Below are 115,343 nucleotides of genomic sequence, written 5' to 3'. Positions count from 1 at the left end.
CCATCGCTTCAGCAAGTACTGGATCAAACTCTTTGATAGAAATATCTTTAAACATAGTGATGTCCTAGGTAGTGACTTTCGTTAAAAGACGTTATTAAAAAACGTCATTGAAAATAAGCTATAGCCTACCCGCAATAAAACCATTACTGCGCCAACATCGCTTAAAGTACATTGGCACTTTTGTGCGTAGTTTACCAGTATTAGAGTTATTTTAGATTGGCTGTATTAGCGAAGATTAATAGGAGTAAGCGAGGAAATCGGTCTGTCATTGGCTTATCCAGTTCGGCAATAAATAAGATACGAGTGGGTATCGCTATCATCGCTTTAGACTAAGTGTAACATGAAATTTCATGCTGCGAGCGCAAAAAATCTCACCTTAAGATGAGTGAATTAAATGACCATATAACACAGATAAATAGCCAATAAAATAAAGGATTTACCCGCTCTGAATTAATAGAAAGCTGTCTATAATTCAAAAAACAGCCACCCGAAGATGACTGTTTTCAAATCTATTTTTTAATCTACAGCCATATGCATTTAATTAAAACATGACGCTAATGAACTATTGGATGCTGACCAATGGCTTAGAAACCCAACCTTCACCTTTATCACTTTGTACATGATAGTAGCCATTTTGCTCAATGCCCATGTAAATCATAATGTCTTGCTGAGATAAGATAGCGATTGAGTTTGAAGCTTTATTGGCCTGCGAATGCAGTTTGGTACTTTGTAATTTGCCAGACAATATTGAGCCAGAAACCAGCTTTCCCGTATTGCTCTGAGTGTTTTGAGCCACTGTTTCTGTAAAGCCTACTTCTTCGCCTAAGTCAGACACCGCCTGTTTGCTACCTCTGATGGTATCGGCCGTTCTACCAATTGAGCTGATGGTGTTTTGCACCTCATAAATACTATCCAAAAAACCAGCGTTTGCGTTAACAGATAAAGCAAGCAATGACGTGCTGACCGCTAGCAAGACCATAGATTTTGACGATACAGATAGCAACGGCTTTAATAAACTCATAAGAAGTTCCTGATGTTAAGAAAAGTATAAAAATGTTACCCGAATGTATTTATATCATATTCTTAAATTACCGAACAACTGTTAATTCAATAATAGCACCAATTTATCTTTTTATTTATCATGCGTCACTTGTCATTTTCATAGCCACTCCAATTTGCTATGCATCATTGGCTAAGAATGCTGGCAAAAAGGTTTCGCTGATCATTAGCGTGCGCCCATACCAATCATAACGCGTTTGCCGTTGCCAGCCAGCATCGGTCTGGCTGATAAAACGCTGATTGGGTAAAGTGCGACGACGTTTAAATAACACATAGCCGATGGGCGTGCCTTTTAGCTGTTGCAGCCGCCGCGCGTTGCCTTTTAGAGTCGATAAAGGAAAGATACTTTGCGCTTCTACCCACGGCTGCTCATCATTACCATATAACTGTACTTCACGTATCCACGCCAGTAATGGACGATTCAGCATTGAGCCTTGTAGCCCTAGTTGTCTTTTTTGTTGCAACGTTAAGGGTCGAAAGCCCTCAAAACTGCGTTCTACACGTAATGGCTGCCCTGCTCTTTTTTCTAGTACGGCAGTGAGAGAGCCTTCGGCATTGAGCCAAGGCAATAGCTCAGAGGGCGGGATAAAAGTGGCAGGACAAGCATAAGAGTTACTGGACATAGTTAACGGCTAATAGTGAGAATTTAGAAAATAAACGGCTGCGAGTGTCTGTTAATCAAGCGACATTAATAAAAGCAGATATTAATAATAGGGTCTGTTGAACATTAAAATGTGGAACTGGCAGTGGCTATTTTTTAGACAATACGCAGTGAAATTTTTGACGCCTAGTCATTCTAGGGTAGATAATTTCGCCATGTATTGGCAAAAAATAGTCCTGCCCTGAAAGGCTGATGCTAATATTTGAATGTTCAACAGACCCTAATCAATATTCGTAAAATCGAGCATTAATGATTGATATCAAAGTCTGGCATATTATCGGCGTTAAATGGTAATGCTTCAAACGCCTGCTGACGATATTGCGCCATATGCTCACGATCTCTAGCACAAAAGTCACCAATCGCAGGTACAAAGCGTGGATCATAGATACGATGCAGCGAATGTGTCGTCGTTGGAATAAAACCACGTACCAGTTTATGCTCGCCTTGCGTACCGGGATCAAAGGATTTTAGCCCTTGCTCAATGGCAAACTCAAGCCCTTGATAATAGCACAGCTCAAAGTGCAAGCTATCGTACTCACCAAGCGCCCCCCAATAACGACCGTACAAGGTAGCGTTTTTGCTGTCTGCTTTATCGTATAAAAATAAGCTACTCGCGATAATTTCACCGTCAGCATCCATGGCTTGCGCCAACATAATATGCTCAGGCAATCTATCGGCTAACGCCATGAAAAAATCGAGCGTCAAATAAGGCTTTTGCCCGCGTATTGCATAAGTCATCACATAACAATGATAGAACGCTTGCCAGTCTTCATTCGTGATGTCATTACCGCACTTACGCTGACAGCTAATGCCTTGCTCGGCGACCTTACGACGTTCAGCGCGGATGGTTTTGCGTTTTTTGGCTCTTAGTGTCGCCAAAAATCCGTCAAAATCAGCAAATGGCTGACTGTCTTGGCTGAGGTTTTTATTTTGCCATAAAAACTGACAGCCTTGACGCTCAAGTATTGGCATCTCAATGGGAGCGGACTCCACACCACTTTCTTGGGCGGCTATCGCAAGCTCTATATCGATTTCAGTGGGCATAGACGTGGTGGCAATAGATGCCAGCTCAGGCGTGACAAACAGACCATGCCAGCTTGAGGCGCCCACTTGCTGAGCGACATCATCAACACCAGCAATGGCTGTTTTGAGAATATCATCATTCAAATGCTCACCAGCTGCCAACCAAAGACGCTGACCTGTAATCGGTGTATAGGGCACGCTGGTGACCAGTCGAGGATAGTAATCGATACCATAGCGCGCATAAGCCTCCGCCCATGAGTGATCAAACACAAACTCACCGCGATGATGACCCTTTATGAATACTGGCATGACTGCGACAGGTTGTAGGGCTGTGTCTGCCGCACTCTCTGCTACGCTATCGGTGCTATCAGCATAATCGGCGACACGATGTACCAGAATAAATATCGGTAGCCACCCTGCCTGCTCACCAATCGCTCCCGTGTCAGTCAGTATTTGCCAAAAAGCAAATGACATAAAAGGGGTATCTGGCGTTTGCCACTGTGCTTGGCTCTGCCAGCTGGTATCATTGAGTAGCGCATATTGTAAAGTCATAGTACCTACACTGTTTTTCGTAATGGTCTAGCCTACCAAATGTGAGTGCTTTTGCTGTCACAATTTGCAAAAATAACAATATTTCTTGAAATATTACGCAGCATGCCTAACTATCAAAATAGCATAAAAAAAGCCAGCCACACGAATGTAGATGACTTTACTAAACTAGGGCATGTCCTCAATCTGAACGAAAACGCCTAAATGGGTTAAAGATGAGGACACGCCCTAACTGTCCTAACCGTTCTATTTTTATAAATAATGTGGCAAACCGTTTGTCTGTTAATTGCCTTGATATTATGACTGTCGGTATCCGCTTTAGGACTTCAAAAAAATGGGTTTAAAAAACGGTAATTGTACAGAAAAGATGATATCAAAGCCCATGACTGGTAGAATAAGGCTATTATTAGCTTAATATAATTTGTATACATGAGATATGAATAAAAATAGTACAATTGGTTCATTATGCGAGATTGACATCGCATAGGATCTATAGTGGGTTAATGATAACCAGCCAGCTATTTTCAGGCAGTTTTGCACAGAGAGTCTCAAAGAGACGACTCATGATACATTTGATTCAATCACGATTCACTATCGCATAGAGTCTCTATAGAAATACCCATTTGTTTAAGCATTAATATTAACTACAGCCTAAAGGGATACACTACTATAATGTCAAAAATTATTTATACAAAAACTGATGAAGCCCCAGCGCTAGCAACCTTGTCCTTCTTACCTATTGTCAAAGCATTTACCCAAACCGCAGGAGTTGAAGTTGAAACCACTGATATCTCTGTTGCTGCGCGTGTGTTGGCTGAATTCCCAGAATACTTAAATGAAGATCAGCGCGTTCCTGATAATCTAGCTGAGCTTGGTCGACTGACGCAAGATCCTGATACCAACATTATTAAACTGCCAAATATCAGCGCCTCTGTTCAGCAGCTAAAAGCCTGTATCAAAGAACTACAAAGCAAAGGCTACGGCATCCCTAACTTTCCAGAAGATCCAAAAACCGACGAAGAAAAAGAAATTCGTCAGCGCTATGGTAAGAGTCTAGGCAGCTCGGTTAACCCTGTATTGCGCGAAGGCAACTCAGATCGCCGTGCACCAAAAGCCGTTAAGAACTTTGCGCGCAAGCATCCGCATTCTATGGGCGAGTGGAAGCAATGGTCAAGTACCCACGTATCGCATATGCACAGCGGTGATTTTTACGATGGCGAACAGTCGATGACTTTGGATAAAGCCCGTAACGTGCGTATGGAGCTGTTACTTGATGATGGCACGACGAAAGTATTGAAGCCAAAAATTGCTTTGCTTGATAAAGAAGTCATTGACCTGATGGTCATGAGCAAAAAATCGCTGCTAGAGTTTTATGAGCAAGAAATGGAAGATTGCCGCGAAGCTGGTATCTTGTTTTCACTGCACGTAAAAGCCACCATGATGAAGGTTTCGCACCCTATCGTGTTTGGGCATGCGGTTAGAATTTATTATAAAGATGCATTTGACAAGCATGGTGCTTTCTTTGACGAGCTAGGTATTAACGTCAACAACGGTATGGCTGATTTATACGACAAAATATCTGCCCTACCATCATCTAAACGTGAAGAGATCGAGCAAGACTTGCATGCCTGCCAAGAGCATCGCCCACGTCTAGCGATGGTTGATTCTTCAAAAGGTATCACTAACTTCCATTCACCAAGCGATATTATTGTCGATGCGTCAATGCCTGCCATGATTCGTAATGGTGGTAAAATGTGGGGCGCTGATGGCAAACTATATGATTGTAAAGCCGTCATGCCAGAGTCTACCTTCGCCCGTATTTATCAAGAAATGATCAATTTCTGTAAATGGCATGGTAACTTTGATCCAACCACCATGGGTACGGTTCCTAACGTAGGCCTCATGGCACAAAAAGCAGAAGAATATGGCTCACACGACAAAACCTTTGAGTCTAGTGCTACTGGTATTGCCCGTATTGTAGATATTGATACCGATGAAGTATTGCTTGAAAAGGATGTGGAAAAAGGTGATATCTGGCGCATGTGTCAAGTTAAAGACGACCCTATCCAAGACTGGGTGAAGCTTGCCGTCCGCCGTGCACGTGATTCAGATACGCCTGTCATCTTTTGGTTAGACCCGTACCGTCCACATGAGAACGAGCTAATCAAAAAAGTTAACATGTATTTGAAAGATCATGATACTGACGGTCTGCACATTGAAATCATGTCACAAGTTCGCGCCATGCGTTATACCTTAGAGCGTGTCGCTCGCGGTCTAGATACTATCTCTGCCACGGGTAACATCTTACGCGATTACCTAACAGACTTGTTCCCTATCCTAGAGCTAGGAACGAGCGCTAAGATGCTATCAGTCGTGCCACTAATGAAAGGTGGTGGTTTGTTTGAAACTGGTGCTGGTGGTTCTGCACCCAAGCACGTTGAGCAGCTGGTAGAAGAAAACCATCTACGTTGGGATTCATTGGGTGAGTTTTTAGCTTTGACTGAGTCGTTGGAGCATTTGGCCAAAAACGATGACAATGCTAAAGCGCAAATCTTAGCAGATACGCTTGATAGAGCCACTGAAACATTGCTGCTAAATGACAAGTCGCCGTCACGTAAGACGGGTGAGTTAGATAACCGTGGTAGTCACTTCTATCTGGCGATGTACTGGGCTGAAGAGCTTGCTGAGCAAGACCAAGATGCAGACCTTAAAGCGCAATTCGCCCCATTTGCGCAAAAGCTTAAGAGCAATACAGACGCGATTATTAAACAGTTCAATGAAGCTCAAGGCAAAGCGGTAGATATCAAAGGCTACTACTTCGCGGATGAAGCGTTGGCTGAAAAAGTCATGCGTCCAAGCACCTTATTCAATGAAGCGTTAGCATCGCTGTAATAGATTTAACTGGCTGGTCTCAAGTAACGTTACTTCTTCATACTTTTGCAGCTAGCGTCAGTTAAAAAACAATAAAACACCCCACCGCTCTATAGAGTTGTGGGGTGTTTTTTATTATCCGCAGATAAAAAGGTAATAGTGCCTATATAGTCAGTGAAAAGTAATATCGATACATGACGCACTGCTGATATCAATTTTTCTTGCTTGCTGTGCCTGTGCCTGTGCCTGTGCAGACAGAGGCTACAAAAAATTAATATCAGCAGTATCGTAGCGATTCTAAAATTCCTTGACCATAGTTATAACATCAGCATAGAAAAATTTACCATAAAAAAGCCACCTACATGATTGTAGATGGCTTTTTTAATATAGTTGATTCAATTTAAAAGTAGTACAAGGCAACCGATTGTAGATGTATATTTGATACTTCAAGCGAGGTTAACGCTGTCATACTTTTATAGTGGAATGACTATAGCTTATTTTAAATTGCTTTTAGCTCATGATGAAGCGATGACTATGCATCCATATGCTTAATGATGGCTTTACCAAATTCAGAAGTACTGAGCAAGATAGCATCAGGCATCAAACGCTCAAAGTCATAAGTGACCGTTTTATTAGCGATAGCGCCTTGGATACCATTAATAATAAGATCGGCTGCTTCGACCCAACCCATATCACGTAACATCATCTCAGCCGATAAAATCAACGAGCCGGGGTTTACTTTGTTCTGACCAGCATATTTAGGCGCAGTACCATGAGTCGCTTCATAGACAGCTATTGCACCACCTTTGTTAGCACCCGGTGCGATACCGATACCACCCACTTCAGCCGCTAGGGCATCAGAGATGTAATCACCGTTTAGGTTTAGCGTGGCGACGACGGAATAATCGGCAGGACGCATCAGAATTTGCTGCAAGAACGCATCAGCGATCACGTCTTTAATGATAATATCATTACCCGTTTTTGGATTTTTCATCGTCATCCAAGGGCCGCCATCTAACAACTCTGCATCGAAGCGCTCTGCGGCTAATTCATAGCCCCAGTCTTTAAATGCGCCTTCGGTGAACTTCATGATGTTACCTTTGTGCACTAAAGTCACACTCGGCAAATCGTTATCGATAGCGTGTTGAATAGCTTTACGCACTAGACGCTGCGAGCCTTCTTTTGAGACGGGTTTGATACCAATGCCGCAATCTTCAGGGAAGCGAATGCTGGTCACACCCATCTCATCTCTTAAGAAATTGATAACTTTTTTGGCATCATCGCTGCCCGCTTTCCACTCGATACCCGTGTAGATATCTTCTGTATTTTCACGAAAGATAACCATATCCGTCAGCTCAGGATGCTGCACGGGGCTTGGCACGCCTTCAAACCAACGTACTGGACGCTGACAAACATACAGATCAAGGTTTTGGCGTACAGCCACATTTAACGAACTAAAGCCGCCGCCTACTGGCGTGGTCAATGGCCCTTTGATACTGATCACGTAATCTTTTAAAATCTCTAGCGTTTCGCTTGGTAAGTAATCACCATCGTAAATTTTAGCTGCTTTTTCACCTAAATACGCTTCCATCCAAATGATGGATTTTTTGCCGTGGTAAGCTTTATCAACTGCGGCATCAACCACCTTAATCATAACTGGAGTGATATCCACCCCAATCCCATCGCCTTCAACGAAGGGAATAATTGGATGATTGGGGACATTCAACGATAAATCAGCGTTGACGGTTACTTTCTCGCCGTCTCTTGGTACGATAACTTTATCATAGGACATGGATAAAACTCCTTGGTTGTATGTTGGACGTCGCAGGTATACTGGGCACTCTGTTATTCTTTCGCTGTTCTATTATAGGTATGCGTGGTTAACGCCTGTTAGCTGAGCAAGCATAAGTGGCGCACTTACGATCTTATGTTTAATAGCTCTGTATCTAACCGTTTTACAAAACCACTTTACACTCAAAGCTTCGAAATAAAAATTGGCAAAATAATACAATTAATAAGAAGATAAAAACCCCTCTCACAAAAGCACCTGAAAATATAATGCCATGGACATAAAAAAGAGAAACGACAAAAAAGCTGAGATAAAATTAATAAATATCAATGCTCTGTAAGCTTGAGTACGCAATAAATGTCACATGTTATCCTAGCCATTGTACTAAGCTAAAGGTCTGAGCAATGATTTTTCTTGTGCATAGCTCATGTACAGATATCAATGTTATAAATACCACTATAATAACATGGTTTTATATTGAATATAAATTTTCATATCTACAGCCTACTTATGACAAGTTAATACATTATTTTTTATGTGTTTCGTTTTCATTAAAATGCCGTTAATTAAGTCATCAACCGTCTTATAATTGATCTGCAATCAGGGCGTGTTGAATACCTTTTTTTTGACTACTACTTTTCATATTTCGCAATGACTCATCAATACCTTTATTTAGGAAACGCTACCTTATGTCGACCACCAGTCTCGTTCTGTTTAATAAGCCTTACAATGTGCAAAGTCAGTTCCGTGATGACAGCAACAACGACCACACCACCCTATCAGAGTATTTTACTGACAAGTCTTTGCGCGTGGCTGGTAGGCTGGATGCGACGTCTGAAGGCTTGCTGATTCTGACGAATGATGGCAGGGTTAACAAAGCCATTACCCATCCACCAAAAGCCAATGCTGGACGTAAGCAAGGTAAGACTTACTTAGTGCAAGTTGAAGGCATGCCTACTGCTGAGCAACTTGATAAGCTTGGACAGGGCGTCATTCTCAAAGATGGCAAAACCCTACCTGCCGACATCAAACAGCTTAGTGAAGAGGATTTGCCTATGCCACTCTGGCAACGTGAGCCACCTATCCGTGAGCGTAAAAGCATACCGACATCATGGTTGATGCTGACGATTTATGAAGGAAAGAATCGCCAAGTCAGACGCATGACGGCTCACGTTGGATTGCCTTGCCTGCGTCTTATTCGTTGGTCAGTCGCAGGCTTCGAATTGGGGGAACTAGCGGTTGGTGAGTTTGTACGTATTCATTTAGATAGTGCGAAACTGAGGGAATTGGGTGTCAGTAATTAACTTGCTCTGTCATCAGGCGTATTGACTGATGATAATTTACATAAGAACATAGACACATCGAAAAACGTCTAGGGTCTGTTGAACATTCAAATGTGGAACTGGCAGTTGCTACAAAAAATTTATACCAGTCACGCTGTATCTCTTTTATATTAATCTGACTATGCCTGTTTTATGTAGATTAGTGGTTTTATATAGATTAGTAATAAAATCTAGCAAATATATTACGACCTGTTAAACATAGCGTCTCGAACTGGTAAGGTTTATCTGTTAAGATTCAGCACTTTACTGCTTTACTGTCATATTAGTGCCGTATTTTGCGTTTATTTACTGTTTAGCTTGTCTCTATAAGGATATGTCATGATTGCTTCTCGTCGTTTTGCCTTGTTCGCCACCAGCATTTCTGCTGCCTTTATTCTGAGCGCCTGTCAGCCAGCAACAGAGAATAGTGAGGTGATGCCCGCAGAAGAAGTAGCGGCACCAGCAACTGAGATGACGGCTGATCAAGAGAATATGGATAGTCATAATATGGCAGGTGGCGATGCAATGGCAGATGAGCAGCAAATGACAGACATTCTCAAAGACTACACTAAGTCGATGACAGGAATGCATGATGAGATGATGATCGGTATGGCATATAACGATCCCGATACCGCCTTTGCGAAAGGCATGTTAGGGCATCATCGCGGCGCCATCGACATGGCAAAAATCGAGCTGAAGTATGGTACTGACGCAGCCATGCGAGAACTTGCGCAAAAAATTACGGTAGCGCAGCAAGCTGAGATAGACATTCTGAATAAATGGCTTGCCGGCCATCCTGATGCTGCCAAACCTAAGCCTAATACCCAAGCCATGCAACAAGCCTATGCCAAGAGTATGGACGGGATGCATGGTGACATGATGCTCGCTATTACCGATCCGCTACCTGATATGGCTTTTGCACGCGGTATGTTGCCACATCATATTGGCGCTGTAGACATGGCAAAGATACAGCTCAAGTATGGTACGGATGAAGAGATGCACAAGTTGGCTCAAGATATCATCGACGCCCAGCAGCCTGAGATTCAAGTGATGCAAAATTGGATTGCCGCTAACAAAATCGATAAGCTCAACAATGACGCAACTAGTAATGACGCAACTGTCGAAAACGAAGTAGATGCTAAAGAATCTGCTGAGTAGCCCACTACCTAAATACGGTCAATCAATATCAATAAGTGTAAAACCCATAACGTCAAACCCCTGCTAATCATAAATGGTTAGCAGGGGTTTTTATCGAATTGATACCGCTATACTTTTGATATATCTATACTTGCTGACGCTCCATAACATTAAGCCATGTCTGCCAGCCCGCCGGTAGTGGTAAATGGTCACTATTATCATCGGGCACTGGATCTGTCTTTGCCAAATGTAAACTTACTTTATGCGGAAAGGTTTTCTCAGTCATGCCTTGCTGCTGTCCACTACTAAGCGCTATTTTAGGTAATACGCTGACGCACATCAACTCGTCCCGACGAAACAGATAACATTCCACATCATGCTCTGCCGTACTAAGCGACGCTAACTGCTTAGTGTCTGCCTTGATACCATCAATGGCGACAATAACATCATGCGCCGAAATACCAGCTTTGGCAGCCACACTGTCACGTGTCACGCGATTTACCTTGAGTCCAGCTGGTGTCTCATGACAGCGCATACCCCAAGGTACATACTTGTCAGCAGTTTCCTTGGTATTGGTACGCATTTTTATACCATTTGCAGTCAATAGTGCTTCAATCGGTAACTCATCAACGCCATTGACATAGCGGCGCTCAAACTCTTGCCAATCGGCAAGCGACATAAACTGCCCGACAACCTTACCCATATCGGCACTGCTGATACCAATCCGTCGGTTGTCATTCTGCGTTGCTTGGCTATAAAAAGCCTTAACCACATCAAATAAACGATAACGACCGTTGCTCTTTTCGAGCAAGGTTAAATCCAAACAAAGCGCCACCAATGCGCCTTTATTGTAGTAACTGATCCCAGCATTACCTGTGTTTTCATCACTGCGATATAACTTAATCCACGCATCAAAACTCGACTCAGCGATACTTTGATAGGCGCGTCCAGGCGTTTGATAATAGCGATTGACTTGCTCAGCCAGTAGTTTGAGATAGCTTGGCTTATCGATCACGCCTGATGCTTGCAACATAAAGTCATCGATATAAGACGTAAAACCTTCAAATACCCAAAGCAGCGGTGTAAAGGCTTCGCGGCGCAAATCTACCTCTAACATGACATCGGGGCGTACGGTTTTGACCCACCATGCATGAAAGTACTCATGACTACATAAGCCTAAAAAACGCTGATAATCACTGCTGGGTACTTTTGGTTCGTCAATACTCGGCAAGTCGCGACGCGGCGTAATCAGGCTGGTCGAATTAATGTGCTCGAGACCACCATAATCTTGTCCACTGGCAAAGGTCATAAAAGTATAATCATTAAAGGGTGCCTCACCCAGCCAATCTAGATACGTCTGACAAATTTGGGTAACGTCTTGCTGTAGCCTGCCCATATTGGCATTATGCTTACCCGACAGATAAAAACGGTGAGGTAAGGTCTGATGCGCGTGATCTTGGACGATAAAATCAAATGTATCCTGCTCAGCGATTTCAAAAGGATAATCAATCAGCTCGTGATAGCTGTTTGCTTGTAGCTCGTAACTGTATTGTCCATCCTCTTTCTGCTCATCCGCTTGCTGTCCATCAAGGCGCAGGTGCGTAGCGTCTAAACCACAGGCTAAAAGCACATGGCTTTCTTGTTTATCCGCCAAAAATGCGGCTGGCACTATTAAGCTGACTTGTACAGGCGTCTGCTCCTGCCCATCGACTGCTAATGCTAAAGAGGTGAAATTCCCGTATAGACGCTGCTGATCGACATAAGCGGTGCGCACGGATAAATCATAGCAGTAAACTTCATAATGAACATTTATTGTCTGAGCCACCTTGACTTGTGGCATCTGCCAAGTGTGTTTGTCTGTTTTTATCGCGCGGTGTATCTCAGCACTTTTATTATCGTCGTCCATAATTTGATAATGTACCGCAGTAATGTTTCGGGCAAACTCGCGCATCAAATAGCTACCTGGTATCCATGCTGGCAACCAAAGATTTGGAGCATCTACGTTTGTAGTAAAGGTGAGCGACACATCAACCAAATGCTCAAAAAAACGCTCAAAATCGAATCGATAGCTAATATTAGGCACAGGTCGAGCAGACTTACTGATTGAGGCAATTTCTGTTGACTCATTATTAGCAGTGTTGGCGTCAGAAGTAGGCACGTTAGCGTTATTGGTCAATGAATTCATCGTCTTTCTCATCCTTATTTTTATTGTTATGGTAGAAGTCCTTAGCCGAAAATGCAACTGGCAGACCCTTTACAAGCAACCCGCTGTACGGTAAAGCATAGAAAATAGCGCTTATTTTCATAAATTATGACATTAATTGGCATTTTTTATGGTTTTTCCCTTGAAAGTTATGTGGGCCATCGCAATTAAAGATGCTAACTGCTAAAGTTACTTTAATAAACTGATGATAACTGACTAATGACGTGGCTATCTGGCTTGCCGATTGGCTTTTTTAGGTTTATTGCAACCGTATTTAATTTTTTACACAGATATATTTAGGATAATTTATGACTACTATCGCAAAAGACACCGCCGTCAAATTCAATTACACGCTAAAAGACGACGAAGGCAACGTGCTTGACCAATCACCAGAAGGTCAGCCACTTGCTTATCTACATGGTCACAGCAACATCATCCCAGGCCTAGAACAACAACTAGAAGGCAAATCTGCTGGCGAAAAAGTTAACGCTGTCGTTGAGCCTGCTGATGGTTATGGCGAATATCAAGAACAAGCCGTACAACATGTACCACGCGATAACTTCCAAGGCGTTGATGACATCCAGCCTGGCATGCAGTTTCAGTCAGAAGCCGGTGGCCAAGTAATGTTGGTTACGGTTACTGAAGTGAATGATGACGAAGTAGTTGTTGATGCTAACCATCCATTAGCTGGTAAGCGTTTGACTTTTGATGTTGAAATCCAAGAAGTACGTGCAGCGACTGAAGACGAACTAAGCCACGGCCATGTACATGGCGCAGGTGGCGTTGAACACTAATCTCTATTAGAGCATTAGTAAAACGCTTAAACGACAAGTAAGTAAGATGAAGCTTGTCGTTTATTCTAAAAGGTCAGTAGATACGTCTACTGACCTTTTTTTGTGTTTTATGGCTTATTGATTTTTATGGCTTATTGATAGAAAAACACGTTCTTCCAAACGTAACAAAGCCGCGTAACGACGAGCGCTATGCGGCTTTTATTACCAACCATCCATGTTAACGCTATATGATACTTAATCCCGGAGTATCTTATAACTAGCAGGCATCCAGCCTTATTGTCCTTAATCAGCAAACCATCTATCCCTGACGCGGTTTTAAGATACCAATCCCTAGTATCAATGAACCGTTTCGTTCAATCGTGCCGTACAGTTATAATCGCAGATTGATGATAAGTTAGTAAGAGGTCTAAGCGTCAATCCGTGTAAGCCTATGCTTACACGGATTTTTATTTGACCGCTTTTCTAGCTCACAGTGATACGCTTGCTAGAGACTGTCTTCAGGACTGATCATTTTTTTTGAGTCAGCGCTGAGCATAATATAAGCCGCTTCATTGATGAAAGTTTCATCTTCAGGTAGCTCTGGGCGTTCATTGGCTTTCATTTGACTACGCTCTTCAAACTTCGCATCCATCGCGGCTTGATAGGTATTCCAATTGGCATACGGACGCTCACCTGTGGCGATGAGACGTTTATTCTCCGCCTCTAATGAACGCTTTTCGATCAGCTGCATCTTGGCGCGTCGGCTATTGATATCGAGCTTGACAGGTTTTTTCTCATCATCCATATTGCGAATATCGTTCAACGTTGATAAGTAAGTAAATTGTGGGTCTTTTTGCTGACGGATAGTAGACTGCTGATTCAGCGTTGCTAACGTATCGTTGGTAAATTTGCCTTCAGGCTTATAAGGTGCGGTTTTGATGGTATCCCAAGGCAGTGCTTTTTTCTGCGCGCGCTCACCAAAGGTCGCATCATCATAGATATTGACCAATTCGACATCGGGAACAACGCCTTTATTTTGCGTACTACCGCCGGTGATGCGATAGAACTTGCGCTGAGTTAAAGTCGCAGAACCTAGCGCTAAATTGTCCAGTTGAATCTGAGCAGAGCCTTTACCTGTAGTGGTGCTACCGACTACCAAGCCACGGCCATAATCTTGGATAGCAGCAGCAAAAATTTCACTAGCAGAGGCAGATGCTAGGTTAGTAATAACGACCACCTTGCCATCATAGAGTTGTTCGCCACCATCATCATCACGGTACACCTGAATATTGCCGCGATTGTCACGAATTTGCACCAGTGGTCCACTCTTGATAAAGAAGCCGAGCATTTTGGCCACTTCGTCTAATGACCCACCAGGGTTATTACGCAGATCGACCACGAGACCATCGATATTTTCTTTATTTAATTCTTTGAGCGCTTTTTCGGTATCGATACTGACGCTACGATAATCTTCCCCGTTACGGCGCGCTCGATAGTTCAAATAAAAGCTTGGTATCTCAAGGACACCAATACGTTTTGGCGTTTTATCGATATTAGGGCGCTGTACTTCTACAACGCGCTGGGTCACGCCTGACTCTTCTTGTTGAATGATATCCCGAACCACAGTGACGGTACGAGCGCTGGCTTCTGGGGCACTAGCCTGACGTAACTTGAGCGTGACCGAAGTGCCGCGCTTACCGCGAATAAGACTGACAATCTCACGTGTCGACCAACCAACCACGTCGATCATGTTTTTGCCGTCTTTGGCGATCCCGACAATCAAATCATTGGGTTTAATCTGACCAGATTTGGCTGCTGGGCCACCATCCACCAGAGTCACAATACGCGTGTAGTCTGGGTTTTTACGATCAGGACGGATAGAGACGCCAATACCTTCTAATTGTAGACTCGATTGGATTTGTAATTCGTTTGCTTGAACCGGTGCATAATAGTTACTATGCGGATCATAGGTCAGCATGGCAGTGTTCAAGATTGTCTCCATGATTTCATCATCTTTGAGACGCTTGAACTGCTCTTGTTGACGTGACAAACGATTGAGTAAAATCTCACTGGGCGTACGCTCGTCATTACGTACTAAATCCTGTCCACGAGTGATGTCTGGATTGTTCAAGAATACTTGCTCTTTGGCTTTTTCGTCTTCTTGACCTAACGTGATACTCATCAACTGAAACTTCAACTGACGCGCCCAGTAATCACGCTGCTCTTTTTTGGACTTGAAGTGACCGAGCTTTTCACGGTCAAGTACGATAGTCTCATTGCTGGTTAAATCCAAATCAGTCTTTAGCATTTTGCTTGCCATGGCAAAATATTCGTTTGAGCGTTTACGATAGCGCTCAAACACCTCTACCCCTGCAGACAAATCACCACGTTTGAGGCGATCACCGAACTCGGCGGCATATTTTTTCTTTAGCTCATCGACGTCAGACTGTAAAAACAAGGTATGGTTTGGATCAAGGCTATCAATATACATAGACAGAATCTCGCTGCCTGTTTTGCTATCAAGCGGCTGATTGAGATAATGGCTGCGATCCAGCAAGGCGGCTACTTGACGAGTGGTGACTTTTTGTTCAGGTGTTTGGACGAAACCTTCGGTGTTGGTATCTGCCACTGCAGTGCCGTAGCTTTGGGTGAGAATAAGACCGGCGATGCCCACTGACGCTGCACTGAGTAACCACTGTGCTGGTTGTTTTTTCATCATATATACCTAGTTATTTTAAGTTGAAAGTATTATCAATTGTCATCGAAAGTATTTGCTTGGTGATTCCCTATCCATCAAATTTATACCAAACCAAAAAAGTACGATTAGCGGTGTCAAACTCGTTTAGTCTACAATGCGTAGCACTTACACTCGTTTTCCTTGCTACTCTGATTTTTGTGAATGGTATTAGTTGTTTTTTTTACGGCGCAGCCTTTTAACTACTTGGCTTTTTAGCGATATTAATTATTGGAAAAGTACGACCCGCGTCTTGCGAAAAATCACTCAATACTAGCATGACCATAAATGCGTCATTGTCTCAATCTGTATAAGCAATATTACACTTTACCGCGGTACATACCAAACTTTCTATCACATTTATTGCTCGTGGCTACTGATCGCTATTTGATAGTTAATAGCCATTATTTTTGGCCGATTTGACCAGCAGATTATACTCAATTCATAATAGCTGTCATAATATAACACTGAACAGTCGGTTGCATTTGAATCTGATATAAATGCAACTGCTGATATAACATAATAAGGATTACGCGATGTACGGCGTCTTAATGATTGATATCGATAGTACCGCACTGACTGCTGAAGATGTGAGTTTAATCAAGCAAGCCCAAGTTGGCGGGGTCATCTTGTTTGGGCGAAATGTCAAAGATGCCGCACAAGTACGCGCACTGTGTGACGATATACGCTATCACAATGCTGATATATTGATCGGTGTTGATCAAGAAGGTGGACGCGTCGCAAGGTTACGTGATGGGTTTAGCCCACTGCCAGCTATGGGGCAACTGGGTGACTTATTTAATCAAGATCCCAGCCATGCGCTTAGCTGTGCCTACGATTGCGGCTATCTAATGGCAGCAGAAGTGCTGGCCGTGGGCATTGATCTGAGCTTTGCCCCTGTACTCGACAGAGGTGGTATCAGCCAAGTCATTGGTGATCGTAGCTTTCATCAAAACCCGCAAGCCATTACTGCTTTGGCTTCCCAGTTTATGCAAGGTATGAAAGCGGCTGGTATGGCAACCACTGGGAAGCATTTCCCCGGTCACGGCGCCATCGCTCCTGATTCCCATGTATCAGAAGCCATCGATAGCCGTAGTTTAGATGAGATTATGAACAGCGATATGCAGCCGTTTGCCCAAACGCTGCCATGGCTTGATGCGCTGATGCCAGCGCACGTGATTTTTTCACAAGTGGATAATAAGCCAGCGGGATTCTCTAAAATTTGGCTCAAAGACATCATCCGTGATGCGCTTAAATTTGATGGGGTTTTATTCTCTGACGATTTATCTATGGCAGGCGCGCAAGCAGCTGGGGATATTAGTGCGCGCGTCAAAGCAGCAATTGAAGCTGGTTGCGACATTGCCTTGGTATGTAATGATAGAATTGCCGCCCATGAAGCAGCTAAAGCAGCGCAAAACCTACCCTATCCCAATCAAAAACGCATCAAAACCATGTGTGGCACTATCCCCGTTTGGCAAGGTGACCTTGACGCTACTTGTCAGCAGTTTGACTACTGGCAGCAAGCAAAGAAAAACGTGACTCAGACCTTTTTTAATACGTCAACAGAGCAATCATCTACTGCTACTGCTGAATCAAAAGATCCCACTGTCTATAAATAACAGTCGCTCATTTTTTGGCAAATAAAAAACCGCACCTTTTCAGATGCGGTTTTTTATATTAATTATTTTCTTACTATCAATAATTTTTTAAAGATTACCGACTAAAGACTACTGAGTATTCACTTGTGGATCTACTGCTGTACCACGACTTGCATCATCACTATCTGGCAATAGGTCATCATTGTTGCTGTCTAATGGATTTAAGTCAGGATCGAGCGCATCGCTGCTCATAATCATACCATCATTTGCACTGGTGGTCTCATCATTGACCACGAACTCAATACGGCGGTTGCGAAAGCGACCTTGTTCCGTCGAGTTATCAGCGATAGGATCTGTTTTACCCATGCCTTTAGTGCTTAGTTTACTTGCATCAATACCTTGAAACACTAAGTATTCTTTTACAGATTCGGCACGATCGCGAGACAGTTTCATGTTGTAAGCGTCATCTGCTTGGCTATCAGTATGACCGATAATCATCAAATTCATATTCGGTACTTCAGTGATTATCTTAGAGGCACGGTCAAGGAATGATTTGTTGGCATCAGGAATAGACGCTGCATCTACTTCGAAGTTAATAACCTGCAAGCTCAAGGCGCGCGCCACATCACGTGGATCAGGGTTTTCACCAAGGTTGCTCATCGCGGTGTCGGCAGCAGTTAAGCTGTTGTCAATCTCACTTTGTGCGTCTAATGCACCTTCGGCTTTTACTATCATCGCAGGCGCTGCTGCTTGCAAATCAGCGACCAGCTTGTCTAAAGTTGCCGCATCAGGTGCATTGACCGTGATGGTATCACCTTTTATGAACATACTGGCATTCGGTACGTTTTTGACGATAGGCAAGATAGCAGCCAGCTGGGCGGCGGCAGGCATATCTATCGCAAAATTATCATCGACATCGGCACGGCAATTATTGGCTTCATCACCAAATGCACTGGTCAAGGCATTCATGACATTGGTCTGTAGCGTCTCGTTACCAACGTTCATACGGCAAGCATATAATTCACCGTTCTCACCTGTGGCGATACGCAATGACGCAGGCTCAACATCAGCGGCAACAGCTGTTGCATTACCTTCGGCGGCTTGCTCTTGGGTAACAGCAGGCGTAGCAACGGGCTCAGGATTTTCTTGGCAGCCTCTAAGCAATGCCCAAGCCAAAGCGCCTAAAATAATCAGACCAATGATGGGCAGCAGCGCTTTCATAAAACTGCCTTCTGTTTCTTCTTCGCGCTGAAGGGGTGCGGTGCTGACCGTATCAGACATTCGTGCGCCTGCAGGTGCAGCGGCAATCATACCTGCTGGCAAAACTGTGCTCGCCCAAGCAGGAATATGATGTTGGTAGCTAGCCGAGTTGTCGTTTAAAAACTGTGGCACAGGTGTCGTCCCTGCCAAGCTTTTTATTTCATGGTACGCAAGTGGTGCTGCCATCGCGATTAAACCGCGAGAAGCAGTGACATCGACATTGTGTTTGCCAGCAAGCTCACGAGCTATTTGGTCACGGTGTGTGCTGTCCGTCCATACGCGCTCATGAAATCCATGATCATCACGAGCGATATTCTCGTTAGAAAAGCGATCATGAGTATCTTTGTCTGCCAAGCGAGCGGCAAAAATAGCATAAAACTGCTCAAGCAAGTTTTTCTTAGCTGGGCTACGGTCATCTCCCAATACTGCGGGGCTTACCGTTCGCGTCAAATGGCTGATAACATCCATAATATAACTCTCCTATTAATACTTATTAGTATCAATCTATATAATTAAAATACTCAAAAATTTTGCTAAGAGATAAGAGCCGTAACCGTTAAAACCATCTTGGCAATATTCAATTTTCATTATTATAAAAGTATTAAGTAAGTGTTAACAATCAACACGTTGTTGTGCAAATGATACGTTAGGTAATGTTTCAGTTGTTACGCGTAACTAGAAAGACGACAAAGTACAAATCCCTAACATATCGATAGTGCTTTCGGTAGAAACAGGACTGCTTATTGAACAATAAATTAATATAGTAGATTCACTTTGAAACAAATACAGTGTGACTGGAATGAATTTTCGTAGCCTCTGTGATAGCAGCAAGCAAGGAAAATTTATACCAGTCGCACCTAACTGGTAATGTATCGATTTTATTCAGAACCGACTATAGCAATAAAACGACTTCATCTGATTGCTTATAACCATCACCTTTAGCCATCACTTTTTATAAAAGTATTGAGATGTAATATGACTCATACTACATCTCAATGGTCGGTCTAATCAGTTTCTTACTTGCGCGGGCTCAGCCACAATAACATTGCTGGCCATATTATCTACTTCAGACAAGGAGATAGGGCCTGATGGTCTACTATTTGTATTGTTTGTAAGCGCACGGCTATTGGAGTTATTCGGTAAATTGCTAGGCACATTAGTAAGATTGCCGTTATTGCTACGCACTGGTGTATTGCGGGCTGGTGCGGGCATCATACTATCACCAGTATCGTCATCTGTTGCTTGATACTCTCCAGCACCATTATTGTTTGCATTGTCGGCAAAATTATTACCATTAACGTTACTGTTACTGTTACTGTTACTGTTATAAGCATTGTTTGCAGCGCTGGCATCGGATTCAAACTGAGGATTCTGACCATTCATAGCCGTCATATCACCTACTCCGTTACTATTATTGGGTAATGGTAATGGTGCTACACTGTCAATCATCAGCGCTGGCGCTAACGTACGTATGTCAGTGACCAAGCGTTGTAGGAGCATATTGTCTGGCGCTTCCAAGGTCACTCGCTCATTTTGTAAATGCAGTCGAGCAAATGGTGTTGATCTCAACATAGTCAAGATATTGGGCAGCACCTCTGCTGGTATACTATTCATACTACTGGCCACGCCTACCTGTATGGTCAACTCACAGATACTTGCCTGCTCACCGAAACTTGTATTGAGTGCCTGTTGTAGTATGCTTTGCAACGCTTCATCCCCGACCGTTGCGCTACAAGTATATAGACTACCACTGTCATCTACCCCAACGATTAGCTCAACTGGTGTTAAAAATTGTGCTGCTGGTTCAATGGTAGGCGGAACAACGACTGGGGCGGTAGCCACAGGTTCTACTGTTGTCGCACCATTAGGCTTAATTAACAGTGCCCATGCCGCAAAGCCTATCGCTACCACTGCCAGTATCAATAAAAATACCCGTACCAATAAATCATTGCGTTGATTACGGGTACGGACTTTCTCTCGCTTCATGCTGCCATTTTCTGCCAAATGATGGTCAGTAGGACTGGTATGCATAACATCAGTAAGATTGTTTAAATTGCTATTGCGATGCTTACTTAAATTCGCACTAGTATTTGGATGAACACTGCTATTCTCTATGGCAGCTGCTGTCGACGGCGTTATCGCGGTTGTATCAGAAGCGCTGACTTTGTCCTTTGGCATATCTGGCACAGCTGCTATAGTAGCATCCGCTCTGACACTCGGTGCACCGGATGGTTGATGAATACTTTGGGAGGCCGTGATAAAAGGTGCTGACCATGTGGGTAAATACTGGCGCAACGCCGATTGTTCTCTTTGCAAAAACGCAGGCAAAAACTGTCCATTCGCTAGTACTTTTAGCTCACGGTAGGCCAGTGGCGCAGCATTTATAAGTAACTGTACGGTAGCAAGCTCATCGATATGATGTGTGGCGGCAAGTTCCTGCACTAGAGTTTGCCGCATATTTGGGGCTTGCCATAGCTGCTCAAAGAGAGGGGTTTCTGGCACGCTATCAGCAACTACGACTTGATCCGACCTTAGCAACTGCGAATAAACTTCTGGCAAAGCCAAGCGGGCTACCAAAATCGCATAGAACTGCTCGAGGAGGCAGATATGGGCGACGCTGCTATTATCACCCAACACAGCTGGCGTGACATGTTGTTCTAGTTGCTCAATAATACTCATAACTGACGGCCTCTACCGGCTTTAATGTTTAAATATATAAATGAAGTAAATCGTTTTTTATCTGCTTTGCTTAATGCCTGTACTTTAAATGTCTGTACTTTAAATGTCTGTACTTTAAATGCCTATACTTTATAAGTTGCGCCCTGTGAAACGGCTGTGCTGTTGGTAGTTGTCGCTATGCGTCGCTCATATGAACGACTTTATCTTATCTTAAATATATATATAGACTTAAGTTTATTTTTAAGGCGCTGTAGACTGCTTGCTACAAATACATTTAGCATTAACGTTACGGTCAGTATACGAAGCATTACTTACTCTCTTTTATACACTGTTATATTAGGGTCTGTTGAACATTAAAATGTGGCACTGGCGGTGGCTATTTTTTAGACAATACGCAGTGAAATTTTTGACGCCTAGTCATTCTAGGTTAGACAATTTCGCCATGTATTGGCAAAAAATAGCCCTGCCCCTGCTTGTATACTTGGGGCTGATGCTAAAATCAGCAGTCCTAATATTTGAATGGTCAACAGGCCCTATTAATAATAAATGATTATTAAAGCACAGTTCTCTACATAATGGGTTTTTGACTTACCCTGATCGTTGCTGAATCGATGATCAGCAATCATTATGGGCACTGTCATATCACTACTTATTATTGATTGTCTTACCCAGTGTTTATTTAGCCATCGCATTTAGGCGGTTCACCCTGTTGTATATACCACAATCACACACTAGGCTCGGCCTAAGGATTACCCTTTGCTTAACCATACGACCCTTATCATCATTATCACTGTTATTATCAGTTTGTTGGCTTGGCAAAACAAGACACTATTCAATCGACTCATTTTTTATCCACCCGCGGTAAATAATGGTCAATGGGATCGTTTTGTGACCCATGGTTTTATTCATGCTGACAGTATGCACTTACTGTTTAATATGTTTACCTTGTATTTTTTCGGTCGTGCTATCGAAGGGTTATATCAATCATTTTTATTCGGTTATGGTTTCGTGGTGTTTTATGTGTTGGCTATCATTATCGCGATGATTCCAAGTTATATTAAAAATAAAAACAATGCTAGCTATCTCAGCCTTGGCGCATCAGGCGGTGTATCAGCGGTATTATTTGCCTTTATCTTGCTGGCACCTTGGGAAAAAATCTATTTATTTGCAGTCGTTCCTATCCCAGCGATATTATTTGCTGTCGCTTACGTGGCTTATAGCATCTACGCGGATAAACGCGGTGGCTCGAACATCAATCACATGGCGCATCTGTGGGGCGGCGCGTTTGGCATAATCGCCACTATTATTCTGGAGCCACAAGTGCTCCCACATTTTTTAAATGCGTTATTATCGCCAAGCCTTTAAAGTATGATTTTTAGAGGTCTGTTTTAAGAAAGAAGCGTCACTTGTTTAAGTGGCTTAAGTAAGTGACGCTCAAATCTAAACCAGTTAAAAAAATTTAACTCCTTTTTAATTTCGTCGCGTTGCTCGGCATGTCGAGCAATTTTATACTTTAAGATTAGACAGTGACTTATGATTATAGATATTATCGGTGATATTCACGGTTATGCAGACAAGCTAGTGGGTCTGCTTACCCAGCTAGGCTATCGCCATAACGGACTGTACTTCGTGCCGCCAGCAGGTCATCGGGCATTATTTATCGGTGATTTGATCGACCGTGGGTCGCAGCAATTGACCACGTTAGAAATTGTTTTTGCCATGCTGGATGCGGATGTTGCCGATGCAGTAATGGGCAATCATGAATACAATGCTTTAGCCTTTGCGACGCTCGACCCTAACAATCCTCAGGAATACTTACGCTCACACAATGAGACACATACGCGCCAACACGAGGCTTTTCTCGCAGAAGTGCCTTTTGGCTCAGAAAATCATCACTATTGGCTGGAGCGGTTATATGAAATTCCCTTATGGCTTGAAACTGACTATGCTTGCTTTGTGCATGCCTGTTGGGATGTGGACAGCATGGCGATATTAGCACCCTTATTGACTGCTGATAACTGCTTAACACCCAAAGGACTTGTCGTAACTGCCCAAGAGCATAGCGAGAATTTTGAAGCATTAGAGAGAGTATTAAAAGGCGTAGAGACACCGCTACCTGATGGCATGGTGATGGTTGATAAAGAAGGTACCGAGCGCACACGAGTGCGGGTACGTTGGTGGCTTGAAGGTCTTAACGAGCGTACGCTATATGATGTTGCACGTGCCCCCTCCTCCGCATTGGCACAAATTCCAGTAGATGCTTTGGCAGAAAATATCAATTTTGCGCTCAAAACCGATAAACCCGTATTCGTCGGTCATTATTGGCTAACTGGGACACCTGAACCATTGAGTCCACAAGTTGCTTGTACTGATTATTCGGCAGCGGTAGATAGTGGTTATCTAACGGGCTATCAGCTCGATACCGAGCAGCCTTTGCCACTCAAAGCCAGCAATTTTGTGCAATATCGCCATGACAAAGACCCAGTGATACAGTCATAATCGAAATACCATTTCACTTGCTTTAGCATTAAACGGTAAACTTGGCTTTACGAAGGCGGCAAAACTTTTGTATGATGGTCGTTTTGAGGATATCAAAGCATGAGTACCCAATCAGCTAGTGTTAACTCTGTTGAGCAAAACAGTCCAATCGCCTCTCCTGCTGGTCAGCCCAAAGTTGGCATTATCATGGGCTCGCAGTCTGATTGGGCAACCATGAATGCCGCTGCACAATTGCTTGCAGACTTTGATATTGCTTTTGATTGTGAAGTGGTATCAGCACACCGTACGCCTGATAGATTATTTGACTATGCCAAAAATGCTAAAGGTAATGGTTTACAAGTTATTATCGCTGGGGCTGGTGGCGCTGCTCACTTGCCGGGTATGTGTGCCAGTCAAACGCCGCTACCAGTATTTGGTGTCCCTGTAAAATCCTCGATGCTCAGTGGTTGGGACAGCTTATTATCTATCGTACAAATGCCAAAAGGTGTTGCGGTTGGTACGTTAGCAATTGGGGCGGCAGGCGCTTATAATGCAGCACTGCTGGCGATTCAAATCTTGGCCTTGCATGACGACGCAATCGCTACTAAGCTGGATACTCTACGCCAAACACAAACCGAAACCATCCTTGCCAGCCCAACACCGGGCATTATCAACAGTTAAAAAGTACAACTGAGTTGATGATAGTTTCTAAAAAACACGAAGACCCATTATCTGATTATAAATGTTCTAAACTTGATATTTATGCTTAGATGAGTTCTACTAAATACAAGGTGCATACAGTGCACCTTTTCCTATTTTAATAGATTAGATTTCAGATCTAAATAGGGTCTGTTGAACATTCAAATGTGGAACTGGTAGTGGCTATTTTTTAGACAATACGCAGTGAAATTTTTGACGCCTAGTCATTCTAGGTTAGACAATTTCGCCATGTATTGGCAAAAAATAGCCCTGCCCTGAAAGGCTGATGCTAAAATCACCCCAAACGTTGTTGTAAACCTAGCTAAGGTCTCGACATTATCGTCGGTTTACGCCTGATTTGATAAAACGTTTGGTGCAATTTTAGCGATCAGCAGTCCTAATATTTGAATGTTCAACAGACCCTAAACCGAATACCCTTTATTCATTTTTAATTCAAAGAGCCTGCCATGACCACAGCGAACGCTTATCCTGTTACCCAAACCATTCGTACTATCGGTATTTTAGGCGGTGGTCAGCTTGGCATGATGCTTGCCGAAGCGGCCATGCCTCTAGGCTATCAGTGTGTGTTTTTAGAAGACAATGCCGACTGCCCTGCCAGCCTTTACGGGCGCGTCTTTCATAGCGAGCAATTAGAAGCCTTTATTGCCGCGGCCGATGTATTTACATTGGAGTTTGAAAACACACCGACGGCGACGGTTGAACAACTGGCCAATTTATCAACATCTGGTAGCAAGCAAGGTATGTTTCCGCCACCGATTGCCCTTGATATCGCCCAAGATCGCTTAAAAGAAAAGCAGATGTTTAATGCCCTTGATATCGCCACCGTCCCTTTTAAAGCAGTCAACTCTGAAGCCGAGCTACAGCAAGCTTGTAGTGAGCTTGGACTGCCCATCGTCCTCAAGACCAGCCGCGGCGGTTATGATGGCAAAGGTCAATTTGTCATTAAGCAAGACAGCGATATCAAAGCCGCCTGGCAAGACCTCAAAGACGCTGTCAGTGGTAAAGGTGAGCTGACGCCAACGCCCGCGCCGTTGATTGCAGAAGGTTTTATTCATTTTAGCCGTGAGGTCTCTATTATCGCGGCACGAGGACAGAACGGTCAGGTACGCTGTTATGATTTGGTTGAAAACCATCATCATCATGGTGTTTTGGCCAAGACCCAAGCACCTGCCGTTGGGACTAGCCATTTATTTAAGCAAGCGACCGATGCGATTACCACGGTCATGAATCATTTGGGTTATGTGGGTGTTATGGCGCTTGAGCTATTCGTCACCAAAGACGCGCGTGGCAATGATGCTGTACTCGCCAATGAGATTGCGCCTCGTGTACACAATTCTGGACACTGGAGTATTGAAGGCGCTGTTACCAGTCAATTTGAAAACCATATCCGTGCTGTCGTCAATTTACCACTGGGCGATACAGACAATGTTCATCCAGCTATTATGCTCAACGTCTTAGGGCAATATCCTGATATCAGCGCCGTGCTAGCTATCGATGGCGCACATTATCATAGTTATCATAAGGCTGAACGCGAGGATCGAAAAATTGCACACATCACATTGATGCCCAATGATGTTGCCGATTTAGAGCCTGCCTTGGCCAAACTCGTCGCGGTACTTCCCAATAAAGTTGGTCTTGATAAAAAATTAGCCTCTGGTGTCATCAATAATCAGCCAAAAGCGACAGATCATTCGGCGGTTATAGCAGCTGATAGAACGTCTAAAGACAGTAACGACACGGTTAAAAATGATAACGCTATTAAAGACAGCCAAACCAAGCCAGTTATAGAGGCTAAATCAAAAACAGAGAAGGCTAAAAAATAATGCAAATTTGGGTGGATGCTGATTCGGTGCCATTAATTGCCAAAGATTTGATTATCAAAACGGCTGAGCGGACGCAGACAATGGCTATTTTTGTCGCCAATCAGCCAATTAAGCTGCGTAAGTCTCCGTTGCTCATCATGACGGTAGTGCCATCAGGATTTGATAAAGCGGATGACTATATCGTAGAACAAATACAGCCAGGCGATCTTGCGATTACCAGTGATATTCCTTTGGCCAATGACATTTTGGACAAAGGTGGCATGGTACTGACCACACGCGGTATGGTCTATGACAAAAACAATATCAAGCAAAAGCTCAATATGCGCGATTTTATGGATACCATGCGCGGTACTGGTGTGCTAGAGCTACAAGAGATGAGCGGACAAAAACCATACAGCGACCGTGATAAAAAAGCCTTCGCCGATGGTCTAAATCGTTTGGTACGTTGATTTTTAATAATGCTATTTCCCTTCCACTCACTCTAAATCTCTCATAGCCTGTGCTCTTTGCAAACCGTATACAATCATAACCAAACACTATGCAATCGGCACGCTTCATAACGAAGTGTGCCAACCATTCTTGTTACGCTACATTCAGTTTTTACAACAACAGTAACGTACATAAGAATAGGAATGACTATGAAAATTTTAGTAATTGGCGCAAGCGGTCGAGTAGGAACAGATTTGGTCAAGCAATTATTGGCTGATAATCATCAAGTGGTAGGCACGACCCGTCAACAAGAAAAATTGTTCAATGATGACAATTATAGCCAGTTGGATTTAGACATTACGGCTCAAAAAGACGCGATTCAGAAGCAAATCGATCAAGATATCGATGCGGTTTATTTTGTAGCTGGTTCTGGTGGTAAAGATATCTTAGAAGTCGATTTACATGGTGCGATCAAAACCATGCAAGCGGTACAGGACAAAGGTATCAAACGCTACATCATGCTCAGTACAGTGTTCTCATTAGACACTAAAAAATGGGACGAGCTAGGACTTGGCGACTTAAAAGGCTATTACATCTCTAAGCACTATGCCGATCAGTGGTTGGTAAATAACAGCAGCCTTGACTACACTATCGTACAAGCAGCGGCGCTAAAAGAACGCGAAGCGACTGGCAAAATTATCGTCAATGACAATAACTCTGGTGAAAATTCGATTGCAGACGTTGCCGCTACTTTAGTGGCTGTATTAAACGCGAGCAATACAACCAAAAAAGTCTTTGGTATGCATAACGGTGAGACAGCAATCGATGAAGCTGTAGCCAGTGTATAAGCTTATTTGATAATAGCTCATAAAAATCTAACAATATTAGATTTTTAAAAAGCTTAAAAGAAGGGTCACTTATTTATTGGCGAGCGTTCAAACAGCCAATCGATAAGTGACCCTTTTGCTTTGTACGGTATTTAAAATGAGCTAAGAAAACGATTATTTAAACTGGGTACGCCTAACACTTTATCTAATTGATACATATATAGTCAGAGCACCTTTAAACCGCTACGGTGTTACCCGTCCTAGATGTACTCAGTGTACTATCTGCGGTCGGTCGCCTTGTAGCGATTCTAACATTCCTTGACTATACAGTGTCGGCTATATTACGCCAAACCACTCGGAAACGGAATGACGTCCTCTAAGCTATTCGCCCCTGTTATCACCATGAGCAATCTATCGATACCGACGGCGATACCGCTACAGGGTATCAAGTCATCGGATGCTGCCAATAGGTGCTCATCGATTGGCATGACTGGCAGGTTATGACGCTGACGCAATTGATTGTCTTGCTCAAAGCGTGCCCTTAACGCCTGCCCATCTGCCAACTCGTCATAGGCATTGGCAATCTCAATACCATTAACATATAACTCAAAGCGCTTAGCCACCTTATTACCGTCTTTATCTAAAGCCGTTTTTGCTAATGCTGCCGTTGCTGGTGGATATTCTATAATCAAAGTCGGCAAATCGTGACCCAAGTTTGGCTCGACTGCATGGCTGAACAATAGGTCCAACCAACTTTGACGAATATCTTCTTCACTATTGGTTGCGCTGCTTTCTACACTATTAAAATCAAAACCGGTCAACCCTTTATCCTCTGCCACTGCTTGTAGCGCGGCTAGACTAGCCGTCAGCGGATGTATGCCGACGAAGTCCATAAAGGCATCAACATAGCGGTAATGGTTCATCACAATCGGATAGCCATAGAGCGCTTCTAGTAATTCGCCAAGCTCAGCCGCCATATCGGCTAAGCTATAATTCGGCTGATACCATTCCAGCATAGTGAATTCAATATTGTGACGTACACCTATCTCATTATCTCGAAAAACGGGACAAATCTGATAAATAGGCACTTGCCAGCTAGCCAGTAAACGCTTCATGGCAAATTCAGGTGACGTATGCAGGTAATAAGTACAAGGTCGATCTTGATAGGTAACTTGCGCAGCGACGGACTGCAAAAAATTATCTGTATTGCCAGCTTGCGACAGTAGCGGTGTTTGCACTTCTAGTACTTGCCGCTTATCAAAAAACTGACGAATATCCTGCATGAATTGCGCACGCTGCTGCGCCATACCTAGCGTCATGGTGGGTGCGTAGCTGGGCTTAGTGTCCGGCTTAACAGAAGAATTGATTGATTGATTCATGACTATTTACTGTGGCTAATGAATAATAAAAGTAAGTTTGTAAACTGAGTGTTGGCTTTAAAACTGCCATTCACGGCGCAAATGATAATCACGGCGTAGTTGATCAAAATCAGCACCACTAACTTGTCCATCAACTGCCTGACTCCGCAGAGAAGCATCATCTTGTATAATGTCATAGAACTTAATCAATCTATCTGGATGCGCCTTCAACTCAGACCATAAAAACATATTTAGTGGTAACAGTTTTTGCATAGATTGAGCAGGTGCGACCGCCAGTTTTTCACATAGCGCATCATAAATAATTTGCGTGCCGCGCAGCTTCCCTTCTACGGTATAGCCAGCGATGTGCGGCGTGGCGATAGCCAATTTGGCCAACAAGCCTTCAGAAATCTCTGGCTCGTGCTCAAACACATCAAGCACCACTTGCCGCTCGTTACGCTCAATACCTGCTTCTAAATCACTCGCATTAACAACAGGCCCACGCGCGCTATTAATGAGCATGGTATGCGGCGACATCATTGCTAGAGCCTCTGCATTGATTAAATGACGCGTTGGATAATCACTGCCATTACTGCTTTGAAAACTTTGTCCATCCGCAGCCTTTTTATCCGTACTCTTTTTGTCCGTGAGTGGCACATGTAAACTGACAACGTCGCTTTGGCTAAGCACTTGCTCAAAACTGGCATTATTAGTATCTGAAGGGTGTAATAATGGGTCATAGCCCAGTACTTGCCAGCCCAAAGCAGTCGCATACTGAGCGAGTGTACTGCCAATATTACCAAGCCCAATGATGCCCAAGGTTAATGGTGGCATTGATGATGTCATTGATAGCGTCATTGATGGCTGCCAATACTGTGGACGCAGCGTTAAGATAGCCGTCAGTACATATTGGGCGACCGAATGTTTGCTACAGCCAGCAGCATTGGCAAAGGTGATATTGCGTGCAGCCAAATAATTTTGATCAACATGATCGGTACCGATCGTTGCGGAACCAACAAACTCAACACTTTCATTATCCGCCAGTAATGCTTCATTTACTGACGTTACAGAGCGTATTAACAATATAGTTGGCTGTAATTCGGCAAGCAATTGCGCATTGATATCACGTCCAGCTACTTTGATAATATTTACCGTCTGCTCAGTCGCCTGACCAAGCATAGTGGCAGTAAAAAACTCATCAAGGCTGGCGATATTACTATCCGCCAAAATAGTGATTCCTGTTACTGTATCCGTCATCGCGTTAAGCCTTATTAAATCTCTTTATCGATCGGTATTTTACTCTTTATGACTCAGCTGCTTTCACTTTACTCATCAACCGCTGATTGTGTGTTTTTATCGCTCAACATGATTTCTTGTGGGGCGAATATTTCATTTTTGTGTTGCGATATCCACTCACGCCATACCGCAAGACCGATAGCCAATACCACAGGACCGATGAACAGACCAACGAAACCAAAAGCTGTTAAACCGCCCAAGACCCCGATAAAAATAATGATGAAAGGAATCTTGGTAGCACCGCTAATCACGATAGGACGGATAAGGTTGTCGACCCAGCTGATGACCAACACGCCCCACAACGCCAAACCAATACCTTCTACCGTATGACCCTGACTTAACAACCAAATCGACACCCCGCCCCACACAAATGGCGTACCAAACGGGATTAAGGCAATGATGAAAGTGATAATTGTCAGTAAAATAGGACTTGGCGCACCAGAGAAATAATAACCAATACCAGCAAGTATCGCCTGTGCCAATGCGGTCAGCCCAATACCATATACTACAGCGCGAGTGGTCGTACCCACAGAGTCAATATAACCATCGATACGATTGCCAATGATGTTACGTAAGGCTTGACGAATTTGGCGAACCAAGCTTGTGCCATCACGATAAAAGAAGAACAGGGTCATCAGCGCCATACCAAGCTTGGCAAGACTACTGAACACCACATCAAAGGCGATTTTGCCATAATATAAATGGGACTGTACCCAAATACGAAACGCTTCTAGCGTCCCTTCAGGGTTCTTATTGATGCGCCACAGCACATCTTTGACTTGTTGACCGATAATCGGTAAATCTTTGACAGAATCAGGCACGTCCAAATAACCTACTTTAATACGATAGATTAAGTTGCTGATGATACTTAAGGCTTCCTGCTGCAAAATAAAGATACCAACCACGAGCGGCACGCCGATCATAAGAGAGATGTTCACGGTCATAATAGCGGCGCTAACGTTTGAGCTGAACTTTACGCGTTGGTGAAAAAAGTTATAAATAGGAAAAGTAACGTACGCTAAAATCGCCGCCCATAGTGCCGGTACAATAAAAAACTGTACCACTTGAAAACATAATATAAACAGCACAACCAATAAAGTAATGGCCAATAAGCGCTGAATAATAAATTCTTTTGTCCAGTTTTCTATCATAGTGTATAAACCAAAAGCGGACAGCAAAACCTCATACGGCATTGCTGCAAAGTTTATAAATAGGTGAACAGCAATCTACGGACAATTTCCGTAGAGGGTATCCATTAGCGAGGGTGGTTGGCTATAAATATACAGGTCAATATTGGCTACAAGTAAACTTGCCTCACGTCAACCGTAACACAGTTGATGTCAATAATGTCTTAGAAAACAGGACAAGAAGCAGACTACCTACCGACAGGTATTATGCAACAAAGTAGGTCAAATAAATAACCCTATGTTGTAATCTTTCCTTACAATTTTTTTGGGCTAACTTCACTGGACCGTTACGTTGTTAACCAAACCATCATACATAGAATGAATACCGAAAAACAATAACCATTGAGTACTATTTGCTGTCACTTTATGAGTCACTATCTAGTAAGGTAAATCACTGGCGCGTTCTATTAGTATCAACAATTGATGTTATACTAGAATAATTGTTTTGAAATTTTAAGTGTCGCTACTTCAATTTGACCTTATTTATTTTCGTCATTATTAGAGCGCATCCTTTATCATAACCCTTCTTTATTCTTCCTCTCTAAACGCTGTTAATGTCTAGTTTTTTAGAGTAGTGCAGCATAATTTGGGTCTGCTATATAAGCATTACATTGATGCTTATACAAGCGTTGTACGCATCATGCGAGTTCGATATACGAACTCACGGTTAAAAACAATGTAAAAAAAACCATGACTGACGCGCAATGCTTTGATGTAATTTCGGATTAATTTTTATTTTACACCAACACTGATCCACCAAATTTTAAATACTATATTCATAGGAACAATAACAATGTCAAAAGACAATGATAACCCTAACCTTACTGCCTCAAATGAGGCGAGTAAGACCACTAAAACCCAAGACAGCGTTACTTTTGCTTTAGCCCAGTCACACTTTTTGGTCGGTGATATTACCGCCAATGCGGCAAAAATGCGCACGCTGGCACTAGAAGCTCGCGAGCAAGGTGCTGATGTGATTGTCTTTCCAGAGCTCGCACTATTGGGCTATCCACCCCAAGACTTACTGCTGCGCCCAAGCTTGTCAGGTCGCATCAAAAGCGCTTTATCTAGCTTAAGTGATATCGATGACATCGTCATGATCGTTGGCTATCCGCACGTCGATCACCATGGCACGTTCAACTCAGCAGCCATCCTGCATAATGGGCATCAAAAAGGCTTTTATCATAAACAAATATTGCCAAACTATGGCGTGTTCGATGAGCGCCGTTACTTTGACAAAGGTCGCAATCAAGTCCTATTTGATTATAAAGGCATTACTATTGGTCTGCTCATCTGTGAAGATTTGTGGGAAAAAGGCCCTATTTCTGACCTCAAAAAGCAAGGCGCAGATCTAGTAATAAGCTTAAATGCCTCACCTTTCGAAATTGAAAAACAAGACAATCGTAAAACCATGCTGACCAAACGCAGCCGTGAAAATGGCCTCCCCATCATCTATGTCAATGCTGTTGGCGGTCAAGATGACTTGGTCTTTGACGGTGGCTCTATGGCAGTTCAAGCTGATGGCAGCGTTGCCCACGAAGCGCCACGCTTTATGAACCAATTGCTACTCGCGACCTTAGACGTCAAAACTGCCAAATTCAATGCGCAGTCTAAAGCACCTTTGACCCTCAGCCGCGAGTCAGAGATGTATCAAGCGCTAGTGGTTGGCTTGCGTGATTATGTCAACCTTTCAGGATTCTCTGGCATTATCGTCGGTTTATCAGGTGGTATTGATTCGGCATTGACGCTGTGTATCGCAGTCGATGCCTTGGGTGCGGATAAAGTTTATGCGGTCATGATGCCCTATGAATATACGTCACCAATCAGCCTAGAAGACGCACAAGCACAAGCCCGTCGTCTAAATGTTTCTTATACGGTTTGTCCAATTTTTGATGCTGTCGAAGGCATTCGTCATACACTTGCCCCGCTATTTAATAAATCACCTGCGGACACCACTGAAGAAAATATCCAAGCACGTGCGCGCGGTGTTGTATTGATGGCACTGTCTAATAAATTTGGTCATTTGGTCATCACGACTGGCAACAAATCAGAGCTGGCAGTTGGTTATTCAACCTTATATGGTGATATGGCAGGTGGCTTCGATGTGCTAAAAGATGTTTATAAATCACAGGTTTATAAACTGGCCAGCTATCGCAACCGTCTAGAAGACACGCCTGTGATTCCTGAGCGTGTGATTACCCGCCCCCCATCAGCCGAGCTACGCCCTGACCAAAAAGATCAGGACAGCTTACCTGACTATGACATCTTAGACGGCATTTTGATGTCTTATATCGATGAAGACATGGGCTATCAAGATATCGTAGATAAAGGGTTCGATGCTGACTTGGTCGCCAAGGTTATCCAAATGGTCGACAATAACGAATTTAAACGCTGTCAGGCACCAATTGGCACGAAGATCAGCCATAAAGCCTTTGGTCGTGAGCGTCGTTACCCATTGGTGAATAAATGGTCGATAAAAGGCTAGGTTGCAACCATTGTCTGACTGCTACCGTAAAGAAGTCAGACAATGACGACCTCCTTGTTTAAAAATCAATCTTTAATTATTAGCTGGGTGCTTGCCCAGCTTTTTTAGTTTCTGACTAGAATGTGTTGAACATTCACAAATAAGCTTTTCGCGTCCACAAATTGAACCCTTTATTTTTAACCTAACTACCCTACCTATTTCTATCCGAGTATCTCATGAGCTTGCTAACTGCTGGTGTGTTTATCTTTTTATTAATTGCGCTCAGCGCCCTTGTTTCCAGCTCCGAGCTAGCACTAGCCTCCGCCCGAAAAATCAAACTACAAGTGATGGCCAAAGAAGGCGAAGTGCGCGCGCTTGATGTTCTCAATATGCAAGAGCATCCTGGCAGTTTTATTACTGTGGTACAGATCGCGCTCAATGCGGTGGCCATTTTGGCAGGTGTTATCGGCGAATCAGCCATCAGTCCTTATTTAGAGCGTCTATTCGGTCATGAAGCGCTCGCCTCTGTTGTGTCATTTATCATCATCACCAGTGTTTTTGTGCTGTTTGCCGACCTGATGCCCAAACGTCTCGCCATGTCCAACTCTGAACCGATTGCTATCAAAGTTGTACGGCCAATGATTTTTTTAATTTTTATATTAAAACCGATTATTTGGGTCTTTGATGGTGCAGCGAACCTGATTTTTAACTTATTGGGTATATCGACTGTCCGTCAAGATGAGATGACATCAGAGGATATCTACGCAGTGATGGATGCTGGTGCAGAAGCTGGGGTGATTAAACATCAAGAGCATCATTTGATCGAAAATATCTTTGAGATGCAAGAGCGCACGGTGACCTCAGTGATGAATCCACGCGAACACATCGTCTACTTTGATACCAAGGTCAGTACGGAGCAAGTGGTTGAGGTCATGATCAAACAACCACACAATAAATTTTTGGTCTGCCATGACGATGATCTAGAGCATATCATTGGCTATGTGGAGTCACGCAGTTTTTTAGCGTTGGTGCTTAACCAACAAGAGGTCAGCTTAACAAACAAAGCCTTATTAAAACCGGCGCTGTTTGTGCCTGATACTTTATCTTTGTTTGAAGTGTTAGAGATGTTTAAATCAACCGGTGCTGACTTTGCCGTTATCATTAACGAGTATGCGCTGGTCGTTGGAGTGATTACCTTAAAAGACGTCATGAGTATTGTCATGGGCGAGCTGGTCACTTTAGAAGATCAGCCCATTGTTCAGCGTACTGATAACTCTTGGCTCATTGACGGCATGACCCCAATCGAAGATGTGATTCGCTCACTTGGTATCGTCAATCTACCGCACAGCCAGAACTACGAAACGATCAGTGGTTTTATGGTCTATATGCTACGCAAAATCCCGAAGAAAACTGACAGCATTGAATATGCCAACTACCGCTTTGAAATTCTTGCGACTAATAACCTCAAAATTAACCAGCTACTAGTGACTAAGCTCGAAGAAGTAGCTTAATCGACTCAACATGCACTAACCTCTACTACCAAATATGGCGGTGCCGACTCGCACCATGGTCGAGCCATTGGCAATCGCCTCTGCCATATCATCACTCATGCCCATACTAAGCGTATCCCAGCCAGTTAATTCTGGATGGTCACGCTTGATGGCTTCAAATAATTGCTTGGTGCGGCTAAAAGCATCAGTGTTGGTTTTAGCAGGGATAATCATCAGTCCACGCAATTGCAGACGCTCATAACCTTTCATTGTGGTTATCAATTCCGGTAACTGCGCTGGCAAACACCCTGACTTGCTGTCTTCATTATCAATATTGAGTTGGATCAGAACGTTCAATGGCGGCAACTCGCTTGGACGTTGCTCATTCAGACGCTTCGCAATGATGTCGCGCTCAACCGTTTGTACCCAATCAAAATGCTCGGCAATATCACGCGTCTTATTACGTTGGATACTACCAATATAATGCCAAATAATAGACTCGCCTATTGCTTGAGATTTTAGGGTACTGATTTTTTCGATAGCTTCTTGCAGATAATTTTCCCCAAAGTGGCGTTGTCCTTGCTCAGCTAAAGTAGCAATCATCTCGGCAGGCTTGGTCTTAGAAACCGCAAGTAAAATAACCTCGTCTGGTGCGGTATCTTTGGCTTGTTCACCTGCCTGCGTCACTTGTCGTGTGACCTGTTGCCAGTTATCAATAAGGCTTAATTTATCAAAATTATTTTCAGTATCTTTCATATACAGCTCACAAGAATAAATGGTTCGATTATTTGTTTTGATTTTTATTAGGACTTCCAGAAAAATCTTGCCATGAGCAAAATTTACACAATAAATAAATGACTGTCTAATTTTACATTTTCTTAGCCTAGTAGATGGTTAAATGCCAAGAGTCTTGTTATGATATTGTTACATGGTTTAACATATACTGCTAAAAATAATAGTAATAGTAACAACCATAGCCCAGCTCATCGCTAAATAACTGATCTAGCAGAGGATGATTGGTAAGGTTATCGTTTACAGCCTGCTGCTATGCTCTTTTCGTCTTACCCTTATTCATTGATAGGAATGCCTGATTATGGCTGAAAAAAACAATCTAAGCATCGAAGATCTGCTGCGCTTTACGGTCAAACATAAGGCATCAGATCTACATATTTCAGCCGGTATGCCAGCGATGATTCGGGTCGACGGTGAGATGACACGCATCAATATGCCAACGATGACGCATCAAGTCGTGCATCAGCTGATTTATGACATCATGAATGATAAGCAGCGTGCTGACTTTGAAGAGTTTTATGAGACGGATTTTTCTTTCGAGATTCCCAACTTAGCGCGTTTTCGGGTCAACGCTTTTAACCAAAATCGCGGTGCAGGCGCTGTCTTTCGTACCATTCCTTCCAAAGTACTGACTATGGAAGACTTGGGTATGGGTGAGGTGTTCAAGCGTGTGTCAGATCTCAAACGTGGCGTCGTCCTAGTAACAGGTCCAACAGGCTCAGGAAAATCAACCACGCTCGCTGCTATGATTGATTATATCAATGAAACCCGTAAAGAGCATATTTTAACCATCGAAGACCCAATTGAATTTGTCCACGAATCTAAAAAAAGTCTGGTTAACCAACGTGAAGTACACCGTGATACCTTAGGTTTTGAGCCAGCGCTACGTTCAGCACTGCGTGAAGATCCTGATATTATCCTTGTTGGTGAGCTACGTGACCTTGAAACCATTCGTCTGGCCTTGACTGCTGCTGAGACCGGTCACTTAGTTTTTGGCACCCTACACACCAGCTCAGCGGCTAAGACCATTGACCGCGTGATCGATGTATTCCCTGCAGCGGAAAAAGACATGATTCGTGCCATGCTGTCGGAGTCGCTACAAGCGGTCATCTCACAGACTCTATTGCGTCGTCAAACTGGCGGACGAATTGCCGCACATGAGATTATGCTGGGTACGCCAGCGATTCGTAACTTGATTCGTGAGAATAAAATTGCCCAAATGTACTCCGCTATCCAAACAGGTGCCGGTGATGGCATGATTACTCTAGATCAAACGCTTAAAAATCTTGTGACAAAAGGCACGATCAGCAAAGACGTTGCTCGTCCTTATGCCAAGCAGCCTGACGCATTTTTATAGCAGTGCTGATCTGATCAGAGCTACTAACTACTACTAATAGCCAGTGACTTTTTTATATACCTTTTTATACACCTTATTTATTTTTAATAGTCATGATTATTGATCTTTAAAAATGGACTTTAGACAATTTTTAATCGATTTACACCGAATGTAGGTAAGATATGGATATTGATAAACTGTTACAGTTAATGATCAATAAAAACGGCTCCGACCTTTTTATTACCGCTGATGTAGCGCCTTCCATGAAAATAAATGGGAAAATTCTACCCGTTGGTAAGACGCCCCTGAGCGCTGAGCAAACCATGCTATTGGTCAAAGGGGTAATGACGCCAAGTCAACAAAAAGAGTTTAAAGAGACGAATGAATGTCAATTTGCCATTACTGATGAAGCACAGCAAGCACGCTTTCGAGTCAGTGCCTTTGTACAGCGCGATATGGCGGGCATGATTTTACGGAAAATTGAGAATAAAATTCCAACCGTTGAAGAACTACGATTGCCGCCAGCATTGAAGGAGCTGGCCATGAAAAAACGCGGTATTATTTTATTGGTTGGCGCAACTGGCACCGGTAAATCAACCACTCTGGCTTCCATGATCGGTCATCGCAACCAAAACTCTCATGGTCATATTATTACCATCGAAGACCCGATTGAATTCGTTCATAAACACCGTGGTTGTATCATCACTCAGCGTGAAGTCGGTATCGATACCCACTCTTTTGAGGCGGGTCTAAAAAACACCTTGCGCCAAGCACCAGATGTTATTTTGATTGGTGAAATTCGTAACCGTGAGGTTATGAGTTATGCGATCCAATATGCAGAGACTGGTCATTTAGTATTCGCCACCTTGCACGCCAACAATGCCAACCAAGCAATTGACCGTATTATTCACTTCTTTGAAACCAGTCGCCACAATCAATTATTTATGGATTTGTCGCTTAACTTACAGGCCATTATCGCGCAGCAATTGATTCCAACCCCAGACGGTAAAGGTCGGCGGGCAGCCATTGAGATTTTGTTAAACTCGCAGCTGATCAGTGACTATATCCGTAAAGGCGAAGTCCACGAAATCAAAGATGTCATGACGCGCTCCCGTGATAGCGGTATGCAAACCTTTGACCAAGCGCTCTTTGATCTATACGAACAAGGCGAAATCACTTATAAAGAAGCCATTCTGCACGCTGACTCTCCTAATGACTTACGTCTCAAAATTAAACTGAGCAGTAAAAATGGTACAGCTAATCTAGACGAAGGTGCTGATAGCTTATCGTTGGATGTCAGCTAATCTGTAGCAAGTAAGCAAGTCACACAGTAAAAACAGCCCTCATTATTGAGGGCTGTTTTTATTGTGTGACCACTGCTGTCTGCAAAAACAAATACTTTTAAGGCTATTATTTTGCGCTGTCACGACATTCTTGATTGTTACAAATGCCGTATAACACCAGAGAGTGACCCGATAGCTTAAAGCCATGCTCGGCGGCTACCTTGAGTTGCTGTTCTTCGATAATCTCGTTATGGAATTCGATAATCTTGCCGCAAACATCACAAACCAGATGATCATGATGCTCTGCCTGAGTGATCTCAAACACGGATAGATTATTTTCAAAGTTATGGCGCTCAACAATACCTGCTTGTTCAAACTGCGTCAGTACTCGGTAGACGGTCGCCAATCCCACATCTTCACCTTGTTCAATCAGTGCTTTGTACACCTCTTCTGCACTCATATGATGAAGCTCTGCGCACTCAAGCAACTCTAAAATTTTGATACGCGGTAACGTTACCTTTAATCCTGCTTTACGTAAATCTTGATTGGTAAAAGAAGCCATAATATCCCTTCTGACTGTTAAGTCTTAGCAAATAAAAACTAAAAAATATGAGGTAAATAATCGCCAGTGATTATTATTAATTAAATACTAAAGATCCAAATCTCCGTAGCCCAGCTTGTCTTGCATAAATTTTTAGCGTGGTTAAGATATATAGATCTCACCGCAAGTCTATGAATTTAAAATATAAATAATCCAATGCCTTAGGTAGTGTTTGGTAAATAATGTCGTAAGTGGTAGGCAATTGCAAGTAAATGACGTATCATTTGTCCAAGATTGTCGGCAAGACCAGCACCAACACCCCTTGACCGTACCTAATCCATTTTTTATGAGTCATCTTACCATGATAAAGACATTAAATTTTCGTCCGTTAAGCCGTGCAAGTACATTACGCAAGATTGTCATGACCGGTATGCTTAGTGCCTCGGTTGTGATGTCTGGCTGCTCATTACTGAGTGTTTATAAAATTGATTTGCCTCAAGGGACAGCCATTACCCAAGTGCAAGCTCAAAAATTGCAAGTGGGCATGAATCAAAACCAAGTCCTCTATATTTTGGGTAGCCCAGCGATTAAAGACACGCTGGAGCCTAAACGTTGGGACTATATTTATGATTATAAAGCAGGCACAGAAGGCAGCCGCAAAGGCATCGCTGATGTCAAAAATGCCAGCCAGCATTTGGTTATTTACTTTGATGACAACGGCTTAGTCAGTCGCATCGAAGGCATTGAAACCCTTCCTGCTCAATAAATCCGATTATAAATTTATGCTTAAGGATTGTTAGGGCGTGTCTTCATTTCAAAATAGCAGACTTAATAATGCTTAAGCTAAATGACAGTCCGGCTAAACCATCAACCTCGAGACTTACTTTTGCGCTGAGACATAGGATCAGCGCTTAAGCTGCGATAGACTTCTATTCGGTCGAACGGCTGCAATGGATAGCTGAGCGGCTGCTTTTGGGCATATATCCCTACATGCCAACGCTTAGCCGCTGGTGTTATCACTTGTTCCACTTCCTCACACCACCTTGCTAATGCTGGAAATTGCATCAACCAGCCTGCTTGCGCGAGTGCCTCGTATAAAGTAGTCCCTTCAGCGACTGATAACGTCAAATAATGCTGACGCTTTGCCTCTTCAGCATACGCCAGATAGACCGTCATTAGCTTACCCACTGTATCACCCAACCTATCAACGCCAACAGTAGCGCCACTGGTACAACCAAACGTATCGCTATCCGCCATAGATTATAGAACGCTTCATTGCCAAAGTTTAGAGACTTGCGCAAATGACTGATTTTCATCTGCCAACCGGCGAAGATGGACAACAGCAACACCGCGATACTACTGATAATAACCAGTATACCTACCAGCCATATAGTGGGTATGGCGATGACTAGTACCAGTGCTACCACAAAAGTGATCACCAAGCTGGCCAACAGCCCAAACTTATGCGCTAACTGCTGTACGCTATAATGTAGCAAATAGCTGGCCACAAACAACACCCCTAGCCAATATACCAGCTGTCCAATCGGTGGTAATGCCATACCACTGATAAATAGTGCCACAATCCCAACCAACAATTGCACTATCCAGATGGGCAATACCAATTTGCTCGCACGATATTCTTGATTGGCACGAGTGCGTGCTGGTTTTTGTGCATTGATATTATTCACATCTACCGCTGTGACGACTTGCTTGGTTGATAAGTGTTGACCGAACCAATATAGCCCTGTACCTGCCCCCACACTGACCAACGCTAAAGCAACCGCGCGCGCCCATTCACCTAAGCTGATACCAGTCATCGCAAAATTAATATTGGGCAAACCATTTGCAACGCCTAGCACCAAACCTACTAGCATTAAACCTAAACCAATCGGTAAAGGCGTAACACCGAGTAAGCTTAATAAGATAGCAATGACCATCAATCCCGCAGCGATCGCAAAGCTGGGGACGTCAGGTGCACTATTAAGGTCAGTAAGTGCCGATACAATACCAGTGCTAGCACCTGATATAACTAGCGCAGCAATAACAATCGAAACCAGCGCTGCCAACCAACCAAAGCTGCGCCATAATGGACTGGCATCAGCCTCACGAGTGAGTTTCTGCATACCTGCGAACGGCGCATCGACACTACGATAGGCGAGCGCAATCTCGGCATATACCACGGGCAGTGATACTAGGACCATCGCTAAGAGCCAAAGCAACCAAAAGTCAATTTCACCAATGGCTGCAGGTGCAAACCAGCGAAACAATAATAGTGGTAACAGCGCTGCGATAAAATAAGAAGCATAGCGGGTCATCATAATCTAAATCCAAACGATCTAAAGTGAATAACGATAATTAATAATTATACAGACCAAGCAAAAGCATCTGTAGGTAGGCTTATAATCGTCTATATAATATAAAGGTATGTACAATATAAGGGACTGGCAGTTATAAAAAAACCCCGAAATCGGGGTTTAATAACTAAATAATGACTGACACGTAATCAGCGGCTTAATGGCAGTGTGCTATAAAGCAAACGCTGAAAATGCTTGCACTTAGTGAACAGCACTCACATAATCTGCCAAAATACGGATATCGCGATCTGATAGCTTAGAGGCTACCGTCTGCATCATACCTTTTTCGCCTTCTTTTGCCGCATCATTGGCACGTTTTTGATCATCGCTATCGATGTCATCTTCACGTCCAGCTGCACGGAACAGTTTTAGCTGAGTGGCGATATATTGAGAGTGTTGTCCACCTAAACGTGGAAACGCTGCCCATGTATTACCAGCCGCATCTGGACCATGACAACCTGCACAGCCAATAATGCCACGAGATTTGTCACCACCTAAAAACAGCTTGGTCGCTTCTTGGTTGGTTGCCGGATTACCGAAGCCAACTCCCCAAGGCGCTTGGCTAGCATAATAGCCTGCCACATTGGCCAAATCTTGCTGTGATAAGTTCGCCACTTGCGACTGCATAATACCGTTCTTACGGTAACCGGCTTTAAAGTTGACCAACTGTTTATAGAGATACTTAACATTTTGGCCGCCCAAATTAGGCTGAGCAGGAACCACACTGACACCATCAACACCATGACAAGCAGCACAGACTGTTTCTGCAATTTGCTTGCCAGCGTTAACGTCATATTCGGGAACAACAATAGCAGCTTGTACGCTGAAACTTGCAACGCATAAGCTGGCAGCAGCGATTAACTTTTTCATTGATACAAATCCTACTAACTCGGCGTAAGTATTATTTAGAGTGATTGCATCGACAAGCACATTGATATACGTCGCGCTACTATATAGCGAAGTCAGCATATATTTTATGGGTTGGTCACAAACAGTCTGAAAGTACTTACTAACATCAGGGTTTATTTTGGATTATTATAGCAAGACTTTATAGTATTTGCCTACTTAATCGTAGTAACCGCTGGTTTTTCTATTGGCGCTACTATAGGATGCTGCTTGAAAAACAAAAAGCGCATGAAGTGAGTGCTTCAAGCGCTTTATTTCTTTTATCTAAAATTTTGATGCAGCAGCTGTTATTTACTCATATAGTCAATCAGTTTACGGTAATCATCATTGCTACAGTTATCACAAAGTCCGCCAGCTGGCATCTGTGTCATACCACTTTTGACTGAGTTAATTAGAGCTGGCATGCCTTTTTGTTGTATTAGCTGCTGCCACTTAGCACTGTCGCCTTTTTTGATAGCATTCAACGCGCCACTATCGTGACAAGCTGCACATGAATTGTCATAGGTGGTGGCAATATCAGCAGCACTGGCGCTGGTTGTCATGGCTGTCGTTAGGACAAGCGCTGCACCACTGCCAATTAGTAGACGGCCAGTTTTGGTAAAAAGTGTGGTGATTGCAGACATAGGGCACCTCCTTAATTTTTTCGTACGCTTAATTAGATACCAACTTAATTAAATACTATAATAAACGTTTTTCATTAAACATTGTAACAATATATGTCAATTTAGTATACATGAATCGAGTTTGACTTTAGTAACGCTTTTTTATGCGAGGAAAACTTTCGCTAAGCGCTACTACACTTTAATGGTATGCTGTCATTTATATAAGACTAATCACCGTAATTTCAATAAGTAAGACGGTTAATAGTATAGAATAGTCACTGGTTTAAAACAGCGATTGTTATCAGCAAGAGCCACTCGTATTCTATCTATTTAATGCGTCGCTTTGATGATTAGCCAACCACCAATTCTCACTACCGTATCCAATTTTTTGCAGATTAATGAGCCATTTATGAGTACCCCGTTTACAGATGTCGCCGCCGAACATGCGGTGTTTAATACCAAATCGCGCCAACGAATTCAGCAAACTGAGTTTATGACGTCAGCGCCTACTTTTCGCCTTTGTCCGCCTGATGTCGGGTTAGAGGTTGCTTTTGCAGGACGCTCAAACGCGGGTAAGTCCTCGGCCATTAATGCATTGACCAATCAGCGGCAGTTGGCGCGCTCGTCCAAGACCCCTGGTCGTACGCAGATGATTAACTTTTTTAGTATTGGCGATAAGCACAGACGTCTGGTTGATTTGCCAGGCTATGGTTATGCTGCCGTGCCGCTGGAAATGAAAAAAGAATGGCAGGTCGAGTTGGAAGAATATTTGGTATCGCGCTCAAGCCTAGCAGGCTTAGTGCTGATGACAGATATTCGTCATCCGCTCAAATTCTTTGATGAGCAAATGCTATTTTGGGCCAAAGAAGGTGAGCTGCCCGTCCATATTTTGCTGACTAAAGCAGATAAATTGAAGTATGGTGCTTCTAAAAACGCCTTACTCAATACCCGCAAAAGACTGAAAGAGTTAGGTCTTAAATGTACCATTCAGTTATTTTCAGCCTTGAGAAAAGAAGGCCTCGATGAATTGGCTGGTGTGATGGGCAATTGGTACGATTACCAGCTTAATGACAACAAAATCATTGAATCCTCTTTTAATCTGCTTGATGATGACCCGCTCGAAGAAGAAGAAGAATTGCTCGAAGATAACGAACAGTCTGATAGTGATCAGCCTGCTAATGAACAACCTAATGATGAGCTGCCAACTGATAAATAAATAGCAGACCATTAGTTAGGGCGTGTCATCAATTAGCACATTGATACATTTAGTGGTCTTAAAATGGTTAAATTTTGCCAAACATCGTCAGAAATCTTGTCAATATGTTCATATTTACGGTAATTTCTTTCTTGTTTGGCTGCAATTTTCCTCATTTTAAGCCTCACAATCTAAATGATGACACGCCCTAGTAGCATTTTATGAAAATTGATAAAAAAAAGGGTTTATCGCTAATAGTGATAAACCCTTTTTTCTTGTCATTTATCTGTCTGCTCTGAGTCTAGCCACACAACAGCTCAGCTAACGCTTGCGGTGTGTCTACTTGATAAGTAGGTAACTGGGCAGCCAACTCAGCGCTGGATGCTGTCCCGTAGTTAACAGCAATACTAGTCATGCCAAGTTTATTTGCCATTTGAATATCATAAATACTATCACCGATAAATACGGCGTCAGATACTGACTGCTGTGTATAATTCAAGATATCCGTCAGCATCTGCGGATCAGGCTTTGAACCTGACTCATCGGCACAGCGGGTAATATCAAAATAATCATGACTTGCCGAAGCATCCAGTACGCGATCCAGTCCACGTCGCTTTTTGCCAGTTGCCACAGCAAGCTTACGACCCTGCTGTTGTAAAGTCTTTAGCATGGTTTCTGTAGGGGCAAAGAACGGTGTGCGGTGGCTGTTTGGAATATAATAGTCAGCGTAGCTTTGTTGGATGGCAAGCTTTTGCGCCTCACTGGCCTGCGGATACAAAATCTCAATACCATTCATCAGGCTAAGACCAATGATGTCTTTGACGGCTTGATCGGTGGTTTGAAAGCCATGTGCCTCTCCTGCCACATGCATGGATTCAACAATCAGACCGATTGAATCCATCAACGTACCATCCCAATCAAAAATAACTAGCGTCTTGTCGGCTAAGCGATGATCAGACTGTTTATTCATGAGTTTGCCTTATTAAATGGTGCGCATTTATTACAGATGCTAAAACGTCACGCCGACTTATTGGTAGAAATAAATAAGTGAGCATGACGTTTAGGATCGATACTTAATACCAGCTAAAATGTAACCTGAAACACGAGAGATTCAAGCTTATTCAGGCAATTTGGTTTGCTCTGGCAGCCAGTCAACCATCTCATCGGGCAATGGTGCCGTGATAGTTTTATAACCAGGAATGTCTAAGCGCCATGCATGCAAGCACAGACGATGCACGCCAGACTTATCATGGACGTTATACTTACTGTCCCCTAGGATAGCATGACCAATATGAGCCAAATGCACACGAATTTGATGGGTACGACCCGTCAGTGGCTTAGCTTCTATCAAGCTGACTGGTTGACCGGCAATCATAAAACGTTCATGGACAATAATATCTGTCTGGCTTTCTTTAGATTGTGCGTCCTGAGCCTCTACTTTAACGCGGCGCTCACCGCTATCAAGTGTGTAGCGAAGCAATGGCGCATCGATACGTTGCTCATTCAGGGCGGGTTGTCCTTTGGCAATACATAGATAATGTTTTTGAATAGTCTTATCGACCAAATGCTGCTGCAATGTCTTTAGCGCTGAGCGTTTCTTAGAAATCATCAGCAGACCTGAGGTATCTTTGTCGATACGATGGATCAACTCTAGATATTTTTTACCAGTCACTTCACGCATGGCTTCGATGACGCCAAAATCAAGACCACTGCCACCATGTACTGCAATGCCAGAAGGCTTATTAAGCACCAGCAGGCCATCATCTTCGTAGACCACACGTGCTAATAAGCTTTTGGCAAACTCGGTGCTGATGATGGGCTTTTCGCGGGTGGCGAGTACCACTGGCGCGATACGTACCACGTCTTCACGCTGTAATCTATCGTGGGCTTTACAACGCTTGTTATTGACTCGAATCTCATCTGAGCGAATCATTTTATAGATATGCGGTTTTGGCAAACCTTTTAGGCGGTTCAGCAAAAAGTTATCCAAGCGCTGGTCGTGCTGATGGCGAGTGACTTCAAGGTAATTAACCTTTCCAAAGTTACTAATCTCATCGTCGGCGCTTTGCGGACGGGTTTTGCTATTAAAAATAGCAGGAGCTTCATGGGTAGTTGCGTCGTCAGTCATTTTGGAGTTTGTCATTTTTAGTTAGGTATTTACACAAAGATTTGTTATAGTTTAACATGTTGAGCGCCAATTAAGCAGAGGTTGCGGCAATAATCCTTATTGTCTCAAACGACCGGTCGTCATCTTTACTACTTGCTAGTAACGAGGCATGCCTTGTTCCTTAAGCTAATTTTGCACGCATCATCTAATTTTTAGGACTAAATGCCAAGTAACATACGGCGTAGCGTCCAATAAGCGGTATTTATACCAAACATAATTGCTTCGATAATAGTGACAAACAAGTCCGTTTATCGAGCGATAGCAGTACACAACTACTCATTTAACGCACGACCACGACTTGATTTTTAATCATATTAGGCAAGCGCAGTTGAGCAAGTGACGGTAGTCCGATATTAAGAGTTTAGAGCTGCCTGAATATTGGCGGTCAAACAGATAAAATAGATGCATTATAAAAGAGATATACCCAACCGAGCTAATGAGCCGGTTACCTATTCTGTTTGCCAAGTACGCCCCGCTGAGCAACAGCGCAGTGGCACTCTTAAAATCAGATACCAAAATATATAGATGTTATAAGTTAAAATAATAGATAAAACAATTGAATTGATTTGAGCTAATATTGAGAGGTTCGCTGAATTTAACGGTTTGAAGTATAAACAGTACAGCGAATAAATTGTAACCATGTGGCAAGCGCTTCGATAGACTCTTACAAAGTATATTAAATGCCCTTCACCACTTTACATGTTAATCATCTTGGTAAAATTTATGGTGGCAAGGATGTTAATAGCCAAGCCTCTAAATCGATACAAAACGATTGGCATTCGGTGTTAATACTTTAGCGGCAATCATTGCGAGCCACTAAAATATTAACAGTAGATAACCTTACAGCCTTACACCCTGTATTAGTAGCTACTTAGAACCATCTGTCTGGTACGCTCAAACGTAGTCAATTCATTGTGAGTTAACAGGTAAGTTTTTTATGAGCGCCTCTTAATGCTCCTTTTTATTTATCCAACTTTATCTGAGCACGACGCTCCTCTCACATCTGGTATTTTTAGCTGATATCAATATTAGCGTCACTTGATACTACTACCTTCTTGCTTTGGTTATTTTTATATTGATCGCTGTCCAATTGGCAGTCTGAATACATCGTGAATGTGGCTTGCTATAAAAGTCATTTAACGTAAAAGTTTATCATTCAGAGTTTTTCAATATAATAGCCCTTCTTGTCGTTGTCCTGTGTACTCATAGGATAATAGTATGAAACGTATTCTGATCAACGCCACTCAAAACGAAGAAATTCGTGTCGCCTTATGTAAAGGCAACCATCTTTACGATTTCGATTTAGAAAACCGTACCCGCGAACAAAAAAAATCTAACATCTATAAAGGCCACGTCACCCGTGTCGAGCCATCGCTTGAAGCCGTGTTTGTCGAGTATGGCTCACAGCGTCAAGGGTTTTTGCCGATTCGTGAAATTTCTGCTGAATATCTAAGCGGTAATCCTCGTGACGAAAACATCAAAAAATTGATCAAAGAAGGCGATGAGCTGATCGTCCAAGTCGAGAAAGAAGAGCGCGGCAATAAAGGCGCTGCCCTATCGACTTACGTATCATTAGCCGGACGTTATCTGGTATTAATGCCAAATAACCCTCGTGGTGGCGGTATCTCTCGTCAAATCTCTGGTAAATTACGCGAAGATATGAAGCGCATGCTGGGCAGTTTGGATTTGCCAAAAGGTATGAGCATCATCATTCGTACTGCTGGTATCGGCAAAACCCAAGAAGACTTACAACATGATTTAAACCATCTGCTCAATATCTGGCAAGCCATCCAAGAACAAAACCAAAAATATCCATCACCGCGCTTAGTCCATCAAGAAGCGGGCGTCGTTACACGCGCCGTGCGTGATTATCTGCGTGATGATATTGCTGAGATTTGGATCGATAACGAAAATGCTTATATTGAAGCGGCAGGTTTTATCGATGCGGTCATGCCAAAACAAGCAGAAAAACTGCGCAAATACACCGATTACGAGCCGATGTTTTCGCGTTTTAATATCGAGAAACAAATCGAAACGGCTTATCAGCGCGAAGTGCGTCTGCCATCAGGTGGTTCGATCGTTATTGACCAAACTGAAGCACTGGTCTCTATCGATATCAACTCTGCCAAATCTACTAAAGGCTCAGACGTCGCCGAGACCGCTTACCATACCAATTTAGAAGCAGCAGACGAGATTGCCCGTCAACTGCGCTTGCGTGATATGGGCGGCCTGATTGTCATTGACTTCATCGACATGAACGATAATAAGCACCAAAAAGAAGTTGAAAAACGTCTGGTTGATGCCACCAAATATGACCGTGCCCGCGTTCAATTTGGCGATATTTCTAAGTTTGGTTTGATGGAAATGAGCCGTCAGCGTCTGCGTCCGTCATTAGAAGAGTCGACCGGTTATATCTGCCCACGCTGTCATGGCAATGGCATGATTCGTGACTTGCGCTCGTTGTCACTATCGATTATGCGTCAGATTGAACAAATTGCGCTAAAAGAGCGTCAAGGTGAAGTGCAAGCCGAAGTACCGACAGATATCGCAGCATTTTTATTGAATGAAAAACGTGATGCCTTAGTGTATCTTGAGCAAGACAGTGGTACGCGTATCACCATCTTGCCACACGCACATTTAGAATCGCCAAACTTTAAACTGCACTTCAACCGTGACGGTTTTGCCCCTTCAAGCTACGAGCGTATCACTGATACTGCCCAAGAACACAGTGATCTTGGCTATAATGTTGATTGGCAAACGGCTGAAAAGGAACGTCCCGAACAGCAGCCTACCCGCCAGCCTCGTCAAACAAGAGATAGCAGCGCTACGAACCAAGCAACTAGCCCTGTAACTACTGCACCACAGAATACTGCTGAGCAGCAGAGCAGCACCGTCAATCATAGCAATGACCGCCGTAATAATACGAGCACTAATAATGCTTCATCGACGCATGCGCCACAAGATAATAAAGCGGCGAACGTCGCTGTTGCAGCACCTGCCGCTGCTATAACGACTCCGTCTCCTAGTGTTGCAACGACTGCCCAACCACAAGCTGTTGCTTGGTTGTCCAATTTATTTGCGCAAGCCCCGCAGGCACAAACAACCAATAGTATCAGTAGTCGTGATGCGGCTGAAGCCATCGAAGCGCTGGTGAATAATGGTGCGCAAAGCTTAGGCTCTTTTGGACAAGTGGATAGCAGTGCGCTGACCGGCAATGCTCAGAATCCATCGCAAACGACTCAACAAGACAGTAGTCAAAAAAGTGACAACCAAGCATCGAATAATAATGCTAACCGTCAACAAGCACGTCGCAACACTGACAGTGATACTGACGACAACAGTGCTGAGGATAGAAGAAGACGTAAGCCACGCAAATCGAGATCTTCTAAGCCGCATCAAAGAAAAGAGCCGCGTGACGACACAAGCAATGATAACGTAGCCAGCAGTAGTGCCGATAGCAGCGCTGCCAGTAGCACTGATGACAAATCAGCTGACACCCAAGACAAACGTCAGCAGGATAATAGACGCACGAGTGATCGCAACCGTAATAATCGTCAAGATAACAGCCGTAATAGTAATAACAACGGGCATAACGATAGCAACCGCGACGATGCTGAGCAAAAAGACAGCAACACGGCAGATGAGCAAACCCGCACTAAGCGTAAGTCAAACACTCAGCGTAGTTCACGCGGCAAGCTTGAGCGCGGCGAGACATTAACAGCTGACAATGCTAAACAAAATACTCAGAAAACGACTACCAGTGCTAACAAAAACCAAGCGAGCACACGCCGTAATCAAGATCCTAACGAAGTGGTGCTACAGGTTAATGAAGCAACCAATGAGCTTAAGAAACCAGAAGTGGTTCACTTATCTCTGGATGATAGTAAGCCTACACAGGTCACTCATCAATCTGCTGAAAAACCAAGCTCGGCGCGTGACACTGCGAAAGATGAAGCTACAAAAGAACGTAGAGAAGACAGTGCAACTCAGCAGAACGCTACTAAAGAGAGTACCAACCAGCAAAACAGTACAGTGAAAAGTACTGACCAGCATGGCACTAATGAGCACGGTACGAATCAGCACGGTAATAGTCAAAAAAATACTCAGGTAAAAAGCTCTGAAGAAAAAATCACTACAGAAAAAAGCTCTGATATAAAAGATAGCACTCAACAGGACAATGAGCTTGTTAGTGATACGCAAAAAAGCAGTACACAAGCAAATACTGCCGAAAGCACTGATGCAGAAGTGAGCACTACGGCAGATCCGGCGCAACAGGCTGCACCTACAGACGACCGTAAAGTCGATGACAAAACAGCGTCGGTAGATGAGCAAGCAGCGTCTAAAGGCAGTAGTGACAGTCAAGCTGATGATCAGAAGCCAGTAACTACTGAGGCAGCTAGCGTAGCAACAGCACCAAGCGTGCAAAAAACTGACGATGACAACGCGACTACGGCCGCGACGGAGACTAGCAGCCCTAGTAACTCAGCGCTTGAGCTGACACATGACGCATTGTTTGCCAAACGCTACGTGACAGCTAAGAAGTTCGGACAAGCGAGCAATGACCCGCGTGTCGTTCGTAGTCAGCAAGCGCAATCTGCTGAGCAGCCTCAAGCAACTGAGCAAGCAATAGCAAGCGCACCAACCATTCGTGGTACGGTTGGTGATTTTGTTCGTAAAGCATTAACGGATGCAGAAAGTCGTTTGAAAAGTGATGGCGTCATCAGCTGCTTTATTGCTGCTATTGAAGCGCATACGCAGAAAGCTCAAACGGCTGGCAATGGCACTAACGTTGAAGGCGATTCAAGCGAGAACAAAGGCGACGACAATGACTTTGCCACTCGTCGCTTTGACTTTAGCAACTACGGCTATCAGCCTTTAGCAGCGGATTACCTTGCACGCTTTGAAGCAATGACGCAAGCGGTCAGTCAGTTTGCAGCGGCACAAGGTAAAACAGCCGTTGAGCCACGTGCTATTGGCAAACGTGCCAGCAACGATCCGCGCGGTCAACATCCTGATTATCAGCAACCAGCTGTACTCACTATCCCTGATGAGCAAGCAGCGGAACCAACCGTTTCTACTAGCAAGCCAGTCACTGAGTCTGAGCAAATCAGTAATGACGTTGACGCGCACAAGGTAGAAGCGACAGCCTTAGCCAATCAAGCGCAAACAGATGATGTTAGCGCTGATAGCGAGAAACTGCTAGAGGCAGAACAAGCGTTAAAGGAAACAAGCGTTGAAAGTCCTGACACCAAGAGCAATGATGTTGAAGAGATTGAGGTGAAAGGTGCTGAGATGAAAGGTGCTGAGGTTGAACTTGAGCAAACTGAGCAGTCTATAGTAGAGCAATCAACGAAAGAGGAAATTCAGGCGGCCAAGTCAAAAACGACGATAGCCAGTTATAAAAACATGATTGAGAATGTAGCAGAGCAACTACTGCCACAAACTGGCATGTTTAATTTAACCACGCCCAAAGTACCAAAAGCACGCAGTCGTAAGCCAAAGACTGACCATAAAAAGCCGACGCAAGCTGAAAAGCTAGAGTCTGATGAGTCAGACAGCGAAAGCTAATCGTAGAGCTTCAACGTAAAAGCCCCAAAGTTGTCAGCAACTTTGGGGCTTTTTTATGTTAGATACTGCTTGGAGCAAGCTATACATCAGTATGATCAGCGAGGTTGACGCTGTAGTGATTTTATAGTGGGTAGGCTATACCATATACCAATCATATTTAGTGCAACACCTTTAATGCGCAGAAGATGCGTCTTTATCCTTACCGCGTATTTTACCAATGATCGTAATAATGGCGACCATGACCACCCCTACTACTAAGCCCACTAGGCCATTTAACAGCGTCGTTGTCACACTTTCAAACATTCCAGTCAAATGCGCCAAGTTTTCGACGCCATGATGTAAAAAGTCGATACCGTGTACCAAAATACCACCACCGACCAAGAACATAGCCAACGTCCCAGCGATAGATAAAAATTTCATCAGCTTAGGTGCCGCTGATACTAAAAATGCGCCCACCTTCTGCTTAATATTGCCCGATTGCTTCATCAGATGCAGACCAACATCATCCATTCTGACAATCCCAGCCACCAAACCATACACCCCAACGGTAATCGCTATCGCAATAATGGAGAGTACCAAGCTTTTTTCTAGCAAGCTTGCCCCTGCGGCTGAGCCTAAGGCAATGACAATAATCTCAGCAGACAGGATAAAATCCGTCCGAATAGCACCTTTGATTTTTCCTTTCTCAAAAGCGACTAAATCGACGGTTTCATCTGCATTGGCTTGCCGACGCGCATTTTGCTCCTCGTCGTGCGGTAAAATATGCGGCCAAAACTTATGGATGACTTTTTCAGCACCTTCATAAGCCAAGAATAGACCACCACACATGAGTAAAAACGTGACCAAAGGCGGATAGATAGTACTGATTAATAACGCTGCGGGTACTAAAATGAGCTTATTAATGAACGAGCCTTTGGCGACCGCCCAAACTACGGGGAGCTCACGACTGGCTTTGACACCTGTTACTTGCTCAGCGTTAAGGGCTAAGTCATCACCTAGCACACCAGCGGTTTTTTTTGCGGCCACTTTGGTCATGACCGAAACGTCATCGAGTATTACACTGATATCATCGAGTAGGGTTAATAAACTTGCACCTGCCATACGCGTTCCTTAGCGTGAATTCGCTTAAATTAGTAAATGTTGCAAAATGACGTTAATATTGTCATAAAAGTGATTATAAGCAATAGATTACCTAGACATGAGGCGATATTAAATAGTACAAATGTATTTTATTTTGCAAGGTTTAGCCGCTATCGATGCATTGTATTTACGAATGGCATAAAAAATAGCCTTTAGAGATTATTAAAAAAAATATGTTAATATAACCTATATTATTACTTATCCTTTATGATCAATACATGCTATAAAACCAGTCAACGTTGCCCTTCTTATCATGCGACTTACTCGTCATGATGGATGGGTCAGAGAATACAAAAAATCCTTTTATTATGAACCCTTGATTAGGCGTGACTGCCTAAAGGAAACACCCTATGTCCTTCTCTCCTTTTTCTAAAGCCATGCCAACTGCTGATAGATTTTCACGCAACCCTTTGTCTCGGGTCATCATGGGTGCCTTATTAGTCATCGTCGCAGCCGGCTGCTCAAACAATAGCGCGGATGCCACCAATAATAATGCCAGTGTGGTCAACAGTGCTCAAGCCAAAACGAGCAATACCCCAACCGCTACTGGCAATGATGCCGCTGTAGTCACAGCGCTTCAGGCCAACTTAAACGCTTCTGGCATTGAAGAAAAAATCGTCTCAGCTGTGCCGACAGATATGGATGGTATTTATTGGGTGACTGCTGAAGGACTGCCTGCTTTCTTTACTGATAAATCTGGTAAACACATTATTCAGGGTCAGATTATCGCTGTGGGTGACGCGGCTCCAGTTGATATCAGTGCGGCACTAGTCGCTAGTACTGCGCAAGAAGCGCTAAAAGCCGTCGATAAAAAAGAGATGGTGATTTATCCAGCAAAAGGTACGACCAAAGCCGTTGTTTATGCCTTTACCGATGCAGACTGTGGCTACTGTCGCAAACTACACTCAGAGATGGACGATATCAATGCGCGCGGTATCGAAGTCCGTTATTTGGCATGGCCACGCGGTCAAGAGTCAGTGCCAAAAATGGAAGCTATTTGGTGTAGCCAAGATCGAAAAGCTGCCATGAATCAGGCAAAAATGGGCGCCAATGTACAAGCGCCTAGCTGTGCCAATCCTGTACAAGCGCATATGGCTTTAGGGTCAAGGCTTGGGGTACGTGGTACACCTGCTATCTTCACTGAAGCAGGAGAGCAAGTGGGTGGTTATCTACCAGCCACAGAATTGGCTCAAGCAGTCGGTGCTATTTAATCGATCGCCATATGATATCTTTGATATTGTTGACCCCAGCGACATTGAGTAGACGTCACAAGCGCTTGTCGGTATGATACGATAAAGCGCGATGCAATGTTAGCAATCCCATTTTTATTTGAGCATTTTTTATTCAACTATAATGAAGCAGTTAAACCGGCAGCACTAGATAATGCGCACAGACTGTACGTTTAGTACCGCAGGCTCATTTGACATTGCCCCAGCGTTATACTCGCGTCATTATATTTAACCTCTTGAGGATACTGTGAGTAATTCCATCAAACTAGCGATACTTGGTCTGGGCACCGTCGGAACAGGCGTGATCAATCTAATCAACGACAATTTAGATGAGCTAAAACGCCGTAGCGGACGCGACATTATAATCACCGAAGTGGGTACGCGTCGTCAGCGTGATGATATTGATTCAAGCATCATGCAAAACAGTGACTTGATGGCAATTGCGGCAAGCGACAATGTCGATATCGTTATCGAAGTGATTGGTGGCACTACCCTAGCCAAAGACGTCATCATGCATGCCATCAAAAATGGCAAACATGTCGTGACCGCAAACAAAGCATTATTGGCTGAGCATGGCAATGAGATCTTCGCTTTCGCTGAAGCCAACAACGTCCACGTCGCTTATGAAGCAGCGGTGGCAGGCGGTATTCCGATTATTAAGGTGATGCGTGAGGCGCTTGCTGCCAACAAGATTGATTGGCTCGCAGGTATCATCAACGGTACTGGTAACTTTATCATGACCGAAATGCGTGACAAAGGTCGCCCATTTGCTGATGTATTGAGCGAAGCGCAAGAGTTAGGTTATGCAGAGGCTGACCCTACTTTTGATGTTGAAGGTATTGATGCTGCTCATAAACTGGCACTACTTGCCTCAATCGCCTTTGGTATTCCGCTACAGTTTGATAAAGTTTACTGTGAAGGTATCACTGGCATTACCCTGCAAGACGTCAACTATGCCGAAGAGCTTGGTTACCGTATCAAGCATTTAGGGTTTGCCGTACGCCGTGATGGTCAAGGCAATGCTGATGATGCTGGTATCGAGCTGCGCGTACACCCAACGCTGATTCCACAAGACGCATTACTTGCTAACGTCAATGGCGTAAAGAATGCGGTACTGGTCAACTCGCACCCGCTTGGGCAGACACTGTATTGCGGTGATGGTGCAGGCGCTGGTGCAACTGCCTCTGCGGTGATGGCTGACGTCATGGATTTAGTCCGTGTCCTAGGCAATACTGACTGTGACGATCAAGGCAACAGCAATCAAAACAACCACGGCCACCATGTACCGCATCTTGCGTTTATTCCTGAACAGCTGTCAGACACGCCGATATTACGTGCTGAACAGATGATTACTGGCTATTATTTACGCGTCCATGCTTATGACAGTCCGGGCGTGTTAGCAGATATTACTCGCATCCTAAGCGATGCTGGTATCAACATTGACGCGATTTTGCAAAAGCCTGCTCATAAACTGGGTCAAGTACCTGTCATTATATTGACGCTGCCAGTGGTTGAAAGTCAGATGAATCTGGCCATCGAAAAAATCGAAAAGCTAGATACGATTACCGATAAAGTCGTTCGTATTCGTTTGGATGAGCTTGCTTAGGTCAGAAGTTTGGAACCGATGATTAATGGTTAATAATGGGTGCTTTCATAACTAGGATATGTCCTCATTTTGAATGCTAGAGCCTTCAATCATTGAGGCCTTTAAGTGATTAGCACCTTAGAAGTATTGATATAGAGAACAATAACGATACTTCTAAGCATGGGCTATAACCTTGAATAAAATCTAGAAGTACTCATATTATTAATTAATCACAGTAATTTTATTAAAATATTTTTGTCAAAACAAATGGAAAGGAAGAATAACAATGTCAAATGATGCAATTGTAATTTTAAACGGCGCACGTACCCCAATGGGTGGATTCCAAGGCGCTCTAAAAGACGTAAGTGCGACCGACTTAGGTGCAACAGCGATTAAAGCCGCTGTTGAGCGCTCTGGTGTTAGTCCGGATAATATTGATGAAGTAATTATGGGCTGTATCTTGACCGCTGGTTTGGGTCAAGGCCCTGCCCGTCAGGCCATGCGTAAAGCAGGTCTGTCTGATGCCACAGGTGCTGTCACCATCAATAAGCTTTGCGGCTCAGGTCTAAAAGCAGTCATGCAAGCACATGATGGTATCAAAGCTGGTAGCTTTAATGTCGCGGTTGCTGGCGGCATGGAATCAATGACCAACGCACCTTACCTCATGCCAGGGTCGCGTGGCGGCTACCGTATGGGTCACAAAGAAGTCAAAGATCACATGTTCCTAGACGGTCTAGAAGACGCCGAAACTGGTAAGCTAATGGGCATGTTCGCTCAAGAAATGGCCATTGAAAAAGGCTATACCCGTGAGCAGATGGATGCGTTTGCTATCGAATCGCTAAATCGTGCCCTAACAGCTATCAAAGATGGTCACTTCTCAGACGAGATCACGCCTGTTACCTTTGAAACCCGCAAAGGCGAGCAAACGGTCGATACTGATGAACAACCAGCACTTGCAAACGCTGATCGCATCCCGACCTTGCGTCCAGCATTTGCTAAAGACGGTACGATTACTGCCGCTAATGCTAGCTCAATCTCAGATGGTGCTGCGGCTGTCGTAGTCATGAAAGAGTCACAAGCGAAGGCCGAAGGTCTTGATTATCAAGCTCGTATCGTGGCGACTGCTTCGAACTCACGCCATCCAAGTGAATTCACCATCGCGCCGATCGGTGCAATCGAGAAAGTATTGACGGGTGCTGGCTGGTCAGTAGCAGATGTCGATTTATGGGAAATCAATGAAGCTTTTGCGATGGTCACGATGGCCGCTATGGACGAGTTAAAAATCGACCATGCTAAAGTAAACGTTGAAGGCGGCGCTTGTGCCCTTGGTCACCCAGTTGGCTGTTCAGGTGCGCGCATCCTAATAACGCTTATCAACTCTCTAAAACGTACTGGCGGTAAAAAAGGCGTTGCTACGCTATGTATCGGTGGCGGTGAAGCGGTAGCGGTTGCTATTGAATTGCCGTAAGCATCAACCGTACTGGAACGTTGTTTTTTAAATAGAACGCACGATCTAATCTTGTATGTATGTCTTACTCAAAAACCGCACTGCTAATTGCTCTGCGGTTTTTTTATGCATAAAACTTCTTAATATAGTCAGGTCAATATAAAAAAGAGGCAGCGTGACGAATATCAATTTTTTGCAGCCTCTGTCTGCGTAGGCACAGCAAGCAAGAAAAATTTGTACCAGTCACGCATCATAATGTCGTGTATCCATTTTATTTAGTAGCGACTATAGATGAATAATGTTCTTTACAGTAAGAAATCCTTAACTCAAAAATATATATTTATCCTGTCTTTTACAGCCTATTACACGCGATTACTTCAAGCGCACACTTTGCTACCTTGCTCATGTATCTCATCTAAAATCATGATGTTATGATAATTACAAGTTGATGTAGACGCTATTTAACACCGCTGGCTACAGTGCTTGATTTTAGTAAAACAATAAAAGCCCCATAAAAATAATGATTGTTTTAAAGAAATTTAGCTTTATGACAGAACCGTTAATCATTTACTCATATAAAAGGAAGATAATAATGAGCCAACTAATTCGTTTAAAAGATATTCAAGCTACCCACCGTGATCTTATTGGTGATGACTATTATGACCCAACAGGCAAAGTAGCTTATGGCGTCAATGAAGAAAAAATCGGTAAAATTGAAGGCGCTCTAGTAGAAGATACGACTGGCCGTATTCGCTATCTAATCGTTGATGCGGGTGGTTGGTTTAGCTCAAAAGAAGTATTAGTGCCAGCAGGTTTAGCACGTATCGTCGGTGATGACGTATTCTTTGATAGCTTAACGCAAGCGCAAGTAGAAGCAATGGACGTATACGATCACGACTATCAGTACAGTTATAAAGAGCAATATGAAAAAGATCGTCAATCATTCGTTGCTGACAGCGTACCAACAGAAGAGCGTATGGAAATTGCTGAGCATAACTACGAAGCGCCAAACACGCTAGAGCTGCTAGAAGAGCGTTTGACCGTTAATAAAGACCGTATCGTCGCTGGTCTGGTAAAAGTTGGTAAGCATGTCGTTACTGAAGAACGCAACGTCGATGTCGAGTTAGAAGAAGAACACGCTAATATCGAACGTACCAATGTCGACCGCCCTACTGATCGTCATATCGGTGACGTGAACGGTAATGAAAGTATCGAAGTAGAGCTATCAGCAGAACGCGCTCGCGTCGGCAAAGAAACCTATGTTTCAGAAGAAGTAAACGTTGGTAAGACGACTGAACGTCATACTGAAACCATCGTTGATACCATTCAACGTGAAGAATTAGACATTGATCGTGATGGTAATGTGGTTGACCGTGAAGGCAATATTGTCGACCGCGACGGTATCACCGCTGAAGATGTACGCCGCGCTCGTGGCATGTAATATGCTAAAAACAGTCGCTGGTTGTTGCAAATTAGATAAGCAAACAAGCAGCAAGTGACCGTTACTAGCAGCTGAGTATTTTACTTAGCTTAGAAAGGCCAGAGCCCATCTCTGGTCTTTTTTTTATATTAGATACTATCTTTTCTAACTTGGTGTAATTTATAAGTTAGTATAAATTTTCTCGCTTGCTGTGTACCTTGCATTCCAAAGACTTCGATAAACTTATCCCACTAGCACTGTTTTTTGAAATAAATCGACGATATGATGACGTTAACCGTCATTGGTAAAATTGATACTTTATAATAAAAAACCTTCAACAATGTATTTTTGGAATCTATTTACTAATAACAAGGAAGACTAAAATGACAACTAATAATGATAATGACCGTTTAAACCAATCAGTGAATACTGAGAAAACGCTAGCAACTGACACAAATATGCCTATTGCTGAACATGGTGTTGAGACTAAACAAAGTGGTGAAAACGAACTTACTGCGCCCAATCATGATAAAGATCCACTTACTGCTTTGAACCAAAGAGGAAATGGCGGGCGTTTAGAATTATTAGAAGAACGCCCTGTCATCAACAAAGAACGCTTAGATGTAGGCAAGGTAACTGTCACTAAGCACTCTCGAACCAAGACGATTCAAGTGCCGATTGAGTTAATAGAAGAATATATTACCGTCCGTACTGAGTATCATGATGCCGAAAGTCAGGATTTACTGTCGGGTAACTACGATGATAAAGACATACTGCGCCATGTTGAGCCATCACTTGATAGCAGAGCAGTTATCACTATCAATGATAAGCAGGTTGAAATCGGTGATGAGCCCGTAGAAATTATCTTATCGCGTCAAGTGGCGACCATCACCAAAGATACCTATGTCATTCAAGAAGTTGACGTCAACAAAAGCACGCATACGCATACTGACCTTATTGAAGTCGAGCTCAAGCATGAAGAGCTAGAGGTAACAGAGGAAGGGTTTTTGGAGCATGAGCGCACACCTACTCATAAAAAATAGATGGCCTTTGTGAATAACTCAAAAATCAGAGATAAAAAAAGCAACGACAACGTTGCTTTTTTCTTGATAGCTTACTGATAGCATTCATAAAAATCAGAGTATAGTCGGTTCAATATAATTTGGATACAAGGAAGGCAAGTGAAAAAAGTACTACAAATAGTAGATTAAGTCAGCCTGACACAGTATCTGATTTATAAAGGACTGACTATAGCAAGGAAAACGAATGAAAGTACTACTTACTGTAGACTAGACGAGTTTGACAAAGCTAGGGCGTGTCCTCATTTTGCTTTTTAGATTTGGTATTATTATGATGTTTTCTTACATTCATAAGTGCTCACATTAGCGGCATCTGCACCTGCTGTTCGCATCACACCGGTTTCGCGCGCTTCATGTGCCACACGCCACTGAACAAAACCTGCTTCTCCATCCATACCAGTCGCGGCCTCAAATACTTCAGGATTGCTGGCATCATTGGTTTTCATCAAGGTTGCTGTTCCTTGAGCGGTAGCAAGGACCACTTGGTTATCAGCATCTTTATAAGTCGCTTCAACTTGTAGTTCAGGGGCACACAAATAATTTATTTGTGTCACACCACCATTCACTGAGGCAACCGTATCGTTCTCGACCTGACTGGCTGACGCATCTGTAGGAGCGACGATCACATCATTAGGTTCGGCAGGTTCAGCAGACATAGGCACAGATTGCTCCGCACTTATATCGTCTTCTAGGCTTTGTTCAGGCTCTTGCTTTTGCTGACAGGCACCAACGGTTAACGCGCCAGCCAATAAAGCTGTCATCGCAACAGAGGTACGCAACTGTTTTAATCGTTCTAAACTCATAATACTCTCCCAAATAGATATGCTAAACACTATAGCGTGTCCATAAATTCACGCCTATGCTGAATTTGTAAGTAATCAATACAAGGTGTTTGGAAATTCCATAAGAGCATGCTCTGACCATAAAAGTATAGTTTAGCCATAAAAAGACGCTCTAACGAATATAAGAAAGCCCCTATCTAAATTAGATAGGGGCTTTCTTACTGATTTATCAGTCTATAAACACGAGATTATGGCAACTAATGACTAGGGCGTGTCATCAATTAGCACATGAATACATTTAGTGGTCTTAAAATGGCTAAATTTAGCCAAACATCGTCAGAAATCTTGTCAATATGTTCATATTTACGGCAATTTCTTCCTTGTTTGGCTGCAATTTTCCTCATTTTAAGTCTCACAATCTAAATGATGACACGCCCTAGATTTTGCCATGGCACTGTTTATACTTAAGTCCTGAACCACAAGGACAAGGTGCATTACGGCTGATGTTCATACCAGCGTAAGGGTTAGGCTCATTAGCATGACCACCATTACCAGCTGCAGCAGCACTCATGCCAGCTGCCGCAACACCGCCACCAGTGCTCCGGTTCTGTGGTTGCGGTTGACCAGCTGGACTGTTCGAGCTACTATCCAAATTATCCACATCATCATGCTCGAATTGCATGCGCATATGCGCAGCATTCTCACGCTGCTGAATCTCTAATGCTTCTAACTCTTCTTTGGTTGGAATATGCACACGTGATAAATCTTGTACAGTTTCTGATTTAATCGCCCCTAGCATCATTTGGAACAACTCAAATGATTCACGCTTATATTCTTGCTCAGGGTTTTTTTGCGCATAACCACGCAGATGAATGCCTTTACGCAGCTGATCCATTTGCGTCAGATGTTCTTTCCAATGTTTATCTAGGCTCTGAAGCATAAAGTGACGCTCAAGCTGGGCAGCATCTTTTTCACCCATCTGCTCACGGCGACCATGATAATGATCCAGTGCTGTCTGAATGATTTTGGCGCGTAGCCCTTCTTCATCCAATCGGCGATCTTCATCTAGCCAATCATTAATCGGCATTGATATCTTAAATTCATCTTCAAGCTCATCTTCTAGACTGTCAACATTCCATTGGTCATCGATAGAGCCTGGCGGAATAAATTGGCTGATCATGGCGTTATAGACTTCATGATGCATGATTTCAATGGCTTCTAACAAATCCATATCTGCTAACAAATCATCGCGCTGACCGTAGATGACTTTACGCTGCTCATTGGCAACATCATCATATTTGAGCAAGTTTTTACGCGCATCAAAATCGCGGCTTTCCACTTTACCTTGGGCGTTTTCAATCGATTTTGAGACCATTTTATGCTCAATGGCTTCATCTTCTTTGAGACCCATGGCACGCATCATATTTACGACACGATCGCCTGCGAAGATACGCATCAAGTCATCTTCAAGCGATAAGAAAAAGCGCGACATACCAGGGTCACCTTGACGACCAGCACGACCACGTAACTGATTATCAATACGGCGCGATTCATGACGCTCAGAACCAATGATATGCAAACCACCCGCGGCAACGACTTGGTCATGCCTGACTTGCCATTCCGCTTTGAGGCGTTTCATCTCTTCTGGGCTGACAGAGTCAATGTCTTCGATAAACGATTGCCAGTTACCACCAAGAATAATATCTGTACCACGACCAGCCATGTTGGTGGCAATCGTAACAGATGTTGGGCTACCCGCTTGCGCGATAATTTCTGCTTCACGCTCATGCTGCTTGGCGTTTAGAACGTTGTGCTTGACACCTTCTTCATCGAGCAAATAAGACAATTCTTCACTGGCTTCAATCGTCGCCGTACCCACCAAGACTGGCGCACCTTTGGCTTGAATCTCTTTGATTTCGCGGATAATGCCTTTGTATTTGCCTAACTTGGTTAAGAAAATTTGGTCATCCATATCGATACGCGCAATCGGCTCGTGCGTTGGGATAACGATGACATCTAAGTCATAGGTTGACTTAAATTCTGCCGCTTCAGTATCAGCCGTACCCGTCATACCGGATAGCTTTTCATACAGACGGAAGTAATTCTGGAATGTCGTTGTTGCCAGCGTTTGGTTTTCTGCTTGAATTTCAGCATTTTCCTTGGCTTCTACCGCTTGATGCAGACCTTCTGACCAGCGACGACCGGGCATGGTACGACCGGTGTTTTCATCAACGATGACCACTTCGCCTTCATCAACGATGTAATGAACGTTTTTGACAAACACATGATGAGCACGAATGGCAGCTTGTACGTGAGCCAATAGTGGCAAACGACTTGGGCTATATAAACTTTCGTTTTCGCCAAGCTCGCCCACTTCGATTAAGAAGCGCTCAATTTTTTCATAGCCTTTTTCGCTAATCTCAATCTGACGGTTCTTTTCATCAATCCAAAAATCTTCTTCTTCGTTGTTCTTGTTGGCTTCTTCATCTTTTGAACGGATTAGCACAGGAATAATGGTATTAATCAACGCATACATACGTGAAGAATCTTCGGCTTGACCCGAGATAATCAACGGCGTACGAGCTTCATCAATTAAGATAGAGTCAATTTCATCAATAATACAGAAGTTTAATGAGCGCTGCTTTTTCTCGCCTAAACTAAACACCATGTTATCGCGTAGATAATCAAAGCCATATTCATTATTGGTACCGTAAGTGATATCGGCTTGATAAGCATCAATCTTTTCTTGTGGCGGTTGCTGCGAATAAATGACCCCAACCGTCATGCCCAAAAAGCTAAATAATGGACGGTTCAATTCAGCATCACGCGCTGCCAAATAATCGTTGACCGTGACCAGATGCACACCTTTACCGCTGATGCCATTTAGATACATGGCTAAGGTACCCATTAAGGTTTTACCCTCACCGGTTTTCATCTCAGCGATTTTGCCTTCGTGCAAGGTGATACCACCGATCAGCTGCACATCGTAGTGACGCATGCCATTGACCCGTAGTGACGCTTCACGGCAGACGGCAAACGCTTCTGGTAACAATGCATCTAAGCTCTCACCTTTTTGATGGCGGGCTTTAAACTCTTCGGTTTTTTGCTGTAATTGCTCATCAGACAGGGCTTGTATTTCAGCTTCTCGTGCGTTGATCTTGCTGACCACTTTGCGCATGCGCTTTAGTTCGCGGTCGTTTTTGGTGCCAACGACACTACCTATAATCTTTGATAACATAATTTTTTGACCTATGGAAATATTCGATAATTAGTGCGCATTAGCTAAGGTTTAGTGTGCTGCCTTGTCATCCTTGTCATCACCCGACTAAGTAACGCTTAACAAAGCACTGATTAACAAAGCACTCATGAATAAGATACTGCCTGATAACATGTCGCCTAATGAAGTATCGCCCAACTAAGTGTGCCGTCATTATATATGGTTATGACGCTGATGGATACAAGGGCAGCGAGCAGATATTTGCTGACGTAAAAGTGGCGCAGGACGTGTTAAAATAGCGCTTATACCTTTAAGGTACTTAGCTTTTGAACGCCTCGTTTAACGGCATAGCTTGATCGCTATCATCAATATTCATTCTTATAACAACATCATTTTACCCATCGTAAACTCATCTAAGAACCACAAGAGACCGTGCATGACTGTCAAACCAATCGCTCAAAGCCCTCATTCACCTGAACCGTTAGTCATAGGTGATGCCGTTTATCATTTAGCAGACCATACGCCGATGATGGTGCAATATCTAACCATGAAAGCCAATTATCCACAAGCGCTACTGCTATACCGCATGGGTGATTTTTATGAGTTATTTTTCGATGATGCCAAGCGCGCGGCACAAATACTTGATATCACGCTCACTCGCCGTGGTACGGACAAAGCAGGTAACACGATTGCGATGGCAGGCGTACCGTTTCATGCGGCTGACAGCTATATGGCACGGCTGATTGCGGCTGGACAGACAGTCGTCGTCTGTGAGCAAATCGACGAATCAACCACTGGCAATGCGAGTAATAAATCCAATACGCCTACGATGGGCGATAAGCAGAAAAAAGATAAAAGCAAATCGACCGCTGGCAGTATTATGCGCCGTGAAGTAGTCAAAACTCTGACAGCAGGTACGATTACCGATGATGCATTAATTGCGCCAAACCATACCCCTACTGTGGTCGCCATTGATATTGCTATGCCTAAATCGAATAGCAATCAGCCACTACAAGCCGCCATTAGCCAAATGGATTTAGCCGCTGGCACGTTGACCACCCAAAGCCTGACAGCGCATAAAAATGATATCGAAGGCTTACAAACCCAAATGCTCACGGTGCTCGCACGCTTCGCGCCCAGTGAATGTATCATTAGCGAAGCACTCAGCGATAGTATTAGCGGTACTGATGCAGAATGGCTGCTATGGCTACGTCAAAATCTTGACTGCCCTATTATCGAAGTCGCTGCCAATGACTTTCATCCTGAGCATGCCAGCTCAACCTTATGCCAACAGTTTGGCGTGCAACGTTTAGATGGACTGGGCATTAGCGACAAGCCATTGGCGCAATCTAGCTGTGCTGCGCTTATTCATTATGCTCGGCAAACTCAGCAGCGTCATGTACCACAAGTCAATCAACTCATCGTTGAGTATAATGATGATTATCTGATTATCGATGCCAATAGTCAGCAAAACCTTGAGCTATTTTCGCCTGTCAGTAACAACGGCACTTCATTGATATCGGTGCTGAACCACTGTCAGACTCCGATGGGTAGACGCTTACTGGTACAGCAGATGAAGCGCCCTTTACGTCAGCATTCACGTATCAATATGCGCCTAAATGCGATAACCAGTCTTTTGCAGACAGACAATCAAACTGACGAAAATAAACAGCTGAAGCAAAACTTAGAAAGTAATTCACTAGTCAGTAACTTACGCGAGACCCTAAATGTTATCGGCGATATTGAGCGAATCAGTAGCCGAATCGGTCTGATGAGCGCCAAGCCACGCGACTTACGTAAACTCGCTGATGGTATCGCTAGTAGTGCGCAGGTTACTACTCTACTGATAAATTCAGGCATTAGCCATGAGCAGTCAGGACTGCTGCCGATGCTAATGCAGCAATTGCCTGACCAGTTACCTGCGGTACAGTCCGTCGCCGAGCTGATTGAGCGTGCCATTATCGCAGAACCGCCCGCGCATATCCGTGATGGTGGCATGCTAGCTGCGGGCTACGATGACGAGTTCGATCGCCTCACTCATCTGCATGACAATATCCAAGTGACCTTGGATGAGATGGTAGAGCGCGCGCGTCAAGAGAGCCAATTACCCAGCCTAAAAGTCGGCTTTAATAAAGTCAGCGGTTTTTATTTTGAACTCCCGAAAATGCAGGCAAAAAATGCACCGGCGCACTTTATCCGTCGGCAAACGCTCAAAAGCAGCGAGCGTTTTATCACTGATGAGTTAAAAACAGTCGAGACCGAGTATCTGAGCGCACAAACCTTAGCATTGACTCGTGAAAAGCAGCTGTATCACGAACTGTTAACCATTTTAAGCAGCCATTTAGCTGAACTACAACAGCTGAGCGCTGCGATCGCCCAGTTAGATGTGCTTAGCAATTGGGCACAACTTGCAATGATTTATAACTGGCAACGTCCAGTGATGAGCAATGACTCAAAAGATAATAGTGTCTTAGAAAGCGGCTTAAACAACAATCACTCGAAGAATGGCTTGAATAATAACAGTCAAACCAATATCGATATAAAAGCAGGTCGTCATGTCGTCGTCGAAGCCGTACTAAATCCAACTAATATTGGAAATCGTACCAATCAAAACAGTCATGCAAAGCATACTAGCCAGTTCGTTGCCAATGATTGCGCACTTGGTAGCGCTGGAAACCCTGAACGTCTATTGATGATTACTGGTCCTAATATGGGCGGAAAATCGACCTATATGCGCCAAACAGCGCTAATCGTCCTACTTGCGCATTGCGGTAGCTTTGTCCCAGCAGCGCGTGCTCATATCGGTGATATTGACCGTATCTTTACCCGTATTGGCTCGGCTGATGATTTAGCAGGTGGCAAATCAACCTTTATGGTGGAAATGATTGAAACTGCTAATATTCTCAATCAAGCAACGGATAAATCACTCGTATTAATGGATGAAGTCGGACGTGGTACGGCGACCACTGACGGTCTGGCAATTGCTCATGCCTGTGTCAATCGCTTGGTCGAGATTGGCTGCCTGACCTTATTTGCCACTCATTATTTTGAGCTGACACAATTGTCAAAGGATGGTGAAGCCAATCATGCTAACATTCGTAATGTCCATGTCGCTGCCAGTGAAGTCGATAGTCAGTTGCTGCTACTACATCAAATCAAAGAAGGTGCTGCCAGCTCTAGCTTTGGATTGCACGTCGCTAAGATGGCTGGCATTCCTATTCAGGTATTGAATGATGCCAAGCGTTATTTAGTAGATAACTTGAAAATAAATAGCGTAAAAACAGAAAATGAAAAAGTTGTTGTTGATAAAGTTGATGACAAAAATGAATTAGCTAAGTCAGTAAAGGATAAACGCCAGCAGGCTTATAATGCTCATCCTCTAGATCAAGAGGTGAGCCATACTACTCAAACATCAAACACACTCAACAATCCACAGCAAAATCAGCTGTTTAGCTTACAAGACGAACTAAGCGCCATCAACCCTGACAATCTAACACCGAAGCAAGCGCATGACCTTCTCTATCATCTTAAGAAATTCATTAGTCATTAAAGGGAATTGTCAAATAGCCGTAAAGGCGCTAAAATATGTCCTATCCTAATATAAGAATTTTCATCTATTTATTAGCTCAACCAATAACAGGTAGACATCACTATGACCTTTGTCGTTACAGATAACTGCATTCTTTGCAAATACACCGACTGTGTGGAAGTCTGTCCTGTGGACTGCTTTTATGAAGGCCCGAACTTCCTCGTCATTGATCCTGATGAGTGCATAGACTGCGCGCTATGCGAGCCTGAATGCCCCGCCAATGCCATCTTCTCAGAAGACGAAGTACCAAAAGATCAAGAAATGTTTACGCAGTTAAATGAAGAACTGGCACAAAAATGGCCAAACATCACTGAAATGAAAGGGCAAATGCCAGAAGCTGAAAAGTGGGATGGCGTGGAAGGTAAGATTCAGTATTTAGAGAAGTAGCTGATACTCTAAAATAGCTTAATGTACTGAGTCTTGGCTGGGTTTTTAACCCAGCTTTTTTATAGAAAAATAAAATCATCAAGCTAACCTTCTTAGAGTTGATACCCTACCTAGAATAATGATTTTTTAGAATTTATACTGATCTATATTCTCGCTTCTGCTTATCCTATCCTTGCTAAATAGGGGTTTTGAGTATAATTTGAATAGCACTTATCGGCACGCCTTCGGCAAATATGCAACCTTGATACCCGAGCTTGCATGGCACTGCCATTTGCCATCATTCAAATAATCCATACTCAGCGACTGTGCTTGCAGATATGGCAAGTCTTTTATAACGCACGTCACGGCATTAGGCGTCGCGCCACCTGTGATGGGTCCTACGACCGTAAACTGACAATATTGAGTCGAGCGCGGTAAATTTAGGCCGCTAGGACTAAAATCAGTCACTCCTGCCCCTTGGTCTATTAACATTTGGTATGGTGTTCGAAAGGCATTAATCTCTTGATAAATACTCATCATCTGTGTCTGGCGTAATTGCAGCTGATAACTACCCACGCCTATTGCTGCTAAGACACCGATCACTGCAATGATAATCATTAGTTCAATAAGTGTATAGCCGGACTGAGTAGCTAACTTATCTTTTGGATGACAATTTTGGACAGCTGGCGAGCATGATTTCATAGTAGTATCTTTCATTATTAATTTACATGCTCTGGTGCAGAGAGTATGCCAGTTGGATTTGTGTCATAGGTATCTAATTCGTAGAACGAGCATTTTTCAAGATTTTTATGTTTTACAAAAATTGTAGGCTGAATACTTAACTCAGCTTTTAGCTCTTGTTATAAAATTATATTTTAAGTTGTCTTAATCAAAAAAAACCAAACATAATGTTTGGTTTTTTAGATACAGTGGCATGTCTCGAGTAGTGAACTAAATTTTAGCCTACGCTTGCTACATTATTACAATACAGGAGCTGTTAAAGTAGTTTTAGGTGTACAAGCTTTAGCAACATATTTATCTTCGATAGTAGTTTCACAGGTCCAAGTACCATCAGCGTTGCGGAGTAATTGGACATCCTTGCCTTTGATACCAGGATTACCAGTATTCATTTTAACGCGGATAGCACCAGAACCAGACGCCGGTCCAGCTTGTACTAAAGAAACTGTACCAAATGTTGGCTCTACGATACCTAGACCTTCTTTTTTACGCTGATCTGGTACAGCTGCAACGACAGGAGTAGCACCTGGAGCAGAGGCTGCTACCGCTGCTGTTGTACCATCTGGAAAAAAGCCGTTTTCCATAACGTAGTTTTCTAAACCTGTTTTATTTGAGCTTAATGTTTGTACAGCTGCTGCAACATTAGCGCGGCCAACATAGTTCTGATACTGAGGAATAGCAATTGCAGCTAGGATACCGATAATAGCGATAACGATCATTAGTTCGATTAAGGTAAAACCTTTTTGAGCAGTGTTCATATGAACTCCTTTTGGGTATATAAAGATAAATGGCGATCAGCGCTTTTTATCTTTAGTAATATAATTTGTTTTTCTCTTGCCATAAAAGATGCATATAGCATACCAATTTTTAAAAAATTACTATTTTTAGCATTAAATCACACTGTTTAACCGAATACTTAAGGGTTATAGCTATTTTCTAGCTAAATAGACTTACATACTACTGACAATATTGCTGCCAACTTACTGAAAATTGTCAGTACACCCATGTATTAGGAGTAAAAAGTAAATATAGATGACAATTTTTGTCAGAATTTGTGATAGTGGCAAAAATTGTTATTTATTCCAGTCATTACCAGTACTACACTTCCTATTTACACCTTGAATACGACATTTGATGTTTTGATAGTTGAGACTAAGATTGCCATCGTTAGCGATTTGACTACTCGTTTTTGGAGTGGCTGTAATTATCCATTTAGTAACGAGTGGATCCGTTATAGTCACATCATACATCGCAGTGCCCTGTCTCGGATATGCGGTGGCAAATTCTGTTTTGATACCCGCGCTAATAGCGCTGTAGCTGCCTTGAGCCAACTTACGGCTTTCAATCTGAGAGGCAATATTTTGCATCTCGCTCATCATGTCCGTACGTTTAGTTTTGATGACATATTGCTGGTAATTGGGGTAAGCAATTGCCGCTAAAACACCGATAATAGCGACGACAATCATCATCTCAATCAGTGTAAAACCTTGTTGCTGTTTAGATATTTTAATAGCTATCAGCATTACCAACTCTCCGAATAGGTACCACAATTAGTAGAAGCCACTGTAATGCTACTATCATTGTTCTTGGTTTTACATTTTAGACCAGCACTACTGAAAAGCATTTTATGACCTGTGCTATAGCTACTGCTAGGCTCTGCAAACATACGCCATGAGCTACCCGCAGTAGAATAACTTGTACCTGTAGGGGCTAACGTATTGCCTGTACTACCATCGACTAATTTAATTAGATAATTGTAGTTGGTGCTATTGCTACCTCTAGGGACGTAGATAGTCTTGTTATCAGTGGCGTCATATGCGTAGCTAAAAGTACCATCACTTGCTTGCTTTTTTGGTTTGAAGCCTTTATAAGTCAAAGCACTAGCACGCCAACGGTTTAGCTCAATATCCAGCTGCTGCATACTCGCTTGCGCTTGCGATTCGGCATTGCGTACTACAAACTGACGGTAAGACGGAAGCGCAATCGCTGCTAAGATAGCCACTATCACGATGACCACCATCAGCTCTATGAGCGTAAATCCTAGCTGTTGCTTCAACGCTTTCATATTCATGCGACTATCCTATCAGTCTACTTCGTACCATACTTTCGGCTGTAGAGTATAACGTTCGTTAAATGTAAAATCGGGCGCTGTGCCATTACCTATGATGCTGTCAGCCGCTGCTAAACCACCTTGATTCAATCCCTTTGGATTGGTAAGTGCATTGAAAAGCCCTTTACCATTATCAGATCCAAAGTTGACCCGATCATTCACACGCTCGGTCAATGTACGTGTACCAATAAGTAAACGCTGATTGGATAGGTTCGAGCTACGTGGTCCGAGTGTTAGCTCTTGTATGCCTTTGCCTGCTTGTACATATCCAGCAGTACCATTCTTAGAAGCCTCATCGGTACAAATACCGTAAGGTAGGCAATAGAGCTGTCGCTCTGAACCACCTGTAACCTTGGCAGAACAAGAGTCTACAGCACCATAGCTCATGTCTGGATTGTAGACAGTCGTGTATATAAAGCTATCAACCACTTCAGATTTACCGATGCCTTTACCATATCTCACATTACCGTAGCCATCAAAACGAGTCAGAGGATAATACCAGCCTTGTTTGGCTCCCGATTTTAGAGTATTAATGGTCACATTTTTTTGAGCTAAAGTATATCCTGCGGCTGTTAGAGTTCCAATAGCCGAGGGCAACTCTGCTAAATTACTTGAAGCGGTATTGTTAGCTTCTAAATTCACGATTTCTTGACCACCAGATGTTCCCGTAGTCGTAAAATTACTGGCATAAAAAACACTATCTAGCTTAGTAACATCGCTGTCTATGATGCCATATAGCCTATCAGCTTTGGTATTATCACGTATTTTTGATAAAGGCGAGCTGCGGTCACCTGAGATAGCATTAACCAATGCAAACAAGGTATTGCTCGTGTCATTACGATAGAAACTGATAACAGGACGCTCATAAAAGCGATAATTATATTTTGTATCGCCGCCTGTGTAGGCACTTTTGAGTACACGCGTGACTCTGGTATTAGTAAAAGATGTTTCAGGTGATGCGGTTCCTGAGGTGACTGGTTTCACAAAGCCAGCATTAGTAAAGTCTGCACGGAATATCTGACCACCTAAATCTGCAAAATAGATATGATCCATAAAGCCATCGTTATTACGATCCAACGTGGTCACACCAGCGACGATACTGTTGGTCATACTAGTAACAGTATTTGAGGCACCTTGAGAATTAGAGGCATTAGAAGCCGACCAAATCAGCGCGCCTGTTTTGGCATTGATAATATATACAGCATTACCCTTGGTCGATGTTTTGGTTGAACAAGTACCTAAGGCTGTATCTGTGACGCCAACCTGAAAGCTTTCATTTTCATAACACATATCATAGCCACCACCGAATACCAGTACATCAGTACCCGTATCAGTCGTACTAGTTTTTATTTTAGCCTTGGTAGGTTTCTCCCAAATCTGACCCATACGACCAAACCCTGCAGTGGCTGGCGTAATAGCAAATATCATACTTGGATTGTCACTATCATTTAGGTTTAGTCCATAAAAAGCCTCACCGCCCATACGCAAGCCACCATAAGCAAAGACACCTTTACCACCTGCTGTGTTGACATTTACTCTATTATTAGACAAATTATAATTATAATCAGCAGTGACTAACCAAGGAGCATCTATGCCAAAGTTTGGTGACCCTATATCAGCTTTAGTTGCATCTTTAATAAGCGCATTTGACTTACTGACATCCGTCAACATCTCTTTCGGTATGATAACGAATTTTTCTGTACCACCACCATCGCTTTGGTCATCTGCATCTACTAAATGCAAGCCACCTTCTGATGAGCCAAATAGCACGTAATCATCACGCGTATCGGTAACTCTACCAGTAGTCGCATCAAGGTTTGCTGAATAGGAAACGGCCGCTGGGGTAGAATGAATAGTAGCACCAAGCACCTTGATATCTTTCGATACATTAGCTGTGCTAAGTGTCATATCTTTTACAGCTGTACTCGGAAGAATATCGAATCCTAAGAAATTTAATAACTTTTTTAACGTTGCTTCATTATAGGTAGCAGTATCTTTAAATGTAGTATTCGTCAAAGCCACTCCATCTACTACTACCTTACCAGCAACACTTACCCCTACTTTTCTTAAGACTGGTTTTTTAGTAGATGAGTTTTCCCAGTCTTCGACATAAAGCGTTCTAACTGAGGTGACGCCAGTAGCGGGTGTGTTCAATTGCGCGTAAAAACCACCAGATTCCACTTTATCATTGGCCCCAGTGTAGTTCTTATCTGACCACATATCTTGCGTCGCCGGATCCAAATCACCTGCGATACTTTTGAATAGCTTGGCATTACCTTTACCATATAAGGTACCTTCATTTAGGGTATATTTTTTCATATTACCATCCCAAATGACTGAATTTTCAGCGACCTTAGGTTGTAATGTCGGATAATAGGCGACAGCGAGCTGACTATCAGCACGGTAAGGATCGTCAGGGATAACGATTGTACCTGATGGCACCGACGGTAAGGTTTGATTCAAATCACTGACGAAGCTCACGATACTATTGACAATATCATCTGTAGACTGCGCTGAATAAAACCCGCCCTCACCAAAGCCTCCAACTCCTGCTAGAGAAGGATGAGACTTCTCACCCCAGTTACAAGCGTTTTGTGCATCAATATTTGTAATGTTCTTACAATTATAAAAATCACGATTTACTGTAATGCCTGTCTTTGGATTGGTATAAGGAAGATTACGTATCACTCGGTCTGCTAAAGGCTTTGCTACGTCTGCCACTCTATCGACATTAAAATCTGAGCCAAAGCCAACCACTGCGGTATAAATCTCTCTATCTGTTCCTAGAGGATTGATGGTTGGATCCCGTAAGGCTTTGGCAAATGCTCCAACTTCAGGCATACCATTATTATTGTCACTACCACTAGGTAAGGAGTTTGAAGGTACTGAAAAACTATTATTTTTCAATACTGTACGCATTATTCTTGCAGGATCAGGCGAGCTGTTAGGATTACCATCTGTTAAGAAATATATGCCTCGTCCATCACAAGAAGATGGTGATGACAATGGACTGATATAGTTACTACTAGTTTTGGAGGTAGTAACAGATTCGTCAAAACCACTATAATTACCGATACCATTAAGATATACAGTATTCGTGCCTAACATGTAAGCACCGGCCTCTGCATAAGCATTTGCGGTGGGAGTACCATTGGAGCCTATCAAAGCTGCTACCTGTGTCTTAATTAAGCTACGCTGTGCATCATTCACTAATGCTGCTGGTACCAGTATTTTGCCACTCCTTCCATTAGCACCTGTATATTGATTATTACTATTACTCTGTGTAGAGAACTGACCAATACCAATAGATACCTTTTTAGGATCTAGAAGACTACTGTCCATTAAAGTGAAAATCGCATCTTTTAGACGAGTGAGACGATCATAAACCTTGTTCCCATTCTTGTAGAAGTATCTATTATTGGTGCCAGATGTTACATAGTCAAAACCATCGACTGATGGAACGTTATATATTCTTGTACCACAGTCGGCAAAACCGTAGTCAACAGATCCAGAGCCATTGCTATCGCCACACCGATACCACCTACCATTGTCTCTATCCAAGCGATAAAAATATCTTGTTCCAGTTGTGCAATAGTTCTTTATATACGTAGGCGTGGTATTTGAGTTTTCAGAACCTTTTGTAAAAGACACACCAGCAGGTAAGTCACAAGCGTAATTTACCTGATCATTACTCATACTACCCGAAGTATCTAGCATCATGGTGATTGTAGTCTTACCACCTTCTGCCGCTTTATAAATCTCTAAATCGCCAATCTTTTTACCTGCCACATCTGCCTGTGATGCAGGCATTATCATTATCGATGCCATGACAACGACTAGATACTTTAAGGGTACCGTGATCACGTTAGTCGTTCGCTGTACGTCGTCAAATCGTTTCATGACATCTGTCCTTATATTATATCGGTGTAATGAATAAGCAAGTTAAGGCGTTGTAGCTAGTACACATAGCGGATTTAGTGTCCCTTTGCCGAACGGATAACATTTGGTAGAAGAAGAAAGGTTTTCGACATCCGCTTGCTCATACAGCGTTTTGCTAGGTGTGTTAGCCGCTAACAGACAGCCATTTAATGATTTTTTCCCAGCAGCTACGTTGGAGGAAATGCTGGTTTGCTCAAAACATTTATCAGCACCTGATTTTGGTTCACTATAAGCGGGGAGCGAAGAAGTCGGTCTGATATCGAACTGATACTTCTTACTGGTTCTATCCTCAATCTCTTTGCCAAGAACAACAGATTCAAACGGCTTTGCATTGGCACTAGGAGGCGTAACTGTAATACTCATCTGCGTCATGACGGCTTGTCTAGCACTGGTATAATCAGCTGCATCGGTATAATCACAAACACCATTATTCAATCCATCCACATATCCGCCAAGAGGTGCTCTAACAGTCGCACTGTTTGTTAGATAGCTTTGTGTCCGAGGATTAAAGCAATAAATAAACTCATTAATTTTATTCTCTTCAAATAATAAAAAATGACCCAGTGCTCCTGTAGCACTCGTTACATCTCTGTACCCAGTGGAGTCTGCGCTCCCGTTCACCATCACCTCTAGCTTTTGGTTGGCACTATCTGCTGATTGGAGTAATACAGTGTTGATTTGGTCACTGGTCGCCACTTTAAGATCTGTCGTGCTTTGTCTAACTGCTATTGCACCTGCTAGCATAATAAGCACTAAAAATAACAAGACCACTATCAACGTCGCACCTCTCTCGGTGCTCCGATATGCCATATTGATATCTTTTCGTGTCGAACTTGATAAATCGCGGTATCGAATCACTTTGAGTCTCCTTACCAATATGCTATGGGCTAGTTAGATTTACGACACGAGCGTTACGCAATAACGTTGTGGTTTGATAGGTGGTCCGAACTTTCTTTGTACTGCTAGCATCTGTCTTTAGCTTATTATCTGCTGGTAATTGCCCTAACAAAGCAAATTCAGACTGTTCAGCACTTCCTATAACAGGTGTACTACCATGAACAATTAAACCAGCCTTAACAGCAGTTACTACTGGTGTGTCAGCCGTTATATTCAGATAAGCACTACTCGGTAAATAAATCATTCTTCCTGCATTAGCGCCAGTTGTGTACTGTATACCCAATAGCACTTTAAACTGATCGACATTGACAATAAACTCTTGCCCTGCTTGACCAAAATTACGTGAATCACTTGATGGAGTCACAATGACTATTCCACCAGCGGTATTAACGCGCCCTGCATCACATGCCAATACTAAGTCTTTGATAGCACCAGTACTGGTATCCCCGGTTGCCTTACGTAAGAAATAACGCTCAATGACAATGTCATTAACAGCCGCACCTGCACCTTCGCAATCTGTCATTGGAGAGCCTGTGATGTTGGTATATTGAATAGTCAACTGATCGCTATTGGTATTGGTATTGGATATACCTGACCAACCATTAGTACCAACAGTAGCATCTCCTGCGCGTCTCGTTAGATACCCCGTATTAGGATAAGGAGTAGGTGTAATCGGAATGCCAATATTAAGACCTGTTAAAACAATACCACCATTAGGCGTAGTGCCATCAATTCTAGTGGTTGGGTTACCAAGATTGGCTAAGCGAATGCTTTTTTCTAATTGCTGTAACCCAAATACGCTCGCATCTTGTAATTCGCTACCACTGGACTGAATACTACTTGTTTTTACATTTATTAAATATACTTGGATGACGGCTGCAGACACGATTAAACCGAGTACCAAAGAAATCATCAACTCTATTAAGGTGAAACCTACCTGACGATTATTCAGATTTATTTTTTGATGATTATATGACATCAGTATGCCTCCATAATAAAGCACTCTGCGCCATTTTTATAACTGCCATTTGCATTGGCACAAGCATCAGATGCAGTATCATCTAATGTAACTTTCGTATCACCCCAGCTGGCCACGAAACACTGTAACTCTTGCTTGCCTGATGTGCCTGGACAGCCGTTGGGAACCATGCCTATATTAATATCATTGGCGCTTGCATATGATTTTAATAATAATCCATCACGCGTTGCCATTTGGTTGATCGTGCAGGTCTGCGCGGCGGTGGGTGCCGTAGTTGCATTTGTTATACAGTTGTCTTTTGTTATGCTTCCTCCATCAATACTAATAGCGTCTGAAGAGCCATTTATCGCTGCTTTGAAAGCAGCAATACCGCCAGGATTAGCACGCATAGCCTCTGCTCCACCTCGCATGATAGCTAAAGAGCGAGTACGCATAAGGCTTTCGTCGGTCGCTTTTATCGCTGACATTTGCATGGCGCTGAACCCTAACACAGCCACAGCCAGCAATAGTAATGCCACCATCACCTCTATTAATCCTACACCTGCCTGTGTGGCTCCAATCTTCATTAACAGCTCCCAGCACTTATAGTATTAACGTTAGCAATATTAGTAAGTTTTACTTGTTTGGGCGTCTCACTGTTAGAGCCGCTATCACAGATGGTGTATACTACTGTAGCACCACCAACTATTTTTTTGTTTGGTTGAAAAGCAATACTGGTTACAGTAGACGGGGTAATAGTTTGGGTAACAGTGCTCTTATCACTAATATTATAACTAAATATATCGGTATTATTGGCGCGCAATTTAATCGTTTTAGATGTACTGGTGTCAGTATATACAACCGTTACATTCTGACGACGGACAATACTCTCAACCTTGGCTTCCTTTAATGCATTAGCAATAGTAGCCGCAGTCGACTTTACTCGCTGATTGGCCAACTGATTACTGATATTAGGTGCTGCAATACTGACAATAATGGCAAGCACAGCTATCGTTACCATCAGCTCAATCAGGGTAAATCCTGAGCTGGTCATTCGTAAAGGGTATGGTAGATTTTTCGCAGATGCGTTCACATCAAATCCTATTTATGGCTGTATGCAGCCCTAGTTTCTTAATGGTGCTGAGCACCTAGTTTTTATGGTGGTAAAGTCTGTGCCGCTCATCTAATATCTTTAATAATTTGTACAGTTCTCTTGCAATTTCTATTCCATTTTCATTCATAAATAGTGTTGTAGTAACAGCTATAACGCAATGCACAGAGAAACAACAAATTTAGCTAGAGTATATTCATAATATAGCGATAAGGTAACACATTAGCAACATAATAGTAGCCATCAATCGAATGAGAATAATTCTATGACTGACTACCATGCGCTAGAGCATAAGCAATAAGAGGATATTTATGAGAGGTTGGAGCGTTATTGAGGGAGGTAATGCCAGACAAGCTATGTAATGCACGCCCTAGCGCTTGCAGACTAGCACCGGTGGTGGCGACATCATCAAATAATATCAAGCGCTTAGCAGGTGGACTTTCAATTAATGCAAAAGCGTTGTCTAAATTACTCAAGCGTTCAGCACGCGTCAGTCCTTGCTGACTGATAGTGTCATCTATACGCTGCACCCCATGCCATAGCGGTATTTGCCAATGTTTGGATAGGTGCGCTGATAAAATACTAACGGGGTCAAAGCCACGTTTTATCAAACGCTGATTGGTGGTTGGCATGGCGACAATTACGCTGTTGTCGTGATGACAGCCGTGCGGGCGTGGGAGTTGACGCAAAGCGTGTAGCAATAGTGGCAGCTTGGTCATATCTTCGTGATGCTTAAACGCACGAATCGCTTGGCGTATCGGATAATCGTAATAGGTCGCTGCTTGGATAGATAATGTATTACCAGCTGCAATGTCTACCTGAAATGGTTTGGGTAACCAGCTTATGCTGTGATGACAATGCGGACAGAGCAGACCGCTATTTAAACGCTTATCAAAGAAATGGCGCAGATTGGCAACAACCGAATGATTGTTAGGCAAAGAACTAGATATAGAATTAACAGTATTTGATGAGTACTGTGACTCTACTATTTGGGATTTTTTTGGCTGGTCTTGTATCAGCTGAGATTGTGGCACGCTTTGGTGAACACGGCATAACTGGCAACGTATACTCAGATACTCTGCCAGCCATAGTCCGGTTTGATAAGGTGCTAAGCGATACATGCTTTAGGTTTAGGATGAGTATTGATACTAAAAACCCTTCCAGTCATTAAGTACGATACCAAAGCCAATAGACGTGTTTTCATGATTATAGTCGATGATAGACTCGCCATAACCTTGGAACAACTGCACCATACCATTGACGTTTTCTGACAACGGATAGATATAGTCGATTTGTGCAGCGCCCTTGTTAGTGCTTGGATTATAACGCAGGGTACCACTAAGGCTCTGCTGATCAGGCAAATCATACAAGAACTTGATATCGCCATAACCCATATAGTCTTCGATATCTGGATTGTCATCATCGCTGCTATTATCGCTGTTCACGCGAGCCCATAGGCGCGGTATAACTGAAAGCTTACCCCACTCCGCACCGGCCATCAAATAAGCACGATTCCATGAGCGTGATAACGGATCGTCTTGTCCATTAGAATGGTGAATAGCACCGACACCTAACATACGTAGACGGCCACCAAAAGGTAGGTCAGCTGCTACTGGTTGGGTCAAAAATATTTCAGGCTGATAATCAGTCGCGCGGAATGGGCGAGAGTTATCTTCGTTATAAACCTGCCAATGCGACTCTTGTGTATAACCAAACCACAAATCTGCACTGGTATCGAATAAATCTTGAGCAACTTTAGTCTTTAAAGACAACTGAAACTTCAGCTCAGTCTCACGTATGTCATTTGCAGACAAAGACTCTGTTTCTTGAGACGGTGTCCCTGGATTTAAATTGGGATCAGACGTATAAAATAGCGGTAACACGTAGGTTGGTCGATAAGGTCTGACCGTCCAAGTACCACGCTCGCTGTTCTTATCAAGGTCATAAGACAAACTAAGCGGCGTATACTTTTCGATATCGCCTTGCGTGACGCCTACGTTTTCTAAGACTTCTGCTTCTCTTTGCGTCAGTCCAACGGTATCTAAGCTCTCAGTAGAATCTGACTGATTGGCCAGTAAACCTATATCGGTGTTATTAGCCTGCACAATACTCGTGGTATTCTCTTCAGCAAAGACGACTTGCGGGTTACCTGAAATGGTCGATTTGAAGGTTTTTGCCAAATCTAGCGGTTGTTTGGTGCTCGTGTAGCTTGGCGTTTCGCCTTGCTCAGCTACCTTATCGAAGCAGGCCAGACGGGCAGAACTGGTCTGTACTTGCGTACATTCAAAAAACAACTTCGCCTGCTTGGCGACAAAGTCATTACTCGGCAGCTTACTACGATCAATAGGCGTATTAGGGTTTTTTAGACGTTCGTAAACCACTTGTGGAGAGTTGTCATTGTCATATTCAAGCATAGCTTCTGCAACAGGTATCTCATTATAAACCTGACCGTCATTCGCCGCTTGTGCTTGCAAAGCCGTACAGCTTAAAGCGATACCCATAGCGATGCTCAGCTGAGTCTTTGACCCAAACCCTAAAGCCATAAGGCTTCGAGTCTGATGCTGGGGTGTAAGAAGAGCAAACATAAGTGTCCTTTGTCATGATTGGCATTGAAGCCAGTAGATTGTCTAATGCAGGTAGCATCAATAATAGCTAAGCTAAAGTTGGTCGTCAGTGATATAGATATGTGATTGAAAATTATTGGGGCGTGTCGCTCATAACCAGTTTTGGTAGCCATCGGCCATAGCATTGCTGCTTGAACATTGTTGCGTTATTGTAATAAAATTACTGCCATTATACTAGCGTTATCAAGACTTAATCTAGCATAGACTCAATTAATAATGACTTAACAGCCATAATGACAAATCCTTCTCTTAAATAGTAAATGCGGTCATTGTTAAAAGATAAATCACTGAACATATATTAAGAAATCGGTATAAAAAAACCAGCGTCTCCCTCAGCTTATTCGGCTGAGGGAGACGCTGGCTCATCGATGTACTCTTTGGATGTATTTTTTAGTTAAATTGATCGTTCTTTAGAGCATCACATCTACTTTGTCTTATTCAATTCCGTCAATGTTTGCTCAAACTCTTGACGACCGATTTCACCGACTTGCTTATTCACCAATTGACCGTCTTGATAATACAATAGCGTCGGTGGACCAAACAATTGATAACGTGCCAAGATAGCTTTTGAAGCATCCGTGGTTTCCGTGATATCTAAGCGCACCAATTGCCAATCCTGCATCTGTATCGGACGATTGTGGAATAGGTTTTTGTCCATAATACGGCACTCAATACACCATTCGGCAGTGACATCAATAATCACTTTAGGATTAGCCGCGGTAATCACATCCAGCTCCGCAAGAGTGGTAATGCGCACATCATTAGCATTGCTACTGGCATTATTCACGCCAGTCGTCTGGCCAGTCGTTTGCGCCATCATAGGGGAAGTTAGTGAGGCCAGTGGATGCAGACTATCATCGTTACCCAACGCTGCACCGATAACCAGTGTCGTCGCCCAAATACCTGCAATCAACCCCAATGCTTGGGTCAGCATACGACCCTTGCCTATCCAGCTCCATGCCCATGTCGCCACGACCATAAACCATAGCGCCCAGACCAATAGCATGACTGGTGAGATAAAGACGCGCTCAATCATTAACAATGCCACGGCGAATAACAATAAAGAAAAACCCAGCTTGACCCAATTCATCCACTCGCCAGCTTTTGGCATGATTTTGCCTTGCGTTGCCCCAATTAGGATCAGCGGTGCGGACAACCCAAAGCCCAGCATAAATAATGCGGCAAACCCTAATAGCGGACTACCGATGGTCGAGACGGCCAGTAATGCCCCGAACAATGGTGCAGAGACACAAGGCGATACCACTAAGGCTGATAAGAAACCAGCAACCAAACTACCACCCGTACTGCCCAACTTGCTATCACCTGCTTGACTTAAACCTTGCATTTTACTGGTAATGGCGCGCGGTAAACGAATCGTAAAGACACCGAGCATATAGAGTGCTAGCAAAACGAATACAATAGCAAAGCTGATTAAGATAATGGGGTTTTGTAGCCAACCGATGATACCTAATGACTCACCAAAGACAGCAATCACTGCGCCCAAGATACCGTAGGCAATAGAGACCCCTATTGCATAGCTGGTCGTTAGAATCACGCCTTTTTTGACTGTTGGATTTTTCTGACGGGCAACGATGTTAGCAACGATGGGCAACATTGGCAGCACGCAAGGTGTCAATGCCAAACCCAAACCTGCTAAAAATAGCAAGCCAAATGCTAGCCAAGGATGGCTCGCCAAACCAAAAGGATCGTTGTCGATAAAGTTATTAGATAATACGTTGTCGCTGTTGGTCGCCTCACCCGATACGTTGCTATCTGCTCCAGAGAGCGTATTCGCCGCAGCACTACCACCCAAAGAGTCATACTCTAAAGCGCTATCATCAATCAGATCATAATCAATAGCACCATCGTCTGTCAGTGCTTGCTCTTTATCAGGCAAAGCATTCTCAAGATCAGTTGCAGCAGTATCTTCTGATGTCGTGTTAGAGTTTATAGTTGAATTGGTTGTACTCGCAGGACTGTTGTTTGCAGTAGAGCCATTAGACGCAGCCTCTTTGTTCGAAGCACTAGCATTATCTGCCGTTATTTGTGCCGATGTGGCTACAATATCGACAGTCGTATTAATCTTTTCAGGTGGGTAGCATAGTCCAGCTTTCGCACAGCCCTGCCAGCCGACGACAATAGCGGCGTTATCTATATTTTTGCCACTATTATTCGTCAATGTGGTGGTAGCAATCATGTTTGCTTGGTCAAACACCAACACCTTGCCAAAAGTTGGATCATCCATTGAATAGGGTGTTTGGCTAAAGGTGAAAGGCGCGGCCGTCACACCCGCAGGTAGCGTGAGCTTAATTTGCTTCTTGTAGACGTAATGCTCAGGAGTGATATCAAAATTAATTGATAAACGCGTACCAGATTTGGTAGGTGTACTATCAGTACTGACTTGAAACGCCTGATTGACTGGCAAAAATTTTGACTGCCCAGCACTTTTATCGCTACTAAAGAGGTCGCTAAGCCCTGCCGCTTGCACCGTCATCGAGGTCGCTGCCAGACCGGTAAGTAATGAACCACTAGCGATAGCAAGCGCTAAGACATATGATTTTCTTTGACGAGTGGTGGCGCTGAATGATGAGGATTTTCGTAATGTCTTGATGGACATGAATGGCTACCTATTATTACCGATATTTGAATCAACCTGCTTGCTGTTTGTCTGCGTGTTATCTGCGTGTCGCAGCAATGTTTATCTTCGTTTTAACTTTTTCTGGCGGATAGCATAATCCTGCTGTTGCACACCCTTGCCAACCGATAATAACGGGCACATTCTTGGCGCCTTTGCCATTGCTGGTAATCAGAGTCGTGGTTGCGATCACACTCCTTTGCGTAAATACAGGTACCTTGCCAAAAGTTGGATCATCGATTGAGACAGGTGACTGATTAAACGTAAACGGCGTGGCGCTCACTCCCTTAGGAAAACGTAAAGTGAGCTTATCTTTATAGACATAATGACCCGGAGTAATCTCAAAAGCGATCGATAAACGCGTGCCTTTAGAGGTGGCTTTGGTACTGCTGATAACTTGAAAGGCTTGATCGACTGGCAAAAACTTCGACTGTGAGGCACTGTTGTTATTACTAAACAAGTCACTCAATCCTGCTGCTTGTACCGTCATGGAAGTCGCTGTCAGTAGCGTACTACCCAACAAAACGAAAGACAATAAACAAGGTTTTTTCGCAGTAGCTTTGATAGTTAGTACTTTGCTTATTAGCATTTTGGAGAATGGCGTATTAATTGGCATGGTTGTCTACCTTTGATTGCTGCTTTCAATGTTTAGAAGTTGGCTGGGTTAGCGCTCAAAACCCAGCGTTACGATTAGCGCTGAACCTATCGACTTATAGTGGAATTGCTTTAAAAAAATACAGCGCGACTGGGATGATTTTTTCGTAGCCTCTGTGATAGCAGCAAGCAAGCGAAATTTATACCAGTCGCACATAACTATTAGGGCGTGTTGAACATTCAAATGTGGTGCTGGCAGTGACTATTTTTTAAACAATATGCAGTGAAATTTTTGATGCCTAGTCATTCTAGGTTAAAAAATTTCGCCATATATTGGCAAAAAATAGTCCTGCCCTGAAAGGCTGATGCCAAAATCACCCCAAACGTTGTTGCAAGCCTAGCTAAGGTCTCGACATTATCGTCGGTTTGCGCCTGATTTGATAAAGTGTTTGGTGCAATTTTAGCAATCAGCAGCCCTAATAGTTGAATGTTCAACACACCCTAACCTATCGATTCTATTTTAAGTTGACTATATATCGAAATAACGTCGGATTTTTTTGACCAATGCATAAAAAATATCAACCAATAATGCCTTATTGATTGATATACATCGATCATTAACCGTGAGGTCGTAGATCCTGTTTTTTAAAACCGCTACCAGCTATTTTTTATTGTCAGTAGCACTATATTGTTTTATAACTTGGCATAAATATCAGCATCTTGACCTTCACCGCCCTGCTGACCATCTGCCCCTAACGAGAATAAATCATAAGGGCGACCTTGATTACCTGGTGCCACATATTGCATCTCACTCTCCCAACCATCGGTTGGATAGCCACCTTTGATATAGCCACCATCAGGATAGTTTTTAGCATCCGCAGGCGGTGTCGTCAGAGCATCAAGACCTTGCGCAGTGGTCGGATAGCGTGAGTTGTCCACCTTATACATATCAAGGGCATTCGATACGGTCGCTAGTGCGGTTTCAGTGGTTTTGACACGCGCTTTATCGCTTTGCCCAACCACTTTTGGCACCACCAAACCAGCAAGAATCGCCAAGATCACGATGACGACCATAATCTCAATAAGGGTAAATCCTGACTGGTAATGCGCATTTGCTGGACGGCGCTGCACCGATAATGGCGTTTGCTCACCCATGGTATCGGAAGGAGCTTGGTTTATCTCACGTTGCGGCACCGTCTTTCCTTGAAGGTTGTCAATCATAGTCATCGCTTTTATCATCGCTTTTGGGATCAGAGTAATTTAAATCGTAAAATGGCAGTCAAGTTGTATTGATTAGTCTTGAGACGATTATCACTATAAACCATGGTTTTATTTTTATCCAGCGCTGCGCTCATATTGTCATCACAGCCAGTATTCAGTAACGGCTGACATTGATGAGCATAATTTTGACCTGCTTTCACTATAGCGTGGTGCTTGAGTTTGCCATAGCAAAAATGTGGCTCAGTCAACAATATACAACAGTAAGCAAATCTTAAGAAAGCTGGCGCAAGGTTTAGAAAGATATTGGCTAGCCTGCCAAATCATTCATATTCACAATCGGTAGCATCACTGCCATCACAATAATCATGACCACCACACCCATCAACACTAACATCAAAGGCTCAAGTAATGACAGCAAAGTACTAATAAAGTTGGTGGCTTCCGCTTCTTGCATATTGGCCGCGCGGCTGAGCATGTTTTCAAGCTCGCCTGAGTTCTCGCCACTTTTGATCATCTGTACCATCATCGGCGGAAAGTATGAGGATTTTTCTAACTGACTGGATAAGCTTGAGCCTTCTGTCACCCTATCGGCAGCAGTGATAATGGTTTTTTGAATATGCAAGTTGGTCGCAACGGCAGCGCCAATGTGTAGTGCCTCAATCAGCGGTACGCCTGAGCGCACCAATATCGCAAGGGTGCTGGCAAAGCGCGCGGCATTCAGACCTTTTGATAATCGTGCCAATATCGGCAGTCTCAGCACGACACTATCTATCGTCAGCTTACCTGCTTGTGTCTGGGCAAAGCGATAAAACAAAAACGCCGTCCCTGACAGTACTAGCAGCATCAGCCACCACCACTGGGTAATGATGTTCGATAGGCTAAGCACGATTTGGGTAATCAAAGGTAGTGCTTGCTCAGACTGCTCAAAAACCTTGACGATTTTGGGCACCACGAAGCTCATCAAACCCATGATTACCCCGACTGCCATTACCATTAGCACAATCGGATAAACCATCGCACCTTGGATTTTCTTTTGCAGCGCAAAACGGTTTTCGGTGTAGTCTGCCAGCTGATTCAGGATCAAATCCAAATGACCGGATTTTTCCCCAGCAGCAATGGTAGCGATATATAACGGTGGAAAACTGGCCGCTTGCTGCAACGCACGGGCGAGGCTCAAGCCCTCTAAAACATGCGAACGCACGGCAAGCATTAAGGATTTGATATGGGTTTTTGGCGATTGCTTGGCGACGGCGGCCAGCGTTTCTTCAAGCGGAATACCAGCCGCGAGTAATACTGATAATTGACGGGTGAGCAGCGCCAACTCATAAGCCGATGGTTTTTTATAACGGCTTTTATGTTGATTTTGTCTGTCATTGACCGCACTGACCTCAACGGGTGTCCACTGCTTATCGCGCAGCTGCTGGCGTACTTGTCGCGCAGAATCCCCTTCAAGTAAGCCTTTTTGGACACCGCCGTGGTCGTCGAGCGCTTTATAATGATAAGCGGGCATAGCAGCGGATATCCTAAAGTAGTCAAAAAAGGGTTGGATTAGTGCGTAAATATCAGTGCGTAAATATCAGTGCGTAAATATCAATGCTTAAATAACGGCTGGCTTAGATAAAAAACCACTTAAAACAGGGGCGTTGAGTCGTTATTATCAGGCATCAAGCCTTGTAATAATAAAACATCCAGATGCTGCTGTTGCAATTTTTTATCAAAATCATTCACTTCAGCGATCAACATTCTCTCAATGCGTTTGTCACTGGCGAAAACACTAAGCCGCGCACAGATGACTGCCAGCTGATAGATACGTTTTTTACAATAACTGTCCAAGCCTTGTAGCAACCGCACCATATGCGGGGTTTCAAGACTGGCATACTCATAATCGGCAACGACCTGCTGACCAAGCGACGTCACGCTATAGCTAACAGACAAATGGGCGCAAAAATAACAACTGAATAAATAGCCGACGACATGACCGATGTAATAGCCACGGTCATAGGTAAAACTGCTGACGCCAAAGTGACTGAGTACATAACTGTTGAGGCTGGCTTGCTCTAAGATAGGCTTGCCGTGTTTAAGCTTGCCAACCGTTGCGAAACGCAATGGATTGTGACCATCCTGCATGGTTAGCTGCCAGCCAGCTGGCTGCTGTGCGGGCATATGGCGCACGATATCTGCGATAATATCATCGACCACATGCAGCTGCTGCCAAAGCCTTTCAAGCGCATCGGTATCCATTAGACCGCGCTTATCAAGCTGCTGTGCGAGTAAATACTGTTGATATTCGGTGAACTGTGCTTTTAGTGTTTGCACCAAATAAGTGGGTCGCGTGGCGGCAGACGCCATATAAAGTAGACGCGTACGTTCGTGCTGGGCACGATAGAGTGCCACACGCTGCTCGGCAATATTGGTTTCGTTGACAGCAAATTTTTCAATCTCTGCGTTTTCGATACCTGTGCTGTCAATCCTTGCGCTTTCACTCCCTACATTTTCAGAAGTGGGCAAGGTGAATAATGCCAACAACGCTGCTTTATTAGGCAAAATCGCTACCTTATTTTTTAGCTTATCTTCTGACAGAGGCTGATTGTGTCCGATATCATTTTTATCGATACTGCTGCTATTTTTGGCAAACGTAGAAGCGCCTTTTTGGTCATACGATTTTGCAGTTGGTTTTGCGGTCGGTTCAGTCATAACACACCATCAGCTTCAAAAATAAACATCGCTTGAGTCACCAGATATCACTGCCAGACAGTAAGATATAAAGCGCTAGAAGCAAGTGGTCGCACCTAGGCGACTCATCACTCCATAGTACCTGAACCTAAGCGCATTGTCAGCTTTACAGCAGCAAAAGACTCTTAATCAAATAACGCCATTTAGGTTTCGTTATCGAGTGAGAATATTCAGTATTCAAGCATATATAAAACAAAAAAAGCGTTAAGGTCGAATATTCAACCTTAACGCTTTACGAGGGTATTTTTGCGATGATGTTTTGTGATGGGATTAAAGACGCTGTCAGACACTAAGCCAGCAGCTGTCTTTGGTACTGTTGGCGATACGCTTTTGGCGACACCCCGTAGACGCGCTTAAAGGCTTGGCTAAAGGTCGAGTCCGACGCATAACCGACCAGCTCACTGATACGGCTGATACTGTTTTGCTGCAAACGTAAATAACGGGCGGCCAAACGCAAGCGATAATCAATTAAGTAGGTCAGTGGCGGCATACCGACAGTGTCTTTAAAGCGCTGAGCAAAGCTGGAGCGTGACATGCCAGCGACCTCAGCAAGCGTCAGAATCGTCCAATTTTGGCTCGGTGCATTATGCATCGCGGCTAGCGCTTTGGTTAAAAACGGATCTTTCATCGCCTTTAACCAATTGTCTGTTGCCTCAGGTATGCTTTCGATATAAACGCGCAAACACTCAATCATCATAATACTTGCCCAATGATTGATCACTGCCGTTTTGCCCATGCGCTCATGCTGAGACTCTAAGGTTAAAAGTTTAATCTCTACATCAATGACCTCAAACCGACCATCGGTGTCATTATTGATCTCAGGCAATATCGATGGCAACACCGACAATAAAGGATTAACCATCTCTTTGTCATACTTGCACTCAATCAGTATCAACGACGACTTCTCATCGCCATCACTTATCATATCAAGCGTATTGTCTTTGCAATTAGTGAGCAGCTCATCCAACGGCTTGGCATCATTCCCATGATGACTCAGCGCATAACTGACATGTTGATAAGCATTGGGAACCATGATGATGTCGCCAGCATGTGCCTCTCGTAAGCCATTGCCCACATCGATACAAAAGCTACCTGACATCACCAAATAAAATAGAATGGTGTCTTTTCTGGTCAGTGAGTACGACCAATTACCAGAACCATTTAAACGATAATATTTTGTTTCAAACAAATGCACATTTTGTAGCAATACACTCAGTGCGTCCATCAATGACTTCCTCAATAATCTATGGCAGTTGATCTTAACCCTGCAAAATAAACCACCTAAGAGATATTACACAAGAGAAATCACTTATCGTGGACTGCACTTAAAGTTATACGTACGCTAAACGCATATCGAACCCGAATTTGTAGAAAGACCGTCCTTTATTGCCTCTGTAGAAATATTTAATATTAGCAACATTAATAAGGCTCAGTACTCTAAATTAGCCACCCTCACCCATACCATCAAATCATTATTCTAAATTTTTAATGAATAGTTTATATTTACTTAATAATGAGCAGTTTACCCTAAAAGAAGTAGGGATATATGACTAAATAAAAGCCAAGCCTTATCAAACTTAAGCCCTGCCAAAATTAAGCTTTGTCAAAATCAACTGTGCTCATAAAATATTGGTGACAAAACGCTGATAAGAAAATTAGCGGCTAATAAGTCCGTTGGTGATTTAAAAAACCAACACGGCATGAGCGAAAAGTAAGGGGTGACACGCGATCGTCTAACCAGAAGAAAATGGTCAGAGAATTGAAAAAATAAAGAAGTAAAAAATTAAGAAACAAAAAATGCAGACGAAAAAAAATGCCAACGAGGGCAATCAGTATTTATAAATAAGATAAGTAGAAAATAGTATTAAATAAAATGGGGCGACTGATGGGACTCGAACCCACGACAACCGAGATCACAACCCGGGGCTCTACCAACTGAGCTACAACCGCCATAACTATTTGCCAAGGAAGGCAAGATTTGCAGGCTAAATGGTGCGCCTGGCAGGATTCGAACCTGCGGCCACCTCCTTAGAAGGGAGATGCTCTATCCAGCTGAGCTACAGGCGCTCTTAAAGGACTTTTACAAATTTTGATCTGCTTATAATATTAGAAACTTATAACATCAAAAACAATATCATTATACATAAAAAAAAGCCTGTAAGGCTCTTAAAATAGATGGTCGGAGTGATAGGATTCGAACCTACGACCCTCTGGTCCCAAACCAGATGCGCTACCAAACTGCGCCACACTCCGAAATTCTCTATTATCACGATAGTTAAGTTGATTAATTCGTTATCGGCAATGCCGCTAACTGCTTAATGTTCCTCGCTATCGAGGTGCACATATTAAGGGGAAAAGACGATGCTGTCAACACCTATTTTCAATTAATTTATAAATTAACCAAATTTTATTGAAATTGTTTTGAATAGCCGTTTTTCGTTGCGAGTCATGGTTAGTGAAACACAGCAATGATAGCCTCTATCATTCTTGCAGGAGCTTACCGTTCAACGTGCCACTCAAGACATCAAAAGGCACAAGCCACAGCTTTGCCACGTTTGAGGAATTGCTGTCACTATCGCTGCTTCCTTGAACTTGTTGTCTGAGTGCTACCGGTTGCCTGATATTGCCTTGCACCGGATAGACCAACCATACCTGTCCTGCTTGATACGCTTGCGCATAACTGGTCAACTGATAGGCATCACTGGCACTGATCGCCCCTGAATAGCTCAGATGCTTCCACTTTATGTCGATCACATGGCTGTAGTTACGCGTTTTTTTTGCGCTAGCCGTGCCATGGCTATTTTTATAGGGAGTTTTTCTACCACTTTTATCCTCACGAATATCATTATTCGGCATCTGATAAATAAGTAAATCCGGACGGATAGATAAGCAGGCCTGCCCTTCTGCATCATTCAACCACACACTTTGTGCTTGATGCAGTGCATTATAATTTAAATTTAATTGCTCAAACATCGACGCGATACGTAGGCTTGTCCACTGCTCAAAAGCTTGATTCATATCAATCAGCAGACACAAACGTGGTCGTGATGAAGATTGATTAGAGGATAAGTTGGTATCAAGACCGCTGCCTGTCTCTATATTTGACTGCTGCAATAGCCAATAAGCCAAATCTAGCAATTGCTGGGCGGCGTTTGCTTGTAGTTGACTCAGGGGTTGCAGCGCTAGTTGGCGCTTTGCTTGCTGATATACCGACTCTAGTTGCTGCCGCTCATGGTAATTAAGCGCATGCACTGATTGCCAGAGCTGTATGGATTTCGGCGGCATGGCTGTTTGTAGGAGTGGTGCCAGCCATACCAATGCACTCTTGATCACGCGATTGCTCAGCATATCTTGGCTCAACACACTGCGCTCACAGGCGAACTTGTGCGGTTGTACACTATTGCGGCGCAGTTGCTCTTTGATCAACAGCCGACCTTGTAGCGTTGCTTGGTTGTCCACCTGAGCCTGATAATGCTGGGTCGGTTGATAATATGCCAAACGCTGTAAAAACTGGTGTGCGAGCCAATCCGACAACGATGGTGCGCTTAGCGGCAGCGGCGTCACCTGCGCGTTAAATTGACCTAAGTTTTTTGTATTGGGCAGTTTGCTATGATATTGGTTACTGGTATTAATCAAGTCGGACAGCATATTTTGTACCCATTGACGGGCTTGTCTGATATCGCTAGCGCTATTTTGATGAGATTCATAAAACTGCTGCTGTGGCGTGCGACTGGTAGACGCTGAGGCAATCATCTTGGGCAAAATCTCAAGCGTCATACCGCTGGGCAATAACACTATGCCAATATAATGCCCGACCTTTAGCTGCCATTGTCCCTGCTTGCGTTTGATAGTAAATACGGCAAACTCTTGCGCCATCAACCACTGAAAATCAGACGCTTGCAAAAAATCATGAACCATCAAACGCTGATGCTCAAATACCGTCATGATATTGGTATCAAGCGCCTTCATAGTAGTGCTATTAACATTACTGGCGATACTGTTGTTGGCGATACTGTTATTGACAGTACCATTCGTAGGGGCATATGCGACGCTATTGATGAACACTTGGTAACCTTATTAATATAAACGCTGGTAGACGGATGAATTGGTAAACTCGCCTGTCCTTGCGAGAAAATCTTCATTAATCTTATAGCTACCAGTATGTATCGACTGTCCTAAAAAGGCATTGTGGCCGCTAAATAACTGACTTGGTGTCATAGTATTCGTCTGGTCATTTATTTCGTCATCCAAATGCTGACTAATTGCCGCTTGACTATCTTGTATAAACTGCGCCTTCATCGGCTGCTTCTCATCTCTGAACACATACTGCAAGATAGCGACTTGCCCGCCCGCCGCTTGTGCCAACTGTGGAATGATTTGTTCAATCAATGCGGTCTGTAGCTGCGCCAAACTCTGTACACCAAACAGAAATGCATGACCCAATTGTGCCTCCATCCCCAACGTTTGGCTAATGCGATTGTTTAGACCTGTCAGCAATTTAGTCAAATCTATGGATGCTGCTGACTGAGTGCTTTCTACACTTTGATTGGCGTTGCCAAAAGCTGGGATAATAGATAACAGCTCTGGCTTTGGCGGACAGTGAATAAAGCGAAAGCGACGCCGCAAAGCCATGTCTAATGGCGCTAAAGAATGGTCTTGGGTATTCATCGTGGCGTAGATATCGACATTGGCTGGCACACTAAAAGCACGCCCAGAGTAGGCCAAATTAACACTCATAGCGTTTGCCGTGCCAGCTCGCTTATCTGCTTCAATTAGGCTGAGTAGCTCACCAAATACCCGTGAGACGTTGGCACGGTTAATCTCATCGATCAGTATGGCATAGCGCCGTTTAGGGTCACGCGCTGCACGTTGACAAAGCTTGAGGAACGCGCCATCTTGAATGGCATAGCTCATCTGTGCTTGGTTATTGCCCGTCTGATGAGGACTCGTCTGACCAGATGCCGCCATAACGGGGCGAATACCTTCAACAAATTCTTCATAACCATAGGCCTGATGAAAACTGACCATACTAAAACGCTGGTCACTAAAAGCATGGTGTTGGCTTGCGGTATTATCATGCTGCGCCTGCTGAAACTCCGCTAATTTCTGTGATAAATCCTTTAGTAATGGCATGCTCTCAGGGAGCAAATACCATGCCCCGCTATTGTCTTTATCAAAGTAGGCTTGGCTAGCACGGTTCTTGTACGTAACCGTTTTTGAGCTGGTGGGACTGTGCATTTGCAGCACTGACCATGCCGTGTTACTTAAGTTTTTCTTGCGCGCATTCTGTGCGGCTTTGGCGACAAAAAATTCATGACTGACGATTTCAGGTACTTTTACGAGGTCTTGTTTTTCAGAGTGAAAATCTAAAAATACCAAGCATACCACATCACGCCAACTTAGCGTTTGTAATAACTGTGCCAGCAAATCAGCCGCGTTTGCTCTCGGCAAGTAGTCGGTATATCGCTGAGCAATTTGGAGCAACTGGTAGGTTTTACCAGTACCAGCGACGCCAGTATAAATAATATTGGTCGGCTCATGAATCTCTCTCTCAGGCATAACGTCGTCCAGCATCCAAAATGGGTATCAAAAAAATAATAAAATCGTGCTAAAATACCACTATTACAGCATGGTTATTTTTACAGCTAGCAGCTTAAGCTAACAGATAGCTTCGTCTAAAAGTATTTCACAAGCTCTCATCACTCCTAATTACCCCTGATTACCCTTAATTATATGGCTACGTTACTGGCATTTTATAAGCGCGGTAGTTCATGCTAATAATAGTAGTGACACTTAGGTTAAGGTAATATGGTCGCAATAGCGGTGACGATAACCTCTACCTCACTTGCCACTATCATGAAAATTTATCATGCTAAAATCTCATCTAACTGACCTAAATAAGGAATTTTGTATGTCAGGATTATTAAAAAGACTCCCTAGTAAGCTGACCAATAAATTGCCAGCCAACAACACTGACAGCACAAGATCGCCAGTCGAAAAACCCAATAGCACCCTTAAGCCAGTGAACAATCAATTCACCAAACTCTTATCGGTGACTAAATATTTACCCGCTGGCGCGCGCTCTACTATTTTATCCAAAGCTTTTGGCAAAGTGGTGCCGTATGTGGGCACGACGGGCGTCTATTATGAAACAGTCGACCCCAATCAAGTCGTGGTCAGCTTGAATAATAACAAAGCCGTGCAAAACCATATTGGCTCTATCCACGCTGTTGCCATCACTTTACTGGCTGAGACCGCAACGGGCTTTATTTTGGGCTTGAATCTACCTTCTGACCGTGTATTACTGATTAAATCTTACTCGATTAATTTTTATCGCCCGATTAAAAAAGGTCAAGTGGCCGCAGTGGCAACCTTGTCTGATGAGCAACGCTTGGACATTTTAAACACCCCAAAAGGCGAGATGGTTATTCCTTGCGTGATCCATGACCGCGAGTCTGACAGTGATCGCGACCCTATCGTCGTTGAAATGCTATGGGCTTGGGTGCCGAAATCAGAGTTAGAAGCACGTCGCCAAGGACAAAACAATAAGTCCAAAACTGAGACTGAGCAATCTAGTGACTCTGTTACTGCTTCCACAACAGACGACACTACAATCGAAAGTGATGATAAAATTAAATGATAACGTAACAACAAGCGCGCTACTTAATACTCTGCTTATAGCGCATTTTTGATCCATAAGCTTATACCATTCACAAAAAGAAGCGTAGCCAGAAAGACGAGTGAACGTACTACTTATTGTAGACTAAACGAGTTTGACGCAGCTAATCGTACTTTTTGGGTTTGGTATTATAATAAGGAAACAGCGATGTCCACACATAACTATAAATTTACTACCAACCTGTCCAAGGCGCTTTTAGTAGCTGCGTGCTCGTTAGGATTTGCCGTTAGTGCCAATGCCGCGCCCGCAACTAATAGCGCAAGCATGACTAAATCTAGCCCTGTATTTTTGGGTGATGGTGGAAACTATCCGTTTTCAGAAGCGGTACGTGTCGGCGACACTTTATACATGTCTGGACAAATCGGTTTTAAAGATGGCAAATTGGTCAAAGGCGGGATCAAAGCGGAAGCAAAACAAGCTTTAGACAACATCCATGCCACGCTACTAAAATACGGCTATCAAAAGTCTGACATCGTCAAATGTATGGTGATGCTGACGGATATGGACGACTTTGATGATTTTAATAAAGTCTATAAAGCTGAATTGACTAAGCCCTACCCTGTACGCTCCGCGTTCGGTGTTGCAGAGTTGGCCGCTGGTGCTAGCGTTGAAGTTGAGTGCACCGCTGCAAAATAGTAGCGCTATTAAAAATAAGCTAAACTGGCTTTTTTCATGACGCGGTTATTGAGTCAATTGACCTAACTTTTGACTCAATAACCGTTCTGCTTTAGACAATCATACTTTATACAATCACGCTTTATACAATCATATCATCAGTGAGTGCGCTTTCTTTGGTCACTCGTAACACTTCTTCTAACGTTGTCCTGCCTGCGATGACCTTGCGCAACCCATCAGCACGTATCGATGGTGTCTGCTGGCGTGCGTATTCTTCTAGCTCGTACTCAGCCGTATTGCTATGAATCATCCGTCGCAAGGTATCGTCAACGGGAACGACCTCATATATCGCGGTACGACCTTTAAAACCCGATTGATTACATTTATCACAGCCCACTGGTTTGGGTAAATTGATGACCTCAGCTGCCAAACCTTCAACACCCAACGGTATGCCAATTTCTGTAAATAATTTTGCCTGTTCGCTATCAGCAGGCTGCCACGTGTGACAATGCGTGCATAGTGTGCGTACCAAACGCTGGGCAACCACGCCGATGAGCGATGAAGATAATAAAAATGGCTCTACGCCCATATCTTGCAAGCGCGTCACCGCACCGATGGCAGTATTGGTGTGCAAGGTTGATAATACCAAATGCCCTGTTAACGACGCTTGTACCGCAATTTCAGCGGTCTCTAAATCGCGAATCTCACCAACCATTACCACATCGGGATCTTGGCGCAACATCGCGCGCAGACTCTTGGCGAAGGTCATATCAACTTTATTATTGACTTGCGTTTGCCCAATACCATCGAGCTGAAATTCAATCGGATCTTCTGCGGTCAAGATATTACGGGTTTGATCGTTGAGGTCAGTTAATGCTGAGTATAGCGTGGTGGTTTTACCCGAACCTGTCGGCCCTGTGACCAAAATAATGCCATGTGGACGATGAATTAAGCGTTTCAGCTCGCTATAGTCATTATCAGAGAGTCCCAAATAGGTCATGTTGAGGCGACCTGCTTGTTTATCGAGCAGACGCATCACGACCCGCTCACCAAAGCTCGATGGCAAGGTCGATACCCGCACATCTACTTCTCGTCCTGCTAAACGCAAACTGATACGCCCATCTTGTGGTACGCGCTTCTCCGCGATATCGAGCTTTGCCATGACCTTAATACGCGAGACCAATAGCGGTGCCAACTGGCGTTTTGGGGTGATGATTTCTTTTAACTCGCCATCGACGCGAAAGCGCACGACCAGACGTTTTTCAAAGGTTTCGATATGAATATCTGAGGCGTTAAGGCGAATCGCTTCGGACAGCAACGCATTGATCAGCCGAATAATAGGCGCATCGTCTTGCTGATCCATCAAGTCTTCAGTTTCAGGTACGCTATCCGCTAAACTATCGAGGTCAGGATGATCTTCAAGCCCAGCAGCGATATGCTGTGATTCGCCCGTATTGCCTGCATAAGCGGCATTCATGCGTCTTTCAAAGTCATCCGCGCTGACGCTTTCGTAAGTCGGCACGCCACGTATGCCCTGCTGCTGTAAAAAACGCACCGCCTCATTAATCGCTGACAATGGCGTGGCTTTGGTCAGCACTAAAGTCGGTGGCAGCTCAGGATCAATAGCAAGAATGACCAAGAGTTGATGGCGTTTGGCAAAACTGTACGGCAGTTGCATCATATAGTCGACCTGATAAATAAGTATAACGTCAGAAATAAAAGCCTTTTCATGCTTCACAAAGGCATTGTGCACCTAATTGACTAAACCAAAAAAGACTGCAAGTAAGCGCGCATGAGTTTGTTATAATAGCATTTTGTTTTGAGCGAGTAGCATTTTATGTGGCTGGCTTATTCGCTAACCGCTTTATACTCAATAAGACTACCATGTGATTTCTTATTTTGCTGACAATGCGTTACTATTAGTTAGTTAGTCAGTAATTAGTTAGTCAGTAATTAGTTAGTCAGTAATTAGCCAGTCAGTCAGTAATCACCATCTACGAGTTGACGGCTATTAATTAATAACTAGTGATTAACACTCGCTTCTTAACGGCTTACATTGTTAACGCTATTTTTTCTGTCCAACCCTGCACCCTCGCTATTAGGATTCTCAGTTATGTCACAGGCTTCCACTGCTACCATCCCTATGCCACTTTCCCAAGACACCTTCACTGTCGGTAGTCGTACATTTTCGTCGCGACTGTTGGTCGGTACAGGCAAATATAAAGATATGACTGAGACAGGGGCTGCCATTGGTGCCTCAGAAGCAGAAATTGTCACCGTCGCCATTCGCCGCACCAATATCGGTCAGAATAGTGACGAGCCCAACTTGCTTGATGTGATCTCCCCTGATAAATACACCATTTTGCCCAACACTGCGGGCTGTTTTGACGCTGAAACCGCGATTCGTACTTGCAAGCTTGCTCGCGAATTATTGGGTGGACACAATCTGGTTAAGCTGGAAGTCTTGGGTGATGAAAAAACCCTTTATCCTAATATCATGGAAACTTTAAAAGCCGCAAAAGTGCTGATTGATGATGGCTTTGAGGTCATGGTTTATACCTCAGACGATCCAATTGTCGCGCAAGAGCTTGAAAGCATGGGCTGCGTGGCAATCATGCCGCTTGGTAGCTTGATTGGCTCGGGTCTTGGTTTGCTCAATCGCCACACCCTTAGCCTCATTATCGAAAATGCAAAAGTGCCCGTGTTGGTTGATGCCGGTGTCGGCACGGCTTCTGATGCAGCGATTGCTATGGAGCTTGGCTGCGATGGCGTGTTGATGAACTCAGCGATTGCCAATGCTCAAAACCCAGTGATGATGGCTCATGCGATGAAGCATGCTGTGTGGGCAGGACGTCAGGCTTTCTTAGCTGGTCGTATGCCGATGCGCAAAATGGCCACTGCCAGCTCACCGCAAACAGGCTATTTTTTCCAGTAGCTGTCGGCTGGGTTGCTGGTTAGCATAGCGTTTTTAATACATATTTTTAATGAAAAACCAGTGATAAACTAATAAGATAGAAACCACATAACGCTGATGGGTGCCATGACATTTTATTAAATCATGGTTTTAGTAGCCATCCAAATAGCCACTTATTGATGATGGTCAGTCCACAATAGTATCGATACAATAAGACTGAGTGTAAGCGATACCTTATTTAGTATGGCTTACGAGGTTGTCGCTGTAGCGATTTTATAATGGGCAGACCATATATTTTTTATTGAAAACTTATCGCCATAAAAGGATTTATTATGCGACTACTCACCGCTGTTGACCAGTTATTCTTACTTCTTGAGTCGCGTAAACAACCCATGCACGTGGGAGGATTGTTCTTATTCGAGTTACCACAGGATGGGCAAAATGAGGATGGTGACTTTGTCAATCAGCTCGTGCAGCAGATGCAAACCGCCACGGTACCGCCAAGCTTTCCCTTTAACCAAGTGCTCGACAGACTGGTGTTTTGGAAAGAAGATGAAGAGTTCGATGTGGAGCATCATTTCCGTCATGTCGCGCTGCCAAATCCCGGGCGTGTTCGTGAACTGTTGATGTATATCTCGAAAGAGCATAGCCGTTTGCTAGATCGCGCCATGCCTTTGTGGGAATGTCATATTATCGAAGGTATTTTGCCTGAATCCGAGGGTAAACCTGAACGTTTTGCCTTATATTTCAAGATTCATCATTCATTGGTCGATGGTGTTGCAGCCATGCGTCTGGTCGAAAAATCCTTATCACAGTCCCCCACTGAGCCTGTCAGTTTACCGATATGGTCATTGATAGCACGTCATCGTAAGTCAGTGGATAAATTATTACCCGCTGACCGCTCTATAACCAGTATCTTAAAAGAGCAATTATCTACCATCAAGCCCGTCTTTACCGAACTGCTCGACAACTTTAAGCATGGTGATGATGAAGGTTATGTCGGTACCTTTGATGCACCCATGAGTATTCTCAACCAACGTATCTCAGCCTCACGGCGTATTGCCGCTCAATCTTATGATATGCAGCGCTTTCGTGTCATCGCTGATGCATTTGAAGTTAATGTCAATGACGTGGTGTTGGCTGTCTGTGCAGGCGCGCTGCGTCGCTACTTGCTTTCCATGAATGCCTTGCCGACTAAGCCATTGATCGGCTTTGTACCGATGTCTTTACGCTGCGATGAAAGTGCATCGGGCAATCAGATTTCATTTTTGATGGCAAATCTGGGCACGCACTTAGACGACCCAGCCAAGCGTCTACAATTGATTTATAAGAGTATGAATAGTGGTAAACGTCGCTTTAGACGTATGAACAAAGCGCAAATTATCAACTATAGCGCGATCGCTTATGCGTGGGAAGGTATCAACGTACTGACAGGTTTATTCCCCAGAAAGCAGGCGTTTAACCTCATTATCTCAAATGTGCCAGGTTCTAAAAAACCATTATATTGGAATGGCGCACCGCTAAAAGCGCTATATCCAGCCTCCATTATCGTTGATGGACAAGCGCTGAATATCACGCTTTCTAGCTATCAAGATAAAATCGAATTTTGTATTACTGCTTGTAGCAAGCTGCTACCGCACGTTCAAGACATGCTAGGATTACTTGAAGAAGAGCTAATCTTATTAGAAGGTATTAGCGAGGCCAAGACTATAGCGGTAAGTTAATAAAGTATTTCAGCAATAAAATACCTAAACTATTACGCAATAAAAAAGCTGGCACCATGATGGCGCCAGCTTTTTTTATGTCGAAAACTTGAAGGCTAGGAATATTACTGACTCATCATTTGAGCACATATCACGCCATCACAAGTTTATCGATGATTTACTATACCGCGTCACCCCATATTGGGACAACCACTTGCATCAGTGGTTTTAGCAGTTTAATGTTGCACGCAAAGATAGAGCCTGAAGTCATTGAGTCGTGTGCACCAGTATGATCGACGACGACACCACGTGCCTCAGTGACGATAAGCTCACCAGCAGCGATGTCCCACGGCTTGATAGACATCTCAAAATAACCATCGAAACGACCAGCGGCCACATAGCATAAATCAAGTGCCGCTGAGCCTAAACGACGAATTTGACCGCCCGCTTCAGAGACTTTCTGTAGGCTTTCAAAATGCTCTTTCGCATAAGAAACAATCTCACCATTGCGCTTACGCTCAAGCGGATGACCCGTAGTAAATAGACCACCGTCAAGCGTTTTGCGTTCGCTCACTTGCATACGGCGATTGTTCAAGCGCGCGCCTTTACCGCGGCTAGCAGAGAACATCTCATCACGGACTGGATCATAGACCACGCCATGTTGGGTAACGCCTTTATGCTGTACAGCAATCGATACGCAGAACTGCGGCACACCATGGACGAAGTTTTTGGTGCCATCTAGCGGATCGATAATCCAGCACCAGTCAGCGTCTTCGCCGCGACCTTCTTGCATACCAAACTCTTCACCCAAAAACGAATGATTCGGATAGCTGGCTTTTAGCGTCTCAATCGTCAGCTCTTCACTGAAACGATCAATACGTGTGACCAGTCCATCAAGTCCTTTTGACTCGATGTCCAATTCGATTTTGTGGCGGTTTTGATGCGCATATAAAATCTCTTTACCAACTTTTTCAGCAGTACGTGCTGCGATGACGACCATGGGTTCCATAAATAACCTATTTGCTTGATGAATGAATATAAAAATAAGACTAACTTTGTGCCCACAACATGCCAATTAGACTAGCCGCATCACACCACATCTATGCGATTTAAAAACGTGTCTTTTATAAATAAAAACTTATAAACGACAACCGCATTATACTAAAATTGTTCGATAAAAACGAAAAAACCATTACGCTCACAAAACCAACCATTATTTTGGTGGTCGTCACGAACTGCGCAAGTTGTAAAAAAGTCAGCACCCACGGCTAAGTAGGCGTTATATCTATTGATCAAGCTATCTGTTTTTTTAATTAAACAGATAGCTATCAAAACATTTTACGATAATAAGTTTTGTAGTTGGTCAACCACGCCTTGGACATCTAAACCACAATCAGCCCATTGCTCAGCTTGTGAACCATGCGCGATAAAGCGATCAGCGATGCCAATATTACAGACAGCCGGACGACTATTTTTAAAGGCTAGCGATTCGTTAAGCAAATACTCATTGACCGCACTACCTGCGCCGCCCATCGTCATATGCTCTTCTAAGGTCGCGATATGCGTGATACCTTGCTCAATTAAGGTTTCGAGCAATTTAGCATCTAACGGCTTCACCCAGCGCATATTGACCACATGCACCTGACAGTCTGGCTCTGCATTTAGTTCTGAATCATCATTGGCGATAGCTTGTGCTGCTTGCTGAGCCGTCGCAACCATCGTTCCAAATGCCAGTAGCGCCAGTTTATTAGGCGCATTGTCGTTACCTAATACTGACTCTACCACTGCTTCGCCGATGTTATAAGTTTGTGCTGGCTGAGTAATTATAGCCCCAGTACCGACACCGCGTGGATAGCGTACGGCTGTACAACCTTGGTACTCATAACAGGTATTGAGCAAATGGTAGCATTCGTTCTCGTCTTTTGGCGCGGCAATCAACATATTGGGCACGCAGCGTAAAAAGGCAAAATCAAACACGCCTGCATGAGTAGCGCCATCTTCACCAACCAGACCCGCGCGATCGATAGCAAAGGTCACATCAAGGTTTTGCAACGCCACATCATGAATCAGCTGATCGTAACCACGTTGCAAGAACGTCGAATAAATCGCCACGATAGGTTTAACGCCTTGGGTTGCCATACCAGCGGCCAGCGTCACCGCATGTTGTTCAGCGATAGCAACATCAAAAAAACGCGTTGGGAAATGATGAGCAAAGTCGATCATCCCCGAACCTTCTTCCATAGCAGGCGTAATAGCCAACAACTTATCGTCTGCCGCTGCTTTATCACATAAGAACTGGCCAAACACTTGAGAATATTTTAAGGCAGGCCTAGTTTTTGGAATGTCAGTTTTTGGAATGCTAATTTCTGGAATACTAGTTGCTGAAACTTTGTCTTCTGTAGATTTTGCTTCATCATCTTCGACAGGCAATTTACCGATAGCATGATAGCCAACTGGATCTAATTCAGCTGGCGCAAAACCCTTGCCTTTAGTGGTATAAATATGGACTAACACCGGACCCTTTACTTGCTTGGCAAGCGACAATACTCGTAGCAGCTCAGGCACATTATGTCCGTCAAAGGGACCAAAGTAAGTAAAGCCAACCGCTTTGAATAAATTGTCTTCTAGCTGCGGCACATCGCGCATTTCTTTATGGCGTTTACGGCGGTCAAACGCTTGCATATCAGGGCGCTGGCATAGCACTGGCTCGCCTGCATCAGAGATATCAACTTGATAACCTGATTCCCACAGCATGGCTAAATGCCGTGAAAAGCCACCGATAGAACAAGATATCGACATATCGTTGTCATTTAAAATAACCAACAAATCCGCATCTTGTTGCACCGCGTCATTCATGGCTTCAAACGCCATACCACCGGTCATCGCACCGTCACCAATAATACAAGCCACGGTTTGCGCGCGGCCTTGGTAACGCAGCGCCAGACTCATGCCTAGACCAGCTGAAATGGAAGTCGATGAATGCCCAACGCCGAACGTATCGTAAGCTGACTCAGCACGCTCAGGAAAAGCGGTCAAACCGTCTTTAGAACGAATCGTTCCGAGCTTATCGCGGCGACCTGTCAGTACTTTATGCGCATAAGCTTGGTGACCCACATCCCAAACGATCTGATCTTGCGGCGCATCTAAAAGGTAATGCAGCGCAATCGTCAGCTCAACCACCCCCAAATTTGCACCGAAATGTCCGCCACTCTGACCCGCTGAATACAATAAAAAAAGCCGCAATTCATCAGCCAAATTAATAAGCTGCGCGGTAGTAAATTTTTTCAGATCAGAGGGCGTATTGATCGCATCGAGTAGCGGTGTATGAGGACGCACACGTGGAATCACTGCATACGTCTGTTGCAGACTGGATAGCTTAGCAGCAGACTCCATGGCTGACGCAGATACTGACTGAGACTGTGGGGAATAAGGTGACTGCTGCATAAACCGTACGATACCTACCAATCTGCTGACAAGGGATTACCCTAGAATATTACTATGGTTATCAATAACTAAGTGGCGTTAATAATAGTGGCGTTAATAATAGCAATAATCACGACACCATGATGGATGTCATTGACTATAAAATTACTGATAGCGCTCATCGCTTATATAATGACGCATAGCAATAAGTACGCCGCCATAATAGACGACGATGGTCTTAACGCTGTGACACCAAGTATTGCTATTATGCCTCATTGTCTGGCATCAATATCAGACGTTAGTGACGACATAGTAATGTAAGGGCAAAGACTTGTCACTGTATCCGTTAAAATAGTATGGCATAATAGCATTATTTTTTAATTGTCGCTTTAATCATCGTGCGTCGTCTGTGAACTTTGTGTGTTTTTATAATAAGCGCTATAAACACGTTGTCTTCACGAACCGGTTATACTGATAACCTCTTAACCATAATAATATGGCTATGCCAAAATCCGCTACCGCCTCGATGATCGGCTCATGTAGGACATTAATGTCATATCAATTTATCACCAGCGCCACACTACCTACTCGTCATGGCGAGTTTGATATCCATATCTTTGAAAATGAAGACGGTCAAGAGCATGTGATGCTGACGGTCGGTCTGTCTGTGGTTGAGCAAAATAAAGACGCTGCCGGTGTCTTGACGCAAAAGCAGGACACGCTAGCAGAACGACCTATTCCATTGGTACGTATTCACTCTGAATGCTTGACCGGTGATGCATTTAGTTCATTGAAGTGTGACTGTGGCCCCCAGCTTAATACAGCGATGCAAGCGATACAAGAAACCGGTTACGGGGCAATTCTTTACCTGCGCCAAGAAGGTCGCGGCATTGGGCTGACCAATAAGATCCGTGCCTATGCGCTGCAAGATCAAGGGCATGATACCTTAGATGCCAATCTGATGTTAGGCTTGCCTGCTGACGCGCGCGTTTATGATATGTGCAGCCCGATGCTCGCCCATGTGGGCGTTGATGCAGTGAGACTGATCACCAATAATCCAGACAAAGTTGCTTATTTGACTGCCCATGGTATCGATGTCGTGGAGCGCGTACCATTGGTCGTTGGTGTTAATGACATGAATGCAGACTATCTGGCCACCAAGCGTGATCGTATGGGACATTTACTCGATAAAGAATTCAATACTGCAATACACCTGAATAAATAGATATTTTTATGAACAATCAAAATTTAGACAACAATGCAAACCCCTTAACTACAGACTCTGCAAACCTAGAATCGAAGAAACCGGAATCGAAGAAAACAGTCACTCCGACCAGCGATGATATCATGCGAGTGCGTGCGTTTTTAGTTGATTTACAGGCGCGTATTTGCCAAGCGTTAGAAGCACAGGAGCGCGACGGTGGAGGTACTGCAACTTTTGTTCCCGACGATTGGGAGCGTCCTGAAGGCGGCGGTGGTAGGTCGTGTGTATTGGCAGACGGTGAGGTTATCGAAAAAGCGGGCGTCATGTTTAGCCATATCCATGTCCATAACCTACCCGCCTCAGCCACCGCGCGTCACCCCGATATTGCAGGTCGCAAAGCACAAGCTATGGGTGTGTCATTGGTTGTTCATCCCAAAAACCCCAACGTCCCTACCAGTCATGCCAACGTACGCTTGTTCATCGCCGAAGCCGAGGGCGAAGCGCCCATCTGGTGGTTTGGTGGTGGGTTTGATTTAACCCCGTTCTATCCAGTATTAGCCGACTGTGTCCATTGGCACCAAGTCTGTCACGACCTATGCACGCCCTTTGGCGACACTGTCTACCCTGACTTTAAACAATGGTGCGATGAGTATTTCCATTTGCGGCATCGTGATGAGCAACGCGGTATCGGTGGTCTATTCTATGATGATGTCAATACTGACAGCCGTGGCTGGGATTTTGAGACTTGTTTTAACTTTATGCAGGCAGTCGGCAATGGTTATCTTGACGGTATCATGCCGATTTTTGAGGCACGTAAAGAGACGCTATATACCGAAGCACAGCGCGAGTTTCAGCTCTATCGTCGTGGCCGCTACGTCGAGTACAATCTGGTCTATGATCGTGGAACGCTATTTGGGCTACAAAGTAACGGACGTATTGAGTCTATCCTAGTCAGTATGCCGCCACTGGCCAGCTGGCATTATCGATTCGAGCCGGAACCTAGCACACCTGAGTTTGAGTTGACCGACTTTTACTTAAAACCGCGTGAATGGTTAGCGCTATAGGTGTTGTAAATATCACGGTATTCATACTTTTTGAAAACATTAAGAAGGTCAGCTACTATCGCTGGCCTTTTTTATTGTTCGTACTGTTTAAACCACCCACTCTCTCGTCGTTATTGTAAAAAATATGTTGTGTAACTACCATACAATCGTCAAAGCCAACCATAAGTAGCCATACCCAAGTTAAGTTATACTTATTTAAAATATTACGAGGATATAACAACTATATAATTCCCATCGCCCAGATAACCGTTACAATAGAAGGCATTCTTTATTAGCAACTCTGCTCAAAAGAATTTTAGGCAGTATTTTGTATAACTATATTTTACGACAAAGCGAGCGTTTGTAATCGCGCTTACTATTAGCCAAGTTTAAAGGAGTAAGTCATATGGCACAGGTTTATACCAATAAATCTTTCAAATCTTTGGTTAGCATTACTTTGATGGCAGCTGTACTGGGTCTAACGGCTTGTAGCACCTCAACAGAATCTAACCCTGACGTGCAAGCGCGTCAAGACACTATGAAAAACTGGGGCGATGCAATGGGCGTCATGGGTGATATGGCAAAAGCACCTGACACATTTGATTCTGAAGTATTTAAAGAGCAAGCGGCGTTCTTAGCAGAAGATGCCGCCAAGCCTTGGAGTCATTTTGAAGATCCAGAAGCGGTAGGTAATGCTACTGAAGCGGTTTGGTCTAATGCGGATGAGTTCCGTGCAGAAGCCGACAACTTCCAAAAAGTCACCGCTGAGCTAAGCGCTACCGCACAAACTGCCACTAGCATGGATGACGTTAAACCAGCCTTTGGTCAAGTTGGTGCAAGCTGCAAATCATGTCATACAGATTTTAGAGCTAAAACTGAATAAATACCCGTTGATTGATAACAAAAAAACCGCCGTATCCTTTGATATGGCGGTTTTTTTAAGGTCGTTTGAAAGTTCGATTACTTACGCAATAGATTTGGCGAGTCTATTGAACAAATAAAATTGCCTCACCAGTTCAACTACTCTGTCGCGGCTTTATTAACATCAATAGCTTGTTGCTCGTTTTTTTGCTCATTGATTTTATTGACAATCGCTTTCACGGAGGGGTCACTTAAATCGATAGTACGTATGGGGAAAGGAATATTGATCCCTGCCGCATCCAATGCATTCTTAATTTCTACGATCACTTGGTGAATAGAAGCAACTTTATTAGCCTGCGTACCATCTTCAATAAACCAACGCACCATCAGATCCATAGACGATCCGCCAAATCCCGTTGCAATCACGCTTGGCTTAGATTTAATGGAAACACTATCCACTTTATCCAATGCTTGCATAATCTCAGCTTTCGCCGCTTCGATATCATCTTCATAACCAATGCCGACCGCCACTTGTAAACGACGCTGTTTGTAGGCGGTATTGACCGTCAATGCTGAGGTATATAGGTCTGAGTTTGGGATAACGACTTGTCGACCATCATAAGTCTTGATGGTGGTTGCACGAATTTTAATATCCTCAACCGTACCCTCATATTCACCAGAAACGATCTGATCGCCAATACGAAACGGCTCCGAGATGAGTAGCAAAATACCCGATAGTAAGTTTTGAAAAATATCTTTGAAAGCAAAACCAATCGCGACCGAACCAATACCGAGTGCGCCAATCAGCTTGGCAGGCGTAAATCCTGGTACGGCGATCACCATGGCAATCATGAAACCAATAAAAATAATCAGTGCGCCGCCTACCCGCTGAAACACTTTGACCAAGTTCTGATGCCGACTACGGCTACCCAGCAATTTGTAGACGATTTTTTTGAAAACGATTGATAGAAACCAAAAAATCAGAACAACGATAATCGACGCTATAAAGTACGGAATACGCTCAACAAAGCCGATAAATATTCCATTCGCCGAATCAATAATACTTTGATAAGTAAAAACATCAGTCGTTGTCGCTGAGTTAATCGTCGCTGGATCAGCAGCAGTAGGGTTTGCCTCAGGGCTGGGCATGCAGGGATCACTCCTTAAATTATTAAACTTTTTTATTCATTAATGCTTATATTTTTTAACTGTCTAACATCTAGCGCATCAAATCTGCTTGTACGATTTCAATCCAGTAGCCGTCGACGTCTTTGATAAAGGCGATGTTTTTCATACTACCCTCTTCTGGACGTTTTTTGAATTCGACATCATTTTTATCAAACCAAGCAACGGCCTCATCTAAACTCGGTACGCTAAAGCAAATATGCCCAAAGCCTTGTGGTTCGCCATTGCCATCGTGATAGCTGAAGTCAGCCTTTGTCTCAGTACCGTAATTATGGGTCAATTCTAAAATTCCGCGTTGACGGAATGCAAATATCTCTAAGTCGTCACCAGCGGGCAAATTGTCCCGCTCACTCTCAGTTAACTGGGCTAAAAAGTATAAATCAAAACCCATATCAGAGAACTTTTTTACCGCCAGCAAGGTCATACCAAGAACACCGGTGTAAAACGCTAATGATTTTGCAGGGTCTTTCACGCGTAGCATCGTATGGTTAAAAGTAAAGCCAGTGGTTTTTGATGAGATTGGCTGAACACCATCCGTGCTGACGCTGCTAGCAGGCTGGTTTATGATAGCGTCGTTATTGTTGTTAGATGAAGTAGACATAATTATCCTAATATAATTCAAAAAATAAATGCATAAAAATGCATAAACACGCAAATCACGATTGTCGTGATTTGCGTCGTTCTATTATCATAATAAAAAATGTCGAAATAACTGATAGGGTTTTGTAAGAATATGAATAAGGTATGTTCGTCTTTATTCCTTGACTAGCTATTTGTCTGAAGCTATCTAAAACTGACTAGCTATCTAAAAAACGCACTTTTCCTGTCTCTAAATCATACTCTGCACCAACGACCAATAACTGACCACTGCTGGTCAAATCCTCTAACGCTCGCGAACCATGCTTGAGCTGACTGACCGACATGCGCACGTTGGCACGTATCGAGCGATCGACCAGTTCATCAGCATCGACATCTTGCCCATTGGCAGTGGCGAGCTCATGAAGGTTGTAGACACTTGGGCGAATACGATCGACGATTGACTGTAAGTTTGGCGAATAATTTTGCTCAGGATTAATCAGCGCCTCGACGCAAGCAGTGACAGCGCCGCAATGCGAATGTCCTAAGACCACCACCAATTTTGTGCCAAACTTTTCGGCGGCAAATTCTACCGAACCAATTTGTGAAGGCGCAACCACATTACCCGCTACTCGAATGACAAACAAATCACCCAAGCCTTGATCAAATACAATCTCGACTGGTACGCGGGCATCAGAGCAACCCAAAATGATGGCCAGCGGGTCTTGATCGCTCACGAGTTCTGGACGTCGTTGCATCATTGGATCAGTGTTTGTCAGGCTATCGACGTAGCGCGCATTACCGTCTCTTAGTAGTTCGAGCGCTTCTAGACCTGTTTGTGGACGAGTATCATTAGGCATAAAGGGTCCTTGATTATCAAATGATTAGAATAATAAATCTCTGTTTTTTGACCATGGCTGGCTAGGGCGTGTCTTCATTTCAAAAATGGTGATAAAAATGAGATAAATTGCCGTCAAACAAGAAAAATAGTGCAGATAATATCGGGATATTAACCAGCTATTTGACGATGTTTGGCAAGATTTAGCCATTTTTAGCCCATTTAGATGACTATCGAGTGAATTGAAGACACGCCCTAAGCATTTTGCCATACACAGCCGGCTCATTTTATTTCTTAGCCACAAAATGATTGTATAGGAATAAAAGCAGAAAAATAATAAAAAAATCGCTTTTAATCTCGCTAGGGCGTGTCTTCATTTCAAATGACGATTATAAAAATGAGATAAATTGCCGTCAAGTGAGAAAAATAGCATGGATAATCTCGGGATATTAACCAGCTATTTGACGATGTTTGGTAAAATTTTATTTTACGATAAAGTAGCATCGCTAACTTATAACGAACTGGCACTGACTTATATCCAAGGTTTGTTATAATACGCAGCAACCAAACCCTATTGATACCCATCGTTTATCCCCATACCAAACCACCTTGAAGGCAGTGCTTTAGACGTATAGCTGTACTGAGATGTTGGATGTTTAGGAACCAACCTTATGACTGAATCACCTTCAAACACGCACCAAGCTGCGGCATCAATCGACACGGTACTGCTGCAACTGACGGGTATAAAAAAAACCTATGATCAAACCGAAGTACTCAAAGACATCAATCTCGACATCAAGCATGGTGAGTTTTTGACCTTGCTTGGCCCGTCAGGCTGCGGCAAGACGACATTGCTACGCTTGATTGCCGGTTTTGAGCAGCCAAATGCTGGTGCTATCTATCTAGATGGCGTGCAGATGTCAGGCTTGCCAGCGGATAAGCGTCCGGTCAATACGGTTTTTCAGCAGTATGCCTTGTTTCCACATATGACCGTCGCGCAAAACGTGGCTTATGGTCTTAAAATTAAAAAAGTCCCTAAAGATGAGATTAAAACGCGCGTGAGCGAGATGCTAGCAATGGTACAGCTAGAGCATCTCGCCAATCGCAAACCGCAGGATTTATCTGGTGGTCAGCAGCAGCGTGTTGCCATCGCACGGGCGGTCATTAATCGCCCTAAATTATTGTTACTTGATGAGCCGCTATCGGCGCTCGACCACAAGTTGCGTTTGCAAATGCAGTCTGAGCTTAAACGGCTACAGCGTGAACTGGGCATTACATTTGTCTTCGTCACCCATGACCAAGAAGAAGCACTATCGATGTCAGACCGTATTGCGGTGATGAAAGACGGCACCTTTCAGCAAATCGGCACACCTATTGAGATTTATGAAACGCCCGCGAATTTATTTACCGCCAAATTTATCGGTGAGACCAATCTATTCAAAGCAGAAGTCAAAGGCGTCTACGCTGAACAGCCAGATCGTGATGGTAAAGTCACTAACGGACGTATCGAAGTCGAAGTCTGTGAGGCACAAGCGCAAGACGGCCCAACGACATTACGTAATTTGCGTCGTCCTGATTTTGCCAATGATGTGCAAGTAGGCGACATCGTCAATTTACTACTGCGGCCTGAAGATTTGCGAATTTATGATCCTAATGATGATGTCCATACTGGACTGTTTGGCCGAGTGATTGAAAGTAACTATAAAGGCAGCACTTTAGACTCTATTATTGAATTGGCAAACGGTCATATTATCAAGGCTTCTGAATTCTTTGATGAAGATGATCCAAGCTTTGATTATAAATTGAATGAAGCGGTCAAGGTCTCATGGGTTGATGGCTGGGAATGGGTGCTACCAGATGACAATTCACTTGATCCCTCAATTGACCATTCAACCGCCAACTCAAGCGAACATCAAGGCATGTCTGTGCAAAAGGATGTCAGCTAATGGCACGTACTAGCCGTTTCAATTTGGGCAGCAAAAGTCCTTTTCGTACCGCAACGCTGTGGTTGATTTGGGGTTGGTTGCTTATTTTTGCCTTATTACCCAATATTCTAGTCATCGCTGTTAGCTTTTTGACCCGTGATAGCAGCGCTTTTATCAGCTTGCCAGTCAGCATCGACAGCTATGTACGCATAATTGATCCGTTGTATTTTGAGGTATTTGTCCATTCATTATGGATGGCAAGTATCACCACGGTTATCTGCTTGCTGCTTGGTTATCCTTTTGCTTGGCTGGTCTCTAAAGCCAAAACTCGCTGGCAGCCGCTGCTCATGATGCTATTGATATTGCCGTTTTGGACGAACTCTCTAGTACGCACTTATGCCCTCAAGTTATTGTTTGCTAATAATGGTTTGATTAATAAATTCTTGCTAGCGATAGGTGTGATTGATACTCCTATTGATATTTTATACACGCAAGGCGCGGTCATAGCGGGACTGACCTACTTATTATTTCCCTTTATGGTATTGCCGTTGTATGCGGTCTTTACTGACTTGCGCAATGACATGCTACTCGCGTCGCAAGATTTGGGTGCATCGAGAAGGCAGACCTTTTGGCATGTGGTGCTACCACTCACAACACCAGGGATTATCTCTGGGGTACTGTTGGTGTTATTGCCAGCGATGGGTATGTTCTATGTGGCCGATATTTTGGGCGGCTCGCGCAACTTGTTGGTCGGTAATATTATCAAAAACCAGTTTTTGGATGCGCGTGATTGGCCGTTTGGCGCAGCTGCCAGCGTATTATTGACCCTAGCGATGGCGGTATTATTACTCGCCTATCGTGCCAGTAGTCGCCGCATTGGCAAGACTGACTTTAATGAGGTGGCCTAATGTCTTATAGATCACCGAATAAAAAAACTCGTACGCTTAAGATTGGCAGTATCGCCGCCAAAGGCTATCTCGGGCTGATTTATGCCTTGCTATATCTGCCCATTATCGTCCTAGTCGTGATGTCTTTTAACAAATCAAAAATCGGCTACAACTGGGATGGCTTTAGCTTAAAGTGGTACGAATCGCTATTTAACAACCAAGCGATGCTCGATGCTTTTTGGCACTCTATTGTATTGGGCTTGGTTGCCGCGACTGTCTCGACTTTGATAGGAACGCTCACTGCCCTAGCCTTACATCGCTATAATTTTCGCGGTAAGGGCTTATTAAATGGGCTGTTATTTGTCCTGATGATGTCACCTGAGATTGTACTCGCTATCTCATTATTAGCATTGTTCCTCCTAATCGGTTTGCAGTTAGGCTTTGTCTCACTGCTATTGGCGCACATTACTTTTTGCCTACCATTTGTCGTCATCACTGTCTTTGCACGCTTAAGTAGCTTGGATGAGCGCTTGATGGAAGCGGCGCGCGACTTGGGCGCCAATGAATCAACCATGGTGCGTACCGTGCTGATTCCCGTTATTTTGCCAGCAGTAATGGCAGGTTGGTTGCTCGCCTTTACCTTATCGCTAGATGATGTCGTGGTTTCAACCTTTGTCACAGGCCCTAGCTATGAGATATTACCGCTACGAATTTACTCGATGGTACGAGTAGGACTTAAGCCGGAAGTTAATGCTATTGGTACACTATTATTAGTCGCTTCTTTGATATTGGTCATTATCTCACAGCTACTGTTACGCAAGCGCTAGCTGTTGATGGCTCATTAATCATACGCTATGAATGAAAGTCAGCAACATATGTACTATAATGAATTTTTCTCAACTTAGCAGGCAGGTTGTCTTATGCTAGAGCTCCGCCATCTTAATACGTTAACTGCATTACGAGCGCATGGTTCACTTGCTGCGGCTGCCGATGAGCTGCATGTGACAGCTTCTGCGGTCTCACATCAGCTAAAAGAGCTAGAGAATTATTACGATATTAGCTTGGTCAATCGCCGCACGCGTCCGCTGACTTTTACGCCAGCTGGCAAGACGGTACTGGCATTGGCAGACAGCATTATGCCGCAGGTCACTCGTACCAAATCCAACCTTAAACGCTTAGCGCATGGTCAAGCAGGTAGATTACGCCTAGCATCCGAGTGTCACAGCTGCTTTGATTGGCTCATGCCGATACTTAATCATTATCGCCGCGAATGGTCAGACGTCGAGCTAGATTTTGCCACAGGGTTTGAGCCTGAACCGCATCATTTATTAATGGAAGGTGATATCGATTTATTAATTACCACTAGTGATTTACCGATAGAGGGCATCAGCTATCAGCCGTTGTTTGAGTATGAGAGTCGCTTGGTGCTATCGCCAACGCATGATTTGGCGGTGCAGAAGTTTATTGAGCCGACTGATTTGACTGAAGAGACCTTGATTGCCTATCCAGTAGAGGCCAAGCGTCTCGATATCATTGCCAATTTTATGACGCCAGCTCAGGTCAGTTTTGATAGTATTCGTACAACAGAACTAACGGCGATGCTGATTCAGCTGGTCGCTAGTGAACGCGGTGTGGCGGCCTTACCTGATTGGGTGGTCGCTGAATATGAGAAAAAAGGTTGGGTCGTCTCACGACCGTTAGGTAATGGTGTGCATTGCCAGCTGTATGCAGCGACACGCACGTCAAGCCAAGATACCGCTTATATGCAAGGGTTTGCGAGTTTGTTACAAGGAATAGTAAAGCCAGTGTAATATTTCACTATTTACTAAATTATTCCAGTTAAGAAATATCGTCCGCTCTCTTACGTTATGACGAGCATTATGGTAAATGACGGTTCCCTAGTGAGGAATCGAAGCTTTGGCTGTAGGCTATATACGCTAATTGATCAAGCTATTTAGTGAGACATAGTGTACTTAGTAATGTACATCATGTGAGCTTTTCGAAAAAAATTATCTCTAGGATTTGTTATAACGAACCTAATTTCCACTTGAGCTATCCATAAAATTATGAAATTTTACTATATTATTCTAATGAACTAGCTCTAAAAGAGAAGGGAAATGGAGTTAAATAATCGCGAAAAATCAGCACTACTGAATAATTTTGAAATCGACTTCGAGTATGGTGAGGTTACGCTTTTGGATAATTTCGATTACTTTTTGATTTTTAATAAAGAAAGATTCTCTAGAAATACAGACTTTGTAGCAAAGGTATATGATAAAGCAGGTACTTATGTATTAACTATCCCATTTCCCGAGGTTGAAATGCATTATCAAAAGCTTAAGCTTATATTTAGCTGGTGTTGGGAAGTTGAACGTGGAGTTAGGATAGTGTTCAATGCAGATGACAGATATATGTGGGATTTCTGGTATGAATTTGATTTAATAAATCGTAAATACACTAATTGTAATAGAGCTTATTAATGTTAAATCCTGATCGGTGCGCTATACAGGCATCGAGCTATTAAGGGGTTGAGGTGTCTCAACATATTTATAATAATCTAAAAACAGGCTCAGTGGTTATGGGCGTAAGGATACGGCTCCCTAGCGAGAACTTCAGCTATAAGCTTCACAAGATAGTTGATACTATGGGCTGATTTAGTTTACTAATAAGGAAAATAGAATGAGTTTTGTCGCAGGTACATTAGTACATACAGATAAAGGTTTAATGCCAATACAAGATATTAAAGTTGGAGATCTTGTATTGTCAAAAATTAATGATGATGGTGAGCTGGTTTCAAGGAAGGTAACTAAAACAGTTACGTCTTCTGAACCTAAAAGAATATATAAAGTTGAATACCACAACGATTCGCTTGATGAAGATATTAACTTAGATGAAGATGAGAGACACAATGATAGCTATATTTTTTGCACGGACATTCAAAAGATTAGAGTTTCAACCAACAATCTCATTAGAATGGGTTGGCAACCTGCTAAAAATTTATTTTCTAGAGAGTTATTCAAGAAATGTATCGACGAGTACTTTAAATCTTATGAGGAAGGTATCAATCCTCCTGAAATAGTCTCTGTCAGTAAAGACAAAATACAGTTATCAAAATTTTCTTTTTTGCCTGTTCGTACGCTACCAAACTTTCCTCAGGACTGTGCGTATACTTACAGCATGCCGCCTATAAACTTTATTCTTGCTAACATTGATTGGAGTAGCGACTTTGATGTGAATGATTTTTTAGACAGCTATTGGGAAGAATATCGAAATATAGAGTTTGTTAGTTTCGATAAAGATAGTTACTGCTTAGTAAGCTTAGGAGAAGAGAAATATTATAACCATGATAAATACCAATTAAATTTACCAACTTCTGATTCATTTTCACATGTTAATAAGCAGGTACCGTTTAAAATTGATATTGACTTATATAAAAAATTGAACAATCGTCTGTTCCAAGATACAAATCCTTATGCGAATCGTGATATTGAAAGCTTTAAAGAATTCTATAATTCACCAAGTTACTATAGTCAGTTCATAATAAAAGAGATACAACCCATATCATGAAACAGTTTAGGCAGATTATTCTCCATCCATCCTTG

The 115,343-nt window shown here is 43.5% G+C and carries 86 protein-coding genes and 3 tRNA genes (1 of these 89 running past the window's edge); 38 read left to right on the top strand and 51 right to left on the bottom strand.

Going from position 1 to position 115,343, the window contains the following annotated elements; translation table 11 throughout:
* The 4 genes from glyA to J5X94_RS09640 all read right to left on the bottom strand — a co-directional run.
* Positions 1 to 55 carry the 5' end (the start) of a serine hydroxymethyltransferase gene (gene glyA / locus J5X94_RS09655; protein WP_210541110.1) on the bottom strand. It extends 1,202 nt beyond the left edge of the window, so 55 of the gene's 1,257 nt are visible here — the first part of the coding sequence; the start codon lies at positions 53 to 55; its stop codon lies off the left edge, out of view.
* Positions 56 to 562: 507 nt separating this feature from the next.
* Positions 563 to 1,021, bottom strand: coding sequence for a hypothetical protein (locus tag J5X94_RS09650; protein ID WP_210541109.1), 459 nt, complete (start codon positions 1,019 to 1,021; stop codon positions 563 to 565).
* A gap of 157 nt (positions 1,022 to 1,178) precedes the next feature.
* A complete protein-coding gene (locus J5X94_RS09645; RefSeq protein ID WP_210541108.1) occupies positions 1,179 to 1,682 on the bottom strand; it encodes a chorismate--pyruvate lyase family protein in 504 nt (167 codons plus the stop codon).
* A 284-nt stretch (positions 1,683 to 1,966) separates the two neighbouring features.
* Positions 1,967 to 3,295 carry a GNAT family N-acetyltransferase gene (locus J5X94_RS09640; protein ID WP_210541107.1) on the bottom strand — a complete coding sequence of 443 codons (1,329 nt, stop codon included), beginning with the start codon at positions 3,293 to 3,295 and terminating at the stop codon, positions 1,967 to 1,969.
* Positions 3,296 to 3,964: 669 nt separating this feature from the next.
* Here J5X94_RS09640 and J5X94_RS09635 point away from each other — a divergent pair.
* Positions 3,965 to 6,184 (top strand): NADP-dependent isocitrate dehydrogenase, encoded by a 2,220-nt coding sequence (locus tag J5X94_RS09635; protein ID WP_210541106.1) that lies wholly within the window; start codon positions 3,965 to 3,967, stop codon positions 6,182 to 6,184.
* 511 nt (positions 6,185 to 6,695) lie between these two features.
* On the opposite strand, the gene icd is transcribed toward J5X94_RS09635, so the two are convergent.
* Entirely contained in the window at positions 6,696 to 7,955 is a 1,260-nt protein-coding gene (icd, locus tag J5X94_RS09630; RefSeq protein ID WP_194620783.1) for an NADP-dependent isocitrate dehydrogenase, read from the bottom strand.
* Positions 7,956 to 8,641: 686 nt separating this feature from the next.
* Between icd and J5X94_RS09625 the strand changes: the two genes are divergently transcribed.
* Both J5X94_RS09625 and J5X94_RS09620 read left to right on the top strand, forming a co-directional pair.
* Complete coding sequence (locus J5X94_RS09625; RefSeq protein ID WP_210541105.1) at positions 8,642 to 9,256, top strand: pseudouridine synthase; 615 nt, start codon at positions 8,642 to 8,644, stop codon at positions 9,254 to 9,256.
* 357 nt (positions 9,257 to 9,613) lie between these two features.
* Positions 9,614 to 10,432, top strand: coding sequence for a DUF305 domain-containing protein (locus J5X94_RS09620; RefSeq protein ID WP_210541104.1), 819 nt, complete (start codon positions 9,614 to 9,616; stop codon positions 10,430 to 10,432).
* Positions 10,433 to 10,556: 124 nt separating this feature from the next.
* Here the strand turns inward: J5X94_RS09620 and J5X94_RS09615 are convergent, their stop codons facing one another.
* Positions 10,557 to 12,596, bottom strand: coding sequence for a M61 family metallopeptidase (locus J5X94_RS09615; RefSeq protein ID WP_210541103.1), 2,040 nt, complete (start codon positions 12,594 to 12,596; stop codon positions 10,557 to 10,559).
* A 326-nt stretch (positions 12,597 to 12,922) separates the two neighbouring features.
* On the opposite strand from J5X94_RS09615, the gene J5X94_RS09610 reads away from it, so the two are divergent.
* The gene (locus tag J5X94_RS09610) at positions 12,923 to 13,408 is read left to right on the top strand and encodes an FKBP-type peptidyl-prolyl cis-trans isomerase (RefSeq protein WP_010201899.1); all 486 of its coding nucleotides are present in this window, start codon (positions 12,923 to 12,925) and stop codon (positions 13,406 to 13,408) included.
* 484 nt (positions 13,409 to 13,892) lie between these two features.
* On the opposite strand, the gene J5X94_RS09605 is transcribed toward J5X94_RS09610, so the two are convergent.
* Positions 13,893 to 16,103, bottom strand: a complete 2,211-nt coding sequence (locus J5X94_RS09605; RefSeq protein WP_201592677.1) for a carboxy terminal-processing peptidase — start codon at positions 16,101 to 16,103, stop codon at positions 13,893 to 13,895.
* Positions 16,104 to 16,657: 554 nt separating this feature from the next.
* Here J5X94_RS09605 and nagZ point away from each other — a divergent pair.
* Positions 16,658 to 17,740: a beta-N-acetylhexosaminidase gene (gene nagZ, locus J5X94_RS09600; protein WP_210541102.1), complete on the top strand. Its 1,083-nt coding sequence runs from the start codon at positions 16,658 to 16,660 to the stop codon at positions 17,738 to 17,740.
* A gap of 108 nt (positions 17,741 to 17,848) precedes the next feature.
* Here nagZ and J5X94_RS09595 read toward each other — a convergent pair whose 3' ends face one another.
* Together J5X94_RS09595 and J5X94_RS09590 are read right to left on the bottom strand one after the other, a co-directional pair.
* Positions 17,849 to 19,447 carry an OmpA family protein gene (locus J5X94_RS09595; RefSeq protein WP_210541101.1) on the bottom strand — a complete coding sequence of 533 codons (1,599 nt, stop codon included), beginning with the start codon at positions 19,445 to 19,447 and terminating at the stop codon, positions 17,849 to 17,851.
* Between the two features lie 540 nt (positions 19,448 to 19,987).
* A complete protein-coding gene (locus tag J5X94_RS09590) occupies positions 19,988 to 21,658 on the bottom strand; it encodes a hypothetical protein (RefSeq protein ID WP_210541100.1) in 1,671 nt (556 codons plus the stop codon).
* Positions 21,659 to 22,414: 756 nt separating this feature from the next.
* Between J5X94_RS09590 and J5X94_RS09585 the strand changes: the two genes are divergently transcribed.
* The 6 genes from J5X94_RS09585 to J5X94_RS09560 all read left to right on the top strand — a co-directional run bounded on the left by J5X94_RS09585 (position 22,415) and on the right by J5X94_RS09560 (position 27,956).
* Entirely contained in the window at positions 22,415 to 23,023 is a 609-nt protein-coding gene (locus J5X94_RS09585; protein WP_210541099.1) for a rhomboid family intramembrane serine protease, read from the top strand.
* A 168-nt stretch (positions 23,024 to 23,191) separates the two neighbouring features.
* Positions 23,192 to 24,157, top strand: coding sequence for a metallophosphoesterase (locus J5X94_RS09580; RefSeq protein WP_210541098.1), 966 nt, complete (start codon positions 23,192 to 23,194; stop codon positions 24,155 to 24,157).
* 99 nt (positions 24,158 to 24,256) lie between these two features.
* Positions 24,257 to 24,817 carry a 5-(carboxyamino)imidazole ribonucleotide mutase gene (gene purE, locus J5X94_RS09575; RefSeq protein WP_210541097.1) on the top strand — a complete coding sequence of 187 codons (561 nt, stop codon included), beginning with the start codon at positions 24,257 to 24,259 and terminating at the stop codon, positions 24,815 to 24,817.
* A 485-nt stretch (positions 24,818 to 25,302) separates the two neighbouring features.
* Complete coding sequence (locus J5X94_RS09570; protein WP_210541096.1) at positions 25,303 to 26,679, top strand: 5-(carboxyamino)imidazole ribonucleotide synthase; 1,377 nt, start codon at positions 25,303 to 25,305, stop codon at positions 26,677 to 26,679.
* Entirely contained in the window at positions 26,679 to 27,128 is a 450-nt protein-coding gene (locus tag J5X94_RS09565; protein WP_210541095.1) for a YaiI/YqxD family protein, read from the top strand. Before J5X94_RS09570 ends, J5X94_RS09565 begins: the two co-directional genes overlap by 1 nt.
* A gap of 189 nt (positions 27,129 to 27,317) precedes the next feature.
* Entirely contained in the window at positions 27,318 to 27,956 is a 639-nt protein-coding gene (locus J5X94_RS09560; protein ID WP_194620774.1) for an NAD(P)H-binding protein, read from the top strand.
* A 320-nt stretch (positions 27,957 to 28,276) separates the two neighbouring features.
* Here the strand turns inward: J5X94_RS09560 and epmA are convergent, their stop codons facing one another.
* The 3 genes from epmA to J5X94_RS09545 form a co-directional block, all read right to left on the bottom strand.
* Positions 28,277 to 29,314 carry an EF-P lysine aminoacylase EpmA gene (epmA, locus tag J5X94_RS09555; protein ID WP_210541094.1) on the bottom strand — a complete coding sequence of 346 codons (1,038 nt, stop codon included), beginning with the start codon at positions 29,312 to 29,314 and terminating at the stop codon, positions 28,277 to 28,279.
* Positions 29,315 to 29,371: 57 nt separating this feature from the next.
* On the bottom strand, positions 29,372 to 30,550 hold the full coding sequence (locus tag J5X94_RS09550) for a 4-phosphoerythronate dehydrogenase (protein WP_210541093.1): 1,179 nt from the start codon (positions 30,548 to 30,550) through the stop codon (positions 29,372 to 29,374).
* A gap of 68 nt (positions 30,551 to 30,618) precedes the next feature.
* Positions 30,619 to 31,740, bottom strand: a complete 1,122-nt coding sequence (locus J5X94_RS09545) for an AI-2E family transporter (RefSeq protein ID WP_210541092.1) — start codon at positions 31,738 to 31,740, stop codon at positions 30,619 to 30,621.
* An 829-nt stretch (positions 31,741 to 32,569) separates the two neighbouring features.
* Here J5X94_RS09545 and J5X94_RS09540 point away from each other — a divergent pair.
* Entirely contained in the window at positions 32,570 to 34,261 is a 1,692-nt protein-coding gene (locus tag J5X94_RS09540) for an NAD+ synthase (protein ID WP_010195736.1), read from the top strand.
* A 215-nt stretch (positions 34,262 to 34,476) separates the two neighbouring features.
* Complete coding sequence (locus tag J5X94_RS09535; protein ID WP_010195738.1) at positions 34,477 to 35,751, top strand: hemolysin family protein; 1,275 nt, start codon at positions 34,477 to 34,479, stop codon at positions 35,749 to 35,751.
* 15 nt (positions 35,752 to 35,766) lie between these two features.
* Here J5X94_RS09535 and J5X94_RS09530 read toward each other — a convergent pair whose 3' ends face one another.
* On the bottom strand, positions 35,767 to 36,486 hold the full coding sequence (locus J5X94_RS09530) for a YggS family pyridoxal phosphate-dependent enzyme (protein ID WP_194620769.1): 720 nt from the start codon (positions 36,484 to 36,486) through the stop codon (positions 35,767 to 35,769).
* Between the two features lie 337 nt (positions 36,487 to 36,823).
* Between J5X94_RS09530 and J5X94_RS09525 the strand changes: the two genes are divergently transcribed.
* Together J5X94_RS09525 and J5X94_RS09520 are read left to right on the top strand one after the other, a co-directional pair.
* Positions 36,824 to 37,879, top strand: coding sequence for a type IV pilus twitching motility protein PilT (locus tag J5X94_RS09525; RefSeq protein ID WP_010195743.1), 1,056 nt, complete (start codon positions 36,824 to 36,826; stop codon positions 37,877 to 37,879).
* A gap of 161 nt (positions 37,880 to 38,040) precedes the next feature.
* Positions 38,041 to 39,162: a PilT/PilU family type 4a pilus ATPase gene (locus J5X94_RS09520; RefSeq protein ID WP_189582949.1), complete on the top strand. Its 1,122-nt coding sequence runs from the start codon at positions 38,041 to 38,043 to the stop codon at positions 39,160 to 39,162.
* A 106-nt stretch (positions 39,163 to 39,268) separates the two neighbouring features.
* Here J5X94_RS09520 and fur read toward each other — a convergent pair whose 3' ends face one another.
* Positions 39,269 to 39,703 carry a ferric iron uptake transcriptional regulator gene (fur, locus tag J5X94_RS09515; protein WP_189582952.1) on the bottom strand — a complete coding sequence of 145 codons (435 nt, stop codon included), beginning with the start codon at positions 39,701 to 39,703 and terminating at the stop codon, positions 39,269 to 39,271.
* Between the two features lie 325 nt (positions 39,704 to 40,028).
* Here fur and J5X94_RS09510 point away from each other — a divergent pair, with 325 nt between their 5' ends.
* Positions 40,029 to 40,448: an outer membrane protein assembly factor BamE gene (locus J5X94_RS09510; RefSeq protein WP_051000695.1), complete on the top strand. Its 420-nt coding sequence runs from the start codon at positions 40,029 to 40,031 to the stop codon at positions 40,446 to 40,448.
* A 101-nt stretch (positions 40,449 to 40,549) separates the two neighbouring features.
* On the opposite strand, the gene J5X94_RS09505 is transcribed toward J5X94_RS09510, so the two are convergent.
* The 4 genes from J5X94_RS09505 to J5X94_RS09490 form a co-directional block, all read right to left on the bottom strand.
* Positions 40,550 to 40,870: an RnfH family protein gene (locus tag J5X94_RS09505; RefSeq protein ID WP_323128906.1), complete on the bottom strand. Its 321-nt coding sequence runs from the start codon at positions 40,868 to 40,870 to the stop codon at positions 40,550 to 40,552.
* A complete protein-coding gene (locus tag J5X94_RS09500; RefSeq protein WP_210541091.1) occupies positions 40,858 to 42,000 on the bottom strand; it encodes a hypothetical protein in 1,143 nt (380 codons plus the stop codon). The genes J5X94_RS09505 and J5X94_RS09500 overlap by 13 nt, the downstream gene beginning before the upstream one ends.
* Before the next feature lie 237 nt (positions 42,001 to 42,237).
* A complete protein-coding gene (locus J5X94_RS09495; RefSeq protein WP_010195758.1) occupies positions 42,238 to 42,906 on the bottom strand; it encodes a c-type cytochrome in 669 nt (222 codons plus the stop codon).
* Positions 42,907 to 43,229: 323 nt separating this feature from the next.
* Positions 43,230 to 43,565 (bottom strand): c-type cytochrome, encoded by a 336-nt coding sequence (locus J5X94_RS09490; protein ID WP_210541090.1) that lies wholly within the window; start codon positions 43,563 to 43,565, stop codon positions 43,230 to 43,232.
* A gap of 388 nt (positions 43,566 to 43,953) precedes the next feature.
* Between J5X94_RS09490 and yihA the strand changes: the two genes are divergently transcribed.
* Positions 43,954 to 44,760 carry a ribosome biogenesis GTP-binding protein YihA/YsxC gene (yihA, locus tag J5X94_RS09485; RefSeq protein ID WP_210541089.1) on the top strand — a complete coding sequence of 269 codons (807 nt, stop codon included), beginning with the start codon at positions 43,954 to 43,956 and terminating at the stop codon, positions 44,758 to 44,760.
* Between the two features lie 280 nt (positions 44,761 to 45,040).
* Here the strand turns inward: yihA and J5X94_RS09480 are convergent, their stop codons facing one another.
* Together J5X94_RS09480 and J5X94_RS09475 are read right to left on the bottom strand one after the other, a co-directional pair.
* Entirely contained in the window at positions 45,041 to 45,709 is a 669-nt protein-coding gene (locus tag J5X94_RS09480) for an HAD-IA family hydrolase (RefSeq protein WP_210541088.1), read from the bottom strand.
* 147 nt (positions 45,710 to 45,856) lie between these two features.
* Positions 45,857 to 46,867 carry an RluA family pseudouridine synthase gene (locus tag J5X94_RS09475; protein ID WP_201592646.1) on the bottom strand — a complete coding sequence of 337 codons (1,011 nt, stop codon included), beginning with the start codon at positions 46,865 to 46,867 and terminating at the stop codon, positions 45,857 to 45,859.
* A gap of 1,257 nt (positions 46,868 to 48,124) precedes the next feature.
* Here J5X94_RS09475 and J5X94_RS09470 point away from each other — a divergent pair.
* A complete protein-coding gene (locus J5X94_RS09470) occupies positions 48,125 to 52,474 on the top strand; it encodes an Rne/Rng family ribonuclease (RefSeq protein ID WP_210541087.1) in 4,350 nt (1,449 codons plus the stop codon).
* Positions 52,475 to 52,645: 171 nt separating this feature from the next.
* On the opposite strand, the gene J5X94_RS09465 is transcribed toward J5X94_RS09470, so the two are convergent.
* Complete coding sequence (locus J5X94_RS09465; protein WP_201592642.1) at positions 52,646 to 53,575, bottom strand: DUF808 domain-containing protein; 930 nt, start codon at positions 53,573 to 53,575, stop codon at positions 52,646 to 52,648.
* Between the two features lie 389 nt (positions 53,576 to 53,964).
* Between J5X94_RS09465 and J5X94_RS09460 the strand changes: the two genes are divergently transcribed.
* The 5 genes from J5X94_RS09460 (at position 53,965) to J5X94_RS09440 (ending at position 60,338) form a co-directional block, all read left to right on the top strand.
* Complete coding sequence (locus J5X94_RS09460; RefSeq protein WP_210541086.1) at positions 53,965 to 54,825, top strand: DsbC family protein; 861 nt, start codon at positions 53,965 to 53,967, stop codon at positions 54,823 to 54,825.
* Positions 54,826 to 55,090: 265 nt separating this feature from the next.
* On the top strand, positions 55,091 to 56,449 hold the full coding sequence (locus tag J5X94_RS09455) for a homoserine dehydrogenase (RefSeq protein WP_210541085.1): 1,359 nt from the start codon (positions 55,091 to 55,093) through the stop codon (positions 56,447 to 56,449).
* Between the two features lie 265 nt (positions 56,450 to 56,714).
* Entirely contained in the window at positions 56,715 to 57,896 is a 1,182-nt protein-coding gene (locus J5X94_RS09450; RefSeq protein WP_194620760.1) for a thiolase family protein, read from the top strand.
* Positions 57,897 to 58,467: 571 nt separating this feature from the next.
* Positions 58,468 to 59,316, top strand: coding sequence for a DUF2382 domain-containing protein (locus J5X94_RS09445; RefSeq protein WP_189582981.1), 849 nt, complete (start codon positions 58,468 to 58,470; stop codon positions 59,314 to 59,316).
* A 362-nt stretch (positions 59,317 to 59,678) separates the two neighbouring features.
* Positions 59,679 to 60,338: a YsnF/AvaK domain-containing protein gene (locus J5X94_RS09440; RefSeq protein ID WP_210541084.1), complete on the top strand. Its 660-nt coding sequence runs from the start codon at positions 59,679 to 59,681 to the stop codon at positions 60,336 to 60,338.
* 305 nt (positions 60,339 to 60,643) lie between these two features.
* On the opposite strand, the gene J5X94_RS09435 is transcribed toward J5X94_RS09440, so the two are convergent.
* Positions 60,644 to 61,177: a hypothetical protein gene (locus tag J5X94_RS09435; protein ID WP_210541083.1), complete on the bottom strand. Its 534-nt coding sequence runs from the start codon at positions 61,175 to 61,177 to the stop codon at positions 60,644 to 60,646.
* A gap of 415 nt (positions 61,178 to 61,592) precedes the next feature.
* Complete coding sequence (gene secA / locus J5X94_RS09430) at positions 61,593 to 64,394, bottom strand: preprotein translocase subunit SecA (protein ID WP_210541082.1); 2,802 nt, start codon at positions 64,392 to 64,394, stop codon at positions 61,593 to 61,595.
* Between the two features lie 415 nt (positions 64,395 to 64,809).
* On the opposite strand from secA, the gene mutS reads away from it, so the two are divergent.
* Positions 64,810 to 67,923 carry a DNA mismatch repair protein MutS gene (gene mutS, locus J5X94_RS09425; protein ID WP_210541081.1) on the top strand — a complete coding sequence of 1,038 codons (3,114 nt, stop codon included), beginning with the start codon at positions 64,810 to 64,812 and terminating at the stop codon, positions 67,921 to 67,923.
* A 102-nt stretch (positions 67,924 to 68,025) separates the two neighbouring features.
* Positions 68,026 to 68,349 (top strand): ferredoxin FdxA, encoded by a 324-nt coding sequence (gene fdxA / locus J5X94_RS09420; RefSeq protein WP_010195798.1) that lies wholly within the window; start codon positions 68,026 to 68,028, stop codon positions 68,347 to 68,349.
* A 210-nt stretch (positions 68,350 to 68,559) separates the two neighbouring features.
* Here the strand turns inward: fdxA and J5X94_RS09415 are convergent, their stop codons facing one another.
* The 22 genes from J5X94_RS09415 to J5X94_RS09310 all read right to left on the bottom strand — a co-directional run bounded on the left by J5X94_RS09415 (position 68,560) and on the right by J5X94_RS09310 (position 93,447).
* Positions 68,560 to 69,030 carry a pilin gene (locus J5X94_RS09415; protein ID WP_210541080.1) on the bottom strand — a complete coding sequence of 157 codons (471 nt, stop codon included), beginning with the start codon at positions 69,028 to 69,030 and terminating at the stop codon, positions 68,560 to 68,562.
* Positions 69,031 to 69,308: 278 nt separating this feature from the next.
* A complete protein-coding gene (locus J5X94_RS09410; RefSeq protein WP_210541079.1) occupies positions 69,309 to 69,824 on the bottom strand; it encodes a pilin in 516 nt (171 codons plus the stop codon).
* 315 nt (positions 69,825 to 70,139) lie between these two features.
* On the bottom strand, positions 70,140 to 70,589 hold the full coding sequence (locus J5X94_RS09405) for a type IV pilin protein (protein ID WP_210541078.1): 450 nt from the start codon (positions 70,587 to 70,589) through the stop codon (positions 70,140 to 70,142).
* Positions 70,589 to 71,137 carry a type IV pilin protein gene (locus tag J5X94_RS09400; protein ID WP_323128905.1) on the bottom strand — a complete coding sequence of 183 codons (549 nt, stop codon included), beginning with the start codon at positions 71,135 to 71,137 and terminating at the stop codon, positions 70,589 to 70,591. The genes J5X94_RS09405 and J5X94_RS09400 overlap by 1 nt, the downstream gene beginning before the upstream one ends.
* A 12-nt stretch (positions 71,138 to 71,149) precedes the next feature.
* Positions 71,150 to 75,076, bottom strand: coding sequence for a pilus assembly protein PilY (locus J5X94_RS09395; RefSeq protein ID WP_210541077.1), 3,927 nt, complete (start codon positions 75,074 to 75,076; stop codon positions 71,150 to 71,152).
* 42 nt (positions 75,077 to 75,118) lie between these two features.
* Entirely contained in the window at positions 75,119 to 75,925 is an 807-nt protein-coding gene (locus tag J5X94_RS09390) for a PilX N-terminal domain-containing pilus assembly protein (RefSeq protein WP_228293221.1), read from the bottom strand.
* A 70-nt stretch (positions 75,926 to 75,995) separates the two neighbouring features.
* Positions 75,996 to 76,991: a PilW family protein gene (locus J5X94_RS09385; protein WP_210541075.1), complete on the bottom strand. Its 996-nt coding sequence runs from the start codon at positions 76,989 to 76,991 to the stop codon at positions 75,996 to 75,998.
* Complete coding sequence (gene pilV / locus J5X94_RS09380) at positions 76,991 to 77,557, bottom strand: type IV pilus modification protein PilV (protein WP_210541074.1); 567 nt, start codon at positions 77,555 to 77,557, stop codon at positions 76,991 to 76,993. The genes J5X94_RS09385 and pilV overlap by 1 nt, the downstream gene beginning before the upstream one ends.
* The gene (locus J5X94_RS09375; protein WP_323128904.1) at positions 77,557 to 78,063 is read right to left on the bottom strand and encodes a pilus assembly FimT family protein; all 507 of its coding nucleotides are present in this window, start codon (positions 78,061 to 78,063) and stop codon (positions 77,557 to 77,559) included. Before J5X94_RS09375 ends, pilV begins: the two co-directional genes overlap by 1 nt.
* 281 nt (positions 78,064 to 78,344) lie before the next feature.
* Complete coding sequence (locus J5X94_RS13920) at positions 78,345 to 79,202, bottom strand: ComF family protein (protein ID WP_228293220.1); 858 nt, start codon at positions 79,200 to 79,202, stop codon at positions 78,345 to 78,347.
* A 27-nt stretch (positions 79,203 to 79,229) separates the two neighbouring features.
* The gene (locus J5X94_RS09365) at positions 79,230 to 80,666 is read right to left on the bottom strand and encodes a phospholipase A (protein WP_210541073.1); all 1,437 of its coding nucleotides are present in this window, start codon (positions 80,664 to 80,666) and stop codon (positions 79,230 to 79,232) included.
* Positions 80,667 to 81,129: 463 nt separating this feature from the next.
* Entirely contained in the window at positions 81,130 to 83,322 is a 2,193-nt protein-coding gene (locus tag J5X94_RS09360; RefSeq protein ID WP_210541072.1) for a protein-disulfide reductase DsbD domain-containing protein, read from the bottom strand.
* 58 nt (positions 83,323 to 83,380) lie between these two features.
* Positions 83,381 to 83,956 (bottom strand): protein-disulfide reductase DsbD N-terminal domain-containing protein, encoded by a 576-nt coding sequence (locus J5X94_RS09355; RefSeq protein ID WP_210541071.1) that lies wholly within the window; start codon positions 83,954 to 83,956, stop codon positions 83,381 to 83,383.
* Between the two features lie 671 nt (positions 83,957 to 84,627).
* On the bottom strand, positions 84,628 to 85,089 hold the full coding sequence (gene gspG / locus J5X94_RS09350; RefSeq protein WP_210541185.1) for a type II secretion system major pseudopilin GspG: 462 nt from the start codon (positions 85,087 to 85,089) through the stop codon (positions 84,628 to 84,630).
* A gap of 373 nt (positions 85,090 to 85,462) precedes the next feature.
* A complete protein-coding gene (gene gspF / locus J5X94_RS09345; RefSeq protein ID WP_010195833.1) occupies positions 85,463 to 86,665 on the bottom strand; it encodes a type II secretion system inner membrane protein GspF in 1,203 nt (400 codons plus the stop codon).
* A 119-nt stretch (positions 86,666 to 86,784) separates the two neighbouring features.
* Positions 86,785 to 87,849 carry a hypothetical protein gene (locus J5X94_RS09340; RefSeq protein ID WP_210541070.1) on the bottom strand — a complete coding sequence of 355 codons (1,065 nt, stop codon included), beginning with the start codon at positions 87,847 to 87,849 and terminating at the stop codon, positions 86,785 to 86,787.
* A gap of 328 nt (positions 87,850 to 88,177) precedes the next feature.
* Entirely contained in the window at positions 88,178 to 89,113 is a 936-nt protein-coding gene (locus tag J5X94_RS09335; RefSeq protein ID WP_189583047.1) for a helix-turn-helix domain-containing protein, read from the bottom strand.
* Between the two features lie 649 nt (positions 89,114 to 89,762).
* A tRNA-His gene (locus J5X94_RS09330) sits at positions 89,763 to 89,838 on the bottom strand.
* Positions 89,839 to 89,878: 40 nt separating this feature from the next.
* Positions 89,879 to 89,955: transfer RNA gene (locus tag J5X94_RS09325), tRNA-Arg, on the bottom strand.
* A 109-nt stretch (positions 89,956 to 90,064) separates the two neighbouring features.
* Positions 90,065 to 90,141: transfer RNA gene (locus tag J5X94_RS09320), tRNA-Pro, on the bottom strand.
* Positions 90,142 to 90,369: 228 nt separating this feature from the next.
* The gene (locus tag J5X94_RS09315) at positions 90,370 to 91,953 is read right to left on the bottom strand and encodes an McrC family protein (RefSeq protein WP_210541069.1); all 1,584 of its coding nucleotides are present in this window, start codon (positions 91,951 to 91,953) and stop codon (positions 90,370 to 90,372) included.
* A 12-nt stretch (positions 91,954 to 91,965) separates the two neighbouring features.
* Positions 91,966 to 93,447, bottom strand: a complete 1,482-nt coding sequence (locus J5X94_RS09310) for an McrB family protein (RefSeq protein WP_210541068.1) — start codon at positions 93,445 to 93,447, stop codon at positions 91,966 to 91,968.
* 352 nt (positions 93,448 to 93,799) lie between these two features.
* Here J5X94_RS09310 and J5X94_RS09305 point away from each other — a divergent pair, with 352 nt between their 5' ends.
* Together J5X94_RS09305 and J5X94_RS09300 are read left to right on the top strand one after the other, a co-directional pair.
* Complete coding sequence (locus J5X94_RS09305) at positions 93,800 to 94,528, top strand: DUF4442 domain-containing protein (RefSeq protein WP_210541067.1); 729 nt, start codon at positions 93,800 to 93,802, stop codon at positions 94,526 to 94,528.
* 186 nt (positions 94,529 to 94,714) lie between these two features.
* The gene (locus tag J5X94_RS09300; protein ID WP_210541066.1) at positions 94,715 to 95,203 is read left to right on the top strand and encodes a RidA family protein; all 489 of its coding nucleotides are present in this window, start codon (positions 94,715 to 94,717) and stop codon (positions 95,201 to 95,203) included.
* Between the two features lie 121 nt (positions 95,204 to 95,324).
* On the opposite strand, the gene gspE is transcribed toward J5X94_RS09300, so the two are convergent.
* Entirely contained in the window at positions 95,325 to 96,863 is a 1,539-nt protein-coding gene (gspE, locus tag J5X94_RS09295) for a type II secretion system ATPase GspE (RefSeq protein ID WP_026037034.1), read from the bottom strand.
* A 432-nt stretch (positions 96,864 to 97,295) separates the two neighbouring features.
* Between gspE and J5X94_RS09290 the strand changes: the two genes are divergently transcribed.
* Together J5X94_RS09290 and J5X94_RS09285 are read left to right on the top strand one after the other, a co-directional pair.
* Positions 97,296 to 98,117, top strand: a complete 822-nt coding sequence (locus tag J5X94_RS09290) for a thiazole synthase (RefSeq protein WP_210541065.1) — start codon at positions 97,296 to 97,298, stop codon at positions 98,115 to 98,117.
* Between the two features lie 311 nt (positions 98,118 to 98,428).
* Positions 98,429 to 99,820, top strand: a complete 1,392-nt coding sequence (locus J5X94_RS09285) for a WS/DGAT/MGAT family O-acyltransferase (RefSeq protein ID WP_210541064.1) — start codon at positions 98,429 to 98,431, stop codon at positions 99,818 to 99,820.
* Between the two features lie 160 nt (positions 99,821 to 99,980).
* Here J5X94_RS09285 and J5X94_RS09280 read toward each other — a convergent pair whose 3' ends face one another.
* Together J5X94_RS09280 and dxs are read right to left on the bottom strand one after the other, a co-directional pair.
* Positions 99,981 to 100,808: an inositol monophosphatase family protein gene (locus J5X94_RS09280; protein WP_010195855.1), complete on the bottom strand. Its 828-nt coding sequence runs from the start codon at positions 100,806 to 100,808 to the stop codon at positions 99,981 to 99,983.
* Between the two features lie 329 nt (positions 100,809 to 101,137).
* Entirely contained in the window at positions 101,138 to 103,243 is a 2,106-nt protein-coding gene (gene dxs, locus J5X94_RS09275; protein ID WP_228293219.1) for a 1-deoxy-D-xylulose-5-phosphate synthase, read from the bottom strand.
* A 529-nt stretch (positions 103,244 to 103,772) separates the two neighbouring features.
* Between dxs and ribA the strand changes: the two genes are divergently transcribed.
* The 3 genes from ribA to J5X94_RS09260 all read left to right on the top strand — a co-directional run bounded on the left by ribA (position 103,773) and on the right by J5X94_RS09260 (position 106,352).
* Positions 103,773 to 104,447 carry a GTP cyclohydrolase II gene (ribA, locus tag J5X94_RS09270; RefSeq protein WP_210541063.1) on the top strand — a complete coding sequence of 225 codons (675 nt, stop codon included), beginning with the start codon at positions 103,773 to 103,775 and terminating at the stop codon, positions 104,445 to 104,447.
* A gap of 122 nt (positions 104,448 to 104,569) precedes the next feature.
* Positions 104,570 to 105,490, top strand: a complete 921-nt coding sequence (gene hemF, locus J5X94_RS09265) for an oxygen-dependent coproporphyrinogen oxidase (RefSeq protein ID WP_228293228.1) — start codon at positions 104,570 to 104,572, stop codon at positions 105,488 to 105,490.
* A 385-nt stretch (positions 105,491 to 105,875) separates the two neighbouring features.
* Positions 105,876 to 106,352, top strand: a complete 477-nt coding sequence (locus tag J5X94_RS09260) for a c-type cytochrome (protein WP_210541061.1) — start codon at positions 105,876 to 105,878, stop codon at positions 106,350 to 106,352.
* Positions 106,353 to 106,489: 137 nt separating this feature from the next.
* Here the strand turns inward: J5X94_RS09260 and J5X94_RS09255 are convergent, their stop codons facing one another.
* The 3 genes from J5X94_RS09255 to J5X94_RS09245 all read right to left on the bottom strand — a co-directional run bounded on the left by J5X94_RS09255 (position 106,490) and on the right by J5X94_RS09245 (position 108,951).
* Positions 106,490 to 107,479, bottom strand: a complete 990-nt coding sequence (locus J5X94_RS09255) for a mechanosensitive ion channel family protein (protein ID WP_210541060.1) — start codon at positions 107,477 to 107,479, stop codon at positions 106,490 to 106,492.
* Between the two features lie 70 nt (positions 107,480 to 107,549).
* A complete protein-coding gene (gene gloA, locus J5X94_RS09250; protein WP_210541059.1) occupies positions 107,550 to 108,116 on the bottom strand; it encodes a lactoylglutathione lyase in 567 nt (188 codons plus the stop codon).
* 196 nt (positions 108,117 to 108,312) lie between these two features.
* Complete coding sequence (locus J5X94_RS09245; protein ID WP_189583081.1) at positions 108,313 to 108,951, bottom strand: carbonic anhydrase; 639 nt, start codon at positions 108,949 to 108,951, stop codon at positions 108,313 to 108,315.
* Positions 108,952 to 109,600: 649 nt separating this feature from the next.
* Between J5X94_RS09245 and potA the strand changes: the two genes are divergently transcribed.
* From potA to J5X94_RS09215, 6 genes are all read left to right on the top strand, one after another.
* Positions 109,601 to 110,875 carry a spermidine/putrescine ABC transporter ATP-binding protein PotA gene (potA, locus tag J5X94_RS09240; protein ID WP_210541058.1) on the top strand — a complete coding sequence of 425 codons (1,275 nt, stop codon included), beginning with the start codon at positions 109,601 to 109,603 and terminating at the stop codon, positions 110,873 to 110,875.
* A complete protein-coding gene (gene potB / locus J5X94_RS09235; protein ID WP_010195883.1) occupies positions 110,875 to 111,762 on the top strand; it encodes a spermidine/putrescine ABC transporter permease PotB in 888 nt (295 codons plus the stop codon). The genes potA and potB overlap by 1 nt, the downstream gene beginning before the upstream one ends.
* A complete protein-coding gene (gene potC / locus J5X94_RS09230; protein ID WP_010195885.1) occupies positions 111,762 to 112,568 on the top strand; it encodes a spermidine/putrescine ABC transporter permease PotC in 807 nt (268 codons plus the stop codon). Before potB ends, potC begins: the two co-directional genes overlap by 1 nt.
* A gap of 93 nt (positions 112,569 to 112,661) precedes the next feature.
* Positions 112,662 to 113,552 (top strand): LysR family transcriptional regulator, encoded by an 891-nt coding sequence (locus tag J5X94_RS09225; RefSeq protein ID WP_210541057.1) that lies wholly within the window; start codon positions 112,662 to 112,664, stop codon positions 113,550 to 113,552.
* Positions 113,553 to 113,858: 306 nt separating this feature from the next.
* Positions 113,859 to 114,221 (top strand): hypothetical protein, encoded by a 363-nt coding sequence (locus J5X94_RS09220; RefSeq protein ID WP_201578645.1) that lies wholly within the window; start codon positions 113,859 to 113,861, stop codon positions 114,219 to 114,221.
* 199 nt (positions 114,222 to 114,420) lie between these two features.
* A complete protein-coding gene (locus tag J5X94_RS09215) occupies positions 114,421 to 115,308 on the top strand; it encodes a hypothetical protein (protein WP_210541197.1) in 888 nt (295 codons plus the stop codon).
* Positions 115,309 to 115,343 lie beyond the last annotated feature (35 nt).

It is taken from the genome of Psychrobacter sp. K31L, assembly GCF_017942195.1.
GTDB classification, from domain to species: domain Bacteria; phylum Pseudomonadota; class Gammaproteobacteria; order Pseudomonadales; family Moraxellaceae; genus Psychrobacter; species Psychrobacter glaciei.
The sequence above is the reverse complement of the archived record's forward strand: the minus strand, read 5'-3'. Positions and strand labels throughout refer to the sequence as shown.

Coding starts and splice junctions, on each gene's coding strand:
- J5X94_RS09650 (WP_210541109.1), bottom strand. CDS start 1,021: ATGAGTTTATTAAAGCCGTTGCTATCTGTATCGTCAAAATCTATGGTC.
- J5X94_RS09645 (WP_210541108.1), bottom strand. CDS start 1,682: ATGTCCAGTAACTCTTATGCTTGTCCTGCCACTTTTATCCCGCCCTCT.
- J5X94_RS09640 (WP_210541107.1), bottom strand. CDS start 3,295: ATGACTTTACAATATGCGCTACTCAATGATACCAGCTGGCAGAGCCAA.
- J5X94_RS09635 (WP_210541106.1), top strand. CDS start 3,965: ATGTCAAAAATTATTTATACAAAAACTGATGAAGCCCCAGCGCTAGCA.
- icd (WP_194620783.1), bottom strand. CDS start 7,955: ATGTCCTATGATAAAGTTATCGTACCAAGAGACGGCGAGAAAGTAACC.
- J5X94_RS09625 (WP_210541105.1), top strand. CDS start 8,642: ATGTCGACCACCAGTCTCGTTCTGTTTAATAAGCCTTACAATGTGCAA.
- J5X94_RS09620 (WP_210541104.1), top strand. CDS start 9,614: ATGATTGCTTCTCGTCGTTTTGCCTTGTTCGCCACCAGCATTTCTGCT.
- J5X94_RS09615 (WP_210541103.1), bottom strand. CDS start 12,596: ATGAATTCATTGACCAATAACGCTAACGTGCCTACTTCTGACGCCAAC.
- J5X94_RS09610 (WP_010201899.1), top strand. CDS start 12,923: ATGACTACTATCGCAAAAGACACCGCCGTCAAATTCAATTACACGCTA.
- J5X94_RS09605 (WP_201592677.1), bottom strand. CDS start 16,103: ATGAAAAAACAACCAGCACAGTGGTTACTCAGTGCAGCGTCAGTGGGC.
- nagZ (WP_210541102.1), top strand. CDS start 16,658: ATGTACGGCGTCTTAATGATTGATATCGATAGTACCGCACTGACTGCT.
- J5X94_RS09595 (WP_210541101.1), bottom strand. CDS start 19,447: ATGGATGTTATCAGCCATTTGACGCGAACGGTAAGCCCCGCAGTATTG.
- J5X94_RS09590 (WP_210541100.1), bottom strand. CDS start 21,658: ATGAGTATTATTGAGCAACTAGAACAACATGTCACGCCAGCTGTGTTG.
- J5X94_RS09580 (WP_210541098.1), top strand. CDS start 23,192: ATGATTATAGATATTATCGGTGATATTCACGGTTATGCAGACAAGCTA.
- purE (WP_210541097.1), top strand. CDS start 24,257: ATGAGTACCCAATCAGCTAGTGTTAACTCTGTTGAGCAAAACAGTCCA.
- J5X94_RS09570 (WP_210541096.1), top strand. CDS start 25,303: ATGACCACAGCGAACGCTTATCCTGTTACCCAAACCATTCGTACTATC.
- J5X94_RS09565 (WP_210541095.1), top strand. CDS start 26,679: ATGCAAATTTGGGTGGATGCTGATTCGGTGCCATTAATTGCCAAAGAT.
- J5X94_RS09560 (WP_194620774.1), top strand. CDS start 27,318: ATGAAAATTTTAGTAATTGGCGCAAGCGGTCGAGTAGGAACAGATTTG.
- epmA (WP_210541094.1), bottom strand. CDS start 29,314: ATGAATCAATCAATCAATTCTTCTGTTAAGCCGGACACTAAGCCCAGC.
- J5X94_RS09550 (WP_210541093.1), bottom strand. CDS start 30,550: ATGACGGATACAGTAACAGGAATCACTATTTTGGCGGATAGTAATATC.
- J5X94_RS09545 (WP_210541092.1), bottom strand. CDS start 31,740: ATGATAGAAAACTGGACAAAAGAATTTATTATTCAGCGCTTATTGGCC.
- J5X94_RS09540 (WP_010195736.1), top strand. CDS start 32,570: ATGTCAAAAGACAATGATAACCCTAACCTTACTGCCTCAAATGAGGCG.
- J5X94_RS09535 (WP_010195738.1), top strand. CDS start 34,477: ATGAGCTTGCTAACTGCTGGTGTGTTTATCTTTTTATTAATTGCGCTC.
- J5X94_RS09530 (WP_194620769.1), bottom strand. CDS start 36,486: ATGAAAGATACTGAAAATAATTTTGATAAATTAAGCCTTATTGATAAC.
- J5X94_RS09525 (WP_010195743.1), top strand. CDS start 36,824: ATGGCTGAAAAAAACAATCTAAGCATCGAAGATCTGCTGCGCTTTACG.
- J5X94_RS09520 (WP_189582949.1), top strand. CDS start 38,041: ATGGATATTGATAAACTGTTACAGTTAATGATCAATAAAAACGGCTCC.
- fur (WP_189582952.1), bottom strand. CDS start 39,703: ATGGCTTCTTTTACCAATCAAGATTTACGTAAAGCAGGATTAAAGGTA.
- J5X94_RS09510 (WP_051000695.1), top strand. CDS start 40,029: ATGAGTCATCTTACCATGATAAAGACATTAAATTTTCGTCCGTTAAGC.
- J5X94_RS09500 (WP_210541091.1), bottom strand. CDS start 42,000: ATGATGACCCGCTATGCTTCTTATTTTATCGCAGCGCTGTTACCACTA.
- J5X94_RS09495 (WP_010195758.1), bottom strand. CDS start 42,906: ATGAAAAAGTTAATCGCTGCTGCCAGCTTATGCGTTGCAAGTTTCAGC.
- J5X94_RS09490 (WP_210541090.1), bottom strand. CDS start 43,565: ATGTCTGCAATCACCACACTTTTTACCAAAACTGGCCGTCTACTAATT.
- yihA (WP_210541089.1), top strand. CDS start 43,954: ATGAGTACCCCGTTTACAGATGTCGCCGCCGAACATGCGGTGTTTAAT.
- J5X94_RS09480 (WP_210541088.1), bottom strand. CDS start 45,709: ATGAATAAACAGTCTGATCATCGCTTAGCCGACAAGACGCTAGTTATT.
- J5X94_RS09475 (WP_201592646.1), bottom strand. CDS start 46,867: ATGACTGACGACGCAACTACCCATGAAGCTCCTGCTATTTTTAATAGC.
- J5X94_RS09470 (WP_210541087.1), top strand. CDS start 48,125: ATGAAACGTATTCTGATCAACGCCACTCAAAACGAAGAAATTCGTGTC.
- J5X94_RS09465 (WP_201592642.1), bottom strand. CDS start 53,575: ATGGCAGGTGCAAGTTTATTAACCCTACTCGATGATATCAGTGTAATA.
- J5X94_RS09460 (WP_210541086.1), top strand. CDS start 53,965: ATGTCCTTCTCTCCTTTTTCTAAAGCCATGCCAACTGCTGATAGATTT.
- J5X94_RS09450 (WP_194620760.1), top strand. CDS start 56,715: ATGTCAAATGATGCAATTGTAATTTTAAACGGCGCACGTACCCCAATG.
- J5X94_RS09445 (WP_189582981.1), top strand. CDS start 58,468: ATGAGCCAACTAATTCGTTTAAAAGATATTCAAGCTACCCACCGTGAT.
- J5X94_RS09440 (WP_210541084.1), top strand. CDS start 59,679: ATGACAACTAATAATGATAATGACCGTTTAAACCAATCAGTGAATACT.
- J5X94_RS09435 (WP_210541083.1), bottom strand. CDS start 61,177: ATGAGTTTAGAACGATTAAAACAGTTGCGTACCTCTGTTGCGATGACA.
- secA (WP_210541082.1), bottom strand. CDS start 64,394: ATGTTATCAAAGATTATAGGTAGTGTCGTTGGCACCAAAAACGACCGC.
- mutS (WP_210541081.1), top strand. CDS start 64,810: ATGACTGTCAAACCAATCGCTCAAAGCCCTCATTCACCTGAACCGTTA.
- fdxA (WP_010195798.1), top strand. CDS start 68,026: ATGACCTTTGTCGTTACAGATAACTGCATTCTTTGCAAATACACCGAC.
- J5X94_RS09415 (WP_210541080.1), bottom strand. CDS start 69,030: ATGAAATCATGCTCGCCAGCTGTCCAAAATTGTCATCCAAAAGATAAG.
- J5X94_RS09410 (WP_210541079.1), bottom strand. CDS start 69,824: ATGAACACTGCTCAAAAAGGTTTTACCTTAATCGAACTAATGATCGTT.
- J5X94_RS09405 (WP_210541078.1), bottom strand. CDS start 70,589: ATGCTGATAGCTATTAAAATATCTAAACAGCAACAAGGTTTTACACTG.
- J5X94_RS09400 (WP_323128905.1), bottom strand. CDS start 71,137: ATGAATATGAAAGCGTTGAAGCAACAGCTAGGATTTACGCTCATAGAG.
- J5X94_RS09395 (WP_210541077.1), bottom strand. CDS start 75,076: ATGAAACGATTTGACGACGTACAGCGAACGACTAACGTGATCACGGTA.
- J5X94_RS09390 (WP_228293221.1), bottom strand. CDS start 75,925: ATGGCATATCGGAGCACCGAGAGAGGTGCGACGTTGATAGTGGTCTTG.
- J5X94_RS09385 (WP_210541075.1), bottom strand. CDS start 76,991: ATGTCATATAATCATCAAAAAATAAATCTGAATAATCGTCAGGTAGGT.
- pilV (WP_210541074.1), bottom strand. CDS start 77,557: ATGAAGATTGGAGCCACACAGGCAGGTGTAGGATTAATAGAGGTGATG.
- J5X94_RS13920 (WP_228293220.1), bottom strand. CDS start 79,202: ATGTATCGCTTAGCACCTTATCAAACCGGACTATGGCTGGCAGAGTAT.
- J5X94_RS09365 (WP_210541073.1), bottom strand. CDS start 80,666: ATGTTTGCTCTTCTTACACCCCAGCATCAGACTCGAAGCCTTATGGCT.
- J5X94_RS09360 (WP_210541072.1), bottom strand. CDS start 83,322: ATGTCCATCAAGACATTACGAAAATCCTCATCATTCAGCGCCACCACT.
- J5X94_RS09355 (WP_210541071.1), bottom strand. CDS start 83,956: ATGCCAATTAATACGCCATTCTCCAAAATGCTAATAAGCAAAGTACTA.
- gspG (WP_210541185.1), bottom strand. CDS start 85,089: ATGGGTGAGCAAACGCCATTATCGGTGCAGCGCCGTCCAGCAAATGCG.
- gspF (WP_010195833.1), bottom strand. CDS start 86,665: ATGCCCGCTTATCATTATAAAGCGCTCGACGACCACGGCGGTGTCCAA.
- J5X94_RS09340 (WP_210541070.1), bottom strand. CDS start 87,849: ATGACTGAACCGACCGCAAAACCAACTGCAAAATCGTATGACCAAAAA.
- J5X94_RS09335 (WP_189583047.1), bottom strand. CDS start 89,113: ATGGACGCACTGAGTGTATTGCTACAAAATGTGCATTTGTTTGAAACA.
- J5X94_RS09310 (WP_210541068.1), bottom strand. CDS start 93,447: ATGCCTGAGAGAGAGATTCATGAGCCGACCAATATTATTTATACTGGC.
- J5X94_RS09305 (WP_210541067.1), top strand. CDS start 93,800: ATGTCAGGATTATTAAAAAGACTCCCTAGTAAGCTGACCAATAAATTG.
- J5X94_RS09300 (WP_210541066.1), top strand. CDS start 94,715: ATGTCCACACATAACTATAAATTTACTACCAACCTGTCCAAGGCGCTT.
- gspE (WP_026037034.1), bottom strand. CDS start 96,863: ATGATGCAACTGCCGTACAGTTTTGCCAAACGCCATCAACTCTTGGTC.
- J5X94_RS09290 (WP_210541065.1), top strand. CDS start 97,296: ATGTCACAGGCTTCCACTGCTACCATCCCTATGCCACTTTCCCAAGAC.
- J5X94_RS09285 (WP_210541064.1), top strand. CDS start 98,429: ATGCGACTACTCACCGCTGTTGACCAGTTATTCTTACTTCTTGAGTCG.
- J5X94_RS09280 (WP_010195855.1), bottom strand. CDS start 100,808: ATGGAACCCATGGTCGTCATCGCAGCACGTACTGCTGAAAAAGTTGGT.
- dxs (WP_228293219.1), bottom strand. CDS start 103,243: ATGCAGCAGTCACCTTATTCCCCACAGTCTCAGTCAGTATCTGCGTCA.
- ribA (WP_210541063.1), top strand. CDS start 103,773: ATGTCATATCAATTTATCACCAGCGCCACACTACCTACTCGTCATGGC.
- hemF (WP_228293228.1), top strand. CDS start 104,570: ATGCGAGTGCGTGCGTTTTTAGTTGATTTACAGGCGCGTATTTGCCAA.
- J5X94_RS09260 (WP_210541061.1), top strand. CDS start 105,876: ATGGCACAGGTTTATACCAATAAATCTTTCAAATCTTTGGTTAGCATT.
- J5X94_RS09255 (WP_210541060.1), bottom strand. CDS start 107,479: ATGCCCAGCCCTGAGGCAAACCCTACTGCTGCTGATCCAGCGACGATT.
- gloA (WP_210541059.1), bottom strand. CDS start 108,116: ATGTCTACTTCATCTAACAACAATAACGACGCTATCATAAACCAGCCT.
- J5X94_RS09245 (WP_189583081.1), bottom strand. CDS start 108,951: ATGCCTAATGATACTCGTCCACAAACAGGTCTAGAAGCGCTCGAACTA.
- potA (WP_210541058.1), top strand. CDS start 109,601: ATGACTGAATCACCTTCAAACACGCACCAAGCTGCGGCATCAATCGAC.
- potB (WP_010195883.1), top strand. CDS start 110,875: ATGGCACGTACTAGCCGTTTCAATTTGGGCAGCAAAAGTCCTTTTCGT.
- potC (WP_010195885.1), top strand. CDS start 111,762: ATGTCTTATAGATCACCGAATAAAAAAACTCGTACGCTTAAGATTGGC.
- J5X94_RS09225 (WP_210541057.1), top strand. CDS start 112,662: ATGCTAGAGCTCCGCCATCTTAATACGTTAACTGCATTACGAGCGCAT.
- J5X94_RS09220 (WP_201578645.1), top strand. CDS start 113,859: ATGGAGTTAAATAATCGCGAAAAATCAGCACTACTGAATAATTTTGAA.
- J5X94_RS09215 (WP_210541197.1), top strand. CDS start 114,421: ATGAGTTTTGTCGCAGGTACATTAGTACATACAGATAAAGGTTTAATG.